Source organism: Pseudomonas fluorescens (genome assembly GCF_000968015.1).
GTDB classification, from domain to species: domain Bacteria; phylum Pseudomonadota; class Gammaproteobacteria; order Pseudomonadales; family Pseudomonadaceae; genus Aquipseudomonas; species Aquipseudomonas fluorescens_W.
The window spans coordinates 1-93769 of sequence record NZ_LACH01000012.1; the positions used below are offsets into that span (position 1 = coordinate 1).

Annotated in this window: 95 protein-coding genes and 4 tRNA genes; 22 read left to right on the top strand and 77 right to left on the bottom strand. The window is 57.5% G+C overall.

Annotation, left to right across the window (positions count from 1 at the left end; genetic code table 11):
- Positions 1-284: 284 nt before the first annotated feature.
- The 4 genes from VD17_RS06690 (at position 285) to VD17_RS06705 (ending at position 5461) form a co-directional block, all read left to right on the top strand.
- Positions 285-527 carry an exodeoxyribonuclease VII small subunit gene (locus VD17_RS06690; RefSeq protein WP_007894317.1) on the top strand — a complete coding sequence of 81 codons (243 nt, stop codon included), beginning with the start codon at positions 285-287 and terminating at the stop codon, positions 525-527.
- On the top strand, positions 524-1426 hold the full coding sequence (locus tag VD17_RS06695; protein WP_046053219.1) for a polyprenyl synthetase family protein: 903 nt from the start codon (positions 524-526) through the stop codon (positions 1424-1426). Before VD17_RS06690 ends, VD17_RS06695 begins: the two co-directional genes overlap by 4 nt.
- A 91-nt stretch (positions 1427-1517) precedes the next feature.
- Positions 1518-3416, top strand: coding sequence for a 1-deoxy-D-xylulose-5-phosphate synthase (dxs, locus tag VD17_RS06700; protein ID WP_046053220.1), 1899 nt, complete (start codon positions 1518-1520; stop codon positions 3414-3416).
- Positions 3417-3577: 161 nt separating this feature from the next.
- Positions 3578-5461 carry a TonB-dependent receptor domain-containing protein gene (locus VD17_RS06705; protein ID WP_046053221.1) on the top strand — a complete coding sequence of 628 codons (1884 nt, stop codon included), beginning with the start codon at positions 3578-3580 and terminating at the stop codon, positions 5459-5461.
- 118 nt (positions 5462-5579) lie between these two features.
- On the opposite strand, the gene VD17_RS06710 is transcribed toward VD17_RS06705, so the two are convergent.
- The 12 genes from VD17_RS06710 to nrdR form a co-directional block, all read right to left on the bottom strand.
- Positions 5580-6380 carry a cobalamin-binding protein gene (locus VD17_RS06710; RefSeq protein ID WP_046053222.1) on the bottom strand — a complete coding sequence of 267 codons (801 nt, stop codon included), beginning with the start codon at positions 6378-6380 and terminating at the stop codon, positions 5580-5582.
- On the bottom strand, positions 6380-6799 hold the full coding sequence (locus VD17_RS06715; protein ID WP_046053223.1) for a hypothetical protein: 420 nt from the start codon (positions 6797-6799) through the stop codon (positions 6380-6382). The genes VD17_RS06710 and VD17_RS06715 overlap by 1 nt, the downstream gene beginning before the upstream one ends.
- The gene (gene ribA, locus VD17_RS06720; RefSeq protein ID WP_033059420.1) at positions 6796-7413 is read right to left on the bottom strand and encodes a GTP cyclohydrolase II; all 618 of its coding nucleotides are present in this window, start codon (positions 7411-7413) and stop codon (positions 6796-6798) included. The genes VD17_RS06715 and ribA overlap by 4 nt, the downstream gene beginning before the upstream one ends.
- A 252-nt stretch (positions 7414-7665) precedes the next feature.
- Positions 7666-8400, bottom strand: coding sequence for a substrate-binding periplasmic protein (locus VD17_RS06725; RefSeq protein WP_046053224.1), 735 nt, complete (start codon positions 8398-8400; stop codon positions 7666-7668).
- A gap of 22 nt (positions 8401-8422) precedes the next feature.
- Complete coding sequence (locus tag VD17_RS06730; protein WP_003228639.1) at positions 8423-8926, bottom strand: phosphatidylglycerophosphatase A family protein; 504 nt, start codon at positions 8924-8926, stop codon at positions 8423-8425.
- Complete coding sequence (thiL, locus tag VD17_RS06735; RefSeq protein WP_046053225.1) at positions 8923-9888, bottom strand: thiamine-phosphate kinase; 966 nt, start codon at positions 9886-9888, stop codon at positions 8923-8925. Before thiL ends, VD17_RS06730 begins: the two co-directional genes overlap by 4 nt.
- 174 nt (positions 9889-10062) lie before the next feature.
- On the bottom strand, positions 10063-10563 hold the full coding sequence (gene nusB, locus VD17_RS06740) for a transcription antitermination factor NusB (protein WP_008153530.1): 501 nt from the start codon (positions 10561-10563) through the stop codon (positions 10063-10065).
- On the bottom strand, positions 10560-11036 hold the full coding sequence (ribH, locus tag VD17_RS06745; protein ID WP_003185938.1) for a 6,7-dimethyl-8-ribityllumazine synthase: 477 nt from the start codon (positions 11034-11036) through the stop codon (positions 10560-10562). Before ribH ends, nusB begins: the two co-directional genes overlap by 4 nt.
- Before the next feature lie 233 nt (positions 11037-11269).
- Complete coding sequence (ribBA, locus tag VD17_RS06750) at positions 11270-12361, bottom strand: bifunctional 3,4-dihydroxy-2-butanone-4-phosphate synthase/GTP cyclohydrolase II (RefSeq protein WP_033059428.1); 1092 nt, start codon at positions 12359-12361, stop codon at positions 11270-11272.
- 16 nt (positions 12362-12377) lie between these two features.
- Positions 12378-13040 (bottom strand): riboflavin synthase, encoded by a 663-nt coding sequence (locus VD17_RS06755; protein ID WP_008033746.1) that lies wholly within the window; start codon positions 13038-13040, stop codon positions 12378-12380.
- A 46-nt stretch (positions 13041-13086) separates the two neighbouring features.
- Positions 13087-14220 carry a bifunctional diaminohydroxyphosphoribosylaminopyrimidine deaminase/5-amino-6-(5-phosphoribosylamino)uracil reductase RibD gene (gene ribD, locus VD17_RS06760; protein ID WP_046053226.1) on the bottom strand — a complete coding sequence of 378 codons (1134 nt, stop codon included), beginning with the start codon at positions 14218-14220 and terminating at the stop codon, positions 13087-13089.
- On the bottom strand, positions 14217-14681 hold the full coding sequence (gene nrdR / locus VD17_RS06765) for a transcriptional regulator NrdR (RefSeq protein ID WP_003228656.1): 465 nt from the start codon (positions 14679-14681) through the stop codon (positions 14217-14219). The genes ribD and nrdR overlap by 4 nt, the downstream gene beginning before the upstream one ends.
- A 128-nt stretch (positions 14682-14809) precedes the next feature.
- Between nrdR and VD17_RS06770 the strand changes: the two genes are divergently transcribed.
- The 3 genes from VD17_RS06770 to trxA all read left to right on the top strand — a co-directional run bounded on the left by VD17_RS06770 (position 14810) and on the right by trxA (position 16979).
- Entirely contained in the window at positions 14810-15274 is a 465-nt protein-coding gene (locus tag VD17_RS06770) for a YbaY family lipoprotein (RefSeq protein ID WP_046053261.1), read from the top strand.
- A complete protein-coding gene (locus tag VD17_RS06775; protein WP_046053227.1) occupies positions 15271-15927 on the top strand; it encodes a class I SAM-dependent methyltransferase in 657 nt (218 codons plus the stop codon). Before VD17_RS06770 ends, VD17_RS06775 begins: the two co-directional genes overlap by 4 nt.
- 179 nt (positions 15928-16106) lie before the next feature.
- Entirely contained in the window at positions 16107-16979 is an 873-nt protein-coding gene (trxA, locus tag VD17_RS06780) for a thioredoxin (RefSeq protein ID WP_046053228.1), read from the top strand.
- A 102-nt stretch (positions 16980-17081) separates the two neighbouring features.
- On the opposite strand, the gene VD17_RS06785 is transcribed toward trxA, so the two are convergent.
- Positions 17082-17423 carry a hypothetical protein gene (locus tag VD17_RS06785; RefSeq protein ID WP_046053229.1) on the bottom strand — a complete coding sequence of 114 codons (342 nt, stop codon included), beginning with the start codon at positions 17421-17423 and terminating at the stop codon, positions 17082-17084.
- 135 nt (positions 17424-17558) lie between these two features.
- On the opposite strand from VD17_RS06785, the gene VD17_RS06790 reads away from it, so the two are divergent.
- From VD17_RS06790 to VD17_RS06810, 5 genes are all read left to right on the top strand, one after another.
- Positions 17559-18137: a DUF2796 domain-containing protein gene (locus tag VD17_RS06790; protein ID WP_046053230.1), complete on the top strand. Its 579-nt coding sequence runs from the start codon at positions 17559-17561 to the stop codon at positions 18135-18137.
- A gap of 165 nt (positions 18138-18302) precedes the next feature.
- Positions 18303-19013 carry an ABC transporter ATP-binding protein gene (locus VD17_RS06795; protein ID WP_033059437.1) on the top strand — a complete coding sequence of 237 codons (711 nt, stop codon included), beginning with the start codon at positions 18303-18305 and terminating at the stop codon, positions 19011-19013.
- A 1-nt stretch (position 19014) separates the two neighbouring features.
- Positions 19015-20280, top strand: coding sequence for an ABC transporter permease (locus VD17_RS06800; RefSeq protein WP_046053231.1), 1266 nt, complete (start codon positions 19015-19017; stop codon positions 20278-20280).
- Positions 20281-20291: 11 nt separating this feature from the next.
- Entirely contained in the window at positions 20292-20810 is a 519-nt protein-coding gene (locus VD17_RS06805) for a DUF3299 domain-containing protein (RefSeq protein WP_046053232.1), read from the top strand.
- A gap of 222 nt (positions 20811-21032) precedes the next feature.
- Positions 21033-21731, top strand: a complete 699-nt coding sequence (locus VD17_RS06810) for an OmpW/AlkL family protein (RefSeq protein WP_046053233.1) — start codon at positions 21033-21035, stop codon at positions 21729-21731.
- 246 nt (positions 21732-21977) lie between these two features.
- Here the strand turns inward: VD17_RS06810 and VD17_RS06815 are convergent, their stop codons facing one another.
- Positions 21978-22907, bottom strand: a complete 930-nt coding sequence (locus VD17_RS06815) for an NAD-dependent epimerase/dehydratase family protein (RefSeq protein WP_046053234.1) — start codon at positions 22905-22907, stop codon at positions 21978-21980.
- Positions 22900-23784 (bottom strand): sugar nucleotide-binding protein, encoded by an 885-nt coding sequence (locus VD17_RS06820; protein ID WP_046053235.1) that lies wholly within the window; start codon positions 23782-23784, stop codon positions 22900-22902. Before VD17_RS06820 ends, VD17_RS06815 begins: the two co-directional genes overlap by 8 nt.
- A gap of 309 nt (positions 23785-24093) precedes the next feature.
- On the opposite strand from VD17_RS06820, the gene VD17_RS06825 reads away from it, so the two are divergent.
- Entirely contained in the window at positions 24094-28410 is a 4317-nt protein-coding gene (locus tag VD17_RS06825) for an Lhr family helicase (RefSeq protein ID WP_046053236.1), read from the top strand.
- Between the two features lie 148 nt (positions 28411-28558).
- Here the strand turns inward: VD17_RS06825 and VD17_RS06830 are convergent, their stop codons facing one another.
- Entirely contained in the window at positions 28559-30688 is a 2130-nt protein-coding gene (locus VD17_RS06830) for a mechanosensitive ion channel family protein (protein ID WP_046053237.1), read from the bottom strand.
- A gap of 357 nt (positions 30689-31045) precedes the next feature.
- Here VD17_RS06830 and VD17_RS06835 point away from each other — a divergent pair, with 357 nt between their 5' ends.
- From VD17_RS06835 to VD17_RS06855, 5 genes are all read left to right on the top strand, one after another.
- Positions 31046-32248, top strand: coding sequence for an MFS transporter (locus tag VD17_RS06835; protein WP_046053238.1), 1203 nt, complete (start codon positions 31046-31048; stop codon positions 32246-32248).
- Positions 32249-32460: 212 nt separating this feature from the next.
- On the top strand, positions 32461-33387 hold the full coding sequence (locus VD17_RS06840; RefSeq protein WP_046053239.1) for a DUF72 domain-containing protein: 927 nt from the start codon (positions 32461-32463) through the stop codon (positions 33385-33387).
- Positions 33384-34181, top strand: coding sequence for an endonuclease/exonuclease/phosphatase family protein (locus tag VD17_RS06845; RefSeq protein ID WP_046053240.1), 798 nt, complete (start codon positions 33384-33386; stop codon positions 34179-34181). The genes VD17_RS06840 and VD17_RS06845 overlap by 4 nt, the downstream gene beginning before the upstream one ends.
- Positions 34178-35461 carry a cardiolipin synthase ClsB gene (gene clsB / locus VD17_RS06850; protein ID WP_046053241.1) on the top strand — a complete coding sequence of 428 codons (1284 nt, stop codon included), beginning with the start codon at positions 34178-34180 and terminating at the stop codon, positions 35459-35461. Before VD17_RS06845 ends, clsB begins: the two co-directional genes overlap by 4 nt.
- On the top strand, positions 35461-36450 hold the full coding sequence (locus VD17_RS06855) for a lysylphosphatidylglycerol synthase domain-containing protein (protein WP_046053242.1): 990 nt from the start codon (positions 35461-35463) through the stop codon (positions 36448-36450). Before clsB ends, VD17_RS06855 begins: the two co-directional genes overlap by 1 nt.
- A 197-nt stretch (positions 36451-36647) precedes the next feature.
- On the opposite strand, the gene VD17_RS06860 is transcribed toward VD17_RS06855, so the two are convergent.
- The 3 genes from VD17_RS06860 to VD17_RS06870 all read right to left on the bottom strand — a co-directional run bounded on the left by VD17_RS06860 (position 36648) and on the right by VD17_RS06870 (position 39812).
- Positions 36648-37406 carry an alpha/beta hydrolase family protein gene (locus VD17_RS06860; protein ID WP_046053243.1) on the bottom strand — a complete coding sequence of 253 codons (759 nt, stop codon included), beginning with the start codon at positions 37404-37406 and terminating at the stop codon, positions 36648-36650.
- On the bottom strand, positions 37396-38505 hold the full coding sequence (locus VD17_RS06865; RefSeq protein ID WP_046053244.1) for a DUF3182 family protein: 1110 nt from the start codon (positions 38503-38505) through the stop codon (positions 37396-37398). The genes VD17_RS06860 and VD17_RS06865 overlap by 11 nt, the downstream gene beginning before the upstream one ends.
- Before the next feature lie 314 nt (positions 38506-38819).
- Positions 38820-39812 carry a GlxA family transcriptional regulator gene (locus tag VD17_RS06870; protein WP_046053245.1) on the bottom strand — a complete coding sequence of 331 codons (993 nt, stop codon included), beginning with the start codon at positions 39810-39812 and terminating at the stop codon, positions 38820-38822.
- A gap of 101 nt (positions 39813-39913) precedes the next feature.
- On the opposite strand from VD17_RS06870, the gene VD17_RS06875 reads away from it, so the two are divergent.
- The 3 genes from VD17_RS06875 (at position 39914) to VD17_RS31485 (ending at position 43737) form a co-directional block, all read left to right on the top strand.
- Positions 39914-40468, top strand: a complete 555-nt coding sequence (locus tag VD17_RS06875; RefSeq protein ID WP_046053246.1) for a cysteine hydrolase family protein — start codon at positions 39914-39916, stop codon at positions 40466-40468.
- A 140-nt stretch (positions 40469-40608) separates the two neighbouring features.
- Positions 40609-42813 (top strand): OsmC domain/YcaO domain-containing protein, encoded by a 2205-nt coding sequence (locus VD17_RS06880; protein ID WP_046053247.1) that lies wholly within the window; start codon positions 40609-40611, stop codon positions 42811-42813.
- 423 nt (positions 42814-43236) lie between these two features.
- Positions 43237-43737, top strand: a complete 501-nt coding sequence (locus tag VD17_RS31485; protein ID WP_259674542.1) for a hypothetical protein — start codon at positions 43237-43239, stop codon at positions 43735-43737.
- 317 nt (positions 43738-44054) lie between these two features.
- Here the strand turns inward: VD17_RS31485 and VD17_RS06890 are convergent, their stop codons facing one another.
- The 8 genes from VD17_RS06890 to VD17_RS06925 form a co-directional block, all read right to left on the bottom strand.
- Positions 44055-46337, bottom strand: a complete 2283-nt coding sequence (locus VD17_RS06890) for an ATP-dependent DNA helicase (RefSeq protein WP_046053249.1) — start codon at positions 46335-46337, stop codon at positions 44055-44057.
- Positions 46334-46774: a VPA1267 family protein gene (locus VD17_RS06895; protein ID WP_046053250.1), complete on the bottom strand. Its 441-nt coding sequence runs from the start codon at positions 46772-46774 to the stop codon at positions 46334-46336. The genes VD17_RS06890 and VD17_RS06895 overlap by 4 nt, the downstream gene beginning before the upstream one ends.
- Positions 46774-47187 (bottom strand): hypothetical protein, encoded by a 414-nt coding sequence (locus VD17_RS06900; protein ID WP_046053251.1) that lies wholly within the window; start codon positions 47185-47187, stop codon positions 46774-46776. The genes VD17_RS06895 and VD17_RS06900 overlap by 1 nt, the downstream gene beginning before the upstream one ends.
- Positions 47188-47189: 2 nt before the next feature.
- The gene (locus VD17_RS06905) at positions 47190-49217 is read right to left on the bottom strand and encodes an integrase (RefSeq protein ID WP_046053252.1); all 2028 of its coding nucleotides are present in this window, start codon (positions 49215-49217) and stop codon (positions 47190-47192) included.
- Entirely contained in the window at positions 49210-50724 is a 1515-nt protein-coding gene (locus VD17_RS06910) for a site-specific integrase (protein ID WP_046053253.1), read from the bottom strand. Before VD17_RS06910 ends, VD17_RS06905 begins: the two co-directional genes overlap by 8 nt.
- Positions 50721-51950 (bottom strand): tyrosine-type recombinase/integrase, encoded by a 1230-nt coding sequence (locus VD17_RS06915; protein WP_046053262.1) that lies wholly within the window; start codon positions 51948-51950, stop codon positions 50721-50723. The genes VD17_RS06910 and VD17_RS06915 overlap by 4 nt, the downstream gene beginning before the upstream one ends.
- 143 nt (positions 51951-52093) lie before the next feature.
- Positions 52094-52624 carry a single-stranded DNA-binding protein gene (locus VD17_RS06920; RefSeq protein ID WP_008145505.1) on the bottom strand — a complete coding sequence of 177 codons (531 nt, stop codon included), beginning with the start codon at positions 52622-52624 and terminating at the stop codon, positions 52094-52096.
- 9 nt (positions 52625-52633) lie between these two features.
- Entirely contained in the window at positions 52634-54031 is a 1398-nt protein-coding gene (locus VD17_RS06925) for an MFS transporter (protein ID WP_046053254.1), read from the bottom strand.
- A gap of 191 nt (positions 54032-54222) precedes the next feature.
- On the opposite strand from VD17_RS06925, the gene uvrA reads away from it, so the two are divergent.
- Positions 54223-57057, top strand: coding sequence for an excinuclease ABC subunit UvrA (gene uvrA, locus VD17_RS06930; protein WP_033059462.1), 2835 nt, complete (start codon positions 54223-54225; stop codon positions 57055-57057).
- 65 nt (positions 57058-57122) lie between these two features.
- Here uvrA and bfr read toward each other — a convergent pair whose 3' ends face one another.
- The 50 genes from bfr to birA all read right to left on the bottom strand — a co-directional run bounded on the left by bfr (position 57123) and on the right by birA (position 93673).
- Positions 57123-57587: a bacterioferritin gene (bfr, locus tag VD17_RS06935; RefSeq protein WP_007943775.1), complete on the bottom strand. Its 465-nt coding sequence runs from the start codon at positions 57585-57587 to the stop codon at positions 57123-57125.
- 149 nt (positions 57588-57736) lie between these two features.
- A complete protein-coding gene (locus VD17_RS06940; RefSeq protein ID WP_046053255.1) occupies positions 57737-59197 on the bottom strand; it encodes a catalase in 1461 nt (486 codons plus the stop codon).
- Between the two features lie 209 nt (positions 59198-59406).
- Positions 59407-59793 (bottom strand): 50S ribosomal protein L17, encoded by a 387-nt coding sequence (rplQ, locus tag VD17_RS06945; protein WP_008145500.1) that lies wholly within the window; start codon positions 59791-59793, stop codon positions 59407-59409.
- Between the two features lie 42 nt (positions 59794-59835).
- Positions 59836-60837 carry a DNA-directed RNA polymerase subunit alpha gene (locus VD17_RS06950; RefSeq protein ID WP_003186012.1) on the bottom strand — a complete coding sequence of 334 codons (1002 nt, stop codon included), beginning with the start codon at positions 60835-60837 and terminating at the stop codon, positions 59836-59838.
- 22 nt (positions 60838-60859) lie between these two features.
- Positions 60860-61480: a 30S ribosomal protein S4 gene (gene rpsD / locus VD17_RS06955; RefSeq protein ID WP_003210056.1), complete on the bottom strand. Its 621-nt coding sequence runs from the start codon at positions 61478-61480 to the stop codon at positions 60860-60862.
- An 18-nt stretch (positions 61481-61498) separates the two neighbouring features.
- Complete coding sequence (gene rpsK / locus VD17_RS06960; RefSeq protein ID WP_002555466.1) at positions 61499-61888, bottom strand: 30S ribosomal protein S11; 390 nt, start codon at positions 61886-61888, stop codon at positions 61499-61501.
- A gap of 30 nt (positions 61889-61918) precedes the next feature.
- Positions 61919-62275, bottom strand: a complete 357-nt coding sequence (rpsM, locus tag VD17_RS06965) for a 30S ribosomal protein S13 (protein WP_003186020.1) — start codon at positions 62273-62275, stop codon at positions 61919-61921.
- A 130-nt stretch (positions 62276-62405) separates the two neighbouring features.
- Positions 62406-62522, bottom strand: coding sequence for a 50S ribosomal protein L36 (gene rpmJ / locus VD17_RS06970; RefSeq protein ID WP_002555468.1), 117 nt, complete (start codon positions 62520-62522; stop codon positions 62406-62408).
- Between the two features lie 27 nt (positions 62523-62549).
- Positions 62550-63878, bottom strand: a complete 1329-nt coding sequence (secY, locus tag VD17_RS06975) for a preprotein translocase subunit SecY (RefSeq protein ID WP_007966172.1) — start codon at positions 63876-63878, stop codon at positions 62550-62552.
- The gene (rplO, locus tag VD17_RS06980) at positions 63879-64316 is read right to left on the bottom strand and encodes a 50S ribosomal protein L15 (RefSeq protein WP_007896782.1); all 438 of its coding nucleotides are present in this window, start codon (positions 64314-64316) and stop codon (positions 63879-63881) included.
- Positions 64317-64319: 3 nt separating this feature from the next.
- Positions 64320-64496: a 50S ribosomal protein L30 gene (gene rpmD, locus VD17_RS06985; RefSeq protein WP_003186033.1), complete on the bottom strand. Its 177-nt coding sequence runs from the start codon at positions 64494-64496 to the stop codon at positions 64320-64322.
- A gap of 2 nt (positions 64497-64498) precedes the next feature.
- Entirely contained in the window at positions 64499-64999 is a 501-nt protein-coding gene (gene rpsE, locus VD17_RS06990) for a 30S ribosomal protein S5 (RefSeq protein WP_007943782.1), read from the bottom strand.
- A 3-nt stretch (positions 65000-65002) separates the two neighbouring features.
- The gene (rplR, locus tag VD17_RS06995; protein ID WP_003186037.1) at positions 65003-65353 is read right to left on the bottom strand and encodes a 50S ribosomal protein L18; all 351 of its coding nucleotides are present in this window, start codon (positions 65351-65353) and stop codon (positions 65003-65005) included.
- 10 nt (positions 65354-65363) lie between these two features.
- Positions 65364-65897, bottom strand: coding sequence for a 50S ribosomal protein L6 (rplF, locus tag VD17_RS07000; RefSeq protein WP_007896774.1), 534 nt, complete (start codon positions 65895-65897; stop codon positions 65364-65366).
- Between the two features lie 12 nt (positions 65898-65909).
- Entirely contained in the window at positions 65910-66302 is a 393-nt protein-coding gene (gene rpsH, locus VD17_RS07005; RefSeq protein WP_003186040.1) for a 30S ribosomal protein S8, read from the bottom strand.
- Positions 66303-66511: 209 nt separating this feature from the next.
- Positions 66512-66817: a 30S ribosomal protein S14 gene (gene rpsN, locus VD17_RS07010; protein WP_003176414.1), complete on the bottom strand. Its 306-nt coding sequence runs from the start codon at positions 66815-66817 to the stop codon at positions 66512-66514.
- A gap of 13 nt (positions 66818-66830) precedes the next feature.
- On the bottom strand, positions 66831-67370 hold the full coding sequence (gene rplE / locus VD17_RS07015; RefSeq protein WP_003176415.1) for a 50S ribosomal protein L5: 540 nt from the start codon (positions 67368-67370) through the stop codon (positions 66831-66833).
- A gap of 20 nt (positions 67371-67390) precedes the next feature.
- Positions 67391-67705 (bottom strand): 50S ribosomal protein L24, encoded by a 315-nt coding sequence (gene rplX / locus VD17_RS07020; RefSeq protein ID WP_033059465.1) that lies wholly within the window; start codon positions 67703-67705, stop codon positions 67391-67393.
- Positions 67706-67716: 11 nt separating this feature from the next.
- On the bottom strand, positions 67717-68085 hold the full coding sequence (gene rplN / locus VD17_RS07025) for a 50S ribosomal protein L14 (RefSeq protein ID WP_002555479.1): 369 nt from the start codon (positions 68083-68085) through the stop codon (positions 67717-67719).
- 23 nt (positions 68086-68108) lie between these two features.
- A complete protein-coding gene (rpsQ, locus tag VD17_RS07030) occupies positions 68109-68375 on the bottom strand; it encodes a 30S ribosomal protein S17 (RefSeq protein WP_003176419.1) in 267 nt (88 codons plus the stop codon).
- 2 nt (positions 68376-68377) lie between these two features.
- On the bottom strand, positions 68378-68569 hold the full coding sequence (rpmC, locus tag VD17_RS07035; RefSeq protein WP_008030901.1) for a 50S ribosomal protein L29: 192 nt from the start codon (positions 68567-68569) through the stop codon (positions 68378-68380).
- A complete protein-coding gene (gene rplP, locus VD17_RS07040; protein ID WP_008145497.1) occupies positions 68569-68982 on the bottom strand; it encodes a 50S ribosomal protein L16 in 414 nt (137 codons plus the stop codon). The genes rpmC and rplP overlap by 1 nt, the downstream gene beginning before the upstream one ends.
- A gap of 12 nt (positions 68983-68994) precedes the next feature.
- Positions 68995-69681: a 30S ribosomal protein S3 gene (rpsC, locus tag VD17_RS07045; RefSeq protein ID WP_003176422.1), complete on the bottom strand. Its 687-nt coding sequence runs from the start codon at positions 69679-69681 to the stop codon at positions 68995-68997.
- 13 nt (positions 69682-69694) lie between these two features.
- Positions 69695-70027, bottom strand: coding sequence for a 50S ribosomal protein L22 (rplV, locus tag VD17_RS07050; protein ID WP_003103908.1), 333 nt, complete (start codon positions 70025-70027; stop codon positions 69695-69697).
- 13 nt (positions 70028-70040) lie between these two features.
- Entirely contained in the window at positions 70041-70316 is a 276-nt protein-coding gene (gene rpsS / locus VD17_RS07055; protein WP_002555486.1) for a 30S ribosomal protein S19, read from the bottom strand.
- Positions 70317-70332: 16 nt separating this feature from the next.
- Entirely contained in the window at positions 70333-71157 is an 825-nt protein-coding gene (rplB, locus tag VD17_RS07060) for a 50S ribosomal protein L2 (RefSeq protein WP_003176423.1), read from the bottom strand.
- 14 nt (positions 71158-71171) lie between these two features.
- Positions 71172-71471, bottom strand: a complete 300-nt coding sequence (gene rplW / locus VD17_RS07065) for a 50S ribosomal protein L23 (protein ID WP_002555488.1) — start codon at positions 71469-71471, stop codon at positions 71172-71174.
- The gene (rplD, locus tag VD17_RS07070) at positions 71468-72070 is read right to left on the bottom strand and encodes a 50S ribosomal protein L4 (protein WP_007896707.1); all 603 of its coding nucleotides are present in this window, start codon (positions 72068-72070) and stop codon (positions 71468-71470) included. The genes rplW and rplD overlap by 4 nt, the downstream gene beginning before the upstream one ends.
- Positions 72071-72082: 12 nt before the next feature.
- Complete coding sequence (gene rplC, locus VD17_RS07075; RefSeq protein WP_003186059.1) at positions 72083-72718, bottom strand: 50S ribosomal protein L3; 636 nt, start codon at positions 72716-72718, stop codon at positions 72083-72085.
- A gap of 80 nt (positions 72719-72798) precedes the next feature.
- The gene (rpsJ, locus tag VD17_RS07080; protein WP_003186070.1) at positions 72799-73110 is read right to left on the bottom strand and encodes a 30S ribosomal protein S10; all 312 of its coding nucleotides are present in this window, start codon (positions 73108-73110) and stop codon (positions 72799-72801) included.
- Between the two features lie 141 nt (positions 73111-73251).
- Positions 73252-74445, bottom strand: coding sequence for an elongation factor Tu (tuf, locus tag VD17_RS07085; protein WP_046047317.1), 1194 nt, complete (start codon positions 74443-74445; stop codon positions 73252-73254).
- A 31-nt stretch (positions 74446-74476) separates the two neighbouring features.
- A complete protein-coding gene (gene fusA / locus VD17_RS07090) occupies positions 74477-76582 on the bottom strand; it encodes an elongation factor G (protein WP_046053256.1) in 2106 nt (701 codons plus the stop codon).
- Between the two features lie 30 nt (positions 76583-76612).
- Complete coding sequence (gene rpsG, locus VD17_RS07095; RefSeq protein WP_002555493.1) at positions 76613-77083, bottom strand: 30S ribosomal protein S7; 471 nt, start codon at positions 77081-77083, stop codon at positions 76613-76615.
- Positions 77084-77201: 118 nt separating this feature from the next.
- Positions 77202-77573, bottom strand: coding sequence for a 30S ribosomal protein S12 (gene rpsL / locus VD17_RS07100; protein ID WP_002555494.1), 372 nt, complete (start codon positions 77571-77573; stop codon positions 77202-77204).
- A gap of 216 nt (positions 77574-77789) precedes the next feature.
- Positions 77790-81989, bottom strand: a complete 4200-nt coding sequence (rpoC, locus tag VD17_RS07105; protein WP_007896632.1) for a DNA-directed RNA polymerase subunit beta' — start codon at positions 81987-81989, stop codon at positions 77790-77792.
- A 64-nt stretch (positions 81990-82053) separates the two neighbouring features.
- The gene (gene rpoB / locus VD17_RS07110; protein ID WP_046053257.1) at positions 82054-86127 is read right to left on the bottom strand and encodes a DNA-directed RNA polymerase subunit beta; all 4074 of its coding nucleotides are present in this window, start codon (positions 86125-86127) and stop codon (positions 82054-82056) included.
- Positions 86128-86347: 220 nt separating this feature from the next.
- Positions 86348-86713: a 50S ribosomal protein L7/L12 gene (gene rplL / locus VD17_RS07115; RefSeq protein ID WP_008145490.1), complete on the bottom strand. Its 366-nt coding sequence runs from the start codon at positions 86711-86713 to the stop codon at positions 86348-86350.
- An 80-nt stretch (positions 86714-86793) separates the two neighbouring features.
- A complete protein-coding gene (gene rplJ / locus VD17_RS07120) occupies positions 86794-87294 on the bottom strand; it encodes a 50S ribosomal protein L10 (RefSeq protein ID WP_008145489.1) in 501 nt (166 codons plus the stop codon).
- A 198-nt stretch (positions 87295-87492) separates the two neighbouring features.
- Positions 87493-88188 (bottom strand): 50S ribosomal protein L1, encoded by a 696-nt coding sequence (gene rplA / locus VD17_RS07125; protein ID WP_007896626.1) that lies wholly within the window; start codon positions 88186-88188, stop codon positions 87493-87495.
- On the bottom strand, positions 88188-88619 hold the full coding sequence (rplK, locus tag VD17_RS07130; RefSeq protein WP_003210097.1) for a 50S ribosomal protein L11: 432 nt from the start codon (positions 88617-88619) through the stop codon (positions 88188-88190). Before rplK ends, rplA begins: the two co-directional genes overlap by 1 nt.
- 117 nt (positions 88620-88736) lie before the next feature.
- Positions 88737-89270, bottom strand: a complete 534-nt coding sequence (gene nusG, locus VD17_RS07135; protein WP_007896622.1) for a transcription termination/antitermination protein NusG — start codon at positions 89268-89270, stop codon at positions 88737-88739.
- 9 nt (positions 89271-89279) lie between these two features.
- Positions 89280-89648, bottom strand: a complete 369-nt coding sequence (secE, locus tag VD17_RS07140; protein WP_007896620.1) for a preprotein translocase subunit SecE — start codon at positions 89646-89648, stop codon at positions 89280-89282.
- Between the two features lie 45 nt (positions 89649-89693).
- Positions 89694-89769: transfer RNA gene (locus VD17_RS07145), tRNA-Trp, on the bottom strand.
- Between the two features lie 53 nt (positions 89770-89822).
- Positions 89823-91016 carry an elongation factor Tu gene (tuf, locus tag VD17_RS07150; protein WP_007896619.1) on the bottom strand — a complete coding sequence of 398 codons (1194 nt, stop codon included), beginning with the start codon at positions 91014-91016 and terminating at the stop codon, positions 89823-89825.
- 84 nt (positions 91017-91100) lie between these two features.
- Positions 91101-91176, bottom strand: a tRNA-Thr gene (locus VD17_RS07155).
- Between the two features lie 26 nt (positions 91177-91202).
- Positions 91203-91276 (bottom strand) — tRNA-Gly (locus VD17_RS07160).
- A gap of 23 nt (positions 91277-91299) precedes the next feature.
- Positions 91300-91384 (bottom strand) — tRNA-Tyr (locus VD17_RS07165).
- A gap of 142 nt (positions 91385-91526) precedes the next feature.
- A complete protein-coding gene (locus VD17_RS07170; protein ID WP_046053258.1) occupies positions 91527-91967 on the bottom strand; it encodes a hypothetical protein in 441 nt (146 codons plus the stop codon).
- A 7-nt stretch (positions 91968-91974) separates the two neighbouring features.
- Positions 91975-92724, bottom strand: a complete 750-nt coding sequence (locus tag VD17_RS07175; protein WP_046053259.1) for a pantothenate kinase — start codon at positions 92722-92724, stop codon at positions 91975-91977.
- On the bottom strand, positions 92714-93673 hold the full coding sequence (gene birA, locus VD17_RS07180; RefSeq protein ID WP_046053260.1) for a bifunctional biotin--[acetyl-CoA-carboxylase] ligase/biotin operon repressor BirA: 960 nt from the start codon (positions 93671-93673) through the stop codon (positions 92714-92716). The genes VD17_RS07175 and birA overlap by 11 nt, the downstream gene beginning before the upstream one ends.
- Positions 93674-93769 lie beyond the last annotated feature (96 nt).

A 93769-nucleotide genomic window follows, 5' to 3' on the forward strand; every position in this document is an offset into this window, starting at 1 on the left:
CTAATGCCAGTCAGTTAAGCAGTTGCAGGAGCACACATACCCTGTAGCAGCTGGCTAAGCCTGCGTTCGGCTGCGCAGCAGTCGTAAAAACAGAACTCGCGGTACATCAGGCATACCGTGCACGCAGGATTGGCGACTGCTGCGCAGCCGGACGCAGGCTTCGCCAGCTGCTACATAGCGTGTGTTGCGGCTGAAAGCAGTGGCTGAAATGCCGCCCTCATTTGCCCATAACCCCCATGTCTGCTAGTGTCGCGCCGGTTTAACGTCAACCGGAAATAGCCGCCATGGCCCGCAAAAAAGCTGCACTGGATTTCGAACAATCTCTCGCTGACCTGCAAACGCTGGTGGAGCGTCTGGAGAACGGCGAATTGTCGCTGGAAGACTCGCTGACGGCTTTCGAGCAAGGCATCGGTCTGACCCGCGATTGCCAGGCGGCGCTGGCCCAGGCCGAGCAAAAGGTTCAGGTGCTGCTCGAGCGCGATGGCGAGCTAGCCGAGGAACCCTTCGACGCGGATCAACCAGAATGATTGCAGCGTATTCGGCGACCAGCCAGGCCCGCGTCAACGCAGCACTGGAAACCCTGTTCAACGCGCCGAGCCCTGAGCTCGCGCGTCTTTACGAGGCCATGCGCTACAGCGTGATGAATGGCGGCAAACGGGTCCGCCCGCTGCTGGCCTACGCCGCGTGCGAAGCGCTGGGCGGCAAGGCTGAGCAAGCCAACGGCGCAGCTTGCGCGGTGGAGCTGATTCACGCTTATTCCCTGGTGCATGACGATTTGCCGGCCATGGACGACGACGATCTGCGTCGCGGCCAGCCGACCACTCACAAAAAATTCGATGAAGCCTGCGCGATTCTGGCCGGTGACGGTTTGCAGAGCCTGGCCTTCAGCGCCCTGCTGGACCCGCGCCTGAGCAACTCTGACGCTGCTCTCACCTCCGATCACCTCCGCCTGCAAATGGTCAGTGCTCTCGCATTGGCCGCGGGCCCGGCAGGCATGGTCGGCGGTCAAGCCATCGACCTCGGTTCGGTCGGTCTGAAACTCGATCAAAAAGCCCTCGAATACATGCACCGGCACAAGACCGGCGCGCTGATCGAGGTCAGCGTCAAACTCGGCGCCCTCGCCAGTGGTCGCGCCGAAAAAGACGAACTGAAGTCTTTGCAGACTTATGCACAGGCCATTGGCCTGGCGTTCCAGGTGCAGGACGACATTCTCGACGTCGAAAGCGATACCGAAACCCTCGGCAAACGCCAGGGCGCCGACATCGCACGCGACAAGCCAACCTACCCGGCCCTGCTCGGTCTCGATGCTGCCAAGGCCTACGCCCTGGAACTGCGCGATCAAGCCCTGCATGCGCTGCGACCGTTTGACGCGGCGGCCGAGCCGTTGCGCGATCTGGCCCGTTATATCGTCGATCGGCGCAGCTGACGGCGTATACGCCAAAAAATACCAACGCGTGGGCAGGGGGCGATGCATCAGGTAAACTGCCGCATCTTTTATACCTATAACGATTCGCCTGATGCCCACGACGTTTCATGAGATTCCCCGCAAGCGCCCGACCACGCCCCTGCTCGACCGTGCCAACACGCCGGACGGCCTGCGCCGGTTAGGCGAAGCCGAGCTGGAAACCCTGGCCGATGAGTTGCGCCTGGAATTGCTCTACACGGTCGGTCAGACCGGCGGGCATTTCGGTGCCGGCCTGGGCGTCATCGAGCTGACCATCGCGCTGCATTACGTCTTCGACACCCCGGACGACCGGCTGGTATGGGACGTGGGTCATCAGGCCTATCCGCACAAAATCCTCACCGGCCGTCGCGAGCGCATGAGCACCCTGCGCCAGAAGGACGGCGTCGCAGCCTTCCCGCGTCGTTCCGAGAGCGAGTACGACACCTTTGGTGTCGGCCACTCCAGCACCTCGATCAGCGCAGCGCTGGGCATGGCCATTGCCGCCCGCCTGCAAAACAGTGATCGCAAGGCGATCGCCGTGATCGGCGATGGCGCACTGACCGCAGGCATGGCCTTCGAGGCGCTGAACCATGCGCCGGAAGTGGACGCCAACATGCTGGTGATCCTCAACGACAACGACATGTCGATCTCGCGCAACGTCGGCGGGCTGTCGAACTACCTGGCGAAAATCCTTTCCAGCCGCACTTACGCGAGCATGCGCGAAGGCAGCAAAAAGGTCCTGTCGCGCCTGCCCGGTGCTTGGGAAATCGCCCGTCGTACCGAAGAATACGCAAAAGGTATGCTGGTTCCCGGCACGCTGTTCGAAGAGCTGGGCTGGAACTACATCGGCCCGATCGATGGCCACGACCTGCCGACCCTGATCGCCACCCTGCGCAACATGCGCGATCTCAAAGGCCCGCAGTTCCTGCACGTCGTCACAAAGAAAGGCAAAGGCTTCGCCCCGGCAGAAGTCGACCCGATCGGTTACCACGCGATCACCAAACTCGAACCACTGGACGCTCCGGCCGCCGCACCGAAGAAAGCTGGCGGACCGAAATATTCCGGTGTGTTCGGTGAGTGGCTATGCGACATGGCCGCGTCTGATCCGCGTTTGGTGGGCATTACCCCGGCGATGAAAGAAGGCTCCGACCTGGTGGCCTTCAGCGAGCGTTTCCCGCTGCGCTATTTCGATGTGGCGATTGCCGAACAACACGCCGTGACCCTCGCTGCCGGCATGGCCTGCGAAGGCGCGAAACCGGTGGTGGCGATCTATTCGACGTTCCTGCAACGTGGCTACGATCAGTTGATTCATGACGTAGCGGTGCAAAACCTCGACGTGCTGTTCGCCATCGACCGCGCGGGTCTGGTGGGCGAAGACGGCCCGACTCACGCGGGCAGCTTCGACCTGTCGTTCCTGCGCTGCATCCCCGGCATGCTGGTGATGACCCCGAGCGACGAAAACGAACTGCGCAAAATGCTCACCACCGGCCACCTGTTCAACGGCCCGGCGGCAGTGCGTTATCCGCGCGGCTCTGGCCCGAACGCGACGATCGAGAAAAACCTCGAACCAATCGAAATCGGCAAGGGTGTGGTTCGTCGCCAGGGCAGCAAAGTCGCCCTGCTGGTGTTCGGCGTGCAACTGGCCGAGGCGCTGAAAGTCGCCGAGACGCTGGATGCCACCGTGGTCGACATGCGTTTCGTCAAGCCGCTCGATGAAGCACTGGTTCGCGACATCGCCGGCAGCCACGAGCTGCTGGTGACCATCGAAGAGAACGCGATCATGGGCGGTGCCGGTGGCGCCGTCAGCGAGTTTCTCGCCCGCGAAAACATCCTCAAGTCGGTGCTGCACCTGGGCTTGCCGGACAGTTACGTCGAGCACGCCAAACCTGCGCAAATGCTGGCCGAGTGCGGGCTGGATGAGGCCGGGATCGAAGCTTCGGTTCGTGAGCGTCTGCAACTGCTGAACCTCTAAAGACACATACAAAACCCTGTGGGAGCGAGCTTGCTCGCGATAGCGGTCTGACAGTCGACCTATTCGTTGACTGACACACCGCCATCGCGAGCAAGCTCGCTCCCACATTGGTTTTCATGCCTTTCAAAAATGTATTTCGCTCCCAAGTTAATGGACTGCCCGTGAAACTCTCCCGCCTCGCCCTGACGCTGACCCTGCTGCCGGCCGGCCAACTGCTGGCCGACACCTTCGAACGCGATCAGGCCCTGAAGCTTCCCGACGTGCTGATCAGCGCCAACCGTCAGGTCGAAGCGCGCAATGACAGCAGCGCCGCCAACACCGTGTTCACCCGCGAAGACATCGATCGTCTGCAACCGAGCAGTGTCACTGACTTGCTGCGTCGTGTGCCGGGTGTGCAGGTCGGGCAAACCGGCGGGCGCGGCAGCCTGCCGGGGATTTACATTCGTGGCACCAAGTCGGCCCAAAGCCTGGTGCTGGTCGACGGCCAGCGCATCGGCAACTCCACCTCGGGCGACAGCAACCTGCAACACATCAACATCGAACAGGTCGAGCGCGTGGAAGTGCTGCGCGGTTCCCGCTCGGTGATTTATGGCAGCGATGCGATTGGCGGGGTGATCCAGATCTTCACTCGCCGTGGCGAAGAACAAGGCCTGCAACCGCGAATGCACGTGGGCTTTGGCAGCAACCAGAACTGGGAACGCAGCCTCGGGCTGTCCGGTGGCGACGAGCAGACGCGATTCAATCTCGGCGCCAGCCTTGATGAAACCGCCGGAATCAATCGCACCCGCGAGTCCTATCCCAGCGATGGCGATCATGACGAATACCGCAACAAATCGCTGAGTTTGAGCCTGAGTCACGCCCTCACCGATGACCTCGAAATCGGCGCCAACCTGCTGGATAACCGTGGCAAAAGTGAGTTCGACAATCCGTTCGGCCGCTTCGACATGGACACGTTGGAGTCAGTCCAGCAGCAGCCCTACAGCGACTTCGCGGTGAGCAGCGTCAGCAGTTACGTCGATGCGCGTATCAGTGACCTGTGGAAAACCCGCATCGAGTTCGGCCATAGCGAAAACCGCGAAAAGACTTTGGACAAGCTCAGTGACGAACGCAGTGTGTTCAACACGTATCGCGACTCGGTGAACTGGCAGAACGACCTGACCCTCGACGAGCGCAACGGCCTGATTCTCGGCGGCGACTGGTACGAAGACCGGATCAACAGCAGCACACCATTCGACGAGGACAGCCGCTGGAACCGTGCGGCGTTCATTCAGCATCATTACCAGGCGGACAGCTTCTCCACCGAACTGGGCCTGCGCCGGGATCAGAACCAGCAGTTCGGCGGCCAGAACAGCTGGAGCGGCACCTTCACCCTGCCGCTGAATCCGGACAACGATGTGCTGCTGACCTACAGCGAAGGTTTCCGCGCGCCGACGTTCAATGATCTGTATTACCCCGACTTCAGTAATCCGGATCTGAAACCCGAGACGTCGAAAAGCTATGAGTTGCAATGGCGCAGTCAACTGACCGACACCGCTCGCCTTGAAGCTTCTCTGTACCGGACGGACCTGGAAGACGCGATTATTTTCGGTAGCAACTCACGGCCGCAGAACGTGGCATCGGCGAGGATCAACGGGTTCGAGGCGGCACTGAAACAGGAACTGTTCGGATGGCAGAGCAACCTCGGCGTGGCGATCATCGACCCGCGCGATCGCGACAGCGGCCACACCCTGGCTCGCCGTGCGCGGCGGACCTTGAGCCTGGATCTGGATCGGCAGTTCGGCCGGCTAGGGCTCGGCGCCAGCTGGCAGGCTGTGAGCAGCAGCTACGACGATGAGAACAATCAGCAGCCGTTGGGCGGGTATGCGTTGCTGGGGTTGCGCAGCAGCTGGGAATTGAATCGTGAGATCAAGCTTGAGCTGAAGGTCGATAACCTGCTGGACAAGGGTTACAGCCGGGCGCTGTACAGCCATGACGGCAGTCAGCATGGATATCGCGAGGAAGGTCGGGCGTGGATGTTTGGGGTGACGTGGACGCCGGCTCTCTGACCTGATTTGTGGTGTTTGGACTGGCCTCATCGCGAGCAAGCTCGCTCCCACACTGGATTTGTGAACGACACAAAACCCCTGTGGGAGCGAGCTTGCTCGCGATGCAGGCACCTCGGTCTCAGCGGTCCGGCGCGATGACTTGGCAAAGCTTGGCCGTCGCTTCGATCATCTGCCCGCTCGGCCGTTCCAGCCCTTTATCCGTCACCAACAGCAATTGCCCCTGCGCCACTGCGGCAACCTGCGGCCAGGCTTTCCACGCATCGAGTTGCGCCTGATCGCTGGCCAGAATCACTTCCGGATTACGCTGCAATACCGCCTCAATACTGACCTGCGGCGCCGGCAGGGTCAGGTCGGCAAACACATTGCGCGCTCCGCACACTTCAAGCGCATCGCTGATGATCTGCCCGCCGCCAACGGTGTACAGCGGCCGATCCCAGACCTGATAAAACACCCGCAAGGGCACATCCCGACGATACCGCTGGCGCAGAGAATCCAGCCGCTGACGCAACTTTTCAGCCAATGAAACGCCACGCTCCGGACGGCCGAGCTGTGCGGCAATCGCCTCAATCTGCGACGTGAGTTGTTCGAGGTTGTGGGGTTCGGCAACGTAGGTCGGGATGTTCAACCGCTTGAGCTGTTCACGCTGGGCCGGGCCAACGCTGCCGGGCCAGAGCAACAACAGATCGGGTTTGAGACTGAGCAATCGCTCCATGTCCAACTGACCGTAGCGGCCAACCGAAGGCAGGTCTTTGAGCTCGGCAGGACGCTCACCGGCATCCAGTACACCCACCAGCAGGTCGGCTGAACCCAGCTCAACAACGATTTCAGAGAGCGATGGCGCGAGGCTGACAACGCGTTCGACCGCAGCCGCCGGGCCACTGACGGCCAGCAGCAAAACCGCCAGCCAGACGGGCCGCATCAGCCGAGTTGACGCGGAATACGATAGAGGTAGAACAGCACCAGGGTCGACAGCGCCAGCAGCATCAACGGCACGGCTTCGAGACCGACGAATACCGCTAGCGCGCCGATCCACGCCGGCAGGCCGGCAGCCAGGAACGCCGTGCGACGCTTGGCCGCCAGAGCGATCCAGGCAGCAGGTTCTTCAGGGGTGTCGAGGGCTTGTTGAGTGGCGATCAACGCGTGTTTGTAGCCGCCAAAGAATTTCAGGCTAACAAACATCGACGCCACACCGGCGATGAACAGCGGCATCGCCAGCACCGGCAGGATCGCCTCGCTCTGACCAAACACGCCGTTGATCACAAACAGCGGCACCAAGGCCAGCGCCAGGTATTGCCACCAACTGACGGACAGTCGCCGCCGAACCTGACCGCGGGTCACGCCCGGTCAGCCTCACCCTGATGCTCGTTGCCCATCATATGGTCGAGCTTGCTGGCCTTGGTGGCCAGGTAGAGTTTGTTATGCGGGTTATGGCCGGTGTGCAGCGGCACGCGCTCGGCGACGACGATACCCATGTCGGTCAAGGCTTTGACCTTGCGTGGGTTGTTGGTCATCAAACGCAGGGATTTCACGCCCAAGTGCTCCAGCATCGGCAGGCACATGGCGTAGTCGCGCTGGTCGGCGGCAAAGCCCAAACGCTCGTTGGCTTCAACAGTATCGGCGCCGCCATCCTGCAATTCATAGGCGCGGATCTTGTTCAGCAGGCCAATGCCACGGCCTTCTTGACGCAAGTAGAGCAACACGCCACGGCCTTCACGGGCGATGGCCTGCAAGGCGGCCTCGAGTTGCGAGCCGCAGTCGCAACGCTGGCTGAACAAGGCATCGCCAGTCAGGCATTCGGAGTGCAACCGGCCGAGTACCGGGGCACCGTCGACGAACTCACCCAGGCTCAGCACAACGTGCTCGCGCCCGTTTTCTTCATCGAGAAAGCCGTGCATGGTGAATTGCGCAAAAGGCGTTGGCAGCTTGGAAGCGGCGACAAAAACGACAGGCACCGGTGTGCTCCTGATCAATAAGTACTGGAGATTCGCAGACGCGGCATTGTAACAGCACGTTCCGACAGACGCTTAGGCTGAATTATGGGGCATAACAATCAAAAAGTTAGATATCTGGCCCGACCCAGCCCCCTGTGGGAGCGAGCTTGCTCGCGATGGCGGACGGTCAGCTAATACAGATGTGACTGACAATCCGCTATCGCGAGCAAGCTCGCTCCCACATGGGATCGTCTCCAACCACAGGATTTGTGGTCAGTTCGAGTCGAACGGATAGGGTTGTTTCCAACGCTCGAAGATCGGTTTCAGCTGGCCGTTTTTCACCAGTTGCTCCATGCGTTGATCGAACAGCGCCATCAGGGTGCGAGCCCTGGGGGTCTTGGCAAAGCACATATACAGCGGCAATTCCGCGATGTGGGTGCGACGGAACTGCGTCGGATCCTTGGCCCACTTGAGGACGTAGTCGACCTCGGTCAGCGCGTCGATGTAAAAGTCGGCGCGGTTGTGGGTCAACATCGACAAGATCCCGGTACGCCGCATGACTTCGTTATAGCGGCGTATGTTGGGCAGGTAGTCCTGAAAGTCGTAGCCGCGGACCCAGGCCAGTCGATAGTTGCCCAGGGTTTCCGGGGTCGGCGCGGGGTTGCTGGCCAGGCCTAGGGCATAGATGTGATCGGTATCGAAGTTCCAGCGCGGATAGAGCAGATCGCTGGACTCATCAAGATAGGAGCCGACGCAGGCATCCACTTCACCGCGCTGGGCCAGGCCCATGGAGCGAACGTAGGGTTCGCTGCGGATGTCCAGTTTAACCCCCGCCGGTTCGAAGACTTCCCGCAACACGTCCCAGCCCAGACCGTGGCCATCGGCGGCGGTGTAGTCTTCCCAGTCTTCGCTGGCCAGATGAATCACCGACGGCGGCGTCTCGTCACCCGCCTGGGCGAGTGAGCAAAACATCGCGAAAATCATCAGAGCCAACCAGCGTCGAGCCATCCCTAGTCCTCTGTTTTGCCCGTCAGGCAAAAATCCATACCAGCCCCTGCATCGCCAACCACGCAAACACCCCGGCCAATACGTCATCGAGCATGATCCCGACACCGCCATGCACATGCCGGTCGATCCAGCGAATCGGCCACGGCTTGAGGATGTCGAAGAAGCGGAACATCAAAAACCCCGCCAGCAACCAGTACCAACCTTCTGGCACCAGCCACAAGGTGATCCACATCCCGACCATTTCATCCCAGACGATGCCTTCGTGGTCGTGTACCCGCAAATCGTCGGCGACCTTGCCGCACAGCCAGAAGCCAAACAGCATGGTGATGCCGAGCATCAGCCAGTAGCCCCAGTCGGGCAGCATCTGCCACAACGGGATAAAGGGTAGCGCAACTAACGAGCCCCAGGTGCCTGGTGCTTTTGGCAAGGTGCCCGAACCGAAGCCGAACGCCAGGAAATGCCACGGATTGCGCCAGACCGAGGGCGGTACGAATTCCGCCGGGACCTGTTTGGGATGATCTGTCACGGTGTCTCCCGAAAATGTTGATAGCCCCGGGTTTGCGGGGTGATGTCTTGTCCGCCTGCGTCCAGCAGCACCACGCCCTGCCCCGTCACAACACGGCCGACCACGTGGATCGGCCAGCCATCGGCCACCAATTTCGGCAACTCGACGGACGGCAAGGTAAAGGCCAGTACGTAATCATCACCGCCGCTCAGGGCCGCGACTTCTGCACCCGATTGACCGAGGAAGGCCACTAAAGCCTTCGACAATGGCAGCGTGTCCCGTTGAACCTGAATGCCGACCTTCGACGCGAGGGCGATATGCCCGCAGTCCGCGAGCAGGCCGTCGGAGATGTCCATCGCCGAGGTGGCTTTACCGCGCAGCGCCTGGCCCAAGGCGAGTTGCGGCTGCGGCGACCAGTAATGCGCCAGCAGCGGATCGGCGATGGCGGCTTCAGCCGTCCGCTGGCCGAGTACCAGCGGCAATGCCCCCGCCGCGTTGCCAAGTTCACCGCCAACGCACAGCAAGTCGCCTGGCTGCGCACCGCTGCGGGTCAACGCCTTGCCGGCCGGCACACGACCGAACACGGTCATGGTCAGGCTCAACGGCCCACGGGTGGTATCACCGCCCACCAACGCCACACCGCAGCTTTGCGCCATGAGGTTCAAACCACGGGCAAAGGCGTCCAGCCAATCGGCGGTCACCGTCGGCAAGGTCAGGGCAAGGGTAAAGGCAACGGGAGTGGCGCCCATGGCAGCCAGATCGCTAACAGCCACGGCCAGCGAACGCTGACCGAGCAGAAACGGGTCGCAAGGATCTGCGAAATGCACACCGGCAACCAGTGTGTCGGTGGAAATGGCCAACTGTTCCCCGGGGGGAACAGCCAGCAAGGCGCAGTCATCGCCGATCCCAAGGGCAACGCCTTCGCCGCCCTGCGCACAAGGCGCGGCGGCGAAGAAATTGCGGATCAGCTCAAACTCGCCCATTGGGTGTCCTGTCTCACCAATACTGTTCATTTTTTAGCGGCGTCTGGTGTCGCCATACTGCGTTGCCGCTCCTCGCCATAGCCCGCTATGACTCGTCGCGGCGCCTTGTCTGGCAACACCAGCCACTCGCTAAAAAACGAACGTATCGGCGAGACAGGACACTGCAAGCGCCGATTAGCGCTTGAACGCCTTCACTTCAGCTTCACGCAGACGCGGGGCCAGCTTGTCGAGTACACCGTTGACGAACTTGTGGCCGTCGGTGGAACCGAAGACTTTCGCCAGCTCGATACCTTCGTTGATCACAACGCGGTACGGCACGTCGACGCGCTTGAGCAGTTCCCAGGTCGACAGACGCAGAACGGCCAGTTCAACCGGGTCCAGCTCTTCGATAGTGATGTCCAGGCACGGCGTCAGTGCAGCGTCGATCTCAGGCTTGTGAGCCGGAACGCCGTGCAGGATGTCGTGAAAGTAAGCGGCATCGACATCGCTGAAATCGTTATCGACCCGAAACTGCGCTTCGATCTCGTTCAAAGATTGCTTGGCCATGTGCCATTGGTACAGCGCCTGAGTCGCGAGCTGACGGGCTTCGCGACGCTTGACGCTTTTCGATGGCTTGCCGGCATCCGCAGGCTTTGGATCGCGCGGGTTGAAACGATCGCTTTCGTCGCTAATCACTTGGCCTCCAACTGCGCCAGCAGGCTGACCATTTCCAGAGCGGACAGGGCAGCTTCAGCACCTTTGTTACCGGCCTTGGTGCCGGAACGTTCGATGGCTTGCTCGATGGAATCAACGGTCAGCACGCCAAATGCGACTGGAACGCCGAACTCCATGGACACCTGGGCCAGGCCCTTGGTGCATTCGCCCGCCACGTATTCGAAGTGCGGAGTACCGCCACGAATGACCGCGCCCAGGGCGATGATTGCCGCGTATTCGCCCTTCTGAGCGACTTTCTGCGCAACCAGCGGAATTTCGAAGGCGCCAGGTGCGCGGATGATGGTGATGTCGCTTTCGCTCACGCCGTGGCGAACCAGGGCATCAACTGCACCGCTGACCAGACTTTCAACGACGAAGCTGTTGAAACGGCCTACTACCAAAGCGTAGCGGCCTTTAGGGGCGATGAAGGTACCTTCGATGGTCTTCAGGGTCATTCGTTAGATCTCTTAAAGAGCCGGGACGCGTCTCGTACGCATCCCTCAGTGATATTAGCCACGAACACATGACCGGAAAAAACCGCATTGCTGCTTGATTACACCCTGTGGCGAGGGGATTTATCCCCGTTGGGCTGCGCAGCGGCCCCTGTTTTGGGACTGCTACGCAGTCCAACGGGGATAAATCCCCTCGCCACAATGGATCTACGCCAACAATACGAATCTCCGGGTCATTATTCGGAGGGCACGTATTCTACAACTTCCAGATCGAAACCGGATATCGCATTAAATTTCATTGGCGCACTCATCAGGCGCATTTTGCGCACGCCCAGGTCCCGAAGGATCTGCGAACCGGCACCGACGATGCTGTAGGTGGTCGGTTTTTTCGCCGGTACGTGCTCCGCGGTTTCGCGGATATGCGCCAGCAACACGTCGCCATCGAGCGGGTGACCGAGCAACAGCACGACACCGCTGCCAGCCTCGGCAACCGCGGCCATCGCGGCGCGCAGGCTCCAGCGGCCAGGCTGCTTGACCATCAACAGGTCGCGCAGCGGGTCCATGTTGTGCACCCGAACCAGGGTCGGCTCTTCGGCGCACACGGTGCCCAGAGTCAGGGCCATGTGCACGTCGCCTTCCACGGAATCACGATAGGTCACCAGGTTGAATTGGCCCAGTTCGCTGTCCAGCGGCTGCTCGGCAATCCGCTGAACGGTACGTTCGTGGATCATCCGATAGTGAATCAGGTCGGCGATGGTGCCGATCTTGATGTTGTGTTCGGCAGCAAACGCTTCCAGTTCCGCGCGGCGGGACATGGTGCCGTCGTCGTTCATCACTTCGCAGATCACGCCGCTCGGCTCGAAACCGGCCATGCGCGCCAGGTCGCACGCCGCTTCGGTATGGCCGGCGCGAGCGAGGGTGCCGCCGGCTTGGGCCATCAGCGGGAAGATGTGGCCGGGGCTGACGATGTCTTCAGCCTTGGCGTCTTTTGCGGCAGCGGCCTGCACGGTACGCGCACGGTCGGCGGCAGAGATGCCGGTGGTCACGCCGGTGGCCGCTTCGATGGACACGGTGAACTTGGTGCCGAAACCGGAGCCGTTACGCGGCGCCATCAGAGGCAGCTTCAGCAGTTCGCAGCGCTCGCGGCTCATCGGCATGCAGATCAGGCCACGGGCGTGCTTGGCCATGAAGTTGATGTGTTCTGGCTGGCAGCACTCGGCGGCCATGATCAGGTCGCCTTCGTTCTCGCGGTCTTCGTCATCCATGAGGATGACCATCTTGCCTTGGCGGATGTCTTCAACCAGTTCTTCGATGCTATTGAGCGCCACAAGGCACCCCCTTGGGTCAGGATTTGAGGTAGCCGTTGGCGGCCAGAAAGCTTTCGGTGATGTTACTGGACGTTGGCTCTGCGGCCTTATCGCCTAGTAACAGGCGCTCCAGATAACGTGCCAGCAAGTCAACTTCAAGATTCACCCGGCGACCTGGCTGGTAAGACGCCATGATGGTTTCGCTCAGGGTGTGCGGAATGATCGTCAGCAGGAACTCGGCGCCATCGACCGCGTTCACGGTCAGGCTGGTGCCGTCGACAGTGATCGAGCCTTTATGGGCGATGTACTTGGCCAGCTCTTTGGGAGCGCGGATGCGGAACTCCACAGCGCGAGCATTCTCGGTACGGGCAACCACTTCACCCACGCCATCGACGTGGCCGCTGACCAGATGCCCGCCGAGGCGAGTGGTCGGGGTCAGGGCTTTTTCCAGGTTCACCGGGCTGCCGCTTTTGAGGTCGTTCATCGCGGTGCAGTCGAGGGTTTCGCGGCTGACGTCCGCCGCAAAGCCGTTGCCTGGTAACTCAACCGCCGTCAGGCACACGCCGTTGACCGCGATGCTGTCGCCCAGTTTGACGTCGCTCAGATCGAGCTTGCCGGTTTCTACGTGCACCCGCACATCTCCGCCTTTTGGGGTCAATGCACGAATACTGCCGATGGATTCGATGATGCCGGTAAACATGGAGTCCTCCTCGAGAACAGGGCCGTCGCGTGGCGCAGGCCCGGAATTATACGCTCGCCGCTGGCGAAGGAATGGCGATGACTCGCCAGTCATCGCCAACCGCGCGAATTTCGGTGATTTTGAGTTCAGGCGCATCCTTCATTTGCGCGAGCGGCCAATCCAGCAACGGACGCGCAGACGAACCTAAAAACTTGCCGGCGATGAAAATCTGAAACTCGTCCACCAGCCCTTGCTGAGCGAAAGCCCCGGCCAGACGCGGCCCCGCTTCGACCAACACTTCGTTGACCCCGCGATTAGCCAGTTCGACCAGCAGTTTGCGCAGGTCGACCAAGCCATCCTCACCCGCCACGATCAGGCATTCCGGACCATTGGCGTATTGTTCCTCGATCGCCATGCACGTGGCGACCAGCGCCGGGCCAGCCTTGAAGAACGGTGCATCCAGCGGCACCCGCAGACGACCGTCGATCAACACACGCAGCGGCGGACGGCTCATGGCCAGGGCCGTTTGCTCAGGGTCCAGGCCCAACTCATCGGCACGCACGGTCAAACGGGCATTATCCGCCAGCACCGTGTCGGCGCCGGTCAGCACTACGCTGGCCTGGGCGCGCAGACGCTGTACCGCAGAACGCGCCGCAGGACCGGTGATCCATTGGCTTTCGCCGCTTTCCATCGCCGTGCGACCGTCGAGGCTCATGGCCAACTTGACCCGCACGAACGGCAAACCGTGCTCCATGCGCTTGAGGAAACCTTCGTTGAGCTTGCGCGCTTCGCCTTCCAGCACGCCGCTTTCGGTAGCGATGCCGGCCTGGTCCAGGCGCTGCATGCCACGACCGGCAACCGACGGGTTCGGGTCTTGCATCGCCGCGACGACCCGAGCCACACCTGCATGTACCAGCGCATCCGCACAAGGCGGCGTACGTCCGTGGTGGCTGCAAGGTTCGAGGGTCACGTAAGCGGTGGCACCTCGAGCCTTATCGCCGGCGGCGCGCAGGGCGTGGACTTCGGCGTGGGGTTCGCCGGTGCGCACGTGCCAGCCTTCGCCGACAATTTGCCCGTCACGCACGATCACGCAGCCAACCCGAGGGTTGGGGTGTGTCGTGTAATGACCTTTGCGCGCCAGTTCCAGGGCACGGGCCATGTAATGGGCGTCGAGGATGGCTTGCTCTGGGGACGTGGTCATTCTTTCACCGGCTCACGGGCCAGGCGATCGATCTCTTCGCGGAACTCGTTGAGGTCCTGGAAGCGCCGATACACGGAGGCGAAACGAATGTAGGCGACTTCGTCGAGCTTTTGCAGCTCGGCCATCACCAGTTCACCGACGACAAGGGATTTAACCTCTCGCTCACCGGTGGCGCGCAGTTTGTGTTTGATGTGCACCAACGACGATTCCAGGCGCTCGACACTCACCGGGCGCTTCTCCAGCGCACGCTGCATGCCGGCGCGGAGTTTTTCTTCGTCGAACGGCTGGCGGCTGCCGTCGGTTTTGATCAGGCGTGGCAACACCAGTTCGGCCGTCTCGAACGTCGTGAAACGCTCGCCGCAGGCCAGGCATTCGCGCCGGCGGCGCACCTGTTCGCCCTCGGCGACCAGACGCGAGTCGATGACCTTGGTGTCGTTGGCACCGCAGAAGGGACAGTGCATGGTGGCAGGCAACAAAAAAAGGGAGGGCCATGGTAGCGCATCCCCGTGGCAAGACAAGCCATAGGGTTTGCGGTATACAGACGGGCTATAGAGCTAGATCCATGGATTTCACCTTGCTGGAGCCGAAAATGTCCCTAAGACCGCTCGTTTTGCTCAGTCTTTTCAGCCTGCTGGTGGCCTGCAGCAGCGATGCGCCCAAGCCCCAGCCGCCGACGCCAGGCCCCGCGCCACAACAGGCACAGAAGAAAGCCAGGGAATCGGCCAACCTCGGCCCGCTGCCCGCTTATCAGCGTGAATTGAGCGGCACCCTGCAAGGCGTGCCGGCCGGTGCCGAAGTCGAACTGGCGCTGCTGGTGATCGATGACAAGGACCGCCCGCAACAATTGCTGGCCAGTTCCAGCCTGATCGGCACCAATCAGATTCTGCCGTTTCACCTGCGTTTCAACCCGGAATCCTTCCCGGTCGGTGCCCGCGTTGAACTGCGGGGCCGCGCCAGCCAGTCCGGCCAGCTGATTTTGCATCTGCCGTCGCAAGTCATCAGCCAGCCAACGACGCAAGCGCTGGGTCAGCTGCAATTCGTCAAAGCGCCATGATTGCACCGCTCGACCTGCAACAGGCGTTGGGTGAGTTGCTCGGTGACGCACAACTGGTTGCCTGTGAATTGCCGGACACCGACCTGAAGCTTTGGCTGATCGACGGCGACAACATGGACCGCGCGTTCAGCCCGGAAGAAACCCGGCGAATTCTCCATGAGCCGCCTTATTGGAGTTTTTGCTGGGCCAGTGGCCTGGCGGTCGCCCGTTATCTCGCCGAATTCCCCGAGTGGGTCAAAGGCAAACGGGTGCTGGATTTCGGTGCCGGTTCCGGGGTGGCGGGGATCGCGGCCGTCAAGGCTGGCGCGCTCGAAGTGGTGGCCTGTGACCTCGACCCGCTGGCGATTGCCGCGTGTCGGGCGAATGCCGAACTCAATGACGTACACCTCAACTACTCCACGGACTTTTTTGCCGAGGCGGATCGGTTTGATCTGATTCTGGTGGCCGACGTGTTGTACGACCGGGCGAATCTGCCGTTGCTCGATGAATTCCTGAGTCGCGGCCAGCAAGCCCTGGTGGCCGATTCGCGCGTGAGGGATTTTCGCCATCCGTTGTATCGACGCATCGAGATGCTGGAGGCGATGACCCTGCCCGATCTGGCCGAGCCCGAAGAGTTTCGGCATGTGAGCCTCTACCACGCGCAGCGCGGCTAAAAGCATCGCGAGCAAGCTCGCTCCCACACTGGATCTATGTCATCCCGAAAATCCCTGTGGGAGCGAGCTTGCTCGCGATGACGGTTTATCAGGCACCGGAAGACTTAAGGCCACCCCGCTTCCGGCCGCCCCCCACCAAGCCGTATAGTTGCCCCATTCACGCTTCCAAGAGATCCCCCATGAGTCAGGAAACGCCGTACATCTTCGACGCCACGACTGCCGATTTCGAGCAATCGGTGATCGAGAACTCTTTCCACAAACCGGTGCTGGTGGATTTCTGGGCCGAATGGTGTGCGCCGTGCAAGGCCTTGATGCCGATGCTGCAAACCATCGCCGAGAGCTATCAGGGTGAGTTGCTGCTGGCCAAGGTCAACTGCGACGTCGAGCCGGACATCGTTTCGCGCTTCGGCATTCGCAGCCTGCCGACGGTGGTGCTGTTCAAGGACGGTCAGCCCGTGGATGGTTTCGCCGGAGCACAGCCGGAATCCGCCGTGCGCGCGATGCTTGAACCTCACGTGCAAATGCCGCCACCGGCTGCCGCCGATCCGTTCGAACAGGCTCAGGCGCTGTTTGATGACAACCGCTTTGCCGACGCCGAAGCCGCACTGAAAGTGCTACTGGGCGAAGACAACACCAATGCCAAGGCGCTGATTCTCTACGCTCGCTGCCTCACTGAACGTGGCGAGCTGGGCGAAGCGCAAATCGTGCTCGATGCGGTCACGAGCGATGAGCACAAGGCTGCCCTCGCCGGCGCCAAGGCGCAGATCCAGTTCCTAGGCCAGGCCAAGGATTTGCCAGATGCGGCAGACCTGAAAGCGCGCCTGGCAAAAAATCCGCAGGACGATGAAGCGGTTTATCAGCTGGCGATCCAGCAACTGGCCCGTCAGCAGTACGACGCGGCGCTGGATGCGTTGCTCAAGCTGTTCGTGCGCAATCGCAGTTACAACGAAGGCTTGCCGCACAAGACCTTGCTGCAGGTGTTCGAACTGCTGGGCAACGATCACCCGCTGGTGACGACGTACCGCCGCAAGTTGTTTGCTGCTCTTTATTGAAAGATCAAAAGATCGCAGCCTCGTTTCACTCGACAGCTCCTACATGGGATCTTGTTTCCCTGTAGGAGCTGTCGAGTGAAGCGAGGCTGCGATCTTTGCGATTTACTCGATCCAGCTGTAGAGCGGCGTATCTCCGCCGCTCGTCACTTTCACATCAGAGCAGTGGCGCAAACGCACCAGCAAGCGTTTGCCTGACGCCGCGCTGCCGGTCAGTCCTTCCAGCTGATCCAGTAAATCCGGTCCGCTCAATTGCCCGGCCTCGCGCAACAAATCCTTGGCGATCTGCCACAGCGCATCATCCTGATTGATCGGTTTTGCCGGTGCCACACTGGCCTCCGGTTTCACCACCTGCAACTGCGCACCGAGCCGCGCCCAGTCGCCGTCATCCATCTCCAGCGTCAAATCCACCGGCCAGTCGCCGATACTTCCGCGTATACGCAACATAAGTCTGCTCCTGCACATTTCTGACTTGCATGCTCCCATGGGACTTGTGCAACGCCAAGCAGGCGGTCAAACTCTCGCCACTTACGTTATAAGATTACATAACAAATTCTTCATTTTACTTTTCGGAGACCCGCCATGCGCCGTCTGCTTCTCGCTCTGCCGTTTGCCCTGTTGCCGCTGGCCGTCGCCCACGCTGCCGATGAACATGATCATGAGCACGGCAGCCTCGGCGCCCACGAACATGGTGTCGGTCGCCTGAACGCAGCGCTGGACGGTCAGACCCTGGAGCTGGAACTGGAAAGCCCGGCGATGAACCTGGTGGGTTTCGAACACGCTGCTGCCACCGACGCCGACAAAGCCAAAGTCGCCGCCGTTCGTGCGCAGCTAGAGAAACCGATGGTGCTGTTCAACCTGCCGAAAGCCGCCGGTTGCGTGGTTGCGACTCAGGAACTGGAAAGTCCGTTGTTCGGCGACAAGCCCGATGCCGATGATGATCACGATGAGGAGGGCAAGGACGAGCATCACCACGACCACAGCGAAATCCACGCGCATTATCAATTCAGTTGCTCGGCACCGGGCGCGCTGAAAAACCTGGACCTGGCGAACATCTTCAACACCTTCCCCGCGACCCAGAAGATTCAGGTACAACTGATCAGCCCGAGCGGGCAGCAAGGGGTTGAAGTGACGGCCAAGGCTGCCGCCCTGAAATTCTAAACCCACCGCAGAACCAAAGTGGGAGCGAGCTTGCTCGCGATAGCGGCGTCACAGTCAACATAGATGCTGAATGTTATGGCCTCATCGCGAGCAAGCTCGCTCCCACAGGGGTTTGTGTTGGATGTGATATTGAGACAAGTACCCAAAACCCATGAAATCGGCGCTATGACCCAAGCACTCATCGAACTGTCCGACCTGGGCTTCAGCTGGCCCGGTCATCCGCCGCTGCTGGATATCCCGGCGTTTCGCCTGGAACCCGGCGAAACCTTGTTCCTCAAAGGTCCCAGCGGCAGCGGCAAGACCACCCTGCTCGGCCTGCTCGGTGGTGTGCAGAAGCCCGATCGCGGCAGCATCCGATTGCTCGGCCAGGAACTGACCGAACTCGGTGCTGGCGCTCGCGACCGCTTCCGGGTCGATCACACCGGCTACATCTTCCAGCAGTTCAACTTGCTGCCGTTTCTCTCGGTGCGCGAAAACGTAGAGTTGCCCTGCCACTTTTCCAAACTGCGCGCGGAACGGGCGATCCAGCGCCACGGCAGCGTCGATCAGGCGGCGGCCACCCTCCTCGCCCACTTGGGCCTGAAGGATGAAAGCATCCTCAGTCGTCGCGCCGATTCGCTGTCCATCGGTCAGCAGCAACGGGTTGCCGCTGCGCGCGCGTTGATCGGTCAGCCTGAATTGGTGATCGCCGACGAACCGACCTCGGCCCTGGATTACGACGCCCGCGAGAACTTCCTTCGCTTGCTGTTCGCCGAATGCCGCGAAGCCGGGTCGAGCCTGCTGTTTGTCAGCCATGACCAGAGCCTGGCACCGCTGTTCGATCGCCACTTGTCGCTGGCCGATCTCAATCGCGCCGCCACCCCGTCCGAGGTCTGAGATGTATTTGTTTCGTCTAGCCATGGCCAGCCTGGCTAACCGCCGCTTCACCGCGATCCTCACCGCGTTCGCCATTGCCTTGTCGGTCTGCCTGCTATTGGCCGTGGAACGGGTGCGCACCGAAGCCAAGGCCAGTTTCGCCAGCACCATCAGCGGCACCGACCTGATTGTCGGCGCGCGTTCCGGTTCGGTGAACCTGCTGCTGTACTCGGTGTTCCGCATCGGCAACGCCACCAACAACATCCGTTGGGACAGCTTCGAACACTTCGCCAACAACCCGAAAGTAAAGTGGGCGATCCCGATGTCCCTCGGCGACTCCCATCGCGGTTATCGGGTGATGGGCACCACCGAGGCGTACTTCGAGCACTATCAGTACGGTCATCAGCAACACCTGGAACTGGCCGACGGCCGCGCCTTCGCCACCGATCCGTTTGAAGTGGTACTCGGTGCCGAAGTGGCCGACGCGCTGCACTACAAACTCGGCGACAAACTGGTGCTGGCCCACGGTGTGGCAGTGATCAGCCTGGTCAAGCACGACGACAAACCGTTCACCGTGGTCGGCATTCTCAAACGCACCGGCACCCCGGTGGACCGCACGTTGCACATCAGCCTCGGCGGCATGGAAGCGATTCACATCGACTGGCACAACGGCGTCCCGGCCCGGGGCGAAGGTCGGATCAGCGCCGATCAGGCGCGTAACATGGACCTGACGCCGCAAGCGATCACCGCGTTCATGCTCGGCCTCAACAGCAAGATTTCGACCTTCGCGCTGCAGCGCGAGATCAATGAATTTCGCGGTGAACCGATGCTGGCGATCCTGCCGGGCGTGGCGCTGCAAGAGCTGTGGAGTTTGATGAGCACCGCGGAAAAAGCCTTGTTCGTGGTCTCGCTGTTCGTGGTGCTGACCGGGTTGATCGGCATGCTCACGGCAATCCTCACCAGCCTCAACGAACGCCGTCGGGAGATGGCGATTCTGCGTTCGGTGGGTGCCCGCCCGTGGCACATCGCGACCTTGCTGGTGCTGGAGGCGTTTGCCCTGGCGCTGTCGGGCGTGATTGCCGGGGTGGCGCTTTTGTATGTGGGCATCGCCCTGGCCCAAGGTTATGTGCAAGCCAATTACGGCTTGTACCTGCCGCTCGCCTGGCCGAGCCAATATGAATGGACGCTGCTCGGTGGCATCCTGATCGCCGCGTTACTGATGGGCAGCGTGCCGGCCTGGCGCGCGTATCGCCAATCCCTGGCCGATGGCCTGTCGATCCGTTTATGAGGACGTTGAACATGCCCCGCGCCGTATTTGCGCTGTTGATGCTGGTCGCCTTGCCCCTGTGGGCGGCCGAGCCGAAAGACCTGACCTGGTCGGAAATGATCCCGCCGGACGCCGCACCGGAAGTGCCGAACATGACGCCGCTGCACGACCTGTCGCAGATGGGCAACGCGTTGGCCGCCGAATCGGCACCCGCGGCCAAGCAAGACATGCCCAATGCACCGGTGGTGAAAAGCCTCGACGGTCAGAACATTCGGCTGCCGGGCTACATCGTGCCGCTGGAAGTGAGTGAAGAAGGTCGCACCACTGATTTTCTGCTGGTGCCGTATTTCGGCGCCTGCATCCATGTGCCGCCACCGCCGTCGAACCAGATCGTGCATGTCAAAAGCGAAGTGGGTGTGAAGCTCGACGAGTTGTATCAGCCGTACTGGATCGAAGGGGCATTGCAGGTTAAAGCGTCGACCAGCGAGTTGGCGGATGCCGGGTATCAGATGGAGGCCGACAAGATTTATGTATATGAATTGCCGGAGTGAACCCGGGAGCTCAGTGTTGCTTGTTAGATAGCCATCGCGAGCAAGCTCGCTCCCACAGATTCAGTGTGGTCCTTGTGGGAGCGAGCTTGCTCGCGATGAGGCCATCAGAGACGCCAACAAAATCAGGGCCATCACTGTTTCATTGAGCTGAGTCAAAAGACCGTGCCAGACGCCTCCGTACCATTGGACATCGAACATTTTTAACGTCCTTTGGAGCCCTCCATGCACAAGTCCAAGCTCTGCGCTTCGCTGTTTGCCCTCGCGCTCACAGCACCGCTAGCCTACGCCCACGAAGCCGGCGATATCATCGTTCGTGCCGGTGCAATCACCGTCAACCCGAAAGCCGACAGCTCCAGCGTAAAGGTTGATCAAGGTCCGCTGAAGGGGGCCGATCTGGGCGGCAAGGCCACCATGAGCAGCGACACGCAACTGGGTCTGAACTTCGCTTACATGCTCAACAGCCACTGGGGGATCGAACTGCTGGCGGCCTCGCCGTTCGAGCATGACGTGAAGCTCAAAGGCACCGCCCTCGGCGCGGCCAATGGCAAACTCGGTACGCTGAAACACCTGCCACCGACGCTGAGCGTTGTGTATTACCCACTGGACGCCAAGTCCGCATTCCAGCCGTATGTCGGTGCCGGTATTAACTACACCTGGATCTACGACGAGCACGTTGGCAGCGAAGCCAGCGCCAACGGCTTCACCAACTTCAAGGCGGATAACTCCTGGGGCATGGCGTTCCAGGTCGGCGCCGACTACATGCTGACCGACAACATCATGATCAACGCCCAGGTGCGCTACATCGACATCGACACCACCGCGACGGTGCAAAATAACGCGGTGGCACAAGGCACTCGCGCCAAGGTCGATGTGGACGTAGACCCGTTCATCTACATGGTTGGCCTGGGTTACAAGTTCTAAGAAATATCTGGCCGGCTTTTGTGGCGAGGGAGCTTGCTCCCGCTGGGCTGAGAAGCAGACCCAAAACCTGCCACCTTGAGTCATCCGGCACACCGCATCGACGGGGTTGCGACTGCTACGCCCGAGCGCGGACCGGCCAGCGGGAGCAAGCTCCCTCGCCACAGGGGACTGCATCAGCCATACGATCGATGTCTGAGCTACAAAAAAGGCGCCTTCATAGGCGCCTTTTTCATGACTGCGTAAACCTCAGCGCCCCAACAACCGCGCCAGGCCGACACGCATCGGTGTCTGCTCCGGGTAGGTAAAGCGCTCCAGCAAACGCTGATTGTTCGCTCGCGAGTGGCGGATGTCACCGGAGCGCGCCGGGCCATAGCTCACCGGCGGCAATTGACCGACCACCGCTTCAAGGGCTTCAAGCATTTGCTTGAGGGTCGTGGCCTGGTTCCAGCCGACGTTCACCGCGCCGACTTCGACCTGCGGTTTCTCGATCGCTTGCACCAACAAGTCGACCAGGTCTTCGACGTAGACGAAATCGCGAGTCTGCTCACCGTCACCGAACACAGTGATCGGCAGGCCCTTCTGCGCGCGCTCGCTGAAAATACTGATCACCCCGGAGTACGGCGAGGACGGATCCTGGCGCGGGCCGAAGATGTTGAAGAAGCGGAAAATCACCGGTTCCAGACCATGCTGGCGACGGTAAAAATCGAAGTAATGCTCGCTCGCCAATTTGTCCGAAGCGTAAGGCGTCAACGGTGCCTTGGGCGTGTCTTCATCGATCGACTCGCCTTCGCCATTGTTGCCGTAGACCGCTGCGCTGGACGCGTACAGCACGCGTTTGACGCCGGTCTGGCGCATGGCTTCGCAGACATTCAGTGAGCCAATGAAATTGCTCTGGTGAGTCTTCACCGGGTCATCCACCGACGCCTGCACCGACGCCACTGCGGCCAGGTGCGCCACAGCGCTGCAACCGACCATCGCCTGCGCTACCAGCGCGGCGTCGGCGACATCACCCACGATCAGTTCGACGCCGGGATTGTCCAGCGGCAAGTTGCTGCGTTTGCCGGTGGAGAGGTCATCGAGAATGCGCACCGAATGGCCCTTGGCGAGTAAGGCATCGGTGAGGTGCGAGCCAATGAAACCGGCGCCGCCGGTGATTAAAACAGGGCCGTCAGCCATGGCGATAAAACCTATCCAGTAAGCCCGGGAGTGCCGCACGCCAGGCGCGGGGTTTGATCCCGAAAGTGTGCAGAATTTTCTTGCAGGCCAGCACCGCGTGCTGCGGCTCTTCGGCAGCGTCGGGCCGCGCGGCGTGAGCCTGGGCGGTCGGCGCTTCGATGGCCAGCGGATGCAGCGCGCGTGCTTCGGTGAGGATCGCCTGCCCAAGCGCCAGCGGCGTGGTCGCCTCATGCCCGGCGTAATGGTAGGTGCCCCACAGCGGCGCCGAGCAATCGAGTTGCTTGAGGACCGAGATGATCACCCGCGCGGCGTCATCCACCGGCGTCGGATTGCCCCGGCGGTCATCGGCCATCAGCAATTCTTCAGGCAGTTCGGCACGACCCAGGAAACGCCCGAGGGTGCCGTCGGGGCTGTCATCCAGCAGCCAGCCGAATCGCAGCAACACGTGTTGCGGGCAGGTGGCGCGGACGCTTTGTTCGATCCGCCACAAGGCCTGACCGCGCAGGCCCAAGGGCACCGGTTCGTCTTTTTCGCTGTAAGCGGTCGCCCGGGAGCCATCGAACACGCGATAGCTCGACGGTTGCAGCAGCACGATGTTGTGATGCTGGCACAGTTCGGCCAGACGCTCGATCGCCCGCTCCTGCCCGGCCAGACGCTGTTCGCTGACCGTCTCCGCCTGAAACCAGTCGAAGTAATAGGCGAGGTTGATCAACGCATCCGGACGGGTGTCGTCGAGCAGTTGCGTCAGGGTCGCGGCGTCCCAGCCGTCTTGCGGTGGGCGGGGGGCGAGGAAGCCGATGTCTTCCTCCGCACCGAGGCGAATCAGCGCCTGCCCAAGGGCATTTCCGCCGCCCAGTAACATAAGGCGCATTCGCATAGAGTCAGCAGGCCCAGTCTGATTGAAACAATGGCTTTATCGACACCGCTCGCGGGCGATGCCGTCGATAGTTGCCGGAATCGTTGCATTTTGCGGGTTTAGTGCGCAACCGTCATCCGTAAAGTGTAGATACCTGAGAACGGCGGCGCCTGTTCCGGCCCTATCGCGAGCAAGCTCGCTCCCACATTGGCTTTGTGTATGCCGCAGATCCCTTGTGGGAGCGAGCTTGCTCGCGATAGGGCCCTCAGCAACGACGCAGATCCCGAGCGGTACTTGCAACTTCCCCGGCTCGCCCGCATAAATTGCTGCATGAATCTGCCAATCCCGACGGACAGCGCCCTGGCAGGCTTCCACCCCGCCGTCAGCGCCTGGTTCAGCAACACCTTCCCGACGGTCACCGCCGCCCAGGCCCGAGCGTGGCCGTTGATCCGCCAGCACCGTTCGACCCTGGTCGCCGCCCCCACGGGCTCCGGCAAGACCCTCACCGCGTTCCTCGCAGTCATCGACGATCTGGTCCACCGCGCAATGGCCAACGGCGGTCATCTGCCGGATGAAACCTTGGTGGTCTACGTCTCGCCGCTCAAGGCTTTGTCCAACGACATTCAGATCAACCTGCAAGACCCGCTGGCCGGCATCACCGAGCAGTTACGCGCGATGGGCTTGCCGCAATTGCAGATCAACACCGCCGTGCGCACCGGCGATACCCCACAAAAAGACCGCTCGGCGATGCGCAAGACCGCGCCACACATTCTGGTGACCACCCCGGAATCCCTTTACGTGTTGCTTGGTTCCGACTCCGGTCGACAAATGCTCAGCACTGCCCGCACCGTGATCGTCGACGAGATTCACGCGATCGCCGCCAGCAAGCGCGGCAGCCATCTGGCTTTGAGCCTCGAGCGGCTGCAAGCGTTGTGCGCGCAACCGCTGATGCGGATTGGCCTGTCTGCCACGCAAAAACCCATCGAAGCCGTCTCGCAGTTTCTGGTTGGCCGTGGTCGCACGTGCGAAATCATCGACATCGGCCACGCCCGCCCGCGGGATCTGGACATCGAAGTGCCGCCCGTGCCCTTATCGGCGGTGATGGCCAACGACATTTGGGAACTGGTCTACGACCGCCTCGCCACCCTCGCCCGCGAACACCGCACCACGCTGATTTTCGTCAACACCCGACGCCTCGCCGAACGCCTGAGCCGTCACTTGAGCGAACGTCTCGGCAAGGAGGCGGTGGCCGCCCACCACGGCAGTCTGGCCAAGGAGTTTCGTCTCGACGCCGAACAGCGGCTCAAGCGCGGCGACCTGCAAGTGCTGATCGCCACGGCGTCCCTGGAGCTGGGGATCGATATCGGCGATGTCGACCTGGTCTGCCAGATTGCCTCGCCACGCTCGATCGCCGGGTTTCTGCAACGGGTCGGCCGCTCCGGGCACCAGGTCGGCGGCACGCCCAAGGGCCGTTTGTTCGCCACCACCCGCGACGACCTGATCGAATGCGCCGCGCTGCTCGACTGTGTGCGGCGCGGCGAACTCGACACTTTGCTGATCCCCAAGGCACCGCTGGACGTGCTGGCCCAGCAAATCATCGCCGAGGTCAGTTGCCAGGAATGGCAGGAGCAGGCGTTGCTGGAGATGTTCCGCAACGCCTCGCCGTACAGCGAACTCGACGAAAAACACTATCAAGCGCTGCTGCAGATGCTCGCCGAAGGCTACAACGGCCGCCTGGGCATCCGCAGCGCTTACCTGCACCGCGACGCCGTGACCCGCACCCTGCGCGGTCGCCGGGGCGCCAAGCTGACCGCCGTGACCAGCGGCGGGACGATCCCGGACAACGCCGACTACAGCGTTTTACTCGAACCCCAAGGGCTGAACATCGGCAGCGTCAACGAGGACTTTGCGGTGGAAAGCATCGCCGGGGATGTCTTCCAATTGGGCAACACTTCCTACCGAATCCTGCGGGTCGAAACCGGCAAGGTCCGGGTCGAAGACGCTCAGGGCCAACCGCCGACCATTCCATTCTGGCTCGGCGAAGCGCCGGGGCGCAGCGCTGAACTGTCGTTTGCCGTGGCCCGCCTGCAAGCGCAACTCGATGAGCTGCTCGGCGCCACCCCCGGTCACTTGCAGCCCGCGACCGACTGGCTGACCGACACCCTCGGCCTGAACCTGGCCAGTGCCGAACAATTGGTCGATTACCTGGCCCGTGCGCGCCTGACCCTCGGCGCCCTGCCGTCACAAGACACGCTGCTGATGGAGCGTTTTTTCGACGAGTCCGGCGGCACGCAATTGATCATCCACACGCCGTTCGGCAGCCGCATCAACCGCGCCTGGGGCCTGGCCTTGCGCAAGCGCTTCTGCCGCACTTTCAATTTCGAGTTGCAGGCCGCCGCCAGCGAAGACGCCATCGTCCTGTCGCTGTCCACCAGCCACAGTTTTGAACTCGATGATGTCTGGCGTTATTTGCACAGCAACAGCGCCGAGCACACCCTGATTCAAGCCGTGCTCGATGCACCGCTGTTCGGCGTGCGTTGGCGCTGGAATGCCGGGGTCGCTCTGGCGCTGCCGCGCTACAGTGGCGGACGCAAAGTCCCGCCGCAGATCCAGCGGATGAAAAGCGAAGACCTGATCGCCAGCGTGTTTCCCGATCAGATTGCCTGCGTGGAAAACCTCGCCGGCGAACGGGAAATTCCCGACCACCCACTGGTGGAACAAACCCTCGACGACTGCCTGCACGAGGCCATGGACAGCGAGGGCTGGCTGGCGTTGTTGCGGCGTATGGAACGTGGCGACATCCGCCTGATCAGCCGCGACCTGCCGGCGCCCTCGCCGCTGGCAGCGGAAATTCTCAGCGCCCGCCCCTACACCTTTCTCGACGATGCGCCGCTGGAAGAGCGCCGCACTCAAGCAGTGCTCAACCGCCGCTGGAGCGATCCGCAGTCCACCGACGACCTCGGTGCGCTGGATGCGGACGCGATTCAAGCCGTACGCGAGGAAGCCTGGCCAACGCCAACTGGCGTCGATGAAATGCATGAAGCGTTGATGAGCCTCGCGTGCATCACCGACGCCGAAACCCAGGCCAATCCCGACTGGCTCGACTGGCTGAATACCTTGGCCGACAGCGGTCGCGCCAGCCGCTTGCAAGTCGATGTCGGCCAAGCGCTGTGGTTGGCGCTGGAGCGGCTGACTTGCCTGAGCGCGATTTATCCACAAGCGATTTTGCAGCCACCGATGGAGGCGTTGCCCGGGTTCGATGAAGTCTGGACGGCGGACGAAGCGGTGCTGGAAGTGATTCGTGCGCGGCTCAGTGCGTTCGGTCCGTTGCCGCTGAACGCGATTGCCGAACCGCTCGGTTTACCGGCAACTCAAGCCACCCAGGCGTTGGCGCAACTGGAGCGCGAAGGCTATGTGCTGCGCGGCCAATTCACGCCCGGCACGGCGGAGGAAGAATGGTGCGAACGGCATTTGCTGGCGCGAATTCACCGCTACACCGTCAAGCGTCTGCGGCGGGAAATCGAGCCCGTGGCGTTGCAGGATTTCATGCGCTTCCTGTTCGACTGGCAGCATCTGTCCACCGCGAGCCAGGGTCAGGGCCGCGCAGTGTTGCCCGCGATTGTTGGTCAGTGTGAAGGCTACCCCGCCGCCGCTTCAGCCTGGGACAGCGATATTTTGCCGGCGCGAATAAAAGACTATTCAGCGAGTTGGCTGGATGACCTGTGTCGCAGCGGCAAACTGGTGTGGACTCGCCTGACCGCACGTAACAAGAGCGCCAGCACGGCGTTGCGCAGCACGCCGATTCTGCTATTACCGCGCAGTCAGGTCGGGCTGTGGAGCGGGTTGACCGAGCAGACGCCGGCCAGCGAACTGTCACCCAAGACGCAAAAAGTCTACGAAGCCCTGAGCCAACACGGCGCGCTGTTTTTCGATGAGCTGACTCACGAAGCCCACCTGCTGCGCTCGGAACTGGAGATCGCCTTGCAGGAACTGGTCGGCGCCGGGTTGGTGAATGCCGACAGCTTCGCCGGCCTGCGAGCGCTGATCACCCCGGCCAGCAAACGCCAGAATCGCAGCAGCCGACGCGGGCGCGGAGCGTTTGCCGGCGGGATGGACGATGCCGGGCGCTGGGCCTTGCTGCGACGCGGCGCGCAAGCTCCGGTTGTGGATAACAAACGTCCGGCACCGACGCCGACCGACACCCTTGAACATATCGCCATGACCTTGCTCCGGCGCTACGGCGTGGTGTTCTGGCGCTTGCTGGAGCGTGAAGCGGATTGGTTGCCGAGCTGGCGGGAATTGCTGCGCACTTTCCATCGACTGGAAGCGCGAGGCGAGATCCGCGGCGGGCGGTTTGTCAGTGGCTTGGCCGGTGAACAGTTTGCGTTGCCCGAGGCCATTCCGTTACTGCGTGAGGTGCGGCGACGGCCGCATGACGGGAGTTTGATTGCCGTGTGCGGGGTTGATCCGCTGAACCTCGCCGGGACGCTTTTACCGGGAGTAAAAGTGCCGGCATTGGCGAGTAATCGATTGGTGTATCGCGATGGATTGCCCGCCGCTGCCGAAATCGCTGGCAAGCAGACTTTCTGGCTGGAGCTGGATCAGCAATCGACTGCCGAACTGCACAACAAACTGATCAGGCATTGATGTTGTCGGCACCGGCCTCATCGCGAGCAGGCTCGCTCCCACAAGGGATCTGTGTCGGTCACAAAACTTTGCTCAGACACTGATCCAATGTGGGAGCAGCCGGTCGACGCTCGATTGCTCGCGATGAGGCCATCAGCCCCAACACAAATCATTGAGTTCTCGGCTGATCCGGCAGGAACACCGATGAATGCTCCGATGCAAGCCCATCGCTTTGCAGTGACTCAACAGCCTGTCTGGGCATCAACACCTGCTGTGGATAAGTCTGCGCGAAATGCACCCATGGGCTGTTATCCACAAGCTTTTTCAAACGCTGGTTGAACGCGCGACTCACTGCGTATTGCCCACCCGACACAGTGCGGAACTGTGCCGTCAGCACCACGCCGTTGAGGTCCATCTTGTCGACACCAAACACATCCAGCGGCCCTTGCAGGTTGTACTTGAGGAACGCGTCTTCGCGGATGGAATCCCCGGCCTCGCGGATCAACTCGATAGCCTTGTCGACATCGGTGTCGTAGGTGAACTGCACCGAGAAAAAGGCATAGGCGAATTGCCGTGATTGATTGGTCACGGCCTTGATCTGACCGAACGGCACCGAATGCACAAACCCCTTGCCGTCGCGCAGGCGCAAGGTGCGGATCGTCAGGCCTTCGACGGTGCCGGCGTGGCCAGAGTCGAGCACCACCCAATCGCCAATCGACAACGTGTCTTCGATGATGATGAACAACCCGGTGATCACGTCCTGCACCAATTGCTGGGAACCGAAACCGATCGCCAGCCCCACGACACCGGCACCGGCCAGAAAAGGTGCAACGTTGATCCCCAGATTCGCCATGGTGGTGATGGCGCAGATCACCACCAGGATGATTTTGATCGCGTTGCGCAGCAGCGGCAGGATGGTTTTGATCCGGGTACTGGGCTGGCGCGCCGAGCGTTTGCTGACAGGTGGTTTCAGGGCTTCCTGAATCGCCGTGTCCAACACCACCCAGACCATCCAGGTCACCAGGAAAATCAAACCGATACGGCTCAGGGAATCGCTGATCGCCCGGCCGACCGAATTGCTCACCGCAAATTCGAACAGCGATACACCCCAGATGCGCCCCAGGACATCGATGAACACAATCGCCAAGGCGATGCGCAGCAATGCATGCGAAAGGCTGAGAAAGCGTTCTTTGTAGGCACTGCTGCGGCGCACGGACAACTCACTGCGCGACTTGAACAGGTGATGCAGCGATGTGCTGAGAAACACCGTCGCAATCAGCAACACCGTGGTAAACAGCGCACAGCGCAGTACTTTCTGGTTGTCATCGCCAATGCCGATCAGGTTGATCACAGACACCAGCACCATCAACAGAATCGGCCAGTACCAGAGCCCGGAAAAGATCCGCAGCATTTCACGCAAGGCCGGCTGACTCAGGCGCTGGGCCAACGGCAAGATGCGGATCAGATGGGCGACTGGACGGCGCATTTTGAACACCAGAAGACCGAATGCGATCGACGCAGCCATCCCGGTGAACACCGCGATACTGCTGGTGAGATTGCCACCGAGCAGGCGGGCGATCTGCGGACTGGTCAAGGCGTCGCTCAGGGCCACTAGGAAGCCGATGACAAAGAGCGGTCGCGGGCTGTACTGACGAATAATCTGCACCGCTCGGCGCTTGTGACCAGCGTTGAACAGCACCACCAGCGACAACAGCAACGACGCGGCGAAAATGCCGCTGCTGGTGGCATAGGCGAAACACAATGCCAGCGCCCGGCCAGCGGACACTTGCAAGAAATGGCTGACATACAGCGTCAGCGGCAGGCTGATCAGCGCCGGAATCGTGTAGGGCAACACATAACCCAGTAAAGCCTGACCACGCTCGCGAGTGAGCAGCAGACGGTTCTGACACAGACGTTTGGTGAGCAGCCCTCCCAGTAGCCAGAGCAGCGCAAAGACGCCCATCCACACACCGGACAACAGCAGGAAATCCCCCGCCACGCTCCAGCTCGAGCGGGACGACGGGTGATTGACCAGTTGATCCACCTCAACCGCTGCCCGGTCTGCACGCAGACGCCAAGCGTCCAGCAGGTCCTCGTTGAGATCCAGTTTTCCCTGGACTTCATCAATGCTCGAACTGATGGCACCTAGCAAACCACCCTGCACCAGCGGTTCGGGGTGGGCCAGTGGTGTCGTGGCGGTGGCCGCCGCCGGCACACCCGGTAGTGCGGCAGCCTCCAGCTCGTTGCTGCCCAGAATCAGCAACGCCCCCAGTAGTATCGCGGTCTTGAACTTGAACAAACGCGGTGCTCCTGCAAATGGGTCTGTAAGGAACTGATCGGGAAAGTGTAGGCAAGTTCGGTTATTGGGTGAAATCAAGGGCCACCCCTCACCCCAGCCCTCTCCCCAGAGGGGAGAGGGGAAAGGGAGCAGATCTCCATGGCTTTCCGGACCTGAGTTCGACTCCGAATATTCAGGTCGCAGTATTTCGAAAGACACGTCGGTCAGTCCCCTCGCCCCTTTGGGGAGAGGGTTAGGGTGAGGGGCGCTTTTGATCTTTGCGCACAAAGCAAATCTCAAATGCCCATCCCTGTATTTTTCCACACAACCCAAACCCCGACACTGCGCTCCATCAATCAATCCACCGGAGTTGCAGCCATGCCCATTGCCTTGCTCGCGCTGACCCTCAGCGCCTTCGCCATCGGGACGACCGAGTTCGTCATCGTTGGCCTGTTACCCACCATCGGCGCCGACCTTGGCGTCAGCCTGCCGTCCGCCGGCCTGCTGGTCAGCCTCTACGCATTGGGCGTTGCCATTGGCGCCCCGGTGCTGACCGCCCTCACCGGCAAAGTCCCGCGCAAAATGCTGCTGTTGTCGCTGATGGTGCTGTTCACCCTCGGCAACCTGCTGGCCTGGAAAGCGCCGAGTTACGAGTCGCTGGTCATTGCGCGGATCGTCACCGGTCTGGCCCACGGGGTGTTCTTCTCGATTGGTTCGACCATCGCCACCAGCCTCGTGCCGAAGGAAAAAGCCGCCAGCGCGATCGCCATCATGTTCACCGGCCTGACCGTGGCACTGGTCACCGGCGTACCACTGGGGACGTTCATTGGTCAGCATTTCGGCTGGCGTGACACCTTCCTCGCGGTTTCTGCACTGGGCGTGATCGCGTTCATTGGCAGCCTGCTTTACGTGCCGAAAAACATTGCCCACAGCAAACCGGCTTCACTGTTGCAGCAATTGCAGGTGCTCAAGCAACCCCGTCTGCTGCTGGTGTACGCCATGACCGCGGTCGGTTACGGCGGCTCGTTCATCGCGTTCACCTTCCTGGCTCCGATTCTTCAAGACATTTCCGGCTTCAGCGCCAGCACCGTCAGCCTGGTGCTGCTGGTCTACGGCATCTCGGTGGCCGTCGGTAACATCTGGGGCGGCAAACTGGCGGACAAACGCGGCCCGATCAGCGCCCTGAAAATCATCTTCGCCCTGCTCGCTGCGGTGTTGTTCGTACTAACCTTTACCGCCGGCAACCCATGGCTGGCCCTGGCCACCGTGCTGGTCTGGGGTGCGGTTGCGTTCGGCAACGTGCCGGGCCTGCAGGTTTACGTGGTGCGTCAGGCCGAACATCACACCCCGCATGCGGTGGACGTAGCGTCGGGCCTGAACATCGCCGCGTTCAACCTCGGCATTGCTGGTGGCGCGTGGGGCGGTGGCTTGATCGTTGCTCACATGGGCCTGATTCATACCGCGTGGATTGGTGGTCTGGTGGTGCTGGTCGCGTTGGCATTGACGGCGTGGAGCGGTCGTCTTGATCGGTTGGGTCCGGTGTATGCCGAAAGCTCGACCCAGGTTGTTGCCGGACACTAAACCCTGTGGGAGCGAGCTTGCTCGCGATGACGGCAGCACATCCAGCATTGATGTAACTGACACACCGCTATCGCGAGCAAGCTCGCTCCCACATTTTGATCGGTGGTGTTTGGTTGAGCGTGTGCCGTCCGTAGTCCCGTCGAAACTTTCTCGCCTGCCCCGCAGTCATCAAAAGACAGGGGCAGTCCGAGAACCATCAGACGGGAGGCGACATGGCGGCGATCCACATCGGTATTTCAGGCTGGCGCTACACGCCCTGGCGGGGGGATTTCTACCCGAAGGGGCTGACCCACAAGCGCGAATTGCAATTCGCCTCACGGGCGGTCAACAGCATCGAAATCAATGGATCGTTTTACGCCCTGCAACGGCCCGAACGTTATGCCCAGTGGTACGCCGAAACCCCGAGGGGCTTCGTTTTCAGCGTCAAAGCCCCGCGTTTCATCACCCACATCAGGCGACTGCGGGACGTCCATAAACCCTTGGCGAATTTCTTTGCGTCCGGGGTACTGGAACTCAAAGAAAAACTCGGCCCGATCCTCTGGCAATTCCCGCCCAACTTCAAATTCGATGCCGAGTTGTTCGAGACCTTCCTGGAGCAGTTGCCGCACAACACCGAAGAGGCCGCCGCCCTCGCCCGCCAGCATGATGCGCACGTGAACGGTCACGCCAGCCTGCAGGCCTACGGGAAAAAGCCTTTGCGCCATGCCTTAGAAATCAGAAACGAGAGCTTCGTCGACCCCGCCTTCATCCGCCTGCTCAAACGCTATAACGCGGCCCTCGTCATCGCCGACACCGCCGGTAAATGGCCGTACCGCGAAGACCTCACCAGCGACTTCGTTTACCTGCGCCTGCACGGTGCCGAAGAACTTTATGCCAGCGGTTACACCCCCGAGGCGCTGAAACGCTGGGGTGACCGGATCGAGGCCTGGTATCACGGCCAGCAACCGCCCGACCCGCACCTGATCGCACCTCGGCAAAAGCCCAAGGCGCGCAAGTCCCGTGAGGTGTTTTGCTACTTCGACAACGACATCAAAGTCCGCGCCCCCTTCGATGCCCGCCGCTTGCTGGAGCGCTTTCATCTGGATAAAGACCTCGCCACCCGCCCCGGTGAACTGGCCGCCGAAGGAGTGCTGTCATGAGCATTTCCGAACCGGTCGGCACCACCGACGAACAGCAACCCATCATCACCTCCGTGCGCCGCTTCACCGTGCTGACGGTCAACACGCACAAGGGTTTCACCGCGCTCAACCGGCGTTTCATCCTGCCCGAATTACGCGAAGCGGTGCGCAGTGTGTCCGCCGACGTGGTGTTTTTGCAGGAAGTCCACGGCACCCACGAGCATCATCCCCAGCGTTACAGCAATTGGCCGGCAATGCCGCAATACGAATTCCTCGCCGACACGCTGTGGCCGCAGTTCGCCTATGGGCGCAACGCGGTCTATCCGGCGGGCGATCACGGCAATGCGCTGCTGTCGAAATTCCAGATCATTCGCCACGACAACCTCGACGTTTCCATCAGCGGTCACGAGAATCGCGGCATCCTGCATTGCGTGCTGCGCCTGCCCGGTGACGGCCAGGAAGTGCATGCCATTTGTGTGCATCTGGGCCTTCACGAAACCCACCGGACCGAACAACTCAAGTTGCTGGCCCAGCGTATTGAAGAACTGCCTAGCGATGCCCCGGTGATCGTTGCCGGTGACTTCAACGACTGGCGCCAGCGCGCCGATGCACTGCTCAACCCCTGCGGTTTGCGGGAGGTTTTCGCCGAACTCCACGGCAAACCGGCGCGCAGTTTTCCAGCACGTTTGCCAGCGTTGCGCCTTGATCGCATCTACGTGCGCAACCTCAAGGCCAGTCAGCCACAAGTGCTGGCCGCGCGGCCCTGGTCACACCTTTCCGACCACGTACCGCTGTCGGTGGAGATCGAGCTATGAGCAGCCCATCGATGGATAAAACCGATGTGGAGCACTTATCCACAACCCCGCCGATCCGTGAACCGGGCGTGGTCGACGTCGAATATGGCTGGCAAGGCAACAACCGCGTAGAGCTGCTGGAAAACGGCGAAGCGTATTTCCCTCGGGTGTTCGAGGCCATGCGTCAGGCGAAGACTGAAATCCTCCTGGAAACCTTCATTGTGTTTGAGGACAAGGTCGGTGATGAGCTACAGGAAGTCCTGATCGCCGCCGCTCAACGCGGCGTGCGGATCACCGCCAGTCTCGATGGCTTTGGCTGCGGTGAACTGAGCACGGGATACCTCGCTGCCCTGAGCGAGGCCGGCGTGCACATCCAGATTTTCGACCCCGCGCCCAAACGTCTGGGCATCCGCACCAACTGGTTCCGCCGCCTGCACCGCAAGATCGTGGTGGTCGATGGCACGATTGCGTTCATCGGCGGCATCAACTTTTCTGCCGACCATCTGGCTGACTTCGGCCCTGAGGCCAAGCAGGATTATTCCGTTGAAGTGCAAGGCCCGGCGGTGGCCGACATTCATCACTTCGCCTTGCTGCAATGCGGTCGCCCGGCTCGCGCCAAATACTGGTGGCAACGACGCAGGCAACGGCGCTCGGAACTGGCGTTCACCGAACATGACGGCCAGGTTCGCCTGGTGTACCGCGACAACGGCGAGCACCCGACTGATATCGAAGAGGTTTACCGGCAGGTGCTGCGCAGTGCCCAACGCCGGGTAGTGATCGCCAATGCCTACTTCTTTCCGGGCTATCGCCTGCTGCGCGAGATCCGCAACGCGGCGCGCCGTGGCGTCGATGTGCGGCTGATCCTGCAAGGTCAGCCCGACATGCTGGTGGCCAAACTCGCCGCGCGCATGACCTATGACTACCTGCTCAAATCCGGTGTGCAGATTCACGAATATTGCGAGCGTCCACTGCACGGCAAAGTCGCGCTGGTGGATGAAGATTGGAGCACGGTCGGTTCGAGCAACCTCGACCCGTTGAGCCTGTCCATGAACCTGGAAGCCAATGTGTTGATCCGCGATCGCACTTTCAACCGCGACCTGTTCGAGCGCCTCGAAGACCTGAGTAACAACCATTGCAAGGTCATGTGCGCCGACAAAGCCCCGCGCGGACGGGTCTGGCACATGACCGTCGGCTTTCTGGTGTTTCACTTTCTGCGCCACTTCCCGGCTTGGGCCGGTTGGCTGCCGGCGCATAAACCGCGCCTGAAACCTTTTACCCATTCCGCCGGGGGTGACACCTGATGAGCCACTCAGATACACAACCGGCGACCCACGCCGAAACGCCGGGCACACGCCGCTGGAGCCGCTGGAAACGGCCGCTGACGATGCTGTTTTTCCTGGCGCTGATTGTGCTGTTCACGATGCTTGCCCAGCGCCTCGAATGGGATGAAGTGTTCGACAACCTCGCCGATTTCAAGGTGCGTACGCTGATCATCGCGTCAGGTCTGACCGTGGTGAGTTTTCTGGTTTACGCCTGCTTCGACCTGATCGGCCGTACCTACATTCGCCAGGACCTGACGTGGAAGCAGATCCTGCCGGTGGGGATTATCAGCTATGCCTTCAACCTCAATCTGAGCGCTTGGGTCGGCGGTATTGCCATGCGTTATCGGCTGTATTCGCGACTCGGGGTGAGCAAGGGCAACATCGCGAAAATTTTAGGGTTGAGCCTCGCGACAAACTGGTTCGGTTACATGGTGATTGCCGGTGCAGTGTTCAGCAGCGGCCTGGTGCGAATGCCGCCAGGCTGGAAGCTGAGCAGCGGTGCATTGCAAGGGGTGGGCGTGTTGTTGCTGTTGTTGAGCGCGGGGTACCTGGCAGCGTGTCAGTTTTCCAAGCGTCGGGAGTGGGCAATACGCGGGGTGGAAATCAACCTGCCGTCCCTGCGCATGGCGGTGCTGCAACTGGCCCTCGGGGCGCTGAACTGGTCGCTGATGGCGGCGGTGATTTTCACCTTGCTGCCGAGCAAGCTGGATTACCCGCTGGTGCTCGGGGTGTTGCTGATCAGCGCGATTGCCGGGGTTATCACGCACATCCCCGCCGGGCTCGGCGTGCTTGAAGCGGTGTTCGTGGCGCTGCTGCAACATGAAGTGTCCCGAGGCAGTCTCGTGGCCGGATTGCTGGCCTATCGGGCGATTTATTTCATCTTGCCGTTACTGATTACCCTGGTGATGTACCTGATCGTGGAAGCCAAGGCCAAGTCGTTGCGGATCTCGAAAAAGCCCCGGGATTAACAGCCTAATGCCAATCAGTTTAGAACGACTCAATCCGTAGCAGCTGGCGAAGCCTGCGTTCGGCTGCGAAGCAGTCGTAAAACCTGAGCTTGCGGTCCTCCTGAAACACCGCATCGTCTGATTTCACGACTGCTGCGCAGCCGAACGCAGGCTTCGCCAGCTGCTACGGATCGCGTTTTGGCTTAACTGATTGGTTTTCACGATGACTGAATAATGCTCAACCGCTCGCCCACCACCATTTCGGTGATCCAGCCCACCAGGATCGAGGTGTACGCCTGTTGCGAAACGGGTTCGCTCAAGGCGTGATCGGCGCCGTCGATAATCCGGTGGGTCAGCGAGTGGGTCTGCTGACAGGCCGCGCGGTAACTCATGATCGTCGCGTGGGGCACATAGTCGTCGGTCTCTGATTCGACCAGCAGCACATCCCCGGTGAATTGCGAACAGGCATACAGCGCACGATTGCTGTCGGCACGGACTAACGTGCTGCGGTAATCACGTAAATCGAGCTTGTCCAGGTCACGTTTGGGCGTGTGCCATTGATCATCGCGATACAGCGCCGGCACCCGCAACGCCAGCCAGCGCACCGGACGCAACGATGTCAGGATCGAGGCCAGGTAACCGCCATAACTGGTGCCGACCACGGCAATCGCCGATGTATCGAGCGCCGGGTGCGCGAGCAAGCGGTCATACGCCGCCAGCAGGTCGCGCAGGTTGTCTTCGCGCGTGACTCGACTCAGCGCAATACCGGCCCCACCGGTATGTCCGCGCAAGTCGAACGTCAGGCACACGCACCCCAAACCGGCGATGCCTTTCGCCCGTTCCAGGTCCCGCTCCTGACTGCCGCCCCAACCGTGCACAAAGAGCACGCCGGGCACTTTCGATTTTGGACTGAGAAAGGTCCCGACCATCTGTTCATCGTCGATGTCGATTTGAATGGTTTCGCTTCTAGCCGTCATAGGATTTAACCGTTACGTACTTGAGGAGAAAGTCACTGTTTTGCGCCGGCCCGCGATACACCTCAATGGCGTCCGCCGGCAGCGGCTGGTCGATGTAGGTCTCGACCGACGACACGCGAATCGCGCGCATCCCGGGGTCGTTGACGAAGCTCTGCAAGGCGGCGACTTCAGCGCTGCTGGCACCGCCCATCCGCCAGGATTGCTCGAGCACGCCGCTACGCTGTTTGCCATTACTGTCCACGCCTTGGGCGATGTCGTAGTTGCGCCGCGAGGCGTAGAAACCGGGATAAGCCTCATCCGCGGCACGGTCAAACACTTGCGCCTGCCGGATTGCCAGCCGCACATCGTCCGGCAGTTCCAGTTCGAGCAAATCGTCGTAGTGACCCCGCACCACCAGCAGGTTGGACCCTCCATAAACCTGCTCGCCCTGACCGTCTTCGGTCAAGTATTGATCACCGCAATAACTCAGCACCGTGTCGCCGATAAAACTCTGACCGACGCTGTGGGTGATCACCTGGTCCAGATCCTGCTCCAGCACCACGCCTTCGGTGAACAGCGCTTTGGCCTCGGGTCTGGCGAGGATGGCATCGAACTGGTCGAGGCTTTTGATCACTTCCTGACCGCGCCCGGCGCAGGCGTGAATAGGCTTGATGCGGATCGGGCCGCTGTAGAGCAGATGCTCCGCCGCAGGACGCGCATCGTCCATGGAGAAAACACTGAGGCCGTCGAGCACCACGCTGCGCACCCGTTCGGAAAACAACGGTGACCAGCCTTCCGGTGCGTGAGCATCTTTGTTGCGTAACCCGTGGCTGATGGCTTTGGTGCAGATGAAATCATGGTCGACATAACCGCCCCACAAATCCTCCGGCCCCTTGACGCCTAATTGCCGGGCGGCAGCGACGCCCACAAGCGTCTGGGTCGGCAACAGATACAGGTCTCGCCCGTTGTGCAATTCGGGGTCGTAACTGCCGCCGTATTTAAGCCCCAGGATCTGCGCCAGCCAACGGGCCAGCGCACGATTGGTTTCCACTTCGTGCAACGGCGCCTCGGGGCGCACGGAGTGGGCGACCACCAGTTTCTTGCGATTTGTTGGGGTCATGCGTCCCCCTTCAATCTGCGCTTGATGAATGTAATAGGAGGGGTGCAGAGATCAGGCCAAGGGGGGCCAAAGACAAACGTTTTTCAAATCAGCCAGTTACGAAAAACATGATGGCACCCTGCCTGTTTGATTCTGCACGACAAGGGTTTCAACTCTGGCATTTTGCACGACTCAAGCCTGGCGCATGTCCCTGTGGGAGCGAGCTTGGTCCGGGCGGCGTTCCGACGATGGGGCCATGCCTTTCACTATTGATGTTGCCTGACACACCGCTATCGCGAGCAAGCTCGCTCCCACAGGGGATAGGGGTGATGCAGCTAACGAGTTACTGCAGTCGGCGTCACCCCAAACCGTGTCCGGTAATCACTTGGCGCCAACCCGGTAATCTTCTTGAACGTCGCCCTAAAGGCACTCGGATCCTGATAACCCACCGTCCAGGCAATGTGATCGATGGTGCCGTTGGTGAACTCCAGCATTTCCCGCGCCTTGCCGACCCGCAGGTGCTGGCAGTACTCAGTGGGTTTGAGTCCGGTTGCCGCGCGAAACCGACGCAGGAATGTGCGTTCTTCCAGCCCTGCCCGCTCGGCCATCGTCGCCACCGACACATCGGTCGCTCCGGTGCTCTGCAGCCAATGCTGGACCTTAAGAATCGAGGCATCGCCATGGCTGAGAATCGGTGAAAAATTGCTGCCGCATTCACTCGCGCTGTCGCTGTGCTCCACCACCAAAAACCGCGCGGTACTGGTGGCGATGCTTGGCCCCAGCAGGCGGTTGACCAGACGCAAGCCCAGTTCGGACCAGGCCATCAACCCGGCGGTGGTGATCAGGTCGCCGTCGTCAACGATGGGCGTATCGGCCTTGAGGTTGATCGCCGGGTAACGCTCGGCGAAGGCTTTGGCCGAGGTCCAGTGGGTGGTAGCGCTACGGCCGTCGAGCAGGCCGCTCTCGGCCAACAGAATCGATCCCACACAAACTCCGCCGAGTGTCGCGCCATTGGCGTGTTGCTGACGCAGCCAGCGAAACAGCGCCTGAGGTGCCTGGCCTTCGGAAAAACCGGCAATCGACGGCGGGATCAACACCGCCACCAACGCGCCGTCCGCAGCAGGATGACTGTCGTAGACCCGCTCGGGCGTCTGCTCGCCATCAACCTGCCAATGGCTGACCCGCAGCAACGGCAACTGCGCCGCCTGATGCTCGGCGGCAATCCGGTTCGCCACCCCGAATAAGTCTGTCAATCCATGCACCGCCGCCATCTGCGCACCGGGATAGATCAGCACGCCCAACTCGGCGATTGGCCTTTCTGCGTCCATTGTCAGTTTTCCCCCTTCTATTGTCGGTGCGGCCAATTCTCGGACGGCCTACCAGACCCAATACTTCATTCCACACCAACAAGCACGTCGAGGAAACAGTCATGGCCAAGCAAGCACTCATCGTAGTTGATATCCAAAACGACTACTTCCCCCAAGGCAAGTGGCCGCTGGTCGGCGCCGATGCCGCGGCGGACAATGCCGTTCGTCTGCTCAAAGCCTTCCGCGATGCCGGTGATTCGGTGGTGCACATCCGCCACGAATTCACCTCCGACGAAGCCCTTTTCTTCACCCCGGGTTCAGAAGGCGCGAAGCTGCACCCCAAAGTCCTGAATCGCGCCGATGAGCCGGTCGTGCTCAAGCACTTCGTCAACTCGTTCCGTGAAACACAACTGAAATCGATCCTCGACGAACAAGGCATCAAGGAGCTCGTGGTCGTCGGCAGCATGAGCCACATGTGTGTCGATGGCATCACCCGCGCCGCCGCGGACTTTGGCTACAGCGTTACCGTGATTCACGACGCCTGTGCCTCCCGTGACCTGGAGTTCAACGGCCTCACCGTTCCGGCCGCCCACGTTCACGCCGCCTTCATGTCGGCCTTGGGTTTTGCCTATGCCAGCGTAGTGTCCACCGACGAGTTCCTGGCGGAGCAACACTGATCAACGCTTTTTCATCCGACGCGCCCTAAACAAAGAAGGCCAGTCGCGTGAGCACATGACTGGCCTTTTTTCTGAGACTTACGGCCGAAATACCGGATAATGGCGGCCAAATCGTCTAGCCGTAATTCTGGTAATCCCCCATGGAAATCAAGGTCAACTTTCTCGACAACCTTCGACTTGAAGCCAAGTTCGACGACTTCACGGTGGTGGCCGATCAACCTATCCGCTACAAGGGCGATGGCTCGGCACCGGGTCCGTTCGACTACTTCCTGGCTTCGTCGGCGTTGTGTGCGGCTTATTTCGTGAAGCTGTACTGCGACACTCGCAGTATTCCGACCGAAAACATCCGCCTGTCGCAGAACAACATTGTTGATCCGGAAAACCGCTACAACCAGATTTTCAAGATCCAGGTCGAGTTGCCGGCGGATATTTCCGACAAGGACCGCCAGGGCATCCTGCGTTCCATCGACCGGTGTACCGTGAAAAAAGTGGTCCAGGCCGGGCCTGAGTTTGTGATCGAAGAGGTGGAAAACCTCGACGCCGATGCCCAAGCGTTGTTGATGCCTGCCACCAATTCAGAGGCGCACACCTATATCGCGGGCAAGGATCTGCCGCTGGAGCAGACCATCGCCAATATGTCGGCCATTCTGGCGGACCTGGGCATGAAGATTGAAATTGCCTCTTGGCGCAATATCGTTCCCAACGTGTGGTCGCTGCATATCCGCGATGCGCACTCGCCGATGTGTTTTACCAACGGCAAGGGCGCAACCAAGGAAGGCGCGCTGGCGTCGGCGTTGGGCGAGTTTATCGAGCGACTCAACTGCAACTTCTTCTACAACGATCAGTTTTGGGGCGAAGAGATCGCCAACGCGCCGTTTGTGCATTACCCGGACGAACGCTGGTTCAAGCCTGGCCGTAAAGATGAACTGCCGGCCGAAATCCTCGACGCGTACTGCCTGAAGATTTACAACCGCGACGGCGAGTTGCGTGGCTCCCACCTGATCGACACCAACTCGGGCAATGAAGAGCGCGGCATCTGCTCGCTGCCATACGTGCGCCAGTCGGACGGCGAAGTGGTGTATTTCCCGTCCAACCTGATTGAAAACCTGTTCTTGAGCAATGGCATGAGTGCCGGCAACACGCTGGCCGAAGCCCAGGTGCAATGCCTGTCGGAGATCTTCGAGCGTGCGGTAAAACGCGAAATCATCGAAGGTGAATTTGCACTGCCGGATGTGCCCGCCGATGTGCTGGCGAAGTACCCCGGGATACTGGCCGGTATTCAGGCGCTGGAAGAGCAAGGGTTCCCCGTATTGGTGAAGGATGCATCCCTGGGCGGTGAATTCCCGGTGATGTGCGTCACGTTGATGAACCCGCGTACCGGCGGTGTGTTCGCCTCATTCGGCGCGCACCCGAGCCTGGAAGTGGCGCTGGAGCGCAGCCTGACCGAACTGCTCCAGGGCCGCAGTTTCGAAGGCCTCAACGACTTGCCCCAGCCGACGTTTGAAGGCCATGCGGTGACCGAGCCGAATAACTTCGTCGAGCACTTCATCGATTCCAGCGGCGTGGTGTCGTGGCGCTTCTTCAGCTCCAAGTCCGATTACGAATTCGTGGAGTGGGACTTCTCCGGCCAGGGTGAAAACTCGAATACCGACGAAGCCGCGACCTTGTTCGGCATTCTCAAAGGCATGGGCAAAGAAGTGTATATGGCGGTCTACGAGCATATCGGTGCGACGGCGTGCCGCATCCTGGTGCCGGACTATTCGGAAATCTATCCCGTGGACGACCTGATCTGGGATAACACCAACAAAGCGCTTTTCTTCCGCACCGATATCCTGAACCTGCATCGCCTGGACGACGACGAACTGCAAGCGCTGGTTGAGCGCCTGGTGGAAAGTGAGCTGGATGACTACACCGACATCACCTCCCTGATCGGCATCGAATTTGACGACAATACGGCCTGGGGTCAGCTGACGATCCTGGAGTTGAAGCTGCTGATTTATCTCGCCTTGCAGCAATTTGAACAGGCGAAAGAGGCAGTGGAGATGTTCCTCCAGTACAACGACAACACGGTTGAGCGCGGCTTGTTCTACCAAGCCGTCAACGCGGTGCTGGAGATGAAGCTGGACGAAGACCTGGAACTGGAAGACTACGAGGCCAATTTCCGCCGGATGTTTGGCAACGAACGAATGGATGCCGTGATCGGCTCGGTCGATGGCAGCGTGCGATTCCATGGTTTGACGCCGACCAGCATGAAACTGGAGGGGCTCGACAGGCACTTGCGCTTGATCGAGAGCTACAAAAAACTGCATACCGCGCGGACCAACGTGACGACGCTATCCAGTTAACGGCGCCCACAAAAAAGCGAAGCCAGATGGCTTCGCTTTTTTTTACTGGCTGGATCGCTGCTTTTTAGAACGGTTATAAACACCAGAAACCTGACCGCCTTACCGAGTGAGTGAGTGAGTGACCAATAAACATTGGGGATGACGATCGTTATGAATTGGAAACATAAGAAGAGAGTAAGATTTTTCGTGTAATTTCAGCGCGTAATGAGGGAAAAGCTCGTCGCAAACTTTACAAAACACTCCAATGATCCGCCCCTATCTCGGACAGCTTCGCGCCAACTTTAAGCCGACGAACGGTATACCTCAGACGCCTCTCACCCATCAGATTAGGCATGTCCGCCGTGTGAGATATTCGCTCACGGCTACCTACACACGGGCTAGCCAGAGCTATGGCACAATAGTGTCATCTGCATGGAGCCCGACGTGTCAAAACCGCAATCACCCATCCTCTCATCTATCTATGTGCCGACCCTTCACAAAGATGACCTCATTGCACACCCAGTCACCGGTCATCAAAGCTTCGGGTATGTTCCAGAGATCAAATCGCGTGGCATCACGCTGCCAGGGGGCCATATCCACCTTCGTGCAGGCCGACACATGGGGCCCAACAAGGGGTATGGCGTCAAGCATATATGGGATGAACACGGCCACGAGCTGCCACGCTGGGGATGCAAGACGGTAGACGATGTGGCGGCCTACGTAGCTGCAATCATTGTCCACAAGGCCCCAATCTACTGTGAGTTCCATCAAACCAAGAATGGCTATCGGATCGCCGTACTGAGGAGTTCGAAGGGCTGCGTGATCCTGGAGCCCGTTGTGAACGAAGATCACGAATTCGAATTCTATTCGGTTGTGACAGCCTACAAGATCAATCGCCGTGGACACGGTACCGAAGTCGGAAAGGTTATCTGCAACGTAGAATGACAAAAGGCGCCACAGGGGCGCCTTTTGCGAGGGTGTTCTAGGAGGGCTGGTAGTCGCAGCGCTTACTTAGCAAACCATACTCCTTCTAAGGACGTTCCTTATCGCGAGAATGGTTGGGTCGGAAGCCAACCGTTGTTGCCTGGTTGCCGCTACCGCAGGGTGGTGCGCCCTGCAATCCGCACTGTCGGTCAATAGTCACCTTGATACCGAACAGCAATGCTCTTATTGAGCCCTCATCAGTAGATTATCAATTGCTTGTTACTATATCAATCATTTGTACACCTCTAGAGATGTACAACGCTCGTGGTGAGGCCGCGCTACGCAGCGATTTTGAGCAGCTCAGCCTCCAAAAGCGCACGTAATCCAACCTGCCGTGAGAAAGCCTTTGGAGGCAGCGCGATAGCCTCTTCCACGGCTTCTATGTCACCGACGAAGATTACCTGCACCTGTGCTCGTGTCGCAGCGGTGTAGACGAATGTGCGGTCAAGGATGCGCGATTTGCGCACTGGGATGATGACCCGCTTGAACTGTGAGCCCTGCGCTTTGTGAACGGTGATGGAGTACGCCAGTTCAAGGGAGTCGACGTCAGTATCCAGGATGTAGTGTTGAACCCCATCAAAGGTGGCCATTCCCAGAGCGGTGCAGATGTGAGGCTTGTCTTCATCACCCAGATCCACAGATCGTGGCTCGTCGAACACTTCGTCGATCTGGCCAAGCGAGCCATTCTGCAGGTTACGACCCCAATCATTTGCCGTGTACATCACAAGATCGCCGACACACAGACCAGTCGACTCGATCTCACCGGTTTCGGGGTTCTCAGCCAGCAATTGCTGGCTATGATCGGCGTACTTGTTGTGGCAGGTTCGGTTTAGCGCATCGATGCCTGCGAAGCGACATGACCGTGTCGCCGAGAGAATCTGGGTATTCTCGGGATCTTGCTCGTAGAGCCTGATCACGGTGGGAATGATCTGTTCATCAGAGCAAGGCAGGAATACAACGTCATCACTCTCATCAGAGCTGAAGTCCGGGCACTGACCGTCTCGAATCTGGCGAGATGCCAAGGGGATCGCTGAATCCTTGGCTTGGCGTTTGACTTCGATCAGCTCGGTGGTTGGCACGCCGGCCATGCCGCACAGCACGTGCAAAATCAGGCCGGCACCAATCGGTGGCAGTTGATACGGATCTCCCACGAGGATCACCTGGGACTCGGGTGGAAGCTTTTGAACCAGCCGGTAGAACGTCACCAAATCCAGCATCGAAGCTTCGTCGATAACAATAATCGGTGACTGACCCATTTCTTTGTCGCTTACCCGGCCCAGGAAGCCAGCGATAGTCCGCGCTTCGTCGCCCGTAGCCTCGATCATACGAGCCGTGGCTCGACCTGACAGAGCCATTTGAAAACGTGGCCGGCCTGTCGTATCCAGTGCTTTGTAGAGGGCTTTGAGGACAGTGGTTTTCCCTACGCCTGCGCCGCCAGTGATGATGCTGAATCGCTTCGAGAATGACGTAGCAACGGCATCGCGCTGGGCTTGATTCAACCCAAACGCCGGAAGCCCCAAATGAGCCCGCTCATCTTCTTCGAAGCGTGCGATCACGTCGCTCACGTTCACAGGAAACAACTGCGGTTGCAGTGAGGGGGTGATGATCAAATCCCGAATGAACTGCGCGCAGCGCTTTTCCATAATCCAAGAGCCTGGCGCGAACAGCATGGCTCCTACGTTTGCGAGTTCTTTGAATACGAACTGTCCCACCGAGGAGCCGGCTATCAAAGCGCTCGCCAATGCCGCGCTGGGAGCGGAGTGAGGCTTGATCAGTTGGGCGATCGTCGTATGTAGATCATTCAACGAGCTGCATGTGTGCCCCTTCTCGGAGGCACGATAGAGCGACTCCTCAAGTGCCGCAGTCAGCCTACGTGGGTCATCCAGGCGAACATCAAAGCTCTCCCTGGCGATCTTATCGACGTCCGACCAGGCACCGGCAAAGCTAAGCAAACGATAGGGATCGCTGATGAGCGCGGAGATGGTGTTCTTCTTGTGAAAGCGTATGGCTTTCCGGGCGAGGTCTAACGGGATCCGCTTGTTCTGGACAAAGCGTAGTGTCTTTGCATCGCCATCTTCAGCCCAGCGGCTGAACAATCGCTCCCTCACATCGCTGGTCGGAATGATGAGCTCGATTGCCGCGTGATCAGCGTGATCCAGCACCTCGTACAACCGCTCCCCGAGGGCATCCCACAACCGCGTGGCTTTCACTTCCCCGACGCCTTTGACGTTGTCACCCAACCACTGAATGACTTGAGAGCCACTGGGGCGAACAAGGTGAATATCCTGGACATCGACCGTCATCTCACTGACTGCATATGTACCGTGAGTCCTCAGGACGGTACTGACTTCACCGTAAACCTCGAAGATGGCACCCACCGCGACGTCTGAAAGCTTGGCGATCGCGTCCGGGACTCGAATGACAACCGGGCGTGACCGATCATTGATGCCCCGAACAATGTCCATTCGATGACCGAAAGCGATGCAGCCCTTCCGGTTGGAGGAGCGAATCTTGGTGATACGAACGCTGACGCTGATCAGTGAGGGCGCGGCGGCATTCATCGCGGCATCCGTCCTGTTTCTTCGAGGAATTCATTCATGAGCGTGTGGCGCTCCAGCATCTGCTTTGCAGCACTAAGCTCTGCACGCAGCGCCGCGTTTTCCTGCTCCAGCGAGTTCCGCCGCTGAGCATCCTGACGTCGCTGTTTTGCATCGGCATCTCTCAATGGAGGTTCCGCTTTCAGCCCAGCCGGCAGCGAAGCCACTAGCGGCGGCAATACGCCTGCGGCCCTGAGCTCGGTTTCAAGATTTTCTAGTGCACTACGAATAGCTGGGTTCTGCGTGAGCGCACTTTTCCCAAACCCGCACTCCTTTGCGATCTCGGTGCGCTTCAGCTTGCCGTTATGGACGTACTCTCTGAAGTCGACATCCGTCTTGGAGGCCGCCCAGGCGAGGAAAGCCGCGAGGTTCTCTTCGGCAATCTGTTGTCCGTTGGCCATCAGGATTTCTTCTCCGCCGAATGACGATCAACAGGCAGCAGTGGCGCATCCAGTTTCGCTGCCGAGACGTTGAATTTGTAAGCGTTGTACTGCCAGCGCTGGAAGCGCTCCAGAAGACGTTCATTTTCGAGCGTCAGCCTGCTGTTTTCAGCCTCCAAGCGCCGAATACGTTGAGCCGCAATGTCGAGACTAGGGGGTCGTTTTTTAACGACCGCTCCCGAGCGCAACAGCTTTTTCTGGTGATCGAATGCGGACTTGATCGCCTCGTGCGAGCTCAGTGTTTGCCGCGTGGGCCTGCCACCGACTATCGCTGCTGCCTCGTCGCACAGGGTCTCCCAGCCGAGCTTCCCATCCCAGCCGTCAATCAGCGAGACGATCCTTTGGATATCGTCTTCTGTTAGATGTTTAGCCATTATCAAATGCCCATCAATTCGCGAAGCTCATCCATATCAAGCTCATCACCTTCATCGCTTTGAGCTGGTGGGGTCGGAGCAGCGAGCTTTTTAGTGGTAGACCGCGCAGCAATGGCACGCTTTAACGGACTGAACTCCTGGTCGCTTGAGAGGCGGACGATCGTCCCGTCTGGCACGTCCGGGGACTCCAAAATCTGGATCAACTGGTTCGCTCGTTCAAGCGTTTTGAGTTGATGCTGAGTCCACCTGTCAGCCCCATATACGCCCTGCTCTTCTGCATTCTGAGACTTCGCCAGCTGCATCTGGATGCCATCCCGGTGCGCCTTGAGTCTTTCCAGTTTCACAGACTCACCTTTTACACAGACTTGCTCGGTGCAGTTGAGGCAATCACGGTGTTTCTGGCATGGCACCATTGCAAAGCTATGCACGCAAAACCCGTAGTCGGTGACATGGGCGATACCTTCACCAATCTCCTCCAGGTCTGCATAGGTCACCGGAGCGTTAGTTCTTACCTTACCCAAGGCACCACCGACTCCAGCCTCGCGAGCCATTTCAACGTATTCATCATCGTGCATATGATTGTACGTGGCGTTTTGGTGAATATTTTTACGCCCCGACCACTTTGCAATGTCCAGTTGTCCTAAACCGCCGCGATTAGCCAGCGTATTCAAATAGTGTCGAATCTGATGCGAAACCATGTGCATTGGTGACCCATCTACATCCTTATACCCGTAGCGCTCCCAAATACTGCGTTCCTGGCCATCGATGTAGTTGATATCTGTGCTGAAGAGGCTCTTGCCCGGCGTCCAGACAACTACAGGACTGGTACTCAAATCCAGCCTGAGCTCATGTTGTCGGAAACAGCACAACGCATTGACATACTCAATATGTCGCTCCTTATTCTTCCAAGGCCAGTCAGCAGGAAGCTTGCTTTTGCAAAACTCGTTCAAGAAATCAAGAGTGATTTGACCCTTTCTAGATTTCAGCGCTTTATAAGGCTCATAACTCCCCAATAAGCTGCGAACGGCATTATCCGGGCGAGCTCCCCCTTTAACACCCAGCGCTTCGCAAATCTGCAGGGTACTAAGTGGTTGATCATCGGGCACCTTAGGGCAGTCGGCGTGTCGGTAAAATTTATCCGGATTTTCCTTGTACCACTGTGCCAATGCTCTCCCCGGTGCCGACAACTCTTTCAGTCGACGAACCGCCTCTTCCGCCACACCAACCATAACAGTCGGCAACCATTTGATATCTGATTCGTATCCTTTGCCAGCATAGAACCTTAGACCAACTCTTGGTTGACCTTTACTGTCATTTTCATAATGCAAGCAGTTCAGCGGTAAATCTTGCACTTCAGAGATTCTAGAAGGAGCGCACAGACACAATGCAAAAATCGCGGTTGTGAATCTATCCTTAGGATCTTGCAAATCGTTATAAAACATCTCTGCCATTGCTTCCATGGCACCGGGCGGAGGCATTTTCTCATCGCGCCTTTGCCTTCCTTCTTCAGAAGTGCTGTGAATCTCCATTTCCTTTGAAAATGGATTGCGCCAACTGATTGGATTAGCAATTATTTGGCTTTCGTTCAAGAACTCGACCAAATGTACCAAACTTAAGCCCGCTTGATAGGCAGTGGCCTTGTAGGTCTTAGCTACCTCACCCGCAGCGTCCATAACATCAATGTCCACCAGGGTAATATCTGCATATCCTTTTTTATTTAGTAATGCCTGCTCAATACAGCGAATAGCTTTGAATTCGTTCTTCAGCTTTTTTGGACTATGGCCTTGCTGATACCGAACATATGCTTTGGCAAAATCCATAATGGATGAATCAAGCAAATGCTCAGGTTTGTAGCCGCGCGATGGCACATCTTTTTTTGTAAAATTTCCGACGCCGGGCCAAGCATCTTGACCCCAATTCAAGTTGGCACCAAAAACTGTTAATTGATTTCTACACATATCGACAAAATCAATAAGATTTTTTCTGCAATTCAGCTGGTGTTGAGGAACGAATAGAATGACATTAGACATAAGCTTCTCCGGCCTTGGCAGCTTTGCAACGACAAACTACATCACTAACCGCCAAAATCAGACGATCATTAACGGAGGCAATTTTCAGATCACCGGTATTCTCGTATACGCTGTCGCGATCGCTAATGAGCTGTTCAAGCACAGCTTCATGCGGGCCGTCCAACCAGGGTTGGAAATGCATGCAGGTGTAGCAAGCAATTGGCGCCAGTGCACTGCAAAAGCCATAGCTACCGCAGCTGCCAACATTCCCTGAGCGGCCACAGATCCTGCTGCTGGGATCTCCCGCTCTGCGCGCTTGGCTCTCACTGGTAATGAGTACGCCCTGAAACTGTTGCGCAATAGGGCCCAGTTGCAACGCTACCGCCTTGTCAATTCGCTCCACTATCTCAGGGATATTTTTGACGTATACGCCCACATTCTGAGTATCGGAGTGATCCAGAGCCTCGGCGATTACGTACTCGCCGAGGCCCTCTCGACCAAGGTTAGTTCCCAAGGTGTATCGAAACCGCGTAGGGTTAAGATGGATAGGAAACCCAGTCCGCTCACTAATAACACTTATGGTCAATGCAACTCTAGCCAATGCTTCATTAACCCGGTTTGTGGGCATATGCAGCATGTCATACTCCAACTGATCTGACAGCGGAATATCCGACCGAAAATGCTTTAGCTCGGCAAACAGAGGAAGTTCACCCATAATGCCACGATCAAGTCCCTGCCCCATCCGCACAGAAAACTCTTCTACTGTGAACTCAGCTTGCTGTTGCAGCAACAGCCACAGGTCTTCTACTACGGAAAACTTTTTAAAAGACCTTCTCCAGCCCTCGTGACGCTGCTTGGCCCTTGGAAAATTAATATAATACTTACCGTCTTGGGGAAGCAGATCTTTGACTTTAAGCGCAGCGAGCTGGCCTGGGCGTCGCCCTGTCATCGCGAGCGTCATGATCACGCAAGTATCACTCAACGCGAGATCGCCATTACCAAAAGCGGCCAAAACACTTTCAGTAACCGCCGACATTTCAATATCAGTCAGTGGCCCTGCCTCTGGACACATGGATTGAACGGCATAACCTTTTTCGTTTCCTTTAATCGTCCATTTATCGAGCAAGGCCAATGAATCCTTTGGAATTCCAGGATACCCCAGCTGCGCCCACTGACGAATCAAGCCCCTAAGAGTGCCCATATACCATTCGGTGTGTTTATCTAACGATGAACGATAAGAGATCAACGACACCACACTGAAGGGCGGCTGACCCTTCGTGGCATCCAAATAATCCTTGCAGCGATAGAACAAGTTATATACATGCTTGGCGGAAGACGTTTTCGAATAAAACGCCAAAACATTTTTCAATGAATTGTATGTATCCGCATCCAGATAATCTGAAATAGCAACTATAGGGATATCGACATCCTTGCTCAGCTTCCAGCGTTCGGCGTCAAGTGAGAATTCTCGACCATCCCTTGATAAAAAACTATCGGAGCGCAATAGACTTTCGATACTGACCCTCATACATCCCCCTCACGCTTCGATTTATTCTTACCAAGGATTTTTTCTTGCATCGCAAGAGCCGCAATACCAGCCTGCTCTTTGATGTGCCTGCGGTTGTATAATGCTGGCATTTTAGACGTCTGGCTCCAGCCAAGTAACTTGGCGCGCATCTGTTGCTCTTTCTCCGGCGGCACACCCTTTTCGTCCATGATTTTAGAGAAGTCGTAATTCCAGTGATGCCTTAGAGCGTGAGCATGAACGCCTTTGAATTCGGATGCGGATGACGCAAGCTGCGACAAAAACTTGCCAAAGCCCGAGTTCGACAACGGTTGCCCCTCAAACGGCCCGGATTTATGCGTTACAAATAGATAACCATGCTTGTTAGCCTTTGGAACTCTAGCGCGGTGTTTTCCAATATAGGCTTCAACAGCATCAATAATGTCACCACTAAGAGGTATCTCTCGCCCCAACGTCTTGGCGAGAGGTTGATATTTGCGAGAATCGAATCGCGAGTCCGGTCGCCTGACCACTTTTACGGTTCGTTTGCTGAACGAAAAATCTTCGACTCGCAAATTCAGCAGTTCCCCGCGCCGCATTCCAGTTGCCTGCAAGATAATGAACATCAGTGCGTTACGAACCTGTACTGCGAAATCAGCAACAGGATTTTTTTCAGATCCAGGCTCAAGTGCCTCAGTAATAGCCTCCAGCACTTCCACACTGAGATAGTTATCTTCGCGATCGGTTAGAGATCTAGTGTCCTTTTTAGGCCTATTTTCCTTGATCAGACGAACCATTTCGTCGATGGCATCGCTGCTCACCTGAGTTCGTGGGTGAAGCCTATTGGCCAGGAATTGCAGATATTGCGCGATAACGGATAGCCGTAGGTACTGACTGTCTGACCCCACCACTCGCACTTCTTGCTTGATCGCTCGCACGTTGGTTGCAAGCTGCTGTGCCGGCACGAGGGGAATCTGCATGAAGTCGCGAAGGGAATGAATTTCGTGAGTCAACAGCAGCTCGCTGCGCTCAAAGCGCGACTCCAGCTCAATACAGTAATAGTCCTGCCATGCGTAAAGGGCTTTGATCGCGGTTAGGGAGTTGATGATCGTGTTAATGGCGAGGCCTGCCCCTCGCAGCTCCGCTGTCACGAACAGCGTCGGGTAGAACAACGGCATGCCCGACTCATCCACCAGCACGGCGAACCGCTCCCCTCTACTTCCTGTAAACCGTCGAATCGATAGCTGCATGTCCACCTCGAAATCCTTACGTAAATTCAAGGTAGGAGACTACTAAAAATCGGTCAAGAAATTTTTTACAGCCCTAAAACGACAAAACCCCCGCGATGCGGGGGTCTTGAGCCTAAACTTTACAAAAAAGTCTAAGGTGACTGCTAGAACGGGATATCGTCATCAAAGCTGTCGAAATCCGGAGCCGGCTGTGGAGCGGCTTGCTGTGGAGCCGGAGCCTGACGCGACTGTTGCGGTGCTGCCGACTGCTGTGGACGCGGAGCCTGTTGGCGTGGGGCCGGGGCGGACTGCTGGTAGTTATTGCCCCCGCCTTGTTGGTCGCCCTGCTGTGGACGGCCGCCCAGCAGCTGCATGGTGCCTTGCATGTCGACCACGATTTCAGTGGTGTAACGCTTGATACCGTCTTTTTCCCACTCGCGGGTCTGCAGCTTGCCTTCGATGTAGACTTGCGAACCTTTACGAAGGTACTCGCCGGCAATCTCGGCAACTTTGCCGAACATCGACACACGGTGCCATTCGGTCTTCTCGACCTTCTGACCGGTTTGCTTGTCGGTCCACTGTTCGCTGGTCGCCAGACTCAGGTTGGTCACGGCGTTACCGTTAGGCAAGTAGCGAACTTCGGGATCCTGGCCGCAAGTGCCGACCAATATGACTTTGTTAACCCCACGGGCCATAACGTTCTCCTAGGCTACGCACGCTGCCTCGGCCGGGTTGTTCACCAGGCGCTCAAGGGTCGTGCGATCCAATAGTTCTGTGTCCAATTTGATGTAAATCGCCGCTTCATCAGCAACGATCACCGCATCTGTTACCCCTACGACGGCCTTCAGGCGCTCAACCAGACCCGCTTCGCGGATCGCCTCGGGCGACAACGGCAAGCGCAGGCTCGTGACATAAGGTGGTTCGCGCATGGTAACAGCAAAGGCCAGCCAGAGGGCAGCCAGGCCGGCGCATCCAAGGAATACAACCGACAGACCGCCATGCTGGAACAACCAGCCGCCGAGGATCCCGCCCAGTGCCGAACCGAGGAACTGACTGGTGGAATAAACCCCCATCGCCGTGCCTTTGCCGCCTGCTGGTGAAACCTTGCTGATCAGCGATGGCAACGAAGCTTCCAGCAGATTGAACGCGGTGAAGAACACCACCGTACCGATCACCAGAGCGCGCAGGCTATCGCCGAACTGCCAGAAGAATAGCTCAGTGAGCATCAGCGTCAGCACTGCGCCCAATAAAACTCGTTTCATTTTGCGTTTCTTCTCGCCATAAATGATGAACGGGATCATGGCGAAGAAGGAAATCAGCAGTGCGGTGAGATAGACCCACCAGTGCTGCTCTTTAGGCAACCCGGCTTTTTCAACCAGTGCCAAAGGCAATGCAACGAAGCTCGACATCAACATCGCGTGCAACACAAAAATGCCCAGGTCCAGACGCAGCAGGTCTGGATGCTTGAGCGTCGGTATCAGCGCCTGGCGCGCAACACCGGACTCGCGGTGCTGCAACGGCCCGGTTGAGCGCGGCACCATGAACATCACGATCACGATGCCGAACAACGCCATGCCACCCGTGGCGAGGAACAACCCGGACAGGCCAAAGGCGCGGGTCAGCAATGGTCCTACAACCATGGCGACAGCGAACGACAGACCGATCGTCATGCCGATCATGGCCATGGCTTTGGTCCGATGCTGTTCGCGGGTCAGGTCTGACAGCAACGCCATCACCGCCGCGGAAATCGCCCCGGCGCCTTGCAGGATTCGTCCGGCGATCACGCCCCAGATCGAATCGGCATTGGCCGCCAGCACGCTACCGAGGGCAAAGACGATCAGCCCCAGGTAAATCACCGGACGACGGCCGATGCGATCGGAAATGAAACCGAAAGGAATTTGGAAGATCGCCTGGGTCAGGCCGTAAGCGCCAATCGCCAGCCCGATAAGGGCCGGGGTCGCTCCTGCCAGATCCATCCCATAGGTCGCCAGTACCGGCAACACCATGAACATACCAAGCATACGGAAGGCGAACACCAGGGCCAGACCGCTTGCTGCGCGGGTCTCGCTGCCACTCATGCGTTCGCTGTGGGGATCGTGCATGGAAAAACCTCATGTGAACCGGCGGCGATTCTACCAGTCCCATCGATTGACGGGGTATATCGCGACGCTTTGACGCGCTCTGCTGACAGACTCTTCATGTAAGGCTGCAACCCGCTCATTCGATAGTGTGCATCCATCCAGTATTTGGCCGTATACTCCTACGTTTTCGACGCCCGCCGAGCGAGGCCACTTTGGACAAGATCCTGATTCGTGGGGCCCGAACCCACAACCTGAAGAACATCGACCTGACCCTGCCCAGGGACAAACTGATCGTCATCACCGGCCTGTCCGGCTCCGGAAAATCATCCCTGGCATTCGACACGCTGTACGCCGAAGGCCAGCGCCGCTACGTCGAATCGCTATCGGCCTACGCTCGGCAATTTTTGTCGATGATGGAAAAGCCTGACGTCGACACCATCGAAGGTTTGTCGCCAGCCATTTCCATCGAGCAGAAATCGACCTCGCACAACCCGCGTTCGACGGTCGGCACCATCACCGAAATCTACGATTACCTGCGCCTGCTTTACGCTCGCGTGGGTATTCCGCGCTGCCCGGATCACGACATTCCGCTGGAAGCCCAGACCGTCAGCCAGATGGTCGACCTGGTCCTCGCCCAGCCGGAGGGCAGCAAGCTGATGCTGCTGGCCCCGGTGATTCGCGAGCGTAAAGGCGAACACCTTTCGGTCTTCGAAGAACTGCGCGCCCAAGGCTTTGTTCGAGCCCGGGTCAACGGACGGCTCTGCGAGCTGGACGAATTGCCGAAGCTGGACAAGCAGAAGAAGCACTCGATCGATGTGGTGGTCGATCGCTTCAAGGTGCGCGCCGACCTGCAACAGCGCTTGGCCGAATCGTTCGAGACCGCTTTGAAGCTCGCGGACGGCATCGCCCTGGTCGCGCCGATGGACGACGAGCCCGGCGAAGAAATCATCTTCTCCGCGCGCTTCGCCTGCCCGATCTGCGGCCATGCCATCAGCGAGCTGGAGCCCAAGCTGTTCTCCTTCAACAACCCGGCCGGCGCTTGCCCGACTTGCGATGGCCTGGGTGTTAAGCAGTTCTTCGACATCAAGCGATTGGTCAATGGCGAACTGACGCTCGCGGAAGGCGCGATTCGTGGCTGGGACCGGCGTAACGTCTATTACTTCCAGATGCTCGGGTCACTGGCCTCGCACTACAAGTTCAGCCTGGAAGTGCCGTTCAACGAACTGACGGCCGATCAGCAGAAGTTCATCCTGCACGGCAGCGGTTCTCAGAACGTCGACTTCAAATACCTGAACGACCGCGGCGACATCGTCAAACGTTCGCACCCGTTCGAAGGCATCGTGCCGAATCTGGACCGTCGCTACCGTGAAACCGAGTCGGCTTCGGTGCGTGAAGAGCTGGCCAAGTTCCTCAGCACCCAGCCTTGCCCTGATTGCCGTGGTACTCGCCTGCGTCGTGAGGCGCGGCATGTGTGGGTTGGCGAGAAGACGCTGCCGGCGGTGACCAATCTACCGATTGGCGATGCCTGTGAATATTTCGGCGTACTGAAACTCACCGGCCGCCGTGGCGAAATTGCTGACAAGATTCTCAAGGAGATTCGCGAGCGGCTGCAGTTCCTGGTCAACGTTGGCCTGGACTATTTGTCGCTGGATCGCAGTGCCGACACGTTGTCCGGTGGTGAAGCGCAGCGTATCCGTCTGGCCAGCCAGATCGGCGCAGGCCTGGTGGGCGTTCTGTACATTCTCGACGAACCGTCGATTGGCCTGCACCAGCGAGACAACGATCGGCTGCTCGGTACGCTCAAGCACCTGCGTGACATCGGCAACACGGTGATCGTGGTCGAGCACGACGAAGATGCGATTCGCCTGGCCGACTACGTGGTGGATATCGGTCCGGGCGCAGGTGTACACGGCGGGCATATCGTCGCCGAAGGTACGCCGGCCGAGGTCATGGCTCACCCAGATTCGTTGACCGGAAAGTACTTGTCGGGCCGGGTAAAAATTGCAGTACCGGCCAAACGCACGCCGCGTAACAAGAAGTTGTCGCTGTCCCTCAAGGGCGCTCGCGGCAACAACTTGCGCGATGTCGACCTGGACATTCCAATCGGCCTGCTGACCTGCGTAACCGGCGTGTCCGGCTCGGGCAAGTCGACGCTGATCAACAACACCCTGTTCCCGCTTAGCGCTACGGCATTGAACGGTGCAACAACGCTCGAAGCGGCCGCCCACGACAGCATCAAAGGTCTGGAGCATCTGGATAAGGTTGTCGACATCGACCAGAGCCCGATCGGCCGAACGCCGCGCTCCAACCCGGCGACCTACACCGGGTTGTTCACACCGATTCGCGAACTGTTCGCTGGTGTGCCGGAGTCCCGCTCCCGCGGTTATGGTCCTGGACGCTTCTCCTTCAACGTGAAGGGCGGACGTTGCGAGGCCTGTCAGGGCGATGGCCTGATCAAGGTAGAAATGCACTTCCTGCCGGACATCTATGTCCCGTGCGACGTCTGCAAGAGCAAGCGCTACAACCGCGAAACCCTCGAGATCAAGTACAAGGGCAAGAGCATCCACGAAACCCTCGAGATGACGATCGAGGAAGCGCGAGTGTTCTTCGACGCCGTTCCGGCCCTGGCGCGCAAGCTCCAGACACTGATGGATGTCGGCCTGTCGTACATCAAGCTCGGGCAGTCAGCGACCACGCTGTCGGGTGGTGAAGCCCAACGGGTGAAGCTGTCCCGCGAATTGTCCAAGCGCGATACCGGCAAGACGCTGTATATCCTCGATGAGCCGACAACTGGCCTGCACTTCGCGGATATTCAGCAGCTGCTCGACGTTTTGCATCGATTGCGCGACCACGGCAACACTGTGGTGGTGATCGAGCACAACCTGGACGTGATCAAGACCGCTGACTGGCTGGTGGACCTTGGACCAGAGGGCGGCTCCAAGGGTGGGCAGATCATTGCCGTCGGTACACCGGAAGAAGTGTCCGAGATGAAGCAATCTCACACCGGCTTCTACCTCAAGCCGCTGTTGGCACGCGACAAGGCCTGAATCACGGCCATGAAAAAGCCCCTGTCACTTTCTCGGTGACAGGGGCTTTTTTGTATCCGGTGCAATCAGGCGTGCGATTGCAGATAATTTTCCAGACCGATCAACTTGATCAGGCCCATCTGCTTTTCGAGCCAGTAAGTGTGGTCTTCTTCGGTGTCATGCAATTGAACCCGCAGCATCTCGCGGCTGACATAGTCCTTGTGCTGCTCGCAGAGCTTGATGCCCTTGCAGAGCGCAGCGCGGACTTTGTATTCCAGTCGCAGGTCAGCGGCGAGCATGTCCGGCACAGTGGTGCCGACATCCAGGTCGTCCGGACGCATACGCGGCGTGCCTTCGAGCATCAGAATTCGGCGCATCAGGGCATCGGCGTGCCCAGCCTCTTCTTCCATCTCGTGGTTGATACGTTCGTAGAGCTTGGTGAAACCCCAGTCCTCATACATCCGCGAATGGACGAAATATTGATCACGCGCCGCCAGTTCGCCGGTCAGCAACGTGTTGAGGTAATCGATTACGTCTGGGTGGCCTTGCATCGCCCTACATCTCCCTGCTTGAAAGTCTGTAGTTTGAACCAAGCAGACTGTTTGGTCACTCTGCTTGCGCGATAAAAGCGAAGATATTCTGAGAAAAGTGGTTTAAATAACGCAAAAACCGCCCAATCGAGGGCGGTTCTGCTTCTCATTTAGACTTCGTTAAGCTGTACGTTGAGCAGCTTTGCGATTGCTTCTCCATACGCCGGATCAGCTTTGTAGAAATGCTGCAATTGACGGTCAACTACATCGCTGGAAACCCCGGACATTGCACCGGCAATGTTTTTGACCAGCAGGGCTTTCTGCTCATCACTCATCAGACGGAACAGCGCACCCGCATGGCTGTAGTAGTCAGTATCTTCGCGATGATCGTAACGATCAGCCGCACCACTCAGCGCCAGCGCCAGCGCTGGCTCTGCATAGCGAGGTGCTTGTTTCGGTGATTCGACGTAGCTGTTCGGCTCGTAGTTAGGTGTCGCACCGCCATTGTTGCCAAACGCCATCGAACCGTCGCGCTGATAGCTGTTCACCGGACTGCGAGGCGCGTTCACCGGCAATTGCTGATGGTTAGTGCCAACACGGTAGCGGTGAGCATCGGCGTAAGCGAACACTCGCCCTTGCAGCATGCGGTCAGGCGACAAGCCGACACCCGGAACCATGTTGCTTGGCCCGAACGCCGCTTGCTCGACTTCAGCAAAATAGTTCTGCGGGTTGCGGTTGAGTTCCAATTCGCCCACTTCGATCAGCGGAAACTCTTTCTGCGACCAGGTCTTGGTCACGTCGAACGGGTTCTCGTAGTGCTCTGCGGCCTGAGCCTCAGTCATGATCTGGATACACACGCGCCATTTCGGAAAGTCACCGCGCTCGATCGCGCCGAACAGATCACGCTGTGCGTAATCTGGATCGGTACCGGCCAAGCGTGCCGCTTCTGCTGGCGCCAGGTTTTTAATCCCTTGCTTGGTCTTGTAGTGCCACTTCACCCAGTGACGTTCGCCATTGGCGTTGATCAAACTGTAGGTGTGGCTGCCGAAGCCGTGCATGTGGCGGTAGCCATCGGGAATGCCGCGGTCCGAAAACAGAATGGTGACCTGGTGCAACGCCTCAGGTGAGTGCGACCAGAAGTCCCACATCATTTGCGCGCTTTTCAGATTGCTTTGCGGAAGACGTTTTTGGGTGTGAATAAAGTCCGGGAATTTCAAAGGATCACGGATGAAGAACACTGGCGTGTTGTTGCCGACGATGTCCCAGTTGCCTTCTTCGGTGTAGAACTTCAGGGCGAAACCACGTGGATCGCGCTCAGTGTCGGCCGAACCACGCTCACCGCCCACGGTGGAAAACCGCAGGAAGGTTGGGGTTTGCTTGCCCACAGACTCAAACAGTTTGGCGCTTGTGTACTCGGTGATGTCCCGAGTTACTGTGAACGTACCGTAAGCACCCGAACCTTTGGCGTGTACACGGCGCTCAGGGATGTTCTCACGGTTGAAGTGGGCAAGCTTCTCGATCAGGTGAAAGTCGTCGAGCAGCAGCGGGCCACGAGGGCCGGCGGAGCGGGAATTCTGGTTATCAGCGACAGGAGCGCCACTGGCGGTGGTAAGTGTTTTATTTTGGCTCATGCGATCTCTTCCTCTGTCTGTCTTTCCTACTGCCGGCTAATCGGCTGAGAGGGAGTATTGACCATCAACATGACACCATCAAATTCATTAAATTGTGAGAATCGATAGATAAATACTAATGAGACTGTATCTCCTAGGCCACTCGATACTTTTCGAGCGCGCACAAAAAACCGGGCACTAGGCCCGGTTCTTCGTTTCAGACTGACGTCTTACTCAGCGGATACAGCTTCACCACCGGCAGGACGATCAACCAACTCGACGTACGCCATAGGCGCGTTGTCGCCAGTGCGGAAACCGCACTTGAGGATGCGCAGGTAGCCACCCTCACGGGTAGCATAACGCTTGCCCAGGTCGTTGAAGAGCTTACCAACGATAGCTTTCGAACGAGTACGGTCGAAAGCCAGACGGCGGTTAGCCAGGCTGTCTGTCTTGGCCAAAGTGATCAGCGGCTCAGCAACGCGACGCAGTTCTTTAGCTTTCGGCAGTGTAGTTTTGATCAGCTCGTGCTCGAACAGCGACACTGCCATGTTTTGAAACATGGCCTTGCGGTGCGAGCTAGTGCGGCTCAGGTGACGACCACTTTTACGATGACGCATGGTTCATTCCTTACCAAACACAACGTTCGGTGATTACGACGATCAGGCAGTCGCCTTGTCGTCCTTCTTAAGACTTGCAGGCGGCCAGTTGTCGAGGCGCATGCCGAGGGACAGACCGCGGGAGGCCAGAACGTCCTTGATTTCAGTCAAGGATTTCTTGCCAAGGTTCGGAGTCTTCAACAGCTCTACTTCGGTGCGCTGAATCAGGTCACCGATGTAGTAGATGTTTTCCGCCTTAAGGCAGTTAGCCGAACGTACAGTCAGTTCCAGATCGTCAACCGGGCGAAGCAGGATCGGATCGATCTCGTCTTCCTGCTCGACAACCACTGGCTCACTGTCACCTTTGAGGTCGACGAACGCAGCCAACTGCTGTTGCAGAATGGTTGCAGCGCGGCGAATTGCCTCTTCCGGATCCAGAGTACCGTTGGTTTCCAGATCAATAACCAGCTTGTCCAGGTTAGTACGCTGTTCGACACGGGCGTTTTCCACCACGTATGCGATACGGCGAACCGGGCTGAACGAAGAGTCAAGCTGCAAGCGACCGATGCTGCGGCTTTCGTCTTCATCGCTCTGACGCGAGTCTGCCGGTTCATAACCACGACCACGAGCTACGGTGAGCTTCATGTTCAGGGCGCCGTTAGACGCCAGGTTAGCGATTACGTGATCGGGGTTAACGATCTCGACATCATGATCCAGCTGAATATCGGCAGCGGTAACCACCCCCGAACCCTTCTTCGACAAGGTCAGCGTAACTTCGTCACGGCCGTGCAGCTTGATAGCCAGACCTTTAAGGTTCAACAGGATTTCAATTACGTCTTCCTGTACACCTTCGATGGCGCTGTACTCATGGAGCACACCGTCAATCTCGGCCTCGACTACTGCGCAGCCGGGCATTGAGGACAACAGGATGCGGCGCAGCGCGTTGCCCAGGGTGTGGCCGAAACCACGCTCGAGAGGCTCGAGAGTGATCTTGGCGCGGGTTGGACTGACAACCTGCACATCAATATGGCGGGGTGTCAGGAACTCATTTACCGAAATCTGCATGGATGCACCTATTTTCTAGCCCTTACTTGGAGTAGAGCTCGACAATCAGGCTTTCGTTGATGTCGGCGGACAGATCACTGCGAGCAGGAACGTTCTTGAAAACGCCCGACTTCTTCTCAGTGTCTACTTCTACCCATTCTACGCGGCCACGTTGGGCACACAGATCGAGAGCTTGGACAATGCGAAGTTGGTTCTTTGCTTTCTCGCGAATCGCGACCACGTCACCAGCACGAACCTGGTACGACGGCACGTTTACGGTCTGACCGTTAACGCTTACGGATTTGTGCGATACCAGCTGACGGGATTCGGCACGAGTAGAGCCAAAACCCATACGGTATACAACGTTGTCCAGACGGCATTCGAGCAGTTGCAACAGGTTTTCGCCAGTTGCGCCTTTCTTGCCAGCAGCTTCTTTGTAGTAGCCGCTGAATTGACGCTCGAGAACGCCGTAGATACGACGGACCTTCTGCTTTTCACGCAGTTGGGTGCCGTAATCGGACTGGCGACCGCGGCGTTGGCCGTGGATACCAGGTGCTGCTTCAATGTTGCACTTCGATTCGATCGCGCGCACGCCGCTCTTCAAGAAGAGATCGGTGCCTTCGCGACGAGCGAGTTTGCATTTTGGACCAATGTAACGAGCCATTCTTTACAATCTCCTGGATTACACGCGGCGCTTCTTCGGCGGACGGCACCCGTTGTGCGGGATTGGCGTCACGTCGGTGATGCTGGCGATCTTGTAGCCACAGCCGTTCAAAGCGCGGACTGCAGATTCACGACCTGGACCTGGACCTTTGACGTTAACGTCGAGGTTTTTCAGGCCGTATTCCAGCGCAGCTTGACCAGCACGTTCAGCAGCTACTTGAGCAGCAAACGGGGTGGACTTGCGGGAACCGCGGAAACCCGAACCACCGGAGGTAGCCCAGGAAAGAGCGTTGCCTTGACGGTCGGTGATGGTCACGATTGTGTTGTTAAAAGATGCATGGATGTGGGCGATGCCATCAACCACTGTCTTTTTAACTTTTTTACGAGGACGAGCAGCAGGTTTAGCCATGATTAATTTCCTGTCGATTCGCTGGGGCGATTACTTGCGGATCGGCTTACGCGGACCTTTACGGGTACGCGCGTTAGTCTTGGTACGCTGACCGCGCACTGGAAGACCACGACGATGACGCAGACCGCGATAGCAACCGAGGTCCATCAAACGCTTGATTTTCATGTTGATTTCGCGACGCAGGTCACCTTCAGTGGTGAACTTCGCCACTTCGCCACGCAGCTGTTCAATCTGCTCGTCGCTCAGATCTTTGATCTTTGCGGCTGGGTTTACCCCAGTCACTGCACAGATCTTCTGTGCAGTAGTGCGACCAACACCATAGATGTAGGTCAGCGAGATAACAGTATGCTTGTTATCTGGAATGTTAACGCCTGCAATACGGGCCATTCAGTGGGACTCCAATTGACAGCTACCTACGCCCCGGAAGCCAAGAAATAGGGCGCGAGATAATATCGCTGTAATAACAAATAATCAACCCGGCAGCGCACTAGCTGCCGGGCTTGAAGCACAATCACACTCAGCCTTGGCGCTGTTTGTGACGCGGTTCCGCGCTGCAAATTACTCGAACAACACCTTCGCGGCGAATAATCTTGCAGTTACGGCACAGCTTTTTCACCGATGCACGAACTTTCATCACCAACTCCTCGAACCTTATGGGTACTCAGCGCAACATGCCGCTGCCGTAACCCTTCAGGTTGGCTTTCTTCATCAGGGATTCGTACTGGTGCGAAACGAGGTGCGATTGTACTTGGGACATGAAGTCCATCACAACCACGACGACGATCAGCAACGAGGTCCCGCCAAGGTAGAACGGTACGTTTGCTGCAACCACCAGGAACTGGGGCAGCAGGCACACGGCCGTCATGTAAAGAGCACCGAACATGGTCAAGCGAGTCAGAACGCCATCAATGTAGCGCGCAGACTGCTCACCTGGACGGATGCCCGGAATAAAGGCACCGGACTTCTTCAGGTTTTCCGCTACGTCTTTCGGATTGAACATCAACGCCGTATAGAAGAAGCAGAAGAAAATAATCCCTGCACTAAACAGCAGAATATTCAACGGCTGACCAGGAGCGATCGACTGCGAGATGTCCTGCAACCAGCCCAAACCTTCAGACTGGCCGAACCAGGCACCCAACGAAGCCGGGAACAGCAAAATGCTGCTCGCGAAAATGGCCGGAATAACACCGGCCATGTTCACCTTCAGCGGCAAGTGGCTAGTCTGCGCAGCGAAGACCTTGCGGCCCTGCTGACGCTTGGCGTAGTGAACAGCAATACGACGCTGACCACGCTCAATGAACACCACGAAACCGATAATCGCTACTGCCAGCAAACCGATGGCAACCAGGGCGAAGATGTTGATATCACCCTGACGCGCAGACTCGAAAGACTGCCCGATCGCTCTCGGAAGACCGGCGACGATACCCGAAAAAATCAACATCGAGATACCGTTGCCAACACCACGCTCAGTAATCTGCTCACCCAGCCACATCATGAACATCGCACCAGCCACAAAAGTGGATACCGCGACGAAATGGAAGCCAAAGTCACCAGTGAACGCAACGCCCTGCCCCGCCAGACCAATGGACATGCCAATTGCCTGAACGAGAGCGAGGACGACAGTGCCGTAGCGGGTGTACTGGCTGATCTTGCGACGGCCAGCTTCACCTTCCTTCTTCAACTGCTCCAGCTGCGGGCTGACGGCGGTCATCAGTTGCATGATGATCGATGCCGAAATGTACGGCATGATCCCCAGTGCAAAGATGCTCATCCGTTCCAGCGCGCCGCCGGAAAACATGTTGAACAAGCTAAGAATGGTCCCCTCATTCTGTCGAAACAGGTCCGCGAGTCGGTCCGGGTTGATACCTGGAACCGGGATGTGTGCGCCTATTCGGTAGACGATAATCGCCAGGAACAGAAAACGCAGACGAGCCCAGAGTTCAGACATACCGCCTTTGCCGAGCGCAGAGAGAGCACCTTGCTTAGCCATTTATTCCTCGAACTTGCCGCCAGCTGCTTCGATAGCCGCACGCGCACCTTTGGTGGCGCCGATTCCCTTTCCGATGGTGACAGCGCGAGTAACTTCGCCGGACAGCATGATTTTCACACGCTGTACGTTGACGTTGATCACGTTGGCATCTTTCAGGGACTGCACGGTGACGATGTCGCCTTCCACTTTAGCCAGCTCGGACAGACGCACTTCTGCGCGATCCATGGCTTTCAGGGAAACGAAACCGAACTTCGGCAGGCGACGATGCAGCGGCTGTTGACCGCCTTCAAAGCCTGGAGCAATGGTGCCACCGGAGCGGGAGGACTGACCTTTGTGGCCACGGCCACCTGTCTTGCCCAAACCACTACCGATACCACGGCCCGGACGATGCTTTTCGCGACGGGAACCCGGCGCTGGACTCAGATCATTGAGTTTCATCGATTAACCCTCGACACGCAGCATGTAGTAAGCCTTGTTGATCATCCCGCGATTCTCGGGAGTATCAAGTACTTCTACAGTGTGACCGATGCGACGCAGACCCAGACCCTTAACGCACAGTTTGTGGTTAGGGATGCGGCCGGTCATGCTTTTGATCAGCGTAACTTTAACGGTAGCCATGATCAGAAGATCTCCTTGACGCTTTTGCCACGCTTGGCGGCAATGGATTCAGGAGACTGCATAGCTTTCAAACCTTTGAAAGTGGCGTGAACCACGTTTACCGGGTTAGTCGAGCCGTAGCACTTGGCCAGAACGTTCTGAACGCCAGCAACTTCGAGAACAGCACGCATAGCGCCGCCAGCGATGATACCGGTACCTTCAGAAGCAGGCTGCATGTACACCTTCGAAGCGCCGTGACCGGACTTCATTGCGTACTGCAGAGTGGTGCCGTTCAGATCAACTTGGATCATGTTGCGGCGAGCAGCTTCCATTGCCTTCTGGATCGCAGCAGGCACTTCACGCGACTTGCCACGGCCGAAGCCAACACGCCCTTTACCATCACCCACCACGGTCAACGCGGTGAAAGTGAAGATACGGCCGCCTTTAACGGTTTTGGCTACGCGGTTAACTTGAACCAGCTTCTCAATGTAGCCTTCGTCGCGCTTTTGGTCGTTATTTGACATAACTTAGAACTCCAGCCCAGCTTCACGAGCAGCATCAGCCAGCGCCTTGACGCGGCCATGGTACTTGAAGCCAGAGCGGTCGAAAGCCACCTGCGAGACGCCAGCGGCTTTAGCACGCGTAGCGACCAGCTGGCCAACCTTAGTGGCCGCGTCGATGTTGCCAGTGGCGCCATCACGCAGTTCTTTATCCAAAGTCGAGGCAGATGCCAGGACTTTGTTGCCGTCGGCCGAAATGACCTGGGCGTAGATGTGCTGCGACGAGCGGAACACGCAGAGACGCACGACTTCGAGTTCGTGCATTTTCAGGCGTGCTTTGCGAGCGCGACGCAGTCGAGTAACTTTTTTGTCGGTCATTTGCTATGCCCTACTTCTTCTTGGCTTCTTTACGACGGACGACTTCGTCCGCGTAGCGCACACCTTTGCCTTTGTACGGCTCTGGTGGACGGAAGTCGCGGATCTCGGCGGCCACTTGACCTACCAGCTGCTTATCGATACCCCGGATCAGGATGTCGGTCTGGCTAGGAGTCTCAGCGGTGATGCCTTCCGGCAGTTCATAATCCACTGGGTGCGAGAAGCCAAGAGCCAGGTTCAGCACTGTGCCTTTTGCTTGCGCTTTGTAACCAACACCGACCAGCTGGAGCTTGCGCTCGAAGCCTTGGCTTACGCCTTGGACCATGTTGTTTACCAACGCACGAGTGGTACCAGCCATTGCGCGAGTTTGTTGATCGCCATTGCGAGCAGCGAAACGCAGCTCACCAGCTTCTTCAACGATCTCAACGGACGAATGGATGTTCAGTTCGAGAGTGCCCTTGGCACCCTTCACCGAAAGCTGTTGGCCTGCGAATTTGACTTCGACACCGGCTGGCAGCTTAACGGGGTTCTTAGCGACGCGTGACATGCTTATCCCCCCTTAGAACACAGTGCAAAGAACTTCGCCGCCGACACCGGCAGCGCGCGCAGCACGATCCGTCATCACACCTTTGTTGGTGGAGACGATAGACACACCGAGACCGCCACGAACTTTTGGCAGATCATCGACGGACTTGTACTGACGCAGGCCTGGACGGCTAACGCGCTTCACTTCTTCGATAACCGGACGGCCTTCGAAGTACTTCAGCTCGATGGACAGCAGTGGTTTGATTTCGCTGCTGATCTGATAACCCGCAATGTAACCTTCGTCCTTCAGGACTTTGGCAACAGCTACCTTCAAAGTAGAAGATGGCATGCTTACGACGGACTTTTCAGCCATCTGGGCATTACGGATTCGAGTTAGCATGTCCGCTAACGGGTCCTGCATACTCATGGGCTAGACGCTCCTAATACAAAAAAATTAGCCTTGCGGCTACTACTTGTCGCCGAGCTCATCCATGCGAAAAAAGCACGGGCTCAGGCGAGCCGGGTATTCTAGACACACCCCACAAATGAATCAAGCCCCAATAGGGGCTTGATTCAAGTTCAAGGTCACCGGTGGTCAGGATCTTGCGATCCGGACCACCAAGACTTTGATAGTGCTTACCAGCTGGCTTTAACCAGACCAGGTACGTCACCACGCATTGCAGCTTCACGCAGTTTGTTACGGCCGAGGCCGAACTTGCGGTAAACGCCGTGTGGACGACCGGTCAGGCGGCAGCGGTTACGCATGCGCGAAGCGCTTGCGTCACGTGGCTGCTTCTGCAGAGCTACTGTAGCTTCCCAACGCGCTTCTGGACTTGCGTTCAGATCAACGATGATTGCTTTCAGTGCTGCACGCTTTTTGGCGTACTTGGCAACCGTGAGCTGACGCTTCAGCTCGCGGTTTTTCATGCTCATCTTGGCCATTTTCCTACTCCAATCAGTTGCGGAACGGGAATTTGAAAGCACGCAGCAGCGCGCGACCTTCATCATCGTTCTTGGCAGTGGTGGTCAGGGTAATGTCCAGACCGCGGAGAGCATCGATCTTGTCGTAGTCGATTTCCGGGAAGATGATCTGCTCTTTAACGCCCATGCTGTAGTTACCACGACCATCGAAGGACTTGGCATTCAGGCCGCGGAAGTCGCGGACCCGAGGCAGGGAGATCGACAGCAGACGATCCAGGAATTCGTACATACGCTCACGGCGCAGAGTCACTTTGACGCCGATCGGCCAACCTTCACGGACTTTAAAGCCAGCGATGGATTTCCGAGCGTAAGTCACAACGACTTTCTGACCGGTGATCTTTTCCAGATCGGCAACAGCGTGCTCGATGACTTTTTTGTCACCGACCGCTTCGCCCAGACCCATGTTCAGGGTGATTTTGGTAACGCGTGGAACTTCCATCACGTTCGAAAGCTTAAGTTCTTCCTTAAGCTTCGGTGCGATTTCCTTCCAGTAAATCTCTTTTAGTCGTGCCATGGTCTTCTACCTAGCAGTGTTCAAGCATCAACCGCTTTTTGGGTCGACTTGAAGACACGAATTTTCTTACCGTCTTCTACTTTGAAACCAACGCGATCAGCCTTGTTGGTTTCGCCGTTGAAAATGGCAACGTTGGAAGCGTGCAGTGGCGCTTCTTTCTCGACGATACCGCCTTGTACGCCCGACGCCGGGTTAGGCTTGGTATGACGCTTGACCAGGTTCAGACCACCAACGACCAGACGGTCGTCAGCGAGAACCTTAAGCACCTTACCGCGCTTACCTTTGTCTTTGCCGGCGATCACGATGATCTCGTCGTCACGACGAATCTTTTGCATGTCGGATCTCCTTACAGCACTTCTGGGGCGAGCGAGACGATCTTCATGAACTTCTCAGTACGAAGTTCACGGGTCACTGGCCCAAAGATACGGGTGCCGATCGGCTCTTGCTTGTTGTTCAGAAGAACAGCAGCGTTGCCATCAAAGCGGATAATGGAGCCATCAGCACGACGTACGCCGTGACGAGTGCGGACTACAACAGCAGTCATCACTTGGCCTTTTTTCACTTTACCGCGAGGAATTGCTTCCTTCACGGTAACTTTGATGATGTCACCGATACCAGCGTAACGACGATGGGAGCCACCCAGCACCTTGATGCACATAACACGGCGAGCGCCGCTGTTATCGGCCACATCGAGCATGGATTGAGTCTGAATCATATAATTTCTCCGACCCCTAGTCCTTAGACTTCCACAGCGCGTTCGAGAACATCAACCAGCGCCCAAGACTTGGTCTTGGCCAAAGGACGAGTTTCACGAATAGTGACTTTGTCGCCGATGTGGCACTGATTGGTTTCGTCGTGCGCGTGCAGCTTAGTCGAACGCTTAACGTATTTACCGTAGATCGGGTGCTTAACGCGACGCTCGATCAGAACGGTGATGGTCTTGTCCATTTTGTCGCTGACAACACGGCCAGTCAGCGTACGGACGGTTTTTTCGGCTTCAGCCATGATTACTTACCTGCCTGCTGTTTGAGCACAGTCTTCACGCGAGCGATGTCACGCTTAACTTGCCGGAGCAGGTGAGACTGCCCCAACTGGCCAGTTGCTTTCTGCATGCGCAGATTGAACTGGTCGCGCAGCAGGCCGAGCAGTTGCTCGTTAAGCTGCGGCGCGTCTTTTTCACGAAGTTCGTTCGCTTTCATCACATCACCGTCCGTTTAACGAAGGCAGTGGCGAGCGGCAGCTTTGCAGCAGCCAAGGCAAAAGCCTCACGCGCCAGCTCTTCAGTAACACCCTCGATTTCATACAGGACTTTGCCTGGCTGAATCTGGGCAACCCAGTACTCCACACTACCTTTACCTTTACCCATCCGAACTTCGAGTGGCTTTTTGGAAATAGGCTTGTCCGGGAATACACGGATCCAGATCTTGCCGCCACGTTTAACGTGACGGGTCAGAGCACGACGCGCTGACTCGATCTGACGAGCGGTGAGACGACCACGAGCTACAGACTTCAGCGCGAACTCGCCGAAGCTGACTTTGCTACCGCGCTGTGCCAGACCACGGTTGTGGCCTGTCATCTGCTTGCGGAACTTCGTACGCTTTGGTTGCAACATTTGGCGTACCCCTTACTTAGCAGCTTTTTTACGAGGCGCTGGTGCTTGTGGTTTCAGTTCTTCTTGGCGACCACCAATTACTTCGCCTTTGAAGATCCAAACCTTTACACCGATCACACCGTAAGTGGTGTGAGCTTCGTAGTTGGCATAGTCGATGTCGGCACGCAGGGTGTGCAGTGGCACACGACCTTCGCGATACCATTCAGTACGTGCGATTTCAGCACCGCCGAGACGACCGCTCACTTGGATTTTGATGCCTTTGGCACCAATGCGCATGGCGTTCTGTACAGCGCGCTTCATAGCGCGACGGAACATTACACGACGCTCCAGCTGCTGAGCTACGCTCTGCGCAACCAGCATACCGTCGAGCTCCGGCTTGCGGATCTCTTCGATATTGATGTGCACAGGCACACCCATTTGCTTGGTCAGGTCCTGACGCAGTTTCTCAACATCTTCACCTTTCTTCCCGATAACGATACCTGGACGAGCGGTGTGGATGGTGATACGTGCAGTCTGAGCCGGACGATGGATATCGATACGGCTTACGGACGCGCTTTTTAGTTTGTCTTGGAGATACTCGCGCACCTTCAGATCAGCGAACAAATAGTCCGCATAAGTCCGACCGTCTGCGTACCAGACGGAGGTGTGCTCCTTGACGATTCCCAGGCGAATGCCAATGGGATGTACTTTCTGACCCATCTCTTCGACTCCGTTACTTGTCAGCAACCTTGACAGTGATATGGCAAGACCGCTTGACGATGCGATCAGCACGGCCTTTGGCACGTGGCATGATTCGCTTCAGCGAACGCCCTTCGTTGACGAAAACGGTGCTGACTTTAAGGTCATCAACGTCTGCGCCTTCGTTATGCTCGGCGTTGGCTACGGCCGACTCCAGCACTTTCTTCATGATCTCGGCGGCTTTCTTACTGCTGAAAGCCAACAGGTTGAGCGCTTCGCCCACCTTCTTCCCGCGGATCTGGTCGGCGACCAAGCGGGCTTTCTGGGCGGAGATTCGAGCGCCCGACAACTTAGCGGCTACTTCCATCGTTCCTTACCCCTTAACGCTTGGCTTTCTTGTCTGCCACGTGCCCACGATATGTGCGGGTACCGGCAAACTCGCCCAGTTTGTGGCCGACCATGTCTTCGTTCACGAGAACTGGAACATGTTGACGACCGTTATGCACTGCAATGGTCAAACCGACCATTTGTGGCAGGATCATCGAACGACGCGACCAGGTTTTAACTGGTTTGCGATCGTTCTTTTCCGCCGCCACTTCGATCTTCTTCAGTAGGTGAAGATCAATAAAAGGACCTTTTTTCAGAGAACGTGGCACTGTCGTATCCCTCTATTTACTTGCGACGACGGACGATCATTTTGTCGGTACGCTTATTACCACGAGTCTTCGCGCCCTTAGTCGGGAAGCCCCATGGCGATACCGGATGACGACCACCAGAGGTACGACCTTCACCACCACCATGTGGGTGGTCAACCGGGTTCATGGCAACACCACGAACGGTTGGGCGAACGCCACGCCAGCGTTTGGCACCAGCTTTACCCAGCGAACGCAGGCTGTGCTCGGAGTTCGAGACTTCACCCAGGGTCGCGCGGCATTCAGCCAGCACTTTACGCATCTCACCAGAACGCAGACGCAGGGTCACGTAGACACCTTCACGAGCGATCAGCTGAGCCGAAGCACCAGCGGAACGAGCGATTTGCGCGCCTTTACCTGGCTTCAATTCGATGCCGTGTACGGTGCTACCAACTGGAATGTTACGCAGTTGCAGAGCGTTGCCCGGCTTGATCGGTGCCAGAGCACCTGCGATCAGCTGGTCGCCAGCACTCACGCCTTTAGGGGCGATGATGTAGCGACGCTCGCCATCTGCGTACAGCAGCAGAGCAATGTGAGCAGTACGGTTTGGATCGTATTCAATACGCTCGACAGTGGCAGAGATGCCATCTTTGTCGTTGCGACGGAAATCGACCAGACGATAATGCTGCTTATGGCCACCACCGATGTGACGAGTGGTAATGCGACCATTGTTGTTACGACCACCAGTCTTCGATTTTTTCTCGAGCAGCGGTGCGTGAGGAGCGCCTTTATGCAGCTCCTGGTTGACCACCTTGACCACAAAACGGCGGCCAGGGGAAGTCGGTTTGCATTTAACGATTGCCATGATGCACCCCTTCCTTACTCAGCACTGCTGCTGAAATCGAGATCTTGGCCTGGCTGAAGGGAGATAACTGCCTTCTTCCAGTCATTACGCTTGCCCAGACCGCGAGCAGTGCGCTTGCTCTTACCCAGAACATTCAGGGTAGTAACACGCTCTACTTTCACGCTGAACAGGCTTTCGACGGCCTTCTTGATTTCCAGCTTGGTTGCGTCAGTTGCAACCTTGAAAACGAACTGGCCTTTCTTGTCAGCCAGAACCGTAGCCTTCTCGGAAACGTGCGGGCCAAGCAGAACTTTAAATACGCGTTCCTGGTTCATCCCAGCAGCTCCTCGAATTTCTTCACGGCCGACACGGTGATCAACACCTTGTCGTATGCGATCAGACTAACTGGATCGGAACCTTGCACGTCACGTACATCAACGTGTGGCAGGTTACGAGCAGCCAGGTACAGGTTCTGATCAACTACTTCAGACACGATCAAGACGTCAGTCAGGCCCATGCCGGTCAGCTTGTTCAGCAGATCTTTGGTCTTCGGTGCATCAACAGCGAAGTCCTGAACCACAACCAGACGATCAGTACGCACCAGCTCAGCAAGGATGGAACGCATTGCTGCGCGATACATCTTCTTGTTCAGCTTCTGGGTGTGATCCTGAGGACGAGCTGCGAAAGTGGTACCGCCGCCACGCCAGATTGGGCTACGGATAGTACCGGCACGAGCACGGCCAGTACCTTTCTGACGCCATGGGCGCTTACCGCCACCACGAACGTCGGAACGGGTCTTTTGCTGCTTGCTACCTTGACGGCCGCCGGCCATGTAGGCCACGACTGCTTGGTGAACCAGCGTCTCGTTGAATTCGCCGCCAAATGTCAGTTCGGAAACTTCGATCGCTTGAGCGTCATTTACATTTAATTGCATGTCAGCTTCCCCTTAACCGCGAGCCTTGGCTGCTGGACGTACAACCAAGTTGCCGCCAGTAGCGCCAGGAACAGCGCCCTTGACCAACAACAGATTGCGTTCAGCGTCCACGCGCACTACTTCGAGGGACTGCACGGTCACGCGCTCAGCGCCCATATGACCGGACATTTTTTTGCCCTTGAATACACGACCAGGAGTCTGGCACTGGCCGATAGAGCCTGGAACGCGGTGGGATACGGAGTTACCGTGGGTATTATCTTGCCCGCGGAAATTCCAACGCTTGATCGTACCCTGGAAGCCTTTACCTTTGGACTGACCGGTTACATCAACCAGTTGACCAGCGGCGAAGATTTCAGCGTTGATCAGATCGCCGGCCTGGTACTCGCCTTCTTCAAGACGGAATTCCATTACGGTACGACCAGCGGCAACGTTCGCTTTAGCGAAGTGGCCAGCTTGAGCAGCTGTAACACGCGAAGCACGACGCTCGCCTACAGTGACTTGCACTGCACGATAGCCATCGGTCTCTTCAGTTTTGAACTGGGTGACGCGATTCGGTTCGATCTCAATGACCGTGACCGGAATGGAGACACCTTCTTCGGTGAAAATACGGGTCATACCGCATTTACGACCGACTACACCAATAGTCATGTTGTAAACCTCATGAGTGTACGGGGCTTTCACCCGCTATGGCCGCCCATTTCAGAGCGTTACACGACTAAGACCGAGTCTTAGCCGAGGCTGATCTGCACTTCCACACCGGCCGCAAGATCAAGCTTCATAAGAGCATCAACGGTTTTATCCGTTGGCTGGACGATGTCCAGAACGCGCTTATGAGTACGGATCTCATACTGGTCACGCGCGTCTTTGTTGACGTGCGGGGAGACCAGAACGGTGAACCGCTCTTTACGGGTAGGCAGTGGAATTGGACCACGCACTTGAGCACCAGTACGTTTCGCGGTTTCCACGATTTCCTGGGTGGATTGGTCGATCAGGCGATGGTCAAAAGCCTTCAACCTGATACGGATTTGCTGATTTTGCATTGGATTTCAGACTCCGGCTGCTATTCCCAGCGAGCGCAATACGCCCGTTAAAAGGAGGCGCAATTCTATAGACGGGCTACTACAGTGTCAACCCAATAAAAAAGCCCCCGCTAGGCGGGGGCTTTTTCAAGTCATCACTTATTAAGCGATGATTTTGGCTACGACGCCAGCGCCGACGGTACGACCGCCTTCACGAATAGCGAAACGCAGACCATCTTCCATTGCGATGGTTTTGATCAGGGTGACAACCATTTTGATGTTGTCGCCTGGCATTACCATTTCAACGCCTTCCGGCAGTTCGCAGTTACCGGTCACGTCAGTGGTCCGGAAGTAGAACTGTGGACGATAGCCTTTGAAGAACGGAGTGTGGCGACCGCCTTCTTCTTTGCTCAACACGTACACTTCAGCTTCGAAGGTAGTGTGCGGCTTAACCGAACCCGGCTTGACCAGAACCTGGCCACGCTCAACGTCGTCACGCTTGGTGCCGCGCAGCAGCACGCCGCAGTTCTCGCCAGCACGACCTTCGTCGAGCAGCTTACGGAACATTTCAACACCGGTGCAGGTGGTGACGGTAGTGTCACGCAGACCAACGATTTCCAGTGGATCCTGAACCTTGACGATACCGCGCTCGATACGGCCAGTTACAACAGTGCCACGACCGGAGATCGAGAATACGTCTTCGATTGGCATCAGGAACGGCTTGTCGATAACACGAACTGGATCCGGGATGTAGCTGTCCAGAGTTTCTACCAGGCGCTTAACAGCGGTGGTACCCATTTCGTTGTCGTCTTGGCCGTTCAGAGCCATCAGAGCCGAACCGATGATGATCGGAGTGTCGTCGCCCGGGAAGTCGTAAGTGCTCAGCAGATCGCGCACTTCCATCTCAACCAGTTCCAGCAGCTCAGCGTCGTCAACCATGTCAGCCTTGTTCAGGAAGACAACGATGTACGGAACGCCAACCTGACGGGACAGCAGGATGTGCTCACGGGTTTGTGGCATCGGACCATCAGCGGCCGAGCAAACCAGGATAGCGCCGTCCATTTGAGCAGCACCGGTGATCATGTTCTTCACATAGTCAGCGTGACCTGGGCAGTCAACGTGAGCGTAGTGACGGATCAGCGAGTTGTATTCAACGTGTGCGGTGTTGATGGTGATACCACGAGCCTTTTCTTCCGGAGCGCTGTCGATTTTGTCGAAAGCAACAACGGCCGAACCGAAAATTTCGGAGCAGACGCGAGTCAGAGCAGCGGTCAGCGTGGTTTTACCGTGGTCGACGTGACCGATGGTGCCAACGTTGACGTGCGGGAGGGTACGGTCAAATTTTTCTTTAGCCACGACAATTAACTCCTAGCCTAAAGGGGCTGAATCAGCCTTGTTTTTTGGTAACAGTTTCGACGATATGCGACGGAGCTGTATTGTATTTTTTGAATTCCATAGAGTAGCTTGCGCGACCTTGGGACATGGAACGAACGTCGGTTGCGTAACCGAACATCTCACCCAACGGAACCTCGGCGCGAATCACTTTGCCGGAAACCGTGTCTTCCATACCCAGGATCATGCCGCGACGACGGTTAAGGTCGCCCATCACGTCACCCATATAGTCTTCAGGCGTAACAACCTCTACCGCCATGATCGGCTCAAGCAACTCACCACCGCCCTTCTGGGCCAGTTGCTTGGTCGCCATGGAAGCAGCCACCTTAAACGCCATCTCGTTGGAGTCGACGTCGTGGTAGGAACCATCAAACACGGTAGCCTTCAGGCCGATCAGCGGATAGCCGGCAACAACGCCGTTCTTCATCTGCTCTTCGATACCCTTTTGGATAGCCGGGATGTATTCCTTAGGAACCACACCACCCACTACTTCGTTCAGGAATTGCAGACCTTCCTGACCTTCGTCAGCAGGAGCAAAACGAATCCAGCAGTGACCGAACTGGCCACGACCGCCGGATTGGCGAACGAACTTGCCTTCAATTTCGCAGCTCTTCGTGATGCGCTCACGGTACGAAACTTGAGGCTTACCGATGTTGGCTTCGACGTTGAACTCACGGCGCATCCGGTCAACCAGGATGTCCAGGTGCAACTCGCCCATGCCGGAGATGATCGTTTGACCAGTCTCTTCATCAGTCTTGACGCGGAAAGACGGGTCTTCCTGAGCAAGTTTGCCCAGAGCGATACCCATTTTTTCCTGGTCGTCCTTGGTCTTAGGCTCTACGGCAACCGAAATAACCGGCTCCGGGAAGTCCATGCGAACCAGGATGATTGGCTTGTCAGCGTTGCACAAAGTTTCACCAGTGGTGACGTCCTTCATGCCGATCAAGGCCGCGATGTCACCAGCGCGTACTTCCTTGATTTCTTCACGGGCGTTTGCGTGCATTTGCACCATACGACCCACGCGCTCTTTCTTGCCTTTAACCGAGTTGATCACGCCGTCGCCGGAGGCCAACACGCCCGAGTAAACTCGAACAAAGGTCAAGGTACCCACGAATGGGTCGGTAGCGATCTTGAACGCCAGAGCCGAGAACGGCTCGCTGTCGTCTGCGTGACGCTCCATTTCCTTGGTCTCGTCATCCGGGTCAGTACCCTTGATGGCAGGAATGTCGGTAGGAGCAGGCAAGTAGTCGATAACGGCGTCGAGAACCAGGGGAACACCCTTGTTCTTGAAGGAAGAACCACAAACAGCCAGAACGATCTCACCAGCGATAGTACGCTGACGCAGAGCGGCCTTGATTTCCGCGTTGGTGAGTTCTTCACCCTCGAGGTACTTGTTCATCAGCTCTTCGCTGGCTTCAGCCGCAGCTTCAACCATGTTGCCGCGCCATTCGTCAGCCAATTCCTGCAGTTCAGCAGGGATAGGCTTGCGAACTGGAACCATGCCTTTGTCAGAGTCATTCCAGTAAACAGCTTCCATAGCGATCAGATCGATCTGACCCTGGAAGTTGTCTTCGGAACCGATAGCCAACTGGATTGGCACCGGAGTGTGACCCAGACGCTGCTTGATCTGACCGATCACGCGCAGGAAGTTCGCACCAGCACGGTCCATCTTGTTTACGTAAACAAGACGTGGAACGCCGTACTTGTTGGCTTGACGCCATACGGTTTCCGACTGAGGCTCAACGCCCGAGGTACCGCAGAACACAACGACCGCGCCGTCGAGAACACGCAGGGAACGCTCAACTTCAATAGTGAAGTCAACGTGGCCCGGGGTGTCGATGACGTTGAAGCGGTATTGGTCTTTATGCTGCTTCTCGGAACCCTGCCAGAAGGCGGTAATAGCAGCAGAAGTAATGGTAATACCACGCTCCTGCTCCTGCACCATCCAGTCTGTGGTCGCGGCGCCGTCATGCACCTCGCCCATTTTGTGACTTTTGCCGGTGTAAAAAAGGACGCGCTCGGTGGTGGTGGTTTTACCAGCATCCACGTGAGCAACGATACCGATGTTACGGTAGCGATTAATCGGTGTTGTACGAGCCATAAAGCCCTCGCAAAATTAGTGACGCTAAAATTAGAAGCGGTAGTGCGAGAAAGCCTTGTTGGCTTCAGCCATACGGTGCACGTCTTCACGCTTCTTAACTGCAGCACCTTTACCTTCGGCAGCGTCCAACAGTTCGCCAGCCAAACGCAGAGCCATAGACTTCTCGCCGCGCTTGCGGGCGAAGTCTACCAACCAGCGCATTGCCAGGGCGTTACGACGGGACGGACGAACTTCAACCGGAACCTGGTAAGTAGCACCGCCTACACGGCGCGACTTTACTTCGACCAGCGGAGCGATGGCGTCGAGAGCTTTCTCGAAGATTTCCAGGGGGTCGCTGTTCTTGCGTTCTTTAACCTTCTCCAGCGCGCCATAAACGATACGCTCGGCAACGGCTTTCTTGCCGCTTTCCATCACGTGGTTCATGAACTTGGCCAGGATTTGGCTTCCGTATTTTGGATCGTCAAGCACTTCGCGCTTGGCTGCTACGCGTCTTCTTGGCATGGATAAGCCCTCAAACGGTCTTCAGGTTCGCTCGGAATCGGTGCCCTTTCGGGACGCCTCCGACCTTACTCTTATCGACTCAGAAAAATAGAAAATCAGTTTTTACAAAAAGCCACTACTACTTAGGCTTCTTGGTACCGTACTTCGAGCGACCCTGGTTACGACCTTTAACGCCGGAAGTATCCAAAGAACCGCGTACGGTGTGGTAACGAACACCTGGCAAGTCTTTTACACGACCGCCGCGGATCAGTACCACGCTGTGCTCTTGCAGGTTGTGGCCTTCACCGCCGATGTACGAGGAAACCTCGAAACCGTTGGTCAGACGCACACGGCATACTTTACGCAGTGCCGAGTTAGGTTTTTTCGGCGTGGTGGTATACACACGGGTGCATACGCCACGACGTTGCGGGCAGTTCTGCAGCGCAGGCACGTCGGATTTCTCGACGATACGCTTACGCGGCTGACGTACCAGCTGGTTGATAGTTGCCATCTACTAGCTCCACTGTTGTCTTGCGACGCTATTGTCTTGCAAGAAAAGCAAAATGGCAGGAACGAATTCCCGCCAAATTTAGGGGTACAAGAGTCTAAAGAGGATCTTGCCCCCAGTCAAGGCAAGGCCCCGACCTCCCCACTCATCCAACCTCGACAAATTGTCTCGATTCGATGAACGGAATGGCCAGGGCCTTACGCTCATTTACCGCAGAACTCAGTTACCGCTCGAGTTCAGCGCTTCGGTCAGTGCAGCTTCCACTTCACTGGCGCTTACGCGCAACGGTTTGTCAGCATCACGGCGGCGCTTGCGCTCGCTGTGATAAGCCAGGCCGGTACCAGCCGGGATCAGACGACCAACGACTACGTTTTCTTTCAGGCCGCGCAGGTAATCGCGCTTGCCGGTTACCGCCGCTTCGGTCAGTACGCGAGTGGTTTCCTGGAAGGAAGCCGCCGAGATGAACGATTCGGTGGACAACGACGCCTTGGTGATACCTAACAGCACGCGAGTGAACTTGGAAACGAATTTCTCGTCGCCAGCCAGACGCTCGTTCTCTACCAGAACGTGAGTCAATTCCATCTGGTCGCCCTTGATGAAACTGGAATCGCCGGATTCAGCGATCTCAACTTTACGCAGCATCTGACGCAGGATGGTCTCGATGTGCTTGTCGTTGATCTTCACGCCTTGCAGACGATAAACGTCCTGGATCTCGTTCACGATGTACTTGGCCAGCGCACTCACACCCAGCAGACGCAGGATGTCGTGTGGATCGCTCGGGCCGTCGGAGATAACTTCGCCGCGGTTTACCTGTTCGCCTTCGAAGACGTTCAGGTGACGCCACTTCGGAATCAGCTCTTCGTACGGATCGCTACCGTCGTTCGGGGTAATGACCAGACGGCGCTTGCCTTTGGTCTCTTTACCGAACGCGATGGTGCCGCTGACTTCAGCCAGAATCGAGGCTTCTTTCGGACGACGGGCTTCGAACAAGTCGGCAACACGCGGCAGACCACCGGTGATGTCACGGGTTTTCGAAGTCTCTTGCGGAATACGAGCGATAACATCACCGATCGCGATTTTCGCACCGTCCGCTACACCGACCAGGGCGTTAGCAGGCAGGAAGTACTGAGCAATTACGTCGGTACCCGGCAGCAAGAGATCCTTGCCGTTGTCATCAACCATCTTCACAGCAGGACGGATATCTTTACCGGCAGCTGGACGGTCTTTGGCGTCGAGTACTTCAATGTTGGTCATACCGGTCAATTCGTCAGTCTGACGTTTGATCGTGATGCCTTCTTCCATGCCCACGTAGGTCACGGTACCTTTCATTTCGGTAACGATTGGGTGAGTGTGCGGATCCCACTTGGCCACGATTGCGCCAGCGTCGACCTTGTCACCTTCTTTAACCGAAATCACAGCACCGTACGGCAGCTTGTAACGCTCGCGCTCACGACCGAAGTCATCAGCGATTGCCAGCTCACCGGAACGGGACACAGCAACCAGGCAACCATCCACTCGCTCAACGTGCTTCAGGTTGTGCAGACGGACGGTACCGCCATTCTTCACCTGAACGCTGTCCGCAGCGGAGGTCCGGCTTGCCGCACCACCGATGTGGAACGTACGCATGGTCAGCTGGGTACCCGGCTCACCGATGGACTGGGCAGCAATAACGCCGACCGCTTCACCGATGTTCACCTGGTGACCACGAGCCAAGTCACGGCCGTAGCACTTGGCGCAAATGCCGTAGCGGGTTTCGCAGCTGATCGGCGAACGCACGATCACTTCGTCGATGCTGTTCAGCTCGATGAACTCGACCCACTTCTCGTCTACCAGCGTGCCGGCAGGAACGATGATTTCTTCGGTACCTGGCTTGAACACGTCACGGGCGATAACACGACCCAATACGCGCTCACCCAGCGGCTCAACAACGTCACCGCCTTCAATGTGCGGAGTCATTACCAGGCCATGTTCGGTGCCGCAATCGATCTCGGTTACTACCAGATCCTGCGCCACGTCTACCAGACGACGAGTCAGGTAACCGGAGTTCGCAGTTTTCAACGCGGTATCCGCCAAACCTTTACGAGCACCGTGAGTGGAGATGAAGTACTGAAGTACGCTCAAACCTTCACGGAAGTTCGCCGTAATCGGCGTTTCGATGATGGAACCGTCCGGCTTGGCCATCAGGCCACGCATACCGGCGAGCTGACGGATCTGCGCAGCAGAACCCCGTGCGCCCGAGTCGGCCATCATGTACATCGAGTTGAAGGATTCCTGGTCGACTTCGACACCATGACGGTCGATGACTTTCTCTTTCGAGAGGTTGGCCATCATCGCCTTGGAAACTTCGTCGTTCGCCTTGGACCAAAGGTCGATCACTTTGTTGTACTTCTCGCCCTGGGTTACCAGGCCGGAGGCGTACTGACTTTCGATCTCTTTCACTTCGTCGGTAGCAGCACCGATGATGCGGGCTTTTTCATCCGGGATAACGAAGTCGTTAACACCGATGGAAACGCCGGAAATGGTCGAATAGGCAAAACCGGTGTACATCAACTGGTCAGCGAAGATCACGGTCTCTTTCAAACCAACCACGCGGTAGCACTGGTTGATCAGCTTGGAGATCGCCTTTTTCTTCATCGGCTGGTTGACGACGTCGTATGACAGGCCAGGTGGAACAACCTGGAACAACAGCGCACGGCCGACAGTGGTGTCGACGATACGGGTGTTCTTGACGCTGCCACCATCACGATCGTTGACGGTTTCGTTGATCCGCACTTTGACCTTGGCGTGCAGTGCGGCTTCGCCGGCACGGAACACACGGTCAACTTCTTGCAGATCCGCGAATACACGACCTTCGCCCTTGGCGTTGATCGCTTCACGAGTCATGTAGTACAGACCCAATACAACGTCCTGCGACGGAACGATGATTGGCTCACCGTTGGCTGGCGACAGAATGTTGTTAGTCGACATCATCAACGCACGCGCTTCCAACTGGGCTTCCAGTGTCAGCGGTACGTGCACGGCCATTTGGTCGCCGTCGAAGTCGGCGTTGTACGCGGCACAGACCAACGGGTGCAGCTGGATAGCCTTACCTTCGATCAGTACCGGTTCAAACGCCTGGATACCCAGACGGTGAAGGGTCGGTGCACGGTTGAGGAGAACCGGGTGTTCACGGATCACTTCAGCGAGAACGTCCCAAACCTCAGGCAGCTCGCGCTCGACCATCTTCTTGGCAGCTTTGATGGTGGTAGCGAGACCACGCATTTCCAGCTTGCCGAAAATGAACGGCTTGAACAGCTCGAGAGCCATCTTCTTCGGCAGACCGCACTGATGCAGACGCAGAGTCGGACCTACGGTAATTACCGAACGACCGGAGTAGTCAACACGCTTACCGAGCAAGTTCTGACGGAAACGACCCTGTTTACCCTTGATCATGTCAGCCAGGGATTTCAGAGGACGCTTGTTGGAACCGGTGATAGCGCGGCCACGACGACCGTTATCGAGCAGTGCATCGACAGCTTCCTGCAACATACGCTTTTCGTTGCGCACGATGATGTCCGGAGCGGACAGATCAAGCAGGCGCTTCAAGCGGTTGTTACGGTTGATCACTCGACGATACAGATCGTTGAGGTCGGAAGTCGCGAAGCGACCGCCATCCAGCGGGACCAGTGGACGCAGATCTGGCGGCAGAACCGGCAGAACGGTCAGCACCATCCACTCTGGAAGGTTGCCGGAACCCTGGAAGGCTTCCATCAACTTCAGACGCTTGGACAGCTTCTTGATTTTGGTTTCGGAGTTGGTTTGCGGAATTTCTTCACGCAGACGACCAATCTCGTGCTCCAGATCGATAGCGTGCAGCAGCTCACGTACAGCCTCGGCACCCATGCGGGCATCGAAATCGTCGCCAAACTCTTCCAGCGCTTCGAAGTACTGCTCATCGTTGAGCAGCTGGCCTTTTTCAAGGGTGGTCATGCCTGGATCGATAACGACATAGCTCTCGAAGTAGAGAACGCGTTCGATATCACGCAGGGTCATGTCCATCAGCAAGCCGATACGCGACGGCAGCGATTTCAGGAACCAGATGTGGGCAACTGGGGAGGCCAGTTCGATGTGCGCCATGCGCTCACGACGAACTTTAGCCAGCGCGACTTCAACGCCGCACTTCTCGCAGATCACACCACGGTGCTTCAAGCGCTTGTACTTACCGCACAGGCACTCGTAATCCTTTACCGGGCCAAAGATCTTGGCGCAGAACAGGCCGTCACGCTCAGGTTTGAACGTACGGTAGTTGATGGTTTCCGGCTTTTTAACTTCACCGAACGACCACGAACGGATCATCTCAGGCGATGCCAATCCAATACGGATGGCGTCGAACTCTTCGACTTGACCCTGGTTTTTCAGCAAATTCAGTAGGTCTTTCAAGGCCTTTCCTCCTGGCGGAGCAGAGAGCGGGCAATCCTGCCCCGCTCTCGATTCGCGTCACGTGTTATTCGGTTTCCAGATCGATATCGATGCCGAGGGAACGAATTTCCTTGATCAACACGTTGAAGGACTCGGGCATGCCCGGCTCCATACGGTGATCGCCATCCACGATGTTTTTGTACATTTTGGTACGGCCGTTCACATCGTCCGACTTCACTGTGAGCATTTCTTGCAGAGTGTAAGCAGCACCGTATGCTTCCAGTGCCCAGACCTCCATCTCCCCGAAACGCTGACCACCGAACTGCGCCTTACCACCCAGCGGCTGCTGAGTAACCAGGCTGTACGAACCGGTAGAACGAGCGTGCATCTTGTCGTCTACCAAGTGGTTCAGCTTCAGCATGTACATGTAGCCAACAGTAACCGGGCGCTCGAACTTGTTGCCGGTACGGCCGTCGGTCAGCTGCATCTGGCCGCTTTCTGGCAGGTCTGCCAGTTTCAGCATGGCCTTGATTTCGCTTTCCTTGGCGCCGTCGAACACTGGAGTGGCCATTGGAACGCCGCCACGCAGGTTCTTCGCCAGATCCAGGATTTCCTGGTCGGAGAAGCTATCCAGATCTTCGTTACGACCGCCGATCTGGTTGTAGATCTCGTCGAGGAATTTACGAAGCTCAGCGACTTTGCGCTGTTCTTCGATCATCCGGTTGATCTTCTCGCCCAAACCTTTAGCCGCGAGGCCGAGGTGGGTTTCAAGGATCTGACCAACGTTCATACGCGAAGGTACGCCCAACGGGTTGAGGACGACGTCGACCGGGGTGCCATTGGCATCGTGCGGCATGTCTTCAACCGGCATGATCACGGAGACCACACCTTTGTTACCGTGACGACCGGCCATCTTGTCGCCCGGCTGGATGCGGCGACGGATTGCCAGGTAAACCTTGACGATTTTCAGCACGCCTGGAGCCAGGTCATCGCCCTGCTGCAGTTTGCGCTTCTTGTCTTCGAACTTGTCGTCCAGCAGACGGCGGCGATCAACGATGTAGGCCTGAGCCTTCTCGAGCTGCTCGTTCAGAGCATCTTCAGCCATGCGCAGTTTGAACCACTGGCCATGCTCAAGACCGTCGAGGATTTCGTCGGTGATGTCCTGACCTTTCTTCAGACCTGCGCCGCCTTCAGCCTTGTGGCCTACCAGAGCGGAACGCAGACGTTCGAAAGTGGCGCCTTCAACGATACGGAACTCTTCGTTCAGGTCCTTGCGGATCTCGTCGAGTTGAGTCTTCTCGATCGACAGTGCACGAGCATCACGCTCAACGCCGTCGCGAGTGAAGACCTGTACGTCGATGACGGTACCCTTGGTGCCGGTAGGCACGCGCAGGGAGGTGTCTTTAACGTCGCTGGCTTTTTCACCGAAGATGGCACGCAGCAGTTTTTCTTCCGGAGTCAGCTGGGTCTCGCCTTTCGGAGTGACCTTACCAACCAGGATGTCGCCTGCGCCAACTTCAGCACCTACGTAAACGATACCGGCTTCGTCCAGCTTGTTCAGTGCAGCCTCACCCACGTTCGGGATGTCTGCAGTGATTTCCTCTGGCCCTAGCTTGGTGTCACGTGCCACACAGGTCAGTTCCTGAATGTGGATCGTGGTAAAGCGGTCTTCTTGAACAACTCGTTCCGACAGGCAGATGGAGTCTTCGAAGTTGTAACCGTTCCAGGCCATGAACGCGATGCGCATGTTCTGACCCAGCGCCAGTTCACCCATGTCGGTGGACGGGCCGTCAGCCATGATGTCGCTACGCTGAACCCGATCACCTTTACGCACCAGCGGACGCTGGTTGATGCAGGTGTTCTGGTTGGAGCGGGTGTATTTGGTCAGGTTGTAGATGTCGACACCAGCTTCACCGGTTTCAACTTCATCATCTGCAACACGAACCACGATACGGCTGGCGTCGACGGAATCGATAACGCCACCACGACGAGCCACGACGCAAACGCCGGAGTCACGAGCTACGTTACGCTCCATGCCAGTACCGACCAGCGGCTTGTCAGCGCGCAGGGTTGGTACAGCTTGACGCTGCATGTTCGAACCCATCAACGCACGGTTGGCGTCATCGTGCTCGAGGAACGGGATCAACGACGCTGCAACCGAAACTACCTGCTTCGGAGAAACATCCATCAAGGTGACGTCTTCCGGCGCCTTGACGGTGAACTCGTTCAAGTGACGAACAGCTACCAGCTCGTCGATCAGCATTTTCTTGTCGTTCATCGTGGCCGAAGCCTGAGCGATCACGTGATCAGCTTCTTCGATGGCGGACAGGAACACGATCTCGTCGGTGACCAGAGCGTCTTTCACCACACGGTACGGGCTTTCGAGGAAGCCGTACTGGTTGGTGCGCGCATAAGCGGCCAGGGAGTTGATCAGACCGATGTTTGGACCTTCCGGCGTTTCAATCGGGCATACACGACCGTAGTGAGTCGGGTGTACGTCACGAACTTCAAAGCCAGCACGCTCACGAGTCAAACCGCCAGGGCCGAGTGCAGAAACACGACGCTTGTGGGTGATCTCGGACAGCGGGTTGTTCTGGTCCATGAACTGGGAAAGCTGGCTGGAACCGAAGAACTCTTTCACCGCCGCAGCTACTGGCTTGGCGTTGATCAGGTCTTGCGGCATCAGGCCTTCGCTTTCAGCCATCGACAGACGCTCTTTGACCGCACGCTCAACACGTACCAGGCCAACGCGGAACTGGTTCTCAGCCATTTCGCCTACGCAGCGAACACGACGGTTACCCAGGTGGTCGATGTCATCGACGATGCCTTTACCATTGCGGATGTCGACCAGAGTCTTCAGCACCGCAACGATGTCTTCTTTGCACAACACGCCCGAACCTTCGATCTCGGTACGACCGATACGACGGTTGAACTTCATCCGGCCGACCGCAGACAGGTCATAGCGCTCAGGGCTGAAGAACAGGTTGTTGAACAAGGTCTCGGCAGCGTCTTTGGTTGGCGGCTCGCCTGGACGCATCATGCGATAGATCTCGACCAGCGCTTCCAATTGGTTGCTGGTGGAGTCGATCTTCAGAGTGTCGGAGACGAACGGACCGCAGTCGATATCGTTGGTGTACAGAGTTTCGATGCGAACAACCTGAGCCTTGGCGATTTTGGCCAGGATCTCGGTGTTCAGCTCGGTGTTGCACTCTGCCAGGATTTCGCCGGTTGCCGGATGCACGATGGCCTTGGCGGTAGTGCGGCCCAAGACGTAGTCCAGAGGCACTTCCAGGGTCTTGAGACCGGCTTTTTCGATCTGGTTGATGTGGCGCGCAGTAATACGGCGACCAGCCTCAACGATGACCTTGCCCTTCTCGTCCTGAATATCAAGAACAGCAATTTCACCACGCAGACGCGAAGCAATCAGTTCCAGACTGAGGGTTTCGCCGCTCAGGTGGAAAACGTTGGTGGTGTAGAACGCGTCCAGCACTTCTTCAGTGGTATAGCCCAGCGCGCGCAGCAATACCGATGCAGGCAGCTTGCGACGACGGTCGATACGCACGAATACGCAGTCTTTCGGGTCGAACTCGAAGTCCAGCCACGAGCCGCGGTAAGGAATGATACGCGCCGAGTACAACAGTTTGCCGGAGCTGTGCGTCTTGCCACGGTCGTGGTCGAAGAACACGCCCGGGGAACGGTGCAGCTGGGAAACGATTACACGCTCGGTACCGTTGATTACGAAGGTACCGTTCTCAGTCATCAGGGGAATTTCACCCATGTAGACTTCTTGCTCTTTGATGTCCTTGATCGCTTTGTTCGACGATTCTTTGTCGAAAATGATCAGGCGCACTTTTACCCGCAAAGGTACGGCGTAAGTTACACCGCGCAATACGCATTCTTTGACATCAAATGCCGGTTCGCCCAGGCGATAACCGACGTACTCCAGCGCAGCATTGCCGGAGTAGCTGATGATCGGGAAAACGGATTTGAAGGCCGCATGCAGGCCCACGTCGCGGAACTGATCTTTAGTCGCTCCCGCTTGCAAGAATTCACGATACGAATCCAGCTGGATGGCCAGGAGGTACGGCACATCCATGACGTCCGGCAACTTGCTAAAGTCCTTGCGGATACGTTTTTTCTCAGTATATGAGTAAGCCATCAGCGTTCCCCAGCTTGGTCACCTGCTTGTTTGGCCCCTCCCGACGGGAGCAGCCAGAAAATCGTGCAAACCCCATGGTTTGCGCCACCGCATCGGGTGGTTACAGCTCGTTATCAGCACCGACCCAGTCGGCTGCCAATAACGGAAAAAGGCCGGTGGCAAGAGCCACCAGCCATCAGCCTTTCGCTTAACGCTCGGGCTGGAGACGCAAAGTCGATGCTTATTTCAGCTCGACTTTAGCGCCTGCTTCTTCCAGAGTGGCTTTTGCTTTGTCAGCTGCGTCTTTCGAAACAGCTTCCAGAACAACGCCTGGAGCGCCGTCAACTACAGCCTTGGCTTCTTTCAGGCCCAGACCGGTCAGTTCACGTACTGCCTTGATCACGTTAACTTTCTTCTCGCCAGCTTCCAGCAGCATGACGTTGAATTCAGTTTGTTCTTCAACAACGGCAGCGACAGCAGCTGGACCAGCGGAAGCAGCGGCAGCGGAAACGCCGAACTTCTCTTCCATGGCCTTGATCAGCTCAACGATTTCCAGAACGGATTTTTCGCCGATTGCTTCGATGATTTGGTCGTTAGTCAGAGACATGACTATAAATTCCTGTATTGGGGTGACAGCCTACGCGGCCATCGAAATAAACAATAAACGCTGAAAGGAGTCGCTCAGCCTTAGGCTGCGGCAGCTTCTTTCTGGTCGCGAAGAGCCGCCAGAGTACGAGCCAATTTGCTGGTTGCGCCTTGAATCACGCTCATCAGCTGAGAAATTGCTTCGTCACGGGTCGGCAGGCTTGCCAGTACGTCGATCTGATTAGCTGCGAGGAACTTGCCCTCGAACGCAGCTGCCTTGATCTCGAACTTATCCTGACCTTTTGCGAACTCTTTGAAGATACGAGCAGCAGCGCCCGGATGATCTTTGGAGAATGCAATCAAGGTCGGGCCAGTGAACACGTCGTTGAGCACGTCATATTGAGTGCCAGCAACGGCGCGCTTGAGCAGGGTGTTACGTACAACACGTACGTAAACGCCAGCTTCACGAGCCTCTTTACGGAGTCCGGTCATAGCGCCTACTGTTACGCCACGGGCATCAGCCACGACAGCGGACAGAGCAACTTGGGCAGCCTTGTTGACTTCAGCGACGATGGCCTTCTTGTCTTCAAGTTTAATTGCCACGGGAAAAACTCCTGCTTGTTACCGTTTCATCCAACCGAGGCCAGATGTCGTTTTGGTGTCTGATTCGGTAAGGAACCGGGAGCACCATCTGCGTAGGCTTGAGGTTTAAGACTTGCGTCGCCTACGGTCTTGGATAGCCCCCGCCAGGCAGGGACCCCAATCTTTCAATTGGCGCAATCGCTTGCGCCAACCTGTGTCTTACGCGTCGAGCGAGCCTTGGTCGATGACCAGGCCTGGACCCATAGTGGTGCTCAGGGTAACGCGCTTGACGTAAATACCTTTCGAGGAAGCTGGCTTGATACGCTTCAGATCAGCGATCAGGGCTTCAACGTTTTCCTTCAGCTTGACGGCGTCGAAGCCGACCTTGCCAACGGAGGTGTGGATGATGCCGTTTTTGTCGGTGCGATAACGAACCTGACCAGCCTTGGCGTTCTTAACCGCGGTAGCTACGTCTGGCGTTACGGTGCCGACTTTAGGGTTAGGCATCAGGCCACGAGGGCCCAGGATCTGACCCAACTGACCAACAACGCGCATTGCATCCGGGGATGCGATAACTACGTCATAGTTCAGGTCGCCGCCTTTCATTTCGGCAGCCAGATCGTCCATACCTACACGGTCAGCGCCGGCAGCCAAAGCGGCCTCAGCAGCTGGACCTTGGGTGAACACTGCAACGCGAACAGTCTTGCCAGTGCCGTGTGGCAGCACAGTAGCGCTACGAACGACCTGGTCGGATTTACGCGGGTCAACGCCCAAGTTTACAGCAACGTCAAACGACTCGCTGAACTTGACGGTCGACAGCTCTGCCAGCAGAGCAGCAGCGTCTACAAAGTTGTAGGATTTGCCTGCTTCGATTTTGCCGGCGATAGCCTTTTGACGCTTGGTCAACTTAGCCATTACACACCCTCCACGTTAAGGCCCATGCTACGAGCAGAACCGGCGATAGTACGCACGGCCGCGTCCATATCAGCTGCAGTCAGATCCGCGTTTTTGGTTTTCGCGATTTCTTCCAGCTGAGCACGGGTAACGGTGCCAACCTTAACGGTGTTCGGACGAGCGGAACCGCTAGTCAGACCAGCAGCTTTCTTCAGCAGAACCGAAGCAGGTGTGGATTTGGTTTCGAAAGTGAAGCTACGGTCGCTGTAGACAGTGATGATCACTGGAGTCGGCAGACCTGGTTCAATACCCTGAGTACGGGCGTTGAAAGCCTTGCAGAATTCCATGATGTTCACGCCGTGCTGACCCAGAGCAGGACCAACAGGTGGGCTTGGGTTAGCCTGAGCGGCCTTCACTTGCAGCTTGATGTAAGCGGTAATCTTCTTGGCCATGAGGCACTCCAATTACGGGTTCGAACGCCTCGAAAGGCTCCCCGGTTACTTGCGCGTTTATCCCAGTGACGACAAAACCCCACAGCCTAGGGCTGCGGGGTTGGGATGCTTGCTCAGCTAGACTTTTTCGACCTGGCTGAACTCTAGCTCTACCGGAGTAGAGCGACCGAAAATGAGCACTGCCACTTGAATCCGGCTCTTCTCGTAGTTAACTTCTTCGACCGTGCCAGTAAAGTCGGCAAACGGACCGTCATTGACACGTACCGACTCACCTGGCTCGAACAACGTCTTCGGCTTCGGCTTGTCGCTACCATCAGCAACGCGACGCAGAATCGCTTCTGCCTCTTTATCTGTGATAGGTGCAGGCTTATCAGCAGTACCGCCGATAAAACCCATCACCCGAGGAGTATCCTTGACCAAGTGCCAAGTACCCTCATTCATGTCCATCTGAACCAGCACATAACCTGGGAAGAATTTGCGCTCGCTTTTGCGTTTCTGGCCATTACGCATTTCAACCACTTCTTCAGTGGGAACCAGAATTTCGCCAAAGCCATCTTCCATGCCAGCCAGCTTTACGCGCTCTACCAACGAGCGCATGACATGCTTCTCGTAACCGGAGTAAGCATGCACAACGTACCAACGCTTAGCCACGGGACACCCTTAGCCGACAATCAAGGAAACAAGCCAACCGAGCAGGGAATCAAGCCCCCACAACAGCAACGCCATAACCAGTACAACAGCCACAACGATCAACGTGGTCTGCGTGGTTTCTTGGCGAGTTGGCCATACGACTTTACGAATCTCGGTACGAGCTTCCTTAACCAGTACAAAGAAAGACTTGCCCTTGACTGTTTGCAGGCCTACAAAGGCAGCTACAGCAGCAATGACGAGCAAAGCTAGTACGCGGTACAGGATCGGCGAAGCAGAGTAATACTGATTGCCAACAACGCCAACAACCACCAAAGCGACTACTACTAGCCACTTGAGCAGATCGAAGCGAGAGCCTTGAGCTTCAGCTTTAGGAGTCATCTATGAAGATCCTGTGAAAAGAAAGCCAGACACACCAAGTGAATCTGGCAGGTCAGGAGGGAATCGAACCCCCAACCTACGGTTTTGGAGACCGTCGCTCTGCCAATTGAGCTACTGACCTAAAACAAAATCAGGCCGACCATTATGCCGGCCCGAAAAAGACATTACAACAACTTACTCGATAACCTTAGCAACGACACCAGCGCCGACGGTACGACCGCCTTCACGAATGGCGAAACGCAGACCATCTTCCATTGCGATGGTTTTGATCAGAGTGACCGTCATTTGAACGTTATCACCTGGCATCACCATTTCAACGCCTTCCGGCAGTTCGCAGTTACCGGTCACGTCGGTGGTCCGGAAGTAGAACTGTGGACGGTAGCCTTTGAAGAACGGCGTATGACGACCGCCCTCTTCCTTGCTCAGAACGTAAACTTCAGCGGTGAACTTGGTATGCGGCTTAACAGTGCCTGGCTTGACCAGAACCTGGCCACGCTCAACATCATCACGCTTGGTACCACGCAGCAATACGCCGCAGTTCTCGCCAGCACGACCTTCGTCGAGCAGCTTGCGGAACATTTCAACACCAGTGCAAGTAGTTTTGACAGTGTCACGAAGACCAACAATCTCAACTTCTTCCTGAATGCGGACAATGCCACGCTCAACACGACCGGTCACAACTGTACCGCGACCAGAGATCGAGAAAACATCCTCGATCGGCATCAGGAACGGCTTATCAATAGCACGCTCAGGCTGCGGAATGTAGCTATCCAGAGTCTCGACCAACTTCTTGACGGCAGTAGTGCCCATCTCGTTGTCATCTTGACCATTCAGCGCCATCAGCGCCGAACCAATGATGATCGGAGTGTCATCACCTGGGAAATCGTAAGTGCTCAGCAGGTCGCGCACTTCCATCTCAACCAGCTCCAGCAGCTCCGCATCATCAACCATGTCAGCCTTGTTCAGGAAGACAACGATGTACGGAACGCCAACCTGGCGGGACAGAAGGATGTGCTCACGGGTTTGCGGCATCGGACCATCAGCGGCCGAGCAAACCAGAATCGCGCCATCCATCTGAGCAGCACCGGTAATCATGTTTTTTACGTAGTCGGCGTGACCTGGACAGTCAACATGTGCGTAGTGGCGCACGGCCGAATCGTACTCAACGTGAGCGGTGTTGATGGTAATACCACGAGCTTTTTCTTCAGGGGCGCTATCGATTTTGTCGAAGTCAACCTTTGCCGAACCGAAAACCTCGGAGCAGACGCGGGTCAAAGCAGCAGTCAGAGTAGTTTTACCGTGATCGACGTGACCAATGGTACCTACGTTGACGTGAGGCTTATTACGTTCGAACTTTTCCTTAGCCATCAAAATCACCCCTAGGAGAAGAATTGAGCAGGTCAAACAAGCCATTAAAACAAAGGCAGATATTTTCATATCTGCCTTGTTATATGGAGCTCTTGAGCGGATTTGAACCGCTGACCTCACCCTTACCAAGGGTGTGCTCTACCAACTGAGCTACAAGAGCGTAACGCTATGCAGGATCTGCAAACTTGGAGCGGGTAGCGGGAATCGAACCCGCATCATCAGCTTGGAAGGCTGAGGTTCTACCACTAAACTATACCCGCGAGCTTGCAGCTCTCGCTAAAAATGGTGGAGGGGGAAGGATTCGAACCTTCGAAGTCGTAGACGTCAGATTTACAGTCTGATCCCTTTGGCCGCTCGGGAACCCCTCCTAAGCGAGCCGGCATTGTATATCATGCCAGCCTTCTGTCAAGCATTTTCTCATTAAAAACCTGAGGTTAGCTGCGTTGACATCACTTTGCAGCGTTTACCATTAAAGGTCTTCACTGCGAAGCGGGCGCCATTCTATGCAAACTATTCAGCGGGTGCAACCCCCTCGCACGGCATTATTTTATGTTTTAACTCATTGAATTCTCTAGAAAGGTTTTTAAGCTGCGAATCATCCAGCCAACGCCGGCTTTCTGGTGCCACACGCACCCAGTAACCATCAGACTCGGCGGGGGGCCTCAGCAAGGACTCGAACTTGATTTCCATGCCGCTCAACCGCCGCTCAACCGCCTGAGCCGCTTCCTGACGAGTAAAACCGCCCAGATAGAGGCAACCATCGTCTGCCTGGGTAGACTTTCCCCTGTCACGAGCCGCGTCAGCTGTCTCACTCAACAAGCGAATATCCTGCTGCGACCCCTTATATAAGCTCAAAGGGGTTACATCCTTCGCACGCAGGGGAGCCTCCTGTTGGTGCCAGATGTAATAGAACACATTGAGAACAAGCAGCAACAGAAACAACCAACGCATAAAAACCTCAGGACAAGGGACACGCCATAGCCAACCCCACAAACACCAGATCAGGAACTACCCTGGCCTCAGGCACGATCTCGGAAACCAGGTCTGCATCTCCTCCAGTGAGGAACACAGAAAAATCATCCCCCCAATAGCTACGCGCCAACTCTAGCTGCGTCAGCACAAAGCCTCTCAGCATCAACGAGCAACCCCGCTCGACCGCTTCTACAGTTGTCCGACCGGGAGCAAGACTTTCCAGAGCGCGCTCGGCTGCAAGATCACCATAACGAATTCTACGGGTGTGGGTACGCAACTGGTTTCGCATCAGAGGCATTCCCGGGCATATAAATCCTCCGAGGTGCTCTCCATCCCTAGAGATGAAGTCCGCAGTAACAGCCGTACCAAAATCAAGCACAAGGCACGCCCCCGAAGCCAGTTGAAATCCCCCAAGCATCGCCAGCCAACGGTCGAGCCCTAACCGCTCGAACTCCTCATAACCATTACGAACCCCTGACATTTCGCGGGACGGCGCCGCACATACCACCGATACACCAAAAGCCTCTGTCAGCAGAGAAATCAGTGCACTGGTTTCTTCGGCGGTCCTGACACTGACCAACCGACAAAACTTGAGAGCGAGCCCCCTGAGCGCTTTCAAGCTCTCCAACAAAGCGAGATCCGAATCAACGACGCCCTCGCCAACCACCCGCCGAACATCCGCGTCGAGCACACGCCACTTGATAAAGCTGTTTCCGCAGTCGAGCTCAAGAATCATCACGCAACCTCAGACTGAGCTCACCACCACTAAAGACTTTTTCCACACCACCCACCTTCAAGCGCAGAGCACCCTGACAATCAATACCCAGCACTTCGCCATCTATATGGTTAACACCTGCGATCAACGACACGGCCCGCCCCTGCCAGAGATGATTTTGCTCCCACTCTGCCTGGATAGCTGAAAATCCGTCGACTTGATGACGAGACAGATATGCCTGGAGCGTCGCACCCAACTCCCCGACCAAGTGATTTCGATCAAACACCTTGCCCGATTCTAGCCGCATGGACGTCCACTGCTGATCTACCTCATCGGTAATCTGCATGTTCACATTAATTCCCACACCCAGCACAACGTGACACACATCAGCAGGATCCCCCACCAGCTCGAGCAATATCCCGGCGATCTTCTTCTGACCAACCAGAACATCGTTGGGCCATTTCAATCCAGCCCCGGAAATACCAAGCTCACGCAGGGCCTGCATGACGGCGAGCCCAACAACAAGACTCAAGCCTTCCAGCTGACGCATTCCACCTTCAATACGCAGCACGAGGCTGTAATAGATGTTTTCCGCGAATGGACTTGCCCATTTACGTCCACGCCGCCCGCGACCTGCAGTTTGCCGCTCGGCAAGCACCAGAAAGGGTGCCGCCTGCCCCCGCTCTATGGCGCGCAAAGCCTCGGCATTAGTGGAGTCAATTGAATCGAAAACCAGGATAGGCCAATCACAAGAAGGCGCCTGCTCTCTTATCTCGACAGGATCAAGCAGCGTCAATGGCACAGCCAGTTGATAGCCGCGGCCCCGCACCTTATGAATAGATAATCCCAGCTCAGCTTCTAAATGTTGAAGCTGCTTCCAAACGGCACTACGACTGACACCCAAGGCGACGCCCAAGGCCTGACCCGAATGGAATCGGCCATCTTTAAGAAGCTTTAACAATGTCAGCATGCAAGTCTCGCCTCACAATGAGGCCCGCATGATAGCCATGCCCCACGCCATTGCATAGAAACCCTACAGGGCAGTTTTCCTGCGGACAAAACAAAA

Bases quoted from the DNA above. Each gene is read 5' to 3' on its own strand.
- VD17_RS06690 (WP_007894317.1), top strand. From the start codon at position 285: ATGGCCCGCAAAAAAGCTGCACTGGATTTCGAACAATCTCTCGCTGAC.
- VD17_RS06695 (WP_046053219.1), top strand. From the start codon at position 524: ATGATTGCAGCGTATTCGGCGACCAGCCAGGCCCGCGTCAACGCAGCA.
- dxs (WP_046053220.1), top strand. From the start codon at position 1,518: ATGCCCACGACGTTTCATGAGATTCCCCGCAAGCGCCCGACCACGCCC.
- VD17_RS06710 (WP_046053222.1), bottom strand. From the start codon at position 6,380: ATGCGGCCCGTCTGGCTGGCGGTTTTGCTGCTGGCCGTCAGTGGCCCG.
- VD17_RS06725 (WP_046053224.1), bottom strand. From the start codon at position 8,400: ATGGCTCGACGCTGGTTGGCTCTGATGATTTTCGCGATGTTTTGCTCA.
- thiL (WP_046053225.1), bottom strand. From the start codon at position 9,888: ATGGGCGAGTTTGAGCTGATCCGCAATTTCTTCGCCGCCGCGCCTTGT.
- ribH (WP_003185938.1), bottom strand. From the start codon at position 11,036: ATGACCCTGAAGACCATCGAAGGTACCTTCATCGCCCCTAAAGGCCGC.
- VD17_RS06755 (WP_008033746.1), bottom strand. From the start codon at position 13,040: ATGTTTACCGGCATCATCGAATCCATCGGCAGTATTCGTGCATTGACC.
- ribD (WP_046053226.1), bottom strand. From the start codon at position 14,220: ATGACCACGTCCCCAGAGCAAGCCATCCTCGACGCCCATTACATGGCC.
- nrdR (WP_003228656.1), bottom strand. From the start codon at position 14,681: ATGCACTGTCCCTTCTGCGGTGCCAACGACACCAAGGTCATCGACTCG.
- VD17_RS06770 (WP_046053261.1), top strand. From the start codon at position 14,810: ATGTCCCTAAGACCGCTCGTTTTGCTCAGTCTTTTCAGCCTGCTGGTG.
- VD17_RS06775 (WP_046053227.1), top strand. From the start codon at position 15,271: ATGATTGCACCGCTCGACCTGCAACAGGCGTTGGGTGAGTTGCTCGGT.
- trxA (WP_046053228.1), top strand. From the start codon at position 16,107: ATGAGTCAGGAAACGCCGTACATCTTCGACGCCACGACTGCCGATTTC.
- VD17_RS06785 (WP_046053229.1), bottom strand. From the start codon at position 17,423: ATGTTGCGTATACGCGGAAGTATCGGCGACTGGCCGGTGGATTTGACG.
- VD17_RS06790 (WP_046053230.1), top strand. From the start codon at position 17,559: ATGCGCCGTCTGCTTCTCGCTCTGCCGTTTGCCCTGTTGCCGCTGGCC.
- VD17_RS06795 (WP_033059437.1), top strand. From the start codon at position 18,303: ATGACCCAAGCACTCATCGAACTGTCCGACCTGGGCTTCAGCTGGCCC.
- VD17_RS06800 (WP_046053231.1), top strand. From the start codon at position 19,015: ATGTATTTGTTTCGTCTAGCCATGGCCAGCCTGGCTAACCGCCGCTTC.
- VD17_RS06805 (WP_046053232.1), top strand. From the start codon at position 20,292: ATGCCCCGCGCCGTATTTGCGCTGTTGATGCTGGTCGCCTTGCCCCTG.
- VD17_RS06810 (WP_046053233.1), top strand. From the start codon at position 21,033: ATGCACAAGTCCAAGCTCTGCGCTTCGCTGTTTGCCCTCGCGCTCACA.
- VD17_RS06815 (WP_046053234.1), bottom strand. From the start codon at position 22,907: ATGGCTGACGGCCCTGTTTTAATCACCGGCGGCGCCGGTTTCATTGGC.
- VD17_RS06820 (WP_046053235.1), bottom strand. From the start codon at position 23,784: ATGCGAATGCGCCTTATGTTACTGGGCGGCGGAAATGCCCTTGGGCAG.
- VD17_RS06825 (WP_046053236.1), top strand. From the start codon at position 24,094: ATGAATCTGCCAATCCCGACGGACAGCGCCCTGGCAGGCTTCCACCCC.
- VD17_RS06835 (WP_046053238.1), top strand. From the start codon at position 31,046: ATGCCCATTGCCTTGCTCGCGCTGACCCTCAGCGCCTTCGCCATCGGG.
- VD17_RS06840 (WP_046053239.1), top strand. From the start codon at position 32,461: ATGGCGGCGATCCACATCGGTATTTCAGGCTGGCGCTACACGCCCTGG.
- VD17_RS06845 (WP_046053240.1), top strand. From the start codon at position 33,384: ATGAGCATTTCCGAACCGGTCGGCACCACCGACGAACAGCAACCCATC.
- clsB (WP_046053241.1), top strand. From the start codon at position 34,178: ATGAGCAGCCCATCGATGGATAAAACCGATGTGGAGCACTTATCCACA.
- VD17_RS06855 (WP_046053242.1), top strand. From the start codon at position 35,461: ATGAGCCACTCAGATACACAACCGGCGACCCACGCCGAAACGCCGGGC.
- VD17_RS06860 (WP_046053243.1), bottom strand. From the start codon at position 37,406: ATGACGGCTAGAAGCGAAACCATTCAAATCGACATCGACGATGAACAG.
- VD17_RS06865 (WP_046053244.1), bottom strand. From the start codon at position 38,505: ATGACCCCAACAAATCGCAAGAAACTGGTGGTCGCCCACTCCGTGCGC.
- VD17_RS06870 (WP_046053245.1), bottom strand. From the start codon at position 39,812: ATGGACGCAGAAAGGCCAATCGCCGAGTTGGGCGTGCTGATCTATCCC.
- VD17_RS06875 (WP_046053246.1), top strand. From the start codon at position 39,914: ATGGCCAAGCAAGCACTCATCGTAGTTGATATCCAAAACGACTACTTC.
- VD17_RS06880 (WP_046053247.1), top strand. From the start codon at position 40,609: ATGGAAATCAAGGTCAACTTTCTCGACAACCTTCGACTTGAAGCCAAG.
- VD17_RS06890 (WP_046053249.1), bottom strand. From the start codon at position 46,337: ATGAATGCCGCCGCGCCCTCACTGATCAGCGTCAGCGTTCGTATCACC.
- VD17_RS06895 (WP_046053250.1), bottom strand. From the start codon at position 46,774: ATGGCCAACGGACAACAGATTGCCGAAGAGAACCTCGCGGCTTTCCTC.
- VD17_RS06900 (WP_046053251.1), bottom strand. From the start codon at position 47,187: ATGGCTAAACATCTAACAGAAGACGATATCCAAAGGATCGTCTCGCTG.
- VD17_RS06905 (WP_046053252.1), bottom strand. From the start codon at position 49,217: ATGTCTAATGTCATTCTATTCGTTCCTCAACACCAGCTGAATTGCAGA.
- VD17_RS06910 (WP_046053253.1), bottom strand. From the start codon at position 50,724: ATGAGGGTCAGTATCGAAAGTCTATTGCGCTCCGATAGTTTTTTATCA.
- VD17_RS06915 (WP_046053262.1), bottom strand. From the start codon at position 51,950: ATGCAGCTATCGATTCGACGGTTTACAGGAAGTAGAGGGGAGCGGTTC.
- VD17_RS06920 (WP_008145505.1), bottom strand. From the start codon at position 52,624: ATGGCCCGTGGGGTTAACAAAGTCATATTGGTCGGCACTTGCGGCCAG.
- VD17_RS06925 (WP_046053254.1), bottom strand. From the start codon at position 54,031: ATGCACGATCCCCACAGCGAACGCATGAGTGGCAGCGAGACCCGCGCA.
- bfr (WP_007943775.1), bottom strand. From the start codon at position 57,587: ATGCAAGGCCACCCAGACGTAATCGATTACCTCAACACGTTGCTGACC.
- VD17_RS06940 (WP_046053255.1), bottom strand. From the start codon at position 59,197: ATGAGCCAAAATAAAACACTTACCACCGCCAGTGGCGCTCCTGTCGCT.
- rplQ (WP_008145500.1), bottom strand. From the start codon at position 59,793: ATGCGTCATCGTAAAAGTGGTCGTCACCTGAGCCGCACTAGCTCGCAC.
- VD17_RS06950 (WP_003186012.1), bottom strand. From the start codon at position 60,837: ATGCAGATTTCGGTAAATGAGTTCCTGACACCCCGCCATATTGATGTG.
- rpsD (WP_003210056.1), bottom strand. From the start codon at position 61,480: ATGGCTCGTTACATTGGTCCAAAATGCAAACTCGCTCGTCGCGAAGGC.
- rpsK (WP_002555466.1), bottom strand. From the start codon at position 61,888: ATGGCTAAACCTGCTGCTCGTCCTCGTAAAAAAGTTAAAAAGACAGTG.
- rpsM (WP_003186020.1), bottom strand. From the start codon at position 62,275: ATGGCCCGTATTGCAGGCGTTAACATTCCAGATAACAAGCATACTGTT.
- rpmJ (WP_002555468.1), bottom strand. From the start codon at position 62,522: ATGAAAGTTCGTGCATCGGTGAAAAAGCTGTGCCGTAACTGCAAGATT.
- secY (WP_007966172.1), bottom strand. From the start codon at position 63,878: ATGGCTAAGCAAGGTGCTCTCTCTGCGCTCGGCAAAGGCGGTATGTCT.
- rplO (WP_007896782.1), bottom strand. From the start codon at position 64,316: ATGAAACTCAATGATCTGAGTCCAGCGCCGGGTTCCCGTCGCGAAAAG.
- rpmD (WP_003186033.1), bottom strand. From the start codon at position 64,496: ATGGCTACCGTTAAAGTTACGCTGATCAAAAGCATGACCGGCCGCATC.
- rpsE (WP_007943782.1), bottom strand. From the start codon at position 64,999: ATGTCAAATAACGACCAAAAGCGCGACGAAGGCTACATTGAGAAGCTG.
- rplR (WP_003186037.1), bottom strand. From the start codon at position 65,353: ATGACCGACAAAAAAGTTACTCGACTGCGTCGCGCTCGCAAAGCACGC.
- rplF (WP_007896774.1), bottom strand. From the start codon at position 65,897: ATGTCACGCGTCGCTAAGAACCCCGTTAAGCTGCCAGCCGGTGTCGAA.
- rpsH (WP_003186040.1), bottom strand. From the start codon at position 66,302: ATGAGTATGCAGGACCCGTTAGCGGACATGCTAACTCGAATCCGTAAT.
- rpsN (WP_003176414.1), bottom strand. From the start codon at position 66,817: ATGGCCAAGATGAGCATGAAAAACCGCGAGCTGAAGCGTCAGCTCACG.
- rplE (WP_003176415.1), bottom strand. From the start codon at position 67,370: ATGGCACGACTAAAAGAGATTTACTGGAAGGAAATCGCACCGAAGCTT.
- rplX (WP_033059465.1), bottom strand. From the start codon at position 67,705: ATGCAAAAGATTCGTCGTGACGACGAGATCATCGTGATCGCCGGCAAA.
- rplN (WP_002555479.1), bottom strand. From the start codon at position 68,085: ATGATTCAGACTCAATCCATGCTCGATGTGGCCGATAACAGCGGCGCT.
- rpsQ (WP_003176419.1), bottom strand. From the start codon at position 68,375: ATGGCTGAAGCCGAAAAAACCGTCCGTACGCTGACTGGCCGTGTTGTC.
- rpmC (WP_008030901.1), bottom strand. From the start codon at position 68,569: ATGAAAGCGAACGAACTTCGTGAAAAAGACGCGCCGCAGCTTAACGAG.
- rplP (WP_008145497.1), bottom strand. From the start codon at position 68,982: ATGTTGCAACCAAAGCGTACGAAGTTCCGCAAGCAGATGACAGGCCAC.
- rpsC (WP_003176422.1), bottom strand. From the start codon at position 69,681: ATGGGTCAGAAAGTACATCCCATTGGCATTCGCCTGGGAATCGTCAAG.
- rplV (WP_003103908.1), bottom strand. From the start codon at position 70,027: ATGGAAGTAGCCGCTAAGTTGTCGGGCGCTCGAATCTCCGCCCAGAAA.
- rplB (WP_003176423.1), bottom strand. From the start codon at position 71,157: ATGGCAATCGTTAAATGCAAACCGACTTCCCCTGGCCGCCGTTTTGTG.
- rplW (WP_002555488.1), bottom strand. From the start codon at position 71,471: ATGAACCAGGAACGCGTATTTAAAGTTCTGCTTGGCCCGCACGTTTCC.
- rplD (WP_007896707.1), bottom strand. From the start codon at position 72,070: ATGCAATTAAATGTAAATGACGCTCAAGCGATCGAAGTTTCCGAACTG.
- rplC (WP_003186059.1), bottom strand. From the start codon at position 72,718: ATGACTATTGGTGTAGTCGGTCGTAAATGCGGTATGACCCGTATTTTC.
- rpsJ (WP_003186070.1), bottom strand. From the start codon at position 73,110: ATGCAAAATCAGCAAATCCGTATCAGGTTGAAGGCTTTTGACCATCGC.
- fusA (WP_046053256.1), bottom strand. From the start codon at position 76,582: ATGGCTCGTACAACACCGATTAATCGCTACCGTAACATCGGTATCGTT.
- rpsG (WP_002555493.1), bottom strand. From the start codon at position 77,083: ATGCCAAGAAGACGCGTAGCAGCCAAGCGCGAAGTGCTTGACGATCCA.
- rpsL (WP_002555494.1), bottom strand. From the start codon at position 77,573: ATGGCAACTATCAACCAGCTGGTACGTCAGCCGCGTAAGCGTATCGTC.
- rpoB (WP_046053257.1), bottom strand. From the start codon at position 86,127: ATGGCTTACTCATATACTGAGAAAAAACGTATCCGCAAGGACTTTAGC.
- rplL (WP_008145490.1), bottom strand. From the start codon at position 86,713: ATGTCTCTGACTAACGACCAAATCATCGAAGCAATCGGCGAAAAATCC.
- rplA (WP_007896626.1), bottom strand. From the start codon at position 88,188: ATGGCTAAGTTGACCAAGCGTCAAAAGGCTATCGCCGGCAAAATCGAA.
- rplK (WP_003210097.1), bottom strand. From the start codon at position 88,619: ATGGCCAAGAAGATTACCGCTTACATCAAGCTGCAAGTGAAGGCCGCT.
- secE (WP_007896620.1), bottom strand. From the start codon at position 89,648: ATGACTCCTAAAGCTGAAGCTCAAGGCTCTCGCTTCGATCTGCTCAAG.
- tuf (WP_007896619.1), bottom strand. From the start codon at position 91,016: ATGGCTAAGGAAAAGTTCGAACGTAATAAGCCTCACGTCAACGTAGGT.
- VD17_RS07170 (WP_046053258.1), bottom strand. From the start codon at position 91,967: ATGCGTTGGTTGTTTCTGTTGCTGCTTGTTCTCAATGTGTTCTATTAC.
- VD17_RS07175 (WP_046053259.1), bottom strand. From the start codon at position 92,724: ATGATTCTTGAGCTCGACTGCGGAAACAGCTTTATCAAGTGGCGTGTG.
- birA (WP_046053260.1), bottom strand. From the start codon at position 93,673: ATGCTGACATTGTTAAAGCTTCTTAAAGATGGCCGATTCCATTCGGGT.